At 68.6% G+C, this 105,678-nt stretch carries 80 protein-coding genes; 44 read left to right on the top strand and 36 right to left on the bottom strand.

The window, feature by feature from the left end; translation table 11 throughout:
• The 4 genes from BM436_RS27390 to BM436_RS27375 form a co-directional block, all read left to right on the top strand.
• Window positions 1-640: succinate dehydrogenase iron-sulfur subunit (locus BM436_RS27390; RefSeq protein WP_093558729.1), on the top strand; the 640-nt coding region annotated here is incomplete at its 5' end.
• Window positions 641-875: 235 nt separating this feature from the next.
• Complete coding sequence (locus BM436_RS27385) at window positions 876-3,461, top strand: bifunctional aconitate hydratase 2/2-methylisocitrate dehydratase (RefSeq protein WP_093558727.1); 2,586 nt, start codon at window positions 876-878, stop codon at window positions 3,459-3,461.
• 211 nt (window positions 3,462-3,672) lie between these two features.
• Window positions 3,673-6,012: a LamG-like jellyroll fold domain-containing protein gene (locus BM436_RS38570; protein WP_093558725.1), complete on the top strand. Its 2,340-nt coding sequence runs from the start codon at window positions 3,673-3,675 to the stop codon at window positions 6,010-6,012.
• Window positions 6,013-6,032: 20 nt separating this feature from the next.
• Entirely contained in the window at window positions 6,033-6,608 is a 576-nt protein-coding gene (locus tag BM436_RS27375; RefSeq protein ID WP_093558723.1) for a PEP-CTERM sorting domain-containing protein, read from the top strand.
• 435 nt (window positions 6,609-7,043) lie between these two features.
• Here the strand turns inward: BM436_RS27375 and ppk2 are convergent, their stop codons facing one another.
• The gene (ppk2, locus tag BM436_RS27370) at window positions 7,044-7,961 is read right to left on the bottom strand and encodes a polyphosphate kinase 2 (RefSeq protein WP_093558721.1); all 918 of its coding nucleotides are present in this window, start codon (window positions 7,959-7,961) and stop codon (window positions 7,044-7,046) included.
• 404 nt (window positions 7,962-8,365) lie between these two features.
• Window positions 8,366-9,532, bottom strand: a complete 1,167-nt coding sequence (locus tag BM436_RS27365) for a mandelate racemase/muconate lactonizing enzyme family protein (protein WP_093558719.1) — start codon at window positions 9,530-9,532, stop codon at window positions 8,366-8,368.
• Between the two features lie 106 nt (window positions 9,533-9,638).
• Here BM436_RS27365 and BM436_RS27360 point away from each other — a divergent pair, with 106 nt between their 5' ends.
• The 3 genes from BM436_RS27360 to BM436_RS27350 all read left to right on the top strand — a co-directional run bounded on the left by BM436_RS27360 (window position 9,639) and on the right by BM436_RS27350 (window position 12,682).
• Window positions 9,639-10,553: a LysR family transcriptional regulator gene (locus tag BM436_RS27360; protein WP_093558717.1), complete on the top strand. Its 915-nt coding sequence runs from the start codon at window positions 9,639-9,641 to the stop codon at window positions 10,551-10,553.
• Window positions 10,554-10,663: 110 nt separating this feature from the next.
• Window positions 10,664-11,797 carry a CaiB/BaiF CoA transferase family protein gene (locus tag BM436_RS27355; RefSeq protein WP_093558715.1) on the top strand — a complete coding sequence of 378 codons (1,134 nt, stop codon included), beginning with the start codon at window positions 10,664-10,666 and terminating at the stop codon, window positions 11,795-11,797.
• Between the two features lie 57 nt (window positions 11,798-11,854).
• Complete coding sequence (locus BM436_RS27350) at window positions 11,855-12,682, top strand: 2OG-Fe(II) oxygenase (protein ID WP_229490783.1); 828 nt, start codon at window positions 11,855-11,857, stop codon at window positions 12,680-12,682.
• 35 nt (window positions 12,683-12,717) lie between these two features.
• Here BM436_RS27350 and BM436_RS27345 read toward each other — a convergent pair whose 3' ends face one another.
• Window positions 12,718-13,809, bottom strand: coding sequence for an ABC transporter substrate-binding protein (locus BM436_RS27345; protein ID WP_218164936.1), 1,092 nt, complete (start codon window positions 13,807-13,809; stop codon window positions 12,718-12,720).
• Between the two features lie 366 nt (window positions 13,810-14,175).
• On the opposite strand from BM436_RS27345, the gene BM436_RS27340 reads away from it, so the two are divergent.
• From BM436_RS27340 to BM436_RS27325, 4 genes are all read left to right on the top strand, one after another.
• Entirely contained in the window at window positions 14,176-14,523 is a 348-nt protein-coding gene (locus BM436_RS27340; protein WP_093558711.1) for a hypothetical protein, read from the top strand.
• Between the two features lie 134 nt (window positions 14,524-14,657).
• Complete coding sequence (locus BM436_RS27335; RefSeq protein WP_143133323.1) at window positions 14,658-14,858, top strand: hypothetical protein; 201 nt, start codon at window positions 14,658-14,660, stop codon at window positions 14,856-14,858.
• A gap of 368 nt (window positions 14,859-15,226) precedes the next feature.
• Window positions 15,227-16,339 (top strand): porin, encoded by a 1,113-nt coding sequence (locus tag BM436_RS27330; RefSeq protein WP_093558707.1) that lies wholly within the window; start codon window positions 15,227-15,229, stop codon window positions 16,337-16,339.
• 119 nt (window positions 16,340-16,458) lie between these two features.
• Complete coding sequence (locus BM436_RS27325; protein ID WP_093558706.1) at window positions 16,459-18,183, top strand: Na/Pi cotransporter family protein; 1,725 nt, start codon at window positions 16,459-16,461, stop codon at window positions 18,181-18,183.
• Window positions 18,184-18,196: 13 nt separating this feature from the next.
• On the opposite strand, the gene BM436_RS27320 is transcribed toward BM436_RS27325, so the two are convergent.
• The 3 genes from BM436_RS27320 to BM436_RS27310 all read right to left on the bottom strand — a co-directional run bounded on the left by BM436_RS27320 (window position 18,197) and on the right by BM436_RS27310 (window position 21,856).
• Window positions 18,197-19,690, bottom strand: a complete 1,494-nt coding sequence (locus BM436_RS27320) for a CitMHS family transporter (RefSeq protein ID WP_093558704.1) — start codon at window positions 19,688-19,690, stop codon at window positions 18,197-18,199.
• 145 nt (window positions 19,691-19,835) lie between these two features.
• Complete coding sequence (locus BM436_RS27315; protein WP_093558702.1) at window positions 19,836-20,843, bottom strand: Bug family tripartite tricarboxylate transporter substrate binding protein; 1,008 nt, start codon at window positions 20,841-20,843, stop codon at window positions 19,836-19,838.
• Between the two features lie 110 nt (window positions 20,844-20,953).
• Window positions 20,954-21,856 carry a LysR substrate-binding domain-containing protein gene (locus tag BM436_RS27310; RefSeq protein ID WP_093558745.1) on the bottom strand — a complete coding sequence of 301 codons (903 nt, stop codon included), beginning with the start codon at window positions 21,854-21,856 and terminating at the stop codon, window positions 20,954-20,956.
• Between the two features lie 155 nt (window positions 21,857-22,011).
• Between BM436_RS27310 and BM436_RS27305 the strand changes: the two genes are divergently transcribed.
• The 3 genes from BM436_RS27305 to BM436_RS27295 all read left to right on the top strand — a co-directional run bounded on the left by BM436_RS27305 (window position 22,012) and on the right by BM436_RS27295 (window position 24,463).
• Window positions 22,012-23,529: a family 43 glycosylhydrolase gene (locus BM436_RS27305; RefSeq protein WP_093558700.1), complete on the top strand. Its 1,518-nt coding sequence runs from the start codon at window positions 22,012-22,014 to the stop codon at window positions 23,527-23,529.
• 266 nt (window positions 23,530-23,795) lie between these two features.
• Entirely contained in the window at window positions 23,796-24,050 is a 255-nt protein-coding gene (locus BM436_RS27300; RefSeq protein ID WP_093558698.1) for a FitA-like ribbon-helix-helix domain-containing protein, read from the top strand.
• Window positions 24,047-24,463, top strand: a complete 417-nt coding sequence (locus BM436_RS27295; RefSeq protein ID WP_093558697.1) for a type II toxin-antitoxin system VapC family toxin — start codon at window positions 24,047-24,049, stop codon at window positions 24,461-24,463. The genes BM436_RS27300 and BM436_RS27295 overlap by 4 nt, the downstream gene beginning before the upstream one ends.
• 3 nt (window positions 24,464-24,466) lie before the next feature.
• Here BM436_RS27295 and BM436_RS27290 read toward each other — a convergent pair whose 3' ends face one another.
• From BM436_RS27290 to BM436_RS27270, 5 genes are all read right to left on the bottom strand, one after another.
• Complete coding sequence (locus BM436_RS27290) at window positions 24,467-25,018, bottom strand: PEP-CTERM sorting domain-containing protein (RefSeq protein WP_093558695.1); 552 nt, start codon at window positions 25,016-25,018, stop codon at window positions 24,467-24,469.
• Window positions 25,019-25,063: 45 nt separating this feature from the next.
• Complete coding sequence (locus BM436_RS27285; RefSeq protein ID WP_177307540.1) at window positions 25,064-27,301, bottom strand: rhamnogalacturonan lyase family protein; 2,238 nt, start codon at window positions 27,299-27,301, stop codon at window positions 25,064-25,066.
• A 165-nt stretch (window positions 27,302-27,466) separates the two neighbouring features.
• Window positions 27,467-27,946, bottom strand: a complete 480-nt coding sequence (locus BM436_RS27280) for a hypothetical protein (RefSeq protein WP_143133322.1) — start codon at window positions 27,944-27,946, stop codon at window positions 27,467-27,469.
• A 178-nt stretch (window positions 27,947-28,124) separates the two neighbouring features.
• On the bottom strand, window positions 28,125-28,691 hold the full coding sequence (locus BM436_RS27275) for a hypothetical protein (RefSeq protein WP_093558691.1): 567 nt from the start codon (window positions 28,689-28,691) through the stop codon (window positions 28,125-28,127).
• Between the two features lie 234 nt (window positions 28,692-28,925).
• Complete coding sequence (locus BM436_RS27270) at window positions 28,926-29,903, bottom strand: cupin-like domain-containing protein (RefSeq protein ID WP_093558689.1); 978 nt, start codon at window positions 29,901-29,903, stop codon at window positions 28,926-28,928.
• Window positions 29,904-30,157: 254 nt separating this feature from the next.
• On the opposite strand from BM436_RS27270, the gene BM436_RS27265 reads away from it, so the two are divergent.
• Together BM436_RS27265 and BM436_RS27260 are read left to right on the top strand one after the other, a co-directional pair.
• The gene (locus BM436_RS27265; protein ID WP_093558687.1) at window positions 30,158-32,332 is read left to right on the top strand and encodes a LamG-like jellyroll fold domain-containing protein; all 2,175 of its coding nucleotides are present in this window, start codon (window positions 30,158-30,160) and stop codon (window positions 32,330-32,332) included.
• A gap of 137 nt (window positions 32,333-32,469) precedes the next feature.
• Entirely contained in the window at window positions 32,470-33,588 is a 1,119-nt protein-coding gene (locus BM436_RS27260) for a catalase family protein (protein ID WP_093558685.1), read from the top strand.
• Here the strand turns inward: BM436_RS27260 and BM436_RS27255 are convergent.
• From BM436_RS27255 to BM436_RS27235, 6 genes are all read right to left on the bottom strand, one after another.
• Window positions 33,585-34,574, bottom strand: a complete 990-nt coding sequence (locus BM436_RS27255) for an extracellular catalytic domain type 1 short-chain-length polyhydroxyalkanoate depolymerase (protein WP_093558683.1) — start codon at window positions 34,572-34,574, stop codon at window positions 33,585-33,587. The two genes, BM436_RS27260 and BM436_RS27255, sit on opposite strands and share 4 nt — an antisense overlap.
• A gap of 142 nt (window positions 34,575-34,716) precedes the next feature.
• Window positions 34,717-35,700, bottom strand: a complete 984-nt coding sequence (locus tag BM436_RS27250) for a hypothetical protein (RefSeq protein ID WP_143133321.1) — start codon at window positions 35,698-35,700, stop codon at window positions 34,717-34,719.
• On the bottom strand, window positions 35,697-36,128 hold the full coding sequence (locus tag BM436_RS27245; protein WP_177307538.1) for a C39 family peptidase: 432 nt from the start codon (window positions 36,126-36,128) through the stop codon (window positions 35,697-35,699). The genes BM436_RS27250 and BM436_RS27245 overlap by 4 nt, the downstream gene beginning before the upstream one ends.
• 153 nt (window positions 36,129-36,281) lie before the next feature.
• Window positions 36,282-36,569 carry a hypothetical protein gene (locus tag BM436_RS36470; RefSeq protein WP_143133320.1) on the bottom strand — a complete coding sequence of 96 codons (288 nt, stop codon included), beginning with the start codon at window positions 36,567-36,569 and terminating at the stop codon, window positions 36,282-36,284.
• 122 nt (window positions 36,570-36,691) lie between these two features.
• Window positions 36,692-37,288 (bottom strand): NF038129 family PEP-CTERM protein, encoded by a 597-nt coding sequence (locus tag BM436_RS27240; protein ID WP_093558677.1) that lies wholly within the window; start codon window positions 37,286-37,288, stop codon window positions 36,692-36,694.
• A 10-nt stretch (window positions 37,289-37,298) separates the two neighbouring features.
• On the bottom strand, window positions 37,299-40,382 hold the full coding sequence (locus BM436_RS27235; RefSeq protein ID WP_143133319.1) for a putative Ig domain-containing protein: 3,084 nt from the start codon (window positions 40,380-40,382) through the stop codon (window positions 37,299-37,301).
• 185 nt (window positions 40,383-40,567) lie between these two features.
• Between BM436_RS27235 and BM436_RS38740 the strand changes: the two genes are divergently transcribed.
• A complete protein-coding gene (locus BM436_RS38740) occupies window positions 40,568-40,759 on the top strand; it encodes a FitA-like ribbon-helix-helix domain-containing protein (RefSeq protein WP_371859680.1) in 192 nt (63 codons plus the stop codon).
• Between the two features lie 62 nt (window positions 40,760-40,821).
• Here the strand turns inward: BM436_RS38740 and BM436_RS27230 are convergent, their stop codons facing one another.
• Entirely contained in the window at window positions 40,822-43,053 is a 2,232-nt protein-coding gene (locus BM436_RS27230; RefSeq protein ID WP_093558743.1) for an NADP-dependent isocitrate dehydrogenase, read from the bottom strand.
• Window positions 43,054-43,341: 288 nt separating this feature from the next.
• Window positions 43,342-45,594, bottom strand: a complete 2,253-nt coding sequence (locus BM436_RS27225; protein WP_093558674.1) for a putative Ig domain-containing protein — start codon at window positions 45,592-45,594, stop codon at window positions 43,342-43,344.
• A 206-nt stretch (window positions 45,595-45,800) separates the two neighbouring features.
• On the opposite strand from BM436_RS27225, the gene BM436_RS27220 reads away from it, so the two are divergent.
• Window positions 45,801-48,368, top strand: a complete 2,568-nt coding sequence (locus BM436_RS27220; RefSeq protein ID WP_093558673.1) for a TonB-dependent siderophore receptor — start codon at window positions 45,801-45,803, stop codon at window positions 48,366-48,368.
• 82 nt (window positions 48,369-48,450) lie between these two features.
• Here the strand turns inward: BM436_RS27220 and BM436_RS27215 are convergent, their stop codons facing one another.
• A complete protein-coding gene (locus BM436_RS27215) occupies window positions 48,451-50,529 on the bottom strand; it encodes a 4Fe-4S binding protein (RefSeq protein ID WP_229490781.1) in 2,079 nt (692 codons plus the stop codon).
• A 230-nt stretch (window positions 50,530-50,759) separates the two neighbouring features.
• Here BM436_RS27215 and BM436_RS27210 point away from each other — a divergent pair, with 230 nt between their 5' ends.
• A complete protein-coding gene (locus BM436_RS27210; RefSeq protein ID WP_229490779.1) occupies window positions 50,760-51,284 on the top strand; it encodes a cupin domain-containing protein in 525 nt (174 codons plus the stop codon).
• On the opposite strand, the gene BM436_RS27205 is transcribed toward BM436_RS27210, so the two are convergent.
• From BM436_RS27205 to msrA, 4 genes are all read right to left on the bottom strand, one after another.
• Entirely contained in the window at window positions 51,281-51,916 is a 636-nt protein-coding gene (locus BM436_RS27205; protein WP_093558670.1) for a response regulator, read from the bottom strand. The two genes, BM436_RS27210 and BM436_RS27205, sit on opposite strands and share 4 nt — an antisense overlap.
• Window positions 51,909-53,321 (bottom strand): ATP-binding protein, encoded by a 1,413-nt coding sequence (locus tag BM436_RS27200; RefSeq protein WP_093558669.1) that lies wholly within the window; start codon window positions 53,319-53,321, stop codon window positions 51,909-51,911. Before BM436_RS27200 ends, BM436_RS27205 begins: the two co-directional genes overlap by 8 nt.
• A gap of 208 nt (window positions 53,322-53,529) precedes the next feature.
• Window positions 53,530-54,540, bottom strand: coding sequence for a glycoside hydrolase family 43 protein (locus BM436_RS27195; RefSeq protein ID WP_093558668.1), 1,011 nt, complete (start codon window positions 54,538-54,540; stop codon window positions 53,530-53,532).
• A gap of 108 nt (window positions 54,541-54,648) precedes the next feature.
• A complete protein-coding gene (gene msrA, locus BM436_RS27190) occupies window positions 54,649-55,155 on the bottom strand; it encodes a peptide-methionine (S)-S-oxide reductase MsrA (protein ID WP_093558667.1) in 507 nt (168 codons plus the stop codon).
• 271 nt (window positions 55,156-55,426) lie between these two features.
• On the opposite strand from msrA, the gene BM436_RS27185 reads away from it, so the two are divergent.
• From BM436_RS27185 to BM436_RS27170, 4 genes are all read left to right on the top strand, one after another.
• The gene (locus BM436_RS27185; protein WP_093558666.1) at window positions 55,427-57,910 is read left to right on the top strand and encodes a TonB-dependent receptor plug domain-containing protein; all 2,484 of its coding nucleotides are present in this window, start codon (window positions 55,427-55,429) and stop codon (window positions 57,908-57,910) included.
• A gap of 48 nt (window positions 57,911-57,958) precedes the next feature.
• Window positions 57,959-59,368 carry a branched-chain amino acid transporter BcaP gene (bcaP, locus tag BM436_RS27180; RefSeq protein ID WP_093558665.1) on the top strand — a complete coding sequence of 470 codons (1,410 nt, stop codon included), beginning with the start codon at window positions 57,959-57,961 and terminating at the stop codon, window positions 59,366-59,368.
• 118 nt (window positions 59,369-59,486) lie between these two features.
• Window positions 59,487-61,151 (top strand): methyl-accepting chemotaxis protein, encoded by a 1,665-nt coding sequence (locus BM436_RS27175; RefSeq protein ID WP_093558664.1) that lies wholly within the window; start codon window positions 59,487-59,489, stop codon window positions 61,149-61,151.
• A 19-nt stretch (window positions 61,152-61,170) separates the two neighbouring features.
• Window positions 61,171-62,085, top strand: coding sequence for an amino acid ABC transporter substrate-binding protein (locus BM436_RS27170; RefSeq protein WP_218164934.1), 915 nt, complete (start codon window positions 61,171-61,173; stop codon window positions 62,083-62,085).
• A 16-nt stretch (window positions 62,086-62,101) separates the two neighbouring features.
• Here the strand turns inward: BM436_RS27170 and BM436_RS27165 are convergent, their stop codons facing one another.
• Both BM436_RS27165 and BM436_RS27160 read right to left on the bottom strand, forming a co-directional pair.
• Window positions 62,102-63,451 (bottom strand): sigma-54-dependent transcriptional regulator, encoded by a 1,350-nt coding sequence (locus BM436_RS27165; RefSeq protein WP_093558663.1) that lies wholly within the window; start codon window positions 63,449-63,451, stop codon window positions 62,102-62,104.
• Window positions 63,444-65,297: an ATP-binding protein gene (locus BM436_RS27160; protein ID WP_143133318.1), complete on the bottom strand. Its 1,854-nt coding sequence runs from the start codon at window positions 65,295-65,297 to the stop codon at window positions 63,444-63,446. Before BM436_RS27160 ends, BM436_RS27165 begins: the two co-directional genes overlap by 8 nt.
• Window positions 65,298-65,649: 352 nt before the next feature.
• Here BM436_RS27160 and BM436_RS27155 point away from each other — a divergent pair, with 352 nt between their 5' ends.
• From BM436_RS27155 to BM436_RS27130, 6 genes are all read left to right on the top strand, one after another.
• Window positions 65,650-65,907: a LysR family transcriptional regulator gene (locus BM436_RS27155; RefSeq protein WP_093558661.1), complete on the top strand. Its 258-nt coding sequence runs from the start codon at window positions 65,650-65,652 to the stop codon at window positions 65,905-65,907.
• A gap of 133 nt (window positions 65,908-66,040) precedes the next feature.
• Window positions 66,041-67,036 (top strand): porin, encoded by a 996-nt coding sequence (locus tag BM436_RS27150; protein ID WP_093558660.1) that lies wholly within the window; start codon window positions 66,041-66,043, stop codon window positions 67,034-67,036.
• Between the two features lie 109 nt (window positions 67,037-67,145).
• Window positions 67,146-68,081, top strand: coding sequence for a transporter substrate-binding domain-containing protein (locus BM436_RS27145; protein ID WP_229490787.1), 936 nt, complete (start codon window positions 67,146-67,148; stop codon window positions 68,079-68,081).
• A 74-nt stretch (window positions 68,082-68,155) separates the two neighbouring features.
• Window positions 68,156-68,905, top strand: coding sequence for an amino acid ABC transporter permease (locus BM436_RS27140; protein ID WP_093558658.1), 750 nt, complete (start codon window positions 68,156-68,158; stop codon window positions 68,903-68,905).
• 1 nt (window position 68,906) lies between these two features.
• On the top strand, window positions 68,907-69,593 hold the full coding sequence (locus tag BM436_RS27135) for an amino acid ABC transporter permease (RefSeq protein ID WP_093558657.1): 687 nt from the start codon (window positions 68,907-68,909) through the stop codon (window positions 69,591-69,593).
• A gap of 94 nt (window positions 69,594-69,687) precedes the next feature.
• Window positions 69,688-70,416 (top strand): amino acid ABC transporter ATP-binding protein, encoded by a 729-nt coding sequence (locus BM436_RS27130; RefSeq protein WP_093558656.1) that lies wholly within the window; start codon window positions 69,688-69,690, stop codon window positions 70,414-70,416.
• Between the two features lie 26 nt (window positions 70,417-70,442).
• Here the strand turns inward: BM436_RS27130 and BM436_RS27125 are convergent, their stop codons facing one another.
• Complete coding sequence (locus BM436_RS27125; RefSeq protein WP_229490777.1) at window positions 70,443-72,281, bottom strand: AI-2E family transporter; 1,839 nt, start codon at window positions 72,279-72,281, stop codon at window positions 70,443-70,445.
• Window positions 72,282-72,566: 285 nt separating this feature from the next.
• Here BM436_RS27125 and BM436_RS38565 point away from each other — a divergent pair, with 285 nt between their 5' ends.
• Window positions 72,567-75,077, top strand: coding sequence for a hybrid sensor histidine kinase/response regulator (locus BM436_RS38565; protein WP_093558655.1), 2,511 nt, complete (start codon window positions 72,567-72,569; stop codon window positions 75,075-75,077).
• Window positions 75,074-76,177: an HD domain-containing phosphohydrolase gene (locus BM436_RS27115; RefSeq protein ID WP_093558654.1), complete on the top strand. Its 1,104-nt coding sequence runs from the start codon at window positions 75,074-75,076 to the stop codon at window positions 76,175-76,177. Before BM436_RS38565 ends, BM436_RS27115 begins: the two co-directional genes overlap by 4 nt.
• A gap of 47 nt (window positions 76,178-76,224) precedes the next feature.
• Here BM436_RS27115 and BM436_RS27110 read toward each other — a convergent pair whose 3' ends face one another.
• The 5 genes from BM436_RS27110 to BM436_RS27090 form a co-directional block, all read right to left on the bottom strand.
• The gene (locus tag BM436_RS27110; protein ID WP_093558653.1) at window positions 76,225-77,847 is read right to left on the bottom strand and encodes a bifunctional 3-(3-hydroxy-phenyl)propionate/3-hydroxycinnamic acid hydroxylase; all 1,623 of its coding nucleotides are present in this window, start codon (window positions 77,845-77,847) and stop codon (window positions 76,225-76,227) included.
• 2 nt (window positions 77,848-77,849) lie between these two features.
• Complete coding sequence (locus BM436_RS27105; protein WP_093558652.1) at window positions 77,850-79,730, bottom strand: acyl-CoA synthetase; 1,881 nt, start codon at window positions 79,728-79,730, stop codon at window positions 77,850-77,852.
• Between the two features lie 37 nt (window positions 79,731-79,767).
• Window positions 79,768-80,802 carry an alcohol dehydrogenase catalytic domain-containing protein gene (locus BM436_RS27100; RefSeq protein ID WP_093558651.1) on the bottom strand — a complete coding sequence of 345 codons (1,035 nt, stop codon included), beginning with the start codon at window positions 80,800-80,802 and terminating at the stop codon, window positions 79,768-79,770.
• Window positions 80,799-81,755 (bottom strand): fumarylacetoacetate hydrolase family protein, encoded by a 957-nt coding sequence (locus BM436_RS27095; protein WP_093558650.1) that lies wholly within the window; start codon window positions 81,753-81,755, stop codon window positions 80,799-80,801. The genes BM436_RS27100 and BM436_RS27095 overlap by 4 nt, the downstream gene beginning before the upstream one ends.
• Before the next feature lie 94 nt (window positions 81,756-81,849).
• Window positions 81,850-82,992, bottom strand: a complete 1,143-nt coding sequence (locus BM436_RS27090) for a VOC family protein (RefSeq protein WP_093558649.1) — start codon at window positions 82,990-82,992, stop codon at window positions 81,850-81,852.
• 94 nt (window positions 82,993-83,086) lie between these two features.
• Between BM436_RS27090 and BM436_RS27085 the strand changes: the two genes are divergently transcribed.
• From BM436_RS27085 to BM436_RS27055, 7 genes are all read left to right on the top strand, one after another.
• The gene (locus tag BM436_RS27085; RefSeq protein ID WP_093558648.1) at window positions 83,087-83,776 is read left to right on the top strand and encodes a TetR/AcrR family transcriptional regulator; all 690 of its coding nucleotides are present in this window, start codon (window positions 83,087-83,089) and stop codon (window positions 83,774-83,776) included.
• A 120-nt stretch (window positions 83,777-83,896) separates the two neighbouring features.
• Window positions 83,897-84,595 carry a TetR/AcrR family transcriptional regulator gene (locus BM436_RS27080; RefSeq protein ID WP_229490775.1) on the top strand — a complete coding sequence of 233 codons (699 nt, stop codon included), beginning with the start codon at window positions 83,897-83,899 and terminating at the stop codon, window positions 84,593-84,595.
• 200 nt (window positions 84,596-84,795) lie between these two features.
• On the top strand, window positions 84,796-85,884 hold the full coding sequence (locus tag BM436_RS27075) for an efflux RND transporter periplasmic adaptor subunit (protein WP_093558647.1): 1,089 nt from the start codon (window positions 84,796-84,798) through the stop codon (window positions 85,882-85,884).
• Window positions 85,881-88,934, top strand: a complete 3,054-nt coding sequence (locus BM436_RS27070; protein WP_093558646.1) for an efflux RND transporter permease subunit — start codon at window positions 85,881-85,883, stop codon at window positions 88,932-88,934. The genes BM436_RS27075 and BM436_RS27070 overlap by 4 nt, the downstream gene beginning before the upstream one ends.
• Window positions 88,935-88,944: 10 nt before the next feature.
• A complete protein-coding gene (locus tag BM436_RS27065; RefSeq protein ID WP_093558645.1) occupies window positions 88,945-90,300 on the top strand; it encodes a TolC family outer membrane protein in 1,356 nt (451 codons plus the stop codon).
• Window positions 90,301-90,387: 87 nt separating this feature from the next.
• Window positions 90,388-90,579, top strand: coding sequence for a hypothetical protein (locus tag BM436_RS27060; RefSeq protein WP_093558644.1), 192 nt, complete (start codon window positions 90,388-90,390; stop codon window positions 90,577-90,579).
• A gap of 12 nt (window positions 90,580-90,591) precedes the next feature.
• Complete coding sequence (locus BM436_RS27055; RefSeq protein ID WP_093558643.1) at window positions 90,592-92,244, top strand: methyl-accepting chemotaxis protein; 1,653 nt, start codon at window positions 90,592-90,594, stop codon at window positions 92,242-92,244.
• Here the strand turns inward: BM436_RS27055 and BM436_RS27050 are convergent.
• Genes BM436_RS27050 through BM436_RS27040 form a run of 3 tightly spaced genes read right to left on the bottom strand, consistent with a single transcriptional unit; the run spans window position 92,241 to window position 94,541 of the window.
• Window positions 92,241-92,558 (bottom strand): DUF3325 family protein, encoded by a 318-nt coding sequence (locus tag BM436_RS27050; RefSeq protein WP_093558642.1) that lies wholly within the window; start codon window positions 92,556-92,558, stop codon window positions 92,241-92,243. The two genes, BM436_RS27055 and BM436_RS27050, sit on opposite strands and share 4 nt — an antisense overlap.
• Entirely contained in the window at window positions 92,551-94,224 is a 1,674-nt protein-coding gene (locus BM436_RS27045; protein ID WP_093558641.1) for a PepSY-associated TM helix domain-containing protein, read from the bottom strand. Before BM436_RS27045 ends, BM436_RS27050 begins: the two co-directional genes overlap by 8 nt.
• Before the next feature lie 23 nt (window positions 94,225-94,247).
• Entirely contained in the window at window positions 94,248-94,541 is a 294-nt protein-coding gene (locus BM436_RS27040; RefSeq protein WP_093558640.1) for an iron uptake protein, read from the bottom strand.
• Between the two features lie 228 nt (window positions 94,542-94,769).
• Between BM436_RS27040 and BM436_RS27035 the strand changes: the two genes are divergently transcribed.
• The 6 genes from BM436_RS27035 to pelA all read left to right on the top strand — a co-directional run bounded on the left by BM436_RS27035 (window position 94,770) and on the right by pelA (window position 105,321).
• The gene (locus tag BM436_RS27035) at window positions 94,770-95,228 is read left to right on the top strand and encodes a cache domain-containing protein (protein WP_093558735.1); all 459 of its coding nucleotides are present in this window, start codon (window positions 94,770-94,772) and stop codon (window positions 95,226-95,228) included.
• Between the two features lie 212 nt (window positions 95,229-95,440).
• The gene (locus tag BM436_RS27030; protein WP_093558639.1) at window positions 95,441-96,901 is read left to right on the top strand and encodes a Gfo/Idh/MocA family protein; all 1,461 of its coding nucleotides are present in this window, start codon (window positions 95,441-95,443) and stop codon (window positions 96,899-96,901) included.
• A gap of 216 nt (window positions 96,902-97,117) precedes the next feature.
• Complete coding sequence (locus BM436_RS27025; protein ID WP_093558638.1) at window positions 97,118-100,030, top strand: TonB-dependent receptor domain-containing protein; 2,913 nt, start codon at window positions 97,118-97,120, stop codon at window positions 100,028-100,030.
• 70 nt (window positions 100,031-100,100) lie between these two features.
• The gene (locus tag BM436_RS27020) at window positions 100,101-102,362 is read left to right on the top strand and encodes a hypothetical protein (protein ID WP_093558637.1); all 2,262 of its coding nucleotides are present in this window, start codon (window positions 100,101-100,103) and stop codon (window positions 102,360-102,362) included.
• Between the two features lie 11 nt (window positions 102,363-102,373).
• Entirely contained in the window at window positions 102,374-103,981 is a 1,608-nt protein-coding gene (locus BM436_RS27015; RefSeq protein ID WP_229490773.1) for a DUF5060 domain-containing protein, read from the top strand.
• A 20-nt stretch (window positions 103,982-104,001) separates the two neighbouring features.
• On the top strand, window positions 104,002-105,321 hold the full coding sequence (pelA, locus tag BM436_RS27010) for a pectate lyase (RefSeq protein ID WP_229490771.1): 1,320 nt from the start codon (window positions 104,002-104,004) through the stop codon (window positions 105,319-105,321).
• Between the two features lie 204 nt (window positions 105,322-105,525).
• Here the strand turns inward: pelA and BM436_RS27005 are convergent.
• Window positions 105,526-105,678, bottom strand: a 153-nt coding sequence (locus BM436_RS27005) for a transposase (protein ID WP_177307536.1), incomplete at its 5' end; no start/stop codon positions are given.

Raw genomic sequence — 105,678 nt, 5'->3', positions numbered from 1 at the left:
CCTGACGGTCGAACTGAAGGACACCGACAAGATGCTGCTGGACGCGCTGCAGCGCATCAAGTCCGACGTCGACGACTCGCTGGCGCTGCGCCGCTCGTGCCGCGAAGGCGTGTGCGGTTCGGACGCGATGAACATCAACGGCAAGAACGGTCTGGCCTGCACCACCAACCTGAACGAGCTGAGCGAGCCGATCGTGCTGCGTCCGCTGCCCGGCCTGCCGGTGATCCGCGACCTGATCGTCGACATGACGCAGTTCTTCAAGCAGTACGATTCGATCAAGCCGTTCCTGATCAACGACTCGATCCCGCCGGAGAAGGAGCGCCTGCAGTCGCCGGCCGAGCGCGAGGAGCTCGACGGCCTGTACGAGTGCATCCTGTGCGCCTGCTGCTCGACCTCGTGCCCGTCGTTCTGGTGGAACCCGGACAAGTTCGTCGGCCCGGCCGGCCTGCTGCAAGCCTACCGCTTCATCGCCGACTCGCGCGACGAGGCCACCGGCGCGCGCCTGGACAACCTGGAGGACCCGTACCGCCTGTTCCGCTGCCACTCGATCATGAACTGCGTCGACGTTTGCCCGAAAGGTTTGAACCCGAACAAGGCGATCGGCAAGATCAAGGAATTGATGGTCCGCCGCGCGATCTGACGTAAAAAGGCGAAAAAAGGGGTCAGGTTCGGTATTAAAAAAATACCGAAAAGAAGGGGCCAGGTTCGGTATTGAAAAAATACCGAACCTGACCCCTTTTTGCTTTTTGCGGAAAAAAACGCGCATCGACCACTGTCTTATGTCTTATAGAAGAGTTGTTGAGGTACAATAGCGCAAAAAACAGGCGGATCTTGCCCGCCGCCCGGCTATCAACCCTTAACTGAGAGAGTTTCCCATGCTTGCTGCCTACCGCAACCACGTCGCCGAACGCGCGTCCCTCGGCATTCCCCCGCTGCCGCTTTCCGCCGCCCAGACCACGGAACTGGTCGAACTGCTGAAGAATCCGCCCGCCGGCGAAGGGGAATTCCTGCTGGACCTGATCACCAACCGCGTTCCCGCCGGCGTGGACGACGCGGCCAAGGTCAAGTGCGCATTCCTGGCCAGCGTGGCCAAGGGCGCGGAAGCCACCCCGCTGATCTCGCGCGAAACGGCCACCCGCCTGCTGGGCACCATGCTGGGCGGCTTCAACGTCAAGCCCATGATCGACCTGCTGGACGACGCCGTGGTGGGCGCCGTCGCGGCCGAGGGCTTGAAGAAGACCCTGCTGATGTTCGACTACTTCCACGACGTGAAGGAACTGGCCGACAAGGGCAGCGCCAGCGCCCAGGGCGTGCTGCAATCGTGGGCCGACGCCGAGTGGTTCACCTCCCGTCCGGAAGTGCCGCAAAGCCTGACCCTGACCGTGTTCAAGGTCTCCGGCGAAACCAACACCGACGACCTGTCGCCGGCGCCCGACGCCACCACCCGTCCCGACATCCCGCTGCACGCGCTGGCCATGCTGAAGAACGCGCGTCCCGGCATCAATCCCGAGGAACCGGGCAAAATCGGTCCGCTCAAGCAGCTCGAGGCGCTGAAGGCCAAGGGCAACCTGGTCGCCTACGTGGGCGACGTGGTCGGCACCGGATCGTCCCGCAAATCGGCCACCAACTCCGTGTTGTGGTTCACCGGCGAAGACATCCCCTTCATCCCGAATAAGCGTTTCGGCGGCGTGTGCCTGGGCACCAAGATCGCTCCGATCTTCTACAACACCATGGAAGACGCCGGCGCGCTGCCGATCGAGCTGGACGTGACGCAGATGGAAATGGGCGACGTGATCGAACTGCGCCCCTATGACGGCAAGGCCCTGAAAAACGGCGAAGTGATCGCCGAGTTCAAGGTGAAATCCGACGTGCTGTTCGACGAGGTGCGCGCCGGCGGCCGCATTCCGCTGATCATCGGCCGCGGCCTGACCGCCAAGGCGCGCGAAGCGCTGGGCCTGGCGCCTTCGACCCTGTTCCGCCTGCCGCAAAACCCGGCCGACACCGGCCGCGGCTACTCGCTGGCGCAGAAGATGGTCGGCCGCGCGTGCGGTATGCCGGAAGGCCAGGGCGTGCGTCCCGGCACCTACTGCGAGCCGAAGATGACCACGGTCGGCTCCCAGGACACCACCGGCCCGATGACCCGCGACGAGCTGAAGGACCTGGCTTGCCTGGGCTTCTCCGCCGACCTGGTGATGCAATCGTTCTGCCACACCGCCGCCTACCCGAAAGTGGTGGACGTCAAGACCCACCGCGAACTGCCGGCCTTCATTGAAAACCGCGGCGGCGTGGCCCTGCGTCCGGGCGACGGCGTGATCCACTCCTGGCTGAACCGCCTGCTGCTGCCGGACACCGTCGGCACCGGCGGCGACTCGCACACCCGCTTCCCTATCGGCATTTCCTTCCCGGCCGGTTCCGGCCTGGTGGCCTTCGCCGCCGCCACCGGCGTGATGCCGCTGGACATGCCCGAATCCGTGCTGGTGCGCTTCAAGGGCAAGATGCAGCCCGGCGTGACCTTGCGCGACCTGGTCAACGCGATCCCGCTGTACGCGATCCGCCAGGGCCTGCTGACCGTGGACAAGAAGGGCAAGAAGAACATCTTCTCCGGCCGCATCCTGGAAATCGAGGGCCTGCCGAACCTGAAGGTCGAGCAAGCGTTCGAACTGTCCGACGCCTCGGCCGAGCGCTCCGCCGCCGGCTGCACCGTGCACCTGGACAAGGAACCGATCATCGAGTACATGAACTCGAACATCACGCTGATGAAGTGGATGATCGCCAACGGCTACCTGGACCAGCGCACGCTGGCGCGCCGCATCAAGGCGATGGAAGCCTGGCTGGCCAAGCCGGAACTGCTGGCGCCCGACGCGGACGCCGAATACGCCGCCGTCATCGAGATCGACCTGGCCGACATCCACGAGCCTGTCGTGGCCTGCCCGAACGACCCGGACGACGTGAAGACCCTGGCCGACGTGGCCGGCGCCCACATCGACGACGTGTTCGTCGGCTCCTGCATGACCAACATCGGCCACTTCCGCGCTGCCTCGAAGGTATTGGAAGGCAAGTCCGACATCCCGGTGCGCCTGTGGATCGCGCCGCCGACCAAGATGGACCAGCAGGTGCTGACCGCCGAGGGCCACTACGGCACGCTGGGCCGCACCGGCGCGCGCATGGAAATGCCGGGCTGCTCGCTGTGCATGGGCAACCAGGCGCAAATCCGCAAGGGCGCCACCGTGATGTCGACCTCGACCCGCAACTTCCCGAACCGCCTGGGCATCGACACCAACGTCTACCTCGGCTCGGCCGAACTGGCCGCGGTGTGCTCGACGCTGGGCCGCATTCCGACCAAGGACGAGTACATGTCCCACATCGGCGTGATCGACGCGAACGCGGACGAGATCTACCGCTACATGAACTTCGACCAGATCGACGAGTTCCGCAAGGTGGCGGATTCCGTGCAAGTCTGAGATTCGATTGAGTGACAAAAAGGGCTACCTGCGTAGCCCTTTTTTTTCGCCCGCGCGCCGAGGTGCGCCGGATCTTCATATCCGTTTGGTTATCGCAATGGCGTAAAAGGTCATTGGACGGCAATGTACCCCCGCTATATCGTGGGAACCGTGGACGCATGGACAAGCTTTCCCGTGCCAAGTCCAACGATAACTATAACGGAGACTAAAATTGACTAAATCCATATCGCTGTGGAGGGCGTGCGCCGTCCTGGCCACGTCGGTGCTGTCCACCTACGCCGCCGCGCAGGCGGCCTACACACCGGTGGCGTTCCAGAACGCCTCCGTCCACGATCCTTCCGTGATCAAGTCGGGCGGCACGTATTACGTGTTCGGTTCCCACCTGGCGTCCGCCAAATCCACCGATTTGATGAAGTGGCAGCAAATCACCGACAGCGTCAGCGCCACCAATTCCCTGTTCCTGAACGGCGCCAGCAACGTCTACACCGAACTGGCGGAGACCTTCAGCTGGGCGCAAACGACCACGCTGTGGGCGCCGGACGTGATCCGCCTCGCCGACGGCAAGTACTATATGTACTACAACGCCTGCAAGGGCGATTCCCCCCGTTCGGCGCTGGGTGTCGCGGTGGCCAACAACATCGAGGGCCCCTACGTCAACAAGGGCGTCATCCTGAAGTCCGGCATGTGGGGCCAGGCAAGTTACGACGGCACCGTCTACGACGCGCTCAAGCACCCGAACACCGTCGATCCGAACGTGTTCTTCGACAACGGCGGCCGGTTGTGGATGACCTACGGCTCCTATTCCGGCGGCATCTTCATCATGCAGATGAACCCGACCAACGGCATGCCGCTCCCGAACCAGGGCTACGGCAAGCGCCTGATCGGCGGCAACCACGCCCGCATCGAGGGCGCGTACGTCATGTACAGCCCGGCCACGCAGTACTACTACCTGTTCACGTCCTTCGGTGGGCTGGACGCGGCCGGCGGCTACAACATGCGCGTGGCGCGCGCCGCCTCGCCGGACGGTCCGTACTACGACGCCCAGGGCGTCAACATGGCCAACGTCAAGGCGGATCCCGCCAAGCCGCTGTTCGACGACGCGTCGATCGCGCCCTACGGCGTGAAAATCATGGGCAACTTCCTGTTCGAGCGCAGGCTGGGCGACGCCGGCACGGGCATCGGCACCGGCTACGTGTCGGCCGGCCACAATTCGGCCTATTACGACGCGGCCACCGGCAAGCATTTCCTGATTTTCCACAGCCGCTTCCCCGAGCGCGGCGAGCAGCACGAAATCCGCGTGCACCAGATGTTCATGAACGCGGACGGCTGGCCGGTGGTGGCGCCGTACCGCAACACCAATGAGACGCTGGCGGCGGTGCGGCGCGAATTCGTCGTCGGCGACTACATGTACGTCAACCAGGGCAAGGACATCTCGGCCACCATCAAGAAATCGAAGCTGATCACGCTCAATTCCAACGGCGCCATCACCGGCGCGGTGTCGGGTACCTGGACGCTGGCGGGCGCCAACCAGGTCGAGATCAATCTGCCGGGTTCCTCGCCATACAAGGGCGTGTTCCTGAGCCAGTGGGATGAAACGTCGAAGAGCTACGTGATGACGTTCTCCGCGTCCTCGCGCGAAGGCGTGGCCGTCATCGGCAGCCGCCTGATTCCGCGCACCGACGCGCAGGTGACGACCGCCATCTACAACGAACTCAGTCTCGGCAACACCAGCGCGGTCACCGGCAATTTGACGCTGCCCACCACCGCCGCGCGCGACGCCGTGGTCAGCTGGACCTCGTCGAATCCCTCGGTGCTGAGCAACACCGGCGTGGTCACCAGCCCGGCCAGCGACACCAACGTCACGCTGACGGCCACCATCACCAAGGGTTCCTCGACGGTGGTGAAGACGTTCGCGGTCACCGTCCGCAAGATAGGCGGCATGCTGGCCCACTACGCCTTCGACGGCAACCTGGCCGATTCGACCAACACCTTCGGCGCCGGCGCCGTCATCGGCGGCAAAATCGACGTCGCCGGCGGCAGCCTGGGCTACGAGGCGGGCATGAAGGGCAGCGCCGCCGTCTTCAACGGCGCCACCGGCGTGCGCCTGCCGAACGGCCTGATCTCCACCAACACCTACACGGTGGCCATGTGGCTCAAGCCCGCGCAGCTGACCGCGTTCACCACCACCTTCTTCGGCGCCCGCAACGGCGACGCGTGGATCAGCCTTCTGCCGAAGGGACATGATTTCGTCGGCGGCGCGACCATGCTCTGGTCGGGAACGGCGTGGTACGACGCGGGCCTGGGCATGAACATCCCCACCGGACAATGGTCGCACGTGGCGTTCACCGTCAAGACCGGCGCGGTGAGCGTGTACGTCAACGGCGTGAAGCGTTTCAGCGGCGCGAACTTCCCGAACGTGTTCACCACCACCGGCGGCGTGTTCGCGCTGGGCGTGAACTGGTGGGACGTGCCGTACAAGGGCTCGATGGACGACCTGCGCATCTATGGTTCGGCACTGACCGACGCCGAGATTTCCAGCCTCGCACGCTAATTGATAGACGGAGAAAAAATATGAAAACGACGCTGAAAAAAATGCTGCTGGCCTTGTTGCTGGGTGCCTGTTCCGCCACCTCGTCCGCCGGGGTGATCAACTTCGACGACCTGTCGGGCGACTTCACCGAGGCGATCGCCGGCGGTTACCAGGGACTGAACTGGGACAACGTGGGTTCGATTCGCTCGGACGCGTTCCCCGGCAGCGGCTACGAGGCGGGCACCGTCTCGCAGGCCAACACGGCCTACAACCGCGACGGCGGCGCCGTGGCGATCTCGAAAGCCGGCGCCGGCACCTTCAATTTCGTCGGCGCGTTCTTCACCTCCGCCTGGGTGGAGCAGGAGATCTCGTTCGAGGGATACCTGGATGGCCAGTTGACGCATTCGAGCGCCACGTCCTTCGTGCTCGACACCACCACGCCGCTGTGGGTGCAGCTGGGCTGGTCCGGCATCGACACGCTGCTCATCTATAACAGCAGCGGAACCCAGTGGGCCATGGACGACATGAAGGTCCCCGAGCCGGCCTCGCTGGCGCTGTTCGGCGCGGGCGCGATGGGGCTGATGCTGGCGCGCCGGCGCAAGCTGCCGGCGCGGTAGTCGGGCGACCCGGCGGCGGGCGGAGGGGATGCCCCCGCCCGCCGCCGGGTCGGTGCCAGGCCGGAACTATGCGATTTTCATATAAGTTTATGACATTTCAGCATTGGAATGATTTTCCGGTTGCCCATACTATGGTCACCGGCAGCTACATCTTTGCAAGTGAGTGATCTCGACAGCTGCACGTACCCAAAACCCGTACAGTTGAAGATGATCCGGAGCAAAGAATGACACAGCAAACGCAGCCCACCAAAGAGCAAGTCCGGCTTTACCTCGAATCCCGCCAGACCCAGCAATGTCCCCCGCCATCGATCGTTGAAATCCGCCGCCAGTTGGGCTGGGATTTGATGCGAATGTCGGCCAGCGAGGCAAGACGGGAAGGGCGGGAGTAAACGCCACCCTCGCCGAGAGCTTGACGCCCCGTCCGGCCCACCGCGCTTAGTAGAACTCCGGCACCACGATCTCCCGCGGCACCGGCCTGCGCACGTAGTCGTCGTGGTATTCGCGTTCCGGCAGCTGGATCAGCGGCCGTTCGATCTCGGCGTAGGGCATCTGCTGCAACAGGTGGCGGATGCAGTTCAGGCGCGCCTTTTTCTTGTCGACGCCTTGCACCACCCACCACTTGGCTTCCTCGATGTGGGTGCGCTCCAGCATGATCTCCTTGGCCTTGGTGTATTCCTCCCAGCGGCGGCGCGACTCGAGATCCATCGGGCTGAGCTTCCATTGCTTGAGCGGATCGTGGATGCGGCTCAGGAAGCGCGCGTTCTGTTCCTCGTCCGAGATGGAGAACCAGTACTTGATCAGCTGGATGCCGGAGCGCGCCAGCATGCGCTCGAACTCCGGCACGGACTGGAAGAACTCCTCGTACTCGTCGTTGGTGCAGAAGCCCATCACGCGTTCGATGCCGGCGCGGTTGTACCAGCTGCGGTCGAACAGCACGATCTCGCCGGCCGCCGGCAGGTGGCCCACGTAGCGCTGGAAATACCACTGGGTGCGTTCGCGGTCGTTGGGGGCGGGCAGCGCGGCCACCCGGCACACGCGCGGATTGAGGCGCTGCACGATGCGCTTGATGACGCCGCCCTTGCCGGCGGCGTCGCGGCCCTCGAACAGGATCACCACCTTGTGCCCCGTATGGACCACCCAGTCCTGCAGTTTGACCAGTTCCGCCTGCATGCGGAACAGTTCGCGGAAGTAGAGCCGGCGCGCCTCCTTCTCTTCGGCACTGCGGCCGTGTTGCGGCAGCAGGGTGTCGGCGTCGAGTTCGCGGTCGTCCAACTCCAGCTCCAGTTCCTCGTCGTAGCTGTCGACGATGTCCTTGTGTACGCGTTCGGTCAGGTCTCTAAAGTGGGTGTCCATGTGGGGTGTGGTCTCGTTCGGAGGATCGGGGCGCGATGGTTGCGGAATCGTAGTCGTCCGAGTATAGGGGCCTGATATGACACAGCCGTGACAGGGGCCGTCGCGCGCCGTCGCCACCCTTCGCCCATGGTCGCTACGACAAGGCGCTGGAGCGATTTTCGCGCCCCTTCATGCGTAAGTACGCCGATCGATACCGGTTCGGTCCCGTGGCCCACTATGCCGATGGCGTGACATCCGTTCGGTCCGGGAGAACCATTGGTCCGTCTCGAGCAAGCTGAAAAAGGCCTTCCCGCAACTGCTGGACCAAGACCGGTCGGACGCCATCATGGCCGCGATCCGGAGGGAACTGGAAGGGTAGCCGCCCGCCATCGGCGAAGCGGTCGACAATGGCGGTCCGTCCCGGTTTATTCGGCCAGCTTGGCCATCTCGCGGTAGAGGTCGGCCTTGCCTTCGAAACCGATGCCCGGCAGCTCCGGCAGGACGATGTGGCCGTTGTCGACCTTGACGCCGTCCGGGAAGCCGCCGTAGGGCTGGAACAGGTCCGGATACGATTCGTTGCCGCCCAGGCCCAAGCCGGCCGCGATGTTCAGCGACATCTGGTGGCCGCCGTGCGGGATGCAGCGTTTCGGCGACCAGCCGTGCTCGCGCAGCATGTCCAGCGTGCGCAGGTACTCCACCAGGCCGTAGCTCAGGGCGCAGTCGAACTGCAGCCAGTCGCGGTCGGCGCGCATGCCGCCGTAGCGGATCAGGTTGCGGGCGTCCTGCATCGAGAACAGGTCCTCGCCGGTCGCCATCGGATTCTTGTAGTAGTTGCGCAGCGTGGCCTGCAGTTCGAAGTCGAGCGGGTCGCCCGGTTCCTCGTACCAGAACAGGTCGTATTGCGACAGCGCTTTGGCGTACTGGATCGCGGTGTCGAGGTCGAAGCGGCCGTTGGCGTCCACCGCCAGCTTCTGGCCGTCGCCCAGCACGCTCAGGATCGAATCGATGCGGCGCAGGTCCTCGTCCAGCGAGGCGCCGCCGATCTTCTTCTTCACCACCGTGTAGCCGCGGTCGATGTAGCTGCGCATCTCGTCCTTGAGCTTGTCGTGGTCCTGGCCGGGGTAGTAGTAGCCGCCGGCCGCGTAGACGAAGATCTTGCGGTCCGGCGCGCCGTCGCCGTAGCGGTCCGCCAGCAGCTGGAACAGCGGCTTGCCTTCGATCTTGGCGACCGCGTCCCACACCGCCATGTCGATGGTGCCGATGGCCACCGAGCGCTCGCCATGGCCGCCCGGCTTCTCGTTGGTGAACATGCAGTTCCAGATCTTGTGCGGGTCGAGGTTGGCGCCGGCGTCGTCGACCAGGCTTCGCGGGTCCGCTTCCAGCACGCGCGGGATGAAGCGCTCGCGCATCAGCTTGCCCTGGCCGTAGCGGCCGTTCGAATTGAAGCCGTAGCCGATCACCGGCTTGCCGTCGCGGATCACGTCGGTCACCACCGCGACCAGGCTCAGCGTCATCTTGCTGAAGTCGATGTAGGCGTTGCGGATGGGGGAACTGATCGGGACGGTTTTTTCGCGGATTTCAACGATTTTCATGGGAGTCTCCTTCGGTGGGATGGGCTGTTCACAGCAGATGGAACGCAGCTTACCCTTGAATCGATCGTTTATAATTCACCGAAATTTAAACCATTATTCACTTGAAATGAAAACTGAGACCGCGCCGGACCTGGCTTTCTTCGTGCTGCTGGCCAAACTGGGCAATATGGCGGCCACCGCGCGCGAGCTGGGCGTCACGCCGCCGGCCGTCACCAAGCGGCTGAGCCTGATGGAGCAGCGGCTCGGCGTGCGCCTGGTCAACCGCACCACGCGCCGCATCAGCCTGACCAACGAGGGCGAGCTGTACCTGGCGCAGGCGACGGGGATACTGAACCAGATCCGCGACATGGAGGAATCGGTGTCCAGCGGCCGCGCGGCGCCCAAGGGCCTGCTGCGGGTGAACGGCACGCCGGGTTTCGGCCGCACCCGCATCGCCCCCATCGTCTCGCGCTTCGCGCACGCCTATCCGGAGGTGGAGGTGGAGCTGCACCTGACCGACCGGCCCATCAGCCTGGTGGAAGAGGCGTACGACCTGGCGATCCGCTTCGGCGAGCTGCCCGACACCCGCCTGACGGCCCGCAAGCTGATGCCAAACCGGCGCTTCCTGTGCGCCTCGCCGGCCTACCTGCAAGCGGCCGGCGAGCCGCGGACGCCGGAGGAACTGCACCGCCACCGCTGCATCCTGCACCGGCAGAACGACGACGTTTACGGCACGTGGCGGCTGCGGAAGGGGCGTTCCGTCGAACTGGTGAAAGTGCGCGGCGCGGTGTCGAGCAACGACGGCGACATCGTGCTGAACTGGGCGCTGGACGGGCACGGCATCGTGCAGCGCTCGGAGTGGGACGTGGCCAAATACCTGGAGAGCGGACGCCTGAGGGAGGTGATGCCGGGCTATACGCTGCCGCCGGCCGACCTGTACCTGTATTACCTGAGCCGCAGCAACCTGCCGGCGAAAATGCGCGTGTTTATCGATTTCCTGGCCGCGGAATTCCAGGCGGGTCCCGCTACGCCGGCTCGGTGACGGGGAACCGCGCCAAGCGCGATAGCGGACGGGGGCCGGACGGCCGTATCATGGCTGGGGCGGGGCATGCGCCCGATTTCGACCACGCAGTTACGACACGGGGGTTTTTCATGGGTGTGCTTTCCGGTTTCCGGGTCATCGAGATCGCCGGCATAGGGCCGGCGCCGTTCTGCGGCATGCTGCTGGCGGACATGGGCGCGGACGTGGTGCTGATCGAGCGTCCCGCCGCTGCGGCCGGCGACCCGCTCGACCTGGGCGACGCCAACGTGGTGCACCGCGGCAAGCGTTCGCTGGCGCTGGACTTGAAGGACCCCGCTGCGGTGGAGGCCGCGCTGAGGCTGATCGAGGGCGCCGACGCGCTGATCGAGGGCATGCGCCCCGGCGTCATGGAACGCCTGGGCTTGGGGCCGGAGGCTTGCCAGGCGCGCAACCCCGGCCTGGTGTACGGCCGCATGACGGGCTGGGGCCAGGACGGTCCGCTGGCCCAGGCGGCCGGCCACGACATCAACTACATCGGCCTGTCCGGCGCGCTATGGTACGCCGGACAGCCCGGCAGCGCGCCCACCGCGCCGCCCACCCTGGTGGGCGACATCGGCGGCGGCGCGCTCTACCTCGCCCTGGGCGTGCTGGCCGGCATGCTGGCGGTGCGCGCCGGCGGCCGCGGCCAGGTGGTGGACGCCGCCATCGTCGACGGCAGCGCCAACATGATGAATCTGCTGCTGTCGCTGCACGCGGCCGGCCGCATGCCGCTCGAGCGCGGCCAGGGCTTGCTGGACGGGCCGTACTGGTACGGCAGCTACGCCTGCGCCGACGGCAAGCACGTCACCGTGGGCGCGCTGGAGCCGAAATTCCACCGCCTGCTGATGGACAAGCTGGGACTGGCGGACGATCCCGACTTCCAGCGCCCGTACGACGCGCGCGCCTGGGAGGGCCTGCGGCCGCGGCTGGCGGCGGTGTTCGCCAGCCGGCCGCGCCGGCACTGGGTCGACTTGCTGGAAGGGACGGACGCCTGCTTCGCCCCGCTGCTCGATCCGCGCGAGGCCATGGCCCACCCGCACATGGCGGCACGCGGCGTGTATGAGGAGCGCGACGGCCTGCTGCAGGCAGCCCCGGCGCCGCGTTTCTCGGACGGCCCGGTCCAGCCGGGACCGGTGCCCCGGCGCGGCCAGCACAGCGAGGCCATCCTGGCCACGCTGGGACTGGACGCGGGGCAGCTGGCGCGCCTGCTGCCGGACGCCGAATGAGGTGAATTGCAATAGCGCCACGGCCTGTCGCCCAAGGTGCGCATCCTGGGGCAGTCCATGGTGACCGACTTCCCCGGCAGTTCGCCGTCGGTGAACTTCATGAAGGCTCCGCCGGGCAACGACCTGAAGGAGTACAACGGCGCTTGGCATGTGCGGATCAACGACCAGTGGCGTCTGTCCTTCAAATGGGGCGAGAACGGCCCCTATGATGATATTGTTGTCCACACGCCGATCAGGAAGGCATTCCAGATGCACACGGATACACCCGCCATTCCGTCCTCGACCGGACCCTGGCTGCACCAGCTCACGCTGGACGACCTGGCCACGCACGGCTGGTCGCGGCAGAACCATTTCCTGCCACGGGAATTGACCCTGGCGCTGGCGGCGGAATGCCGCGTGCTGGCGGCTGGCGGCGCGCTCGGCTTCGCCGCCGTGGGCCGGGGAACCGGCCAGACGCTGCGCCCGGAGATCCGCGGCGACCGCACACTGTGGCTTGAGGCGGGCCAGTCCGACGCCTGCGACCTTTACCGGCGCATCATGGAAACGCTGCGCCTGGCGCTGAACCGGGCCTTCTTCCTGGGCCTGGACGACTACGAGAGCCATTTCGCCCTGTACGCGCCGGGCGCGTCCTACAGCCGCCACCTGGACCGCTTCCGCGACGACGACCTGCGCATTGTCTCCGCCGTGATCTACCTGAACCCGGACTGGCTGCCGGGGCAGGGCGGCGCGCTGCGCCTGCATCCGCCGGGCGAACCGGCGCGCGACGTCGTGCCGCTCGGCAGCCGGCTGGTGCTGTTCATGTCGGCCGAGATGCCGCACGAGGTGCTGCCGGCGACCCGCGAGCGCCTGTCCCTGGCCGGCTGGTTCCGCCGCCGGGCGCCGTAGCGGCACGGGATGGCGGCGGCCCGCGCCGCTCGATGTCACTTGTTCCGTGCTTTCGGAGCGCCGTTTTTCCCGCGGCGCGCCTGCTCGATACGGCGCACCGCCTGGTCCGTGTCATGGGGCGGCTTGAGGAACTGGCGCAGGCCGTCGAAGGCCGGCCCCACCAGTTCCGCCTTGGCGTCGCGGTCGAAGAAGTAGGTGAGCCCGGCCGCGCCGTCCAGGATGGCGGCGGCGGTGTCGCCCAGCGGCACGGTGGAGGGGGCGGCGTCCGCCTGCGCCGACAGGGTCTGGTCGGCGTCGGCGATCTGGCGCAGGGCGCCGCTCTCCGCCAGGAAGGCGAGGAAGCGGTCGCGGGCCTGTGGATTGGCGCCACGCGCCGGTAGGACCAGCACGTCCAGCGGCGCCTCCTCGTAGGCCGGCATGTCCGGCGCGTACGACGGAAAGGCGAAGAAGCCCATGTCGGCGGCCACCGCGTCCGGGAACTTGGCGGCGATGAAGCTCCCGGTCAGCGCCATGCCCACGTGGTTGCGGTACAGGTAGGGCAGCACGCGGTCGTGTTCCTGGTCCATCGTCGTTTCCAGGAAATAGCCCTTGCGCAGCAAGTCGCCCCAGACGTCGAACACCTGGCGCACGCGCGCGTCCGTGAAGCGCGCCTCGCCGCGCAGCAGCTTGCGGTGGAAGTCGATGCCGTTGATGCGCAGGTTGAGATAGTCGAACCAGCCGGCGGCGGGCCAGCCGCTCTTCGCGCCCAGCGCCAGCGGCGTCACGCCGGCCGATTTGAGCCGCTCGCACGCCTGCTGGAACTCGGCCCAGGTGGCCGGCGGCCGCAAGCCGAGACGCTCGAACAGGGACTTGCGGTAGATGAAGCCCCAGACGTAGTAGTACAGCGGAAAGCCGTACACCTCGCCCTCGATGCGCGTGCCCTCGATGGTGGCGGGGGCGAACCTCTTTTTCTTCAGCAGCGCCACCATCTCGGCGTCGAGCGGGGCGAGCAGCTTGTTCGCGGCGGCGTCCCGCAGGCGCTCGCCCGCGTACCAGAAGGCCAGGTCGACCGGTGCGCAGGCGGGTGAGGAATTCCCGTTTGTATTGCTCCTGCGGGTAGCCGCGGTGCTCGATCCGGATGTCCGGATTGGCGGCGAAGAATTGGTCGATGATGCCGATCCACGCGCTGCGCTGCGGGCTGTTGGAGACCACGTAGTCGATCACCAGCCGTTCGGCGGCGGCGCACAGGGCGGGCAGGCCGAGCGCGGCGCACAGCAGGCCTCCCGCCAGCCAGCGTTGGATGCGCTGGCCAAGGCGGGAAGGGGGCGTCGTTGGGCGTGTCGGCATGGGCGAAGTGTGTCCGCGTTGGCAGGGCGTGTCAACTTCAGCCTCGCCGCGGTCCCGCCATGGTCGCTCGACCCTGGCGTACGAGGCGGCCGCGCGCACGACGGGGCGTGTAAGATAGCCATTCCCTCAAAATGGACAGGCCTGTGAAACGATCGCCCCTTCTGTCGATGCTCTCCCTCGTCCTGTTCGCCGGCGCCTGCCATGCCGAAGGCGAGGGGCTTTGCAAACCCCTGTGCGAGGCCGACAAGCGCGAGTGCCGCGCCGCCGCCGCGTCGCTGAGCCGGGACGACGTGGCGCCGTTGCTGGCGATGGAGGATAGGAATCCGCACGCGAAGGTGTCGCGGCGAATGGCGGGTAGCCCGCCTGAAGCGCAGACCACGCGGGCCAGCGAGTCCAAGCGGGTGCAAATGCAGCGCACCTGCAACGACAATCACCTGCGCTGCGTACGCGCGTGCGGCAATTCCCCCGTGGACAAGCCCACGCAGGAAGGCAAGGACGCGCCGCGGCGCAACTGACATCGCGCGAGGCGCCCGGCTAACCGCGCGAGGTCGCCACTATGGTCAACGGCGTGTCACAAATGTCTGCTAGTCTTTGCCACCTTTAAACATGAAAGTCGTGGCGCGCGATGGTCCCGAGGGAAATTTTTCACATGCCGAGCATCCTTGAGCAAGGTCTCGCCATCCATGCCGCGAAGGGCGCGGCCAACGCTTGGGTCTTCCTGATCCATCACGGTTTCTCCGAGTCTGCCGTCGCGCGGGTTTTGGCGGAGGCTGGCCAGTGCGCGGCGCGCGACCGCCGGTCGGTGGCGGGTGCCTTGGGCGAATCGAAGCGACCTCCACTGGCACGCTGACGCAGGCGGCCGCGCTTCCTTTCTCCGAGCCCCTGGCGGCCTTGAAACTGACCGCCGCTTGCGCCGCGCTTGGCGAATTTGTCCCGTTTGTCCCCGAGCGCCGCGCCAGGCCCCGAGCCGAAAAAAACGCTAGCCTGACCATGGAACCGCACCCGAATCGCCGCTGAGACGGCGATTTTTCATTTGAGCACCGCTGTGGTGGCAAGGGAGGCCTTCTTCCAAACGCTCAAGGACCAAGACCGACTCTTTTGTTTGTGGGCGATATTGCCCGCAGTGATTTGAGGCATTCGCGGAATGCTATTTATTTATATTGTCCGCATTTCTATACTTGCCGCACCATTAAAACAGAGAACAACGGAGACAACGCAATGAACAAGACAGTATTCGCCCGCGCCCGCGCCTGCGCCATCGCCTGCCTCGGCGGCATCGCCGCATCGTCCGCCATGGCCCAGAGCAGTGTCGCCGTCTACGGCGTGCTGGACAGCGGCGTGGTGTACACCACCAACAGCAACGCGGCCGGCGACGCCGTCGTCAAGGTGCCCAGCCTGACGGGCAGCGTGCCATCCCGCCTCGGCTTCCGCGGCACCGAGGACCTGGGCGGCGGGCTGCAGGCCGTGTTCGTGCTCGAGAACGGCATCGGCGTGGACACGGGAACGGCGGGCCAGGGCGGCCGCCTGTTCGGCCGCCAGGCCTATGTCGGCCTGAAGGGCGCCTACGGCACGCTGATGCTGGGCCGCCAGATCAACATGACCTTCCTGGCGTCCGTCAAGTCGGACGTGCTGGGTCCCAACCTGTTCAGCATGTCCAGCATCGACCCCTACATCCCGAACGCGCGCAGCGACAACGCCATCGGCTACCTGGGCGCGTTCTCGGACTTCACGGTGGGCGCCACCTACAGCTTCGGCCGCGACGCCTCCGCCGCCGGCGGCCCGGCCGCCACCGGCTGTCCCGGCGAGGCGGCCGGCAACGCCAAGGCCTGCCGCCAGGTGACCGGCCTGCTGGGCTATGACAACAAGCGCTACGGCCTCACCGCCACCTACGACATCATGTACGGCAACACCGGCGCGGCCGCCGGCCTGAGCACCAGCGACAGCAGCGACCGCCGCGCCACGCTGAACGGCTACGCCATGGCCGGCGAACTGCGACTCGGCGCCGGCCTCATGGCGCGCAAGAAGGTGGCCGCCACGCGCGCCAACGACCTCGAGTCCGACCTGTACTACCTGGGCGCGAGCTACCCGCTGATGCCCGCGCTGACGCTGGACGGGCAGGTGGCCCGCCACGACGTCAAAGCCAGCGCCAACGATTCCACGCTGGCCGTGCTGCGCCTGACCTACTCGCTGTCCAAACGCACCGCCGTGTACAGCTCGATCGGCCGCATGAGGAACGGCGGCCTGGCCGCCATTTCGCTGGACGCGGGCGGCACGGTGGGTGCCGGCTTGAACCAGTCCGGCCTGTCGGCCGGCGTGCGCCACGCGTTCTGAGCGGGGTGTACGGCAAGCAGATTGGTTGAGCGGTTACGCAACACCTTCCCGTAGCCCAATTTCCATAAGTGTTAGTATGGGAAAACTGGCCGCCCCGCTGGGGCGGATTGGAGGCTTCGATGGGCGTGAAGGTTTTGCTGGACCTGGTCGGGGGCGTCGCACTGTTGTTGTGGGGCCTGCATATGGTGCACAGCGGTATCGTGCGCGCCTTCGGAAGCAAGATCCGGCGGTTCCTGGGCATGATACTGCAGAGCCGATACCGCGCCTTCGCCACCGGCGTCGGCGTCACCGCCGTCCTGCAAAGCAGCACCGCCACCGCGCTGATGTTGAGTTCCTTCGCGGCCTCGGGCCTGGTGGGCCTGGTCCCGGCGCTGGCCGTCATGCTGGGGGCCAACGTCGGCACCACGCTGATCGTGCAACTGCTGTCGTTCGATTCCTCCGCCATCGCCCCGCTGCTGCTCATCTCGGGCGTGGCCGCCTTCAAGCGGGGCACCCGCACCATCGTCAAGGACTTGGGACGGGTCGCCATCGGGCTGGGCCTGATGCTGCTGTCGCTGCACCTGCTGCTGGACAGCCTGGCACCGGCCGAGAACGCGCCGGCCGTGCGCGAGCTGTTCTCCGTCGTCACCGGCGAGCCGCTGCTGGCGCTGCTGATCGGCGCGGCGCTGACCTGGGCCGCGCATTCCAGCGTGGCCACCATCCTGTTGACGATGTCGCTGGCCTCGGCCAACTTCGTGTCGCCGGTCGCGGCGCTGGCCCTGGTGCTGGGCGCCAACCTCGGCAGCGCCCTCAATCCGCTGGTGGAGGGCGTGGCCAGCGCCAATCCGGCCCACCGGCGCCTGCCGGTCGGCAACCTGATCAACCGCGTCGTCGGCTGCGTGCTGTTCCTGCCGCTGCTGGCGCCCACCGCCCAGATGCTGCAGGGCCTCGACCCCAATCCGGTGCGCCTGGCCGCCCACTTCCACGTGCTGTTCAACGTCGTCATGGCGCTGCTGTTCATCCTGCCGCTGGCGTCGTTCGCGCGGATGCTCGAGCTGCTGCTGCCCGACGTGAAGACCGCCAGCGATCCCTCGGTGCCGCTGTACCTGCACGAGGGCGTCAACGACACGCCGTCGGTGGCGCTGGCCTGCGCCGCGCGCGAAACGCTGCGCATGGGCGACATCGTCGATTCCATGCTGCAGCAGGCCATGACGGCCATCCTCACCAACGACCGCAAGCTGGCCAACGAGGTCAGCCAGAAGGACGACGCGGTCGACCGCCTGCACGAGGCGGTGAAGCTGTACGTGATCAACGTCACGCACGGCTCGCTGGACGAGGCGGAGGCGCGCCGCGCGCTGGAGGTGCTGAGCCTGGCGATCAACCTCGAGCACATCGGCGACATCATCGACAAGAACCTGATGGAGCTGGCCGGCAAGAAGATCAAGCGCCAGCTGCAGTTTTCCGAGGAGGGCGCGCGGGAGCTGCGGGAATTCCACCGCGTGGTGCACGACAACCTGAGGCTGTCGATGACCGTGTTCCTGTCCGGCGACCTGAAATCGGCGCGCCGGCTGCTGCAGGAGAAGGGGCGGATCAGGGAGATGGAGTTCGCCGCGTCCGAGAACCACATCGCGCGGCTGAAGGAGGGGCGCGTCGAGAGCATCGAAACCAGCTCGCTGCACATCGACATCCTGCGCGACCTGAAGCGCATCCATTCGCACATCTGCTCCACCGGCTACGCGGCGCTGGAGGCCGCCGGGGAGATCGACAGGACGCGGCGCCATCCGCCGCCCAGGCTGGCCGGGGAGCCGGAGCCTTTCCCCCTGCGCGACCGCGATCCCCTGCTGAAGGGGGAAACGGGGTCGTGAAGGGAGGGATTGGTCAGCGGATGCCGCCGACCAGGGGAATCACGCCGAACAGCACCGCGGCCACCAGCAGCACCAGCGCCGCCGAGATCGACCACAGCAGCGTGTAGCGCTGGTGATCGCCGAACTCGACCTCGGACATGCCGACCAGCAGATAGGTGGACGCGACCAGCGGGCTGAGCAGGTGGACCGGCTGGCCGATGATGGCGGCGCGGCCGATCTCGGCGGCGCTGATGCCGTAGACGCCGGCCGCCTTGGCCAGGATGGGCACCACGCCGAAATAGAAGGCGTCGTTGGAAATGAAGAAGGTGAACGGGATGCTGAGGAAGCCGGTGACGATGGCCAGGTGCGGCCCCATCCAGTCCGGAATCGCCGCGATGACGCTGGTGGCGATGGCGTCCACCATCTTCGTGCCCTGCAGGATGCCGACGAACACGCCGGCGGCGAAGATCAGCGACACCACCGGCAGCACGTTCGCGGCGTGGGCGGTGAGGCGCTCCTTCTGGTCTTCCAGCTTGGGATAGTTGATCATGATGGCGATCGCGAAGGCCACCATGAACAGCACCGGCAGCGGCAGCGCTCCCATGATCAGCAGCACCATCAGCACCGAGGTGAGCAGCAGGTTGACCCAGATCAGCCTGGGACGCGCGGTGCCGGGATCGGCCGGCTTGAAGTCCACCGACGAGTTGGCGTCGCCGTCCGCGGAGGGGACGGGGAAGGCGCCGCCGGCCGTGCCGGGCTGCGCCGCGCCGCCGTCGGCGCGCATGGCCATGGCCGGCGCCATTTGCGGCGACTCCGGCAGCGGCGAGCGGGCGCCGCCGGCGTAGTCCGGCTGCAGGCCGGGGAAACGCTTCTCCGGCGCCGCGTGGACGGCCTGCGCCGGGCGCAGCTCGATCAGGCCCAGGCGCTGGCGTTCCTTGCGGCCCAGCATGAAGGCGACGAACAGCACCCAGCACACGCCGGCGATCATGGCCGGAATCATCGGCACGAAGATGTCGCTCACGTCCACGCCCAGCGCGCTGGCGGCGCGCGCCGTGGGGCCGCCCCAGGGCAGGATGTTGAACACGCCGCCGGCCAGCATGATCACGCACGCCAGCACCAGCCGGCTGATGCCGAGCCGCTTGTACAGCGGCAGCATGGCCGACACGGTGATCATGTAGGTGGTGGCGCCGTCGCCGTCCAGCGAGACGATCATCGCCAGCACCGCCGTGCCGACCACGATGCGCATCGGGTCGCCGTGCACCAGTTTCAGGATCAGGCGGATGACGGGATCGAACAGGCCGGCGTCGATCATGACGCCGAAATACAGGATGGCGAACATCAGCATGACGCCGGTGGGGGCGAGCTGTTTGATGCCCGCCAGCATCATCGGACCCAGCTCGGGGCCGAAGCCGCCGATCAGGCCGAACACGATGGGAACGACGATCAGGGCCACCAGCGCCGGCAGGCGCTTGGTCATGATCAAGAACATAAACACAACGACCATTGAATACGCCAGGGCGGTCAACATTGCTATCTCCTGTTATGGGCGCTGCCGGCAGCAGCTTATGGGCGGTACGGGGCCGGTTTGAAATAATGAAGTACTCAAACCGATGGCTACGCACTATGCCTCATGAAGCTTTCAATTCTCTTTCGCCGCCGGCGCCCCGGCAGGGTCAATCCGCCGTGATGTGCGCGGTTTTGACGAAGCGCCCCCAGTTGTACAACTCGTTGCGGGTGAACTCGCCCAATTGCTGCGGGTTCATATACGCGGCGAGGGCGCCTTGCTCGGCCGCCTTGCGTTTGAACTCCTCCGTCTTCATGATCCTGGCGATTTCGGCGCTCAGCTTGTCGATCACGGGCTTGGGCGTCGCCGCCGGCGCGTAGATGGCGAACCAGGACGACGCGTCCAGCTTGTCGAAGCCGGCGATTTCGGAGGTGGCGCGCACGTCGGGCAGGATGGGCAGGCGCACCTTGCCGGTCACCGCCAGCACGCGCATCTTGCCGGATTTGATATGGCCGAGCAGTGGCGGCGCGGTCGTGAATGTCATATCGACGTTGCCGCCAAGTAGGTCGGTGATGGCCGGCCCCGTGCCCTTGTACGGCACGTGGGTCATGTTGATGGCGCCGAGCTGCTTGATCATTTCGCCGGTGACGTGCTGCAGCGAGCCGTTGCCCGAGGACGCGTAGGTCAGCTTGCCCGGGTTGGCCTTGGCGTAGGCGAACAGTTCGCTGAAGGTCTGCACCGGCAGGTCCGGGCGGACCACGATCACTTGCGGCGCCATGATCAGATTCGCCACCGGGGCGAAGTCTTTTATGGGGTCGAAGCCCGTCTTCACCAGATGCGGCGTGATCACGTGATACCCGGAGTATTGCACCAGCAGCGTGTAGCCGTCCGGATTGGCCCGCTTGACGACGTTGGCCGCGATGGCGCCCGAGGCGCCCGGCCGGTTTTCCACGATGACGGGCTTGCCCAGCGCCTTGGACAGCGGTTCGGCGATCATGCGCGCCGCCAGGTCGGTGGTGCCGCCCGGCGCGGCGGAGGCGATCAGGGTGATGGTCTGGGTCGGGAACCCGTTTTCCGGCGGCTGCGCGGCGGCAGTCGTCGCGACGCCGTGCAGCGCGTACAGCGCCAACAACGCGCCGGTCCAGACCTTGCTCTTGAGGGATTGATGCGGTTTCATGGCTGTCTCCTATGTTTTTATCCGTGACTGCATACTGACGGCCCGGTCCCTGAAAGAAAAGAATAAAGGGAAGAACCCAGCTTTCTCGTTTCGCGAAAGCCGGGCCGGAATCAAACGGCGTGCGCGCCGCACAGGTGGTCGAGGAGCGGCCGGACGTGGCGCGGCACCGCGTTCGGGTCGCGCAGTCCGATCAGCAGCTCCCGATGGGCCCACGCGTCCGGCAGGGCGATCTGGCGCAAGTGCAGCGACCGCACCAGCGCGTGCACGGCCAGCGAGGGGAGGACGGCGATGCCCATGCCGGCCGCCACCATCTGGCACATGGCGTCGAAGCTGCGAACCCGGATGCGCAGCTTCAGCGGGCGCCCCAGGGCCTCGGCCTCCACTTGCAGGCGCTCCGCCAGGGACGTGCCCTTGGAAAGGCTGACAAACTCGTATTCCAGCGCCTCCTCGAAGCGCACCGAGCGCCGCGCCGCGAGCGGATGGTCGCGGGGCGCCACGAGCACCAGGCGGTCCTCGCGGTACTTGGTCTGGAACAGGCCCATGGCCGGCGTGCGGTCGGCGAAAATACCCAGGTCGGCCCGGCCATTGAACAGGGCCAGCACGATTTCGCTGCTATTTTGTTCCTCGAGTTCGATGCGTATGCCGGGATTCGCGTTGGCGAAGGCGGCGATGTCGGCCGGCAGGAACTGGGTGATGGCGGAGGTGTTGGCCCACAGGCGCACGATGCCGACCATGCCGGACGCGTAATCCGACAGCTCCGCGGTCAACTGGTCGACGTCGCTCAATATGCGTTGCGCGTGGCGGTACAGGGCTTGTCCCGCCACGGTGGGCGTCACCCCGCGGGAATGGCGTTCCAGCAGGCTGGAACCCACCGTCGCCTCCAGGTCGGAAATGCGCTTGCTGGCCGCGCCGACGGCCAGGTTGGCCAGCGCCGCCCCCTTGCTGATGCTGCCGGAACGCACGATCAGATTGAATAGCGACAAAGACACCAGGTCGAGGCGGTGAAGATTCATAGTGTGGCCGTCGGCGGCGGCGGGGTGGATGGCATATGCCATTCTACCCACTCCCGGCGCGGGTGCGCCGCGCATGGGATTTCCACGTGGATGTTGTTATCGATAACGCAGTTGGTTATACTTGACCCTCCAACACGTCATTTTCAGGATACATCATGCCCCGTCTTTCCCGGTTCTGGATCGCCTTGTCCAGCGCGCTGTTCATGGCTTCCCCGCTCGCCGCCGAGCATAAATGGCTGGACGACGCCTGGGTGACGGCCTCGTCGCAAGGCAAGGGCGACGGCCTGCGCCTGGCGGTCAGCGGCGACGGGAAGAACTGGCGTGACCTGAACCGTGTCCTCATCAAGCCATCGGGCGGCGGCTCGATGCGGGACCCGCACCTTCTGCGCGGGCCGGACGGCGTCTTCCGCCTGGTCTGGAGCACCGGTGTGAAGGGCAAGGGCATCGCCTACGCGTCCTCGACGGACCTGGTGAACTGGTCGGAGCAGCGCTATTTGCCGGTGGCCGGCGGCGCGGCGGCCGTGGCGCCGGAAACCGTGTACGACGAAAGCGCCGGCCAGTACCTCGTCTCCTGGTCCGCCGACGGCAAGCGGCCCGCCTACCAGGTCGCCACCAGGGACTTTCAAACCTTCGGCAAGCCGCGCGCGGTGAGCACCGCTGCGCGGGAGACGAAGCGGGGGGCGCCGTTGTGGGTGCCGCCATGGCTGGTCCAGGAACTGGAGGCGTCGCAGGCCGCCGCGGTTGCCGCCAAGCCGCTGCAGGCGCCGCCGCCGGCGCTGGAGGGGTTCACCGCCGATCCGTCGATCCGCGTGTTCGGCGACACCTACTACCTGTATCCGACCTCGGACAAGCCGAACTGGCAGACCACCGACTTCTCGGTCTGGTCGTCGAAGAACCTGGTGGAGTGGAAAAAGGAGCGCATGGCGCTGGACGTGGTGCGCGACCTCAAGTGGGGCAACATCGAAGCCTGGGCGCCCGACGCCATCGAGCGCAACGGCAAGTACTACTTCTATTTCTGCGCCAAGGGCGAGATCGGCGTCGCCACCGCCGCCAGTCCGATCGGCCCCTTCGTCGACGCGCTGGGCGGGCCGCTGCTGCGCAAGGGCACCGGGATCGACTCCAACACCATCGACCCCTATCCCTTCATCGACGACGACGGCCAGGCCTATCTGTATTACGGCAACGGCCGTCTCGGCAACGTCTACAAGCTGAAACCGGACATGGTGACGGTGGACGGGCCGGTGGCCGGCATCGAGCTCAAGGACTTCCGCGAGGGCATCGTCGTGTTCAAGCGGGGCGGGAAGTATTACTTCATGTGGTCCATCGACGACGCGCGCAGCCCGAACTACCGGGTCGGCTGGGGCGTGGCCGATTCGCCGATGGGACCGGTGAAGTCGCCCGAGAACAATTTCATCGTGCTGCAGCGGAACGGCGCGGCGGTCGGCACCGCCCACCACAGCGTGGTCAACGTGCCGGGCACCGACCGCTGGTACGTGGCCTACCACCGCCACGCCCTGCCGCAAGGCGGCGGCTACCAGCGCCAGACGGTGCTGGCGCGGATGGAGTTCGACGGCGCCGGCAACATCCAGCCGATGGACCCGCTCGCCGTGCCGTTCAAGCCGGGCGACGTGGGCGAACCCATCGTCAACGGCAAGGGGCTGCCAGGCCGCTAGCCCGGCCGCTAGACGCCCTGGGTCAAGACGCCACGATCAGCACCCAGTCCGGCTGGACCAGCTGGATCGACACGCTGAGGGAATTGGCGCTTGTGGTGCAGGCCATCCCGGATGGTCCTGATCGTGATCGTCGCCCTGCCATCGATCAAGAGCAAGCGCGAGGAGGCGTTCCAGGAGGAGTAAAGCTGGGAATCGGCCGACGCCTTGCTGGCTTGCATTCAATGCACTAAAGTGAAGGCATTGAATGCATCTGGAGAGGTCACGCCATGGCGATGTTGACTATTCGCAATCTACCCGACGAGGTGCACCGCGCCTTGCGGGTGCGCGCCGCACAGCATGGACGCAGCACCGAAGCCGAGGTCCGCGAGATTCTGGCGCTCGCGGTCAAGCCGGAGGCCCGCGTTCGCATGGGCGACGCGCTCGCCGCGCTGGGCCGCCAGGTCGGTTTGACGAACGCCGATTTCGAAGGCCTCGAGCAAACGGGCGACAAGACGCCGGCCGAGCCGTTGAGGTTGGAATGATCGTCCTCGACACCAATGTCGTGTCCGAGGCGATGAAGCCCGAGCCGTACCCGGCCGTGCGGGCCTGGCTGAACAAGCAGGCCGCCGAAACCCTGTATCTGTCCAGCGTGACCTTGGCCGAACTGCTGTTCGGCATCGGCGCACTCCCCGCCGGAAAACGCAAGGACATGCTGGCACAGTCCGTTGAAGGTTTGATCGGCCTGTTCGCGGACCGGGTACTGCCTTTTGACACGGATGCGGCGCGCCGCTATGCCAAGCTGGCGGTGACGGCGAGGAACGCCGGGCGTGGATTCCCCACGCCAGACGGCTACATTGCGGCGATCGCATCGTCGCGTGGGTTCGTGGTGGCATCGCGCGATACGGCCCCGTATGACGCGGTTGGGGCCGCCGTGATCAATCCGTGGCAGGCGTGACCGTCACGCCTTGCGCGGGGCGGACCGGGACTTGGACCGGCGCGACGACAGCATGCCCAGCAGGCCCGCCACCATCAGCGCCGCCGTGCCGGGCACGGGCACCGCGTTCGCGTCGACGATGCTGAAGGACAGCAGCGGCGAGTCGTCCAGCTGCGACGGGTTGTAGTACGCGAAGTCGCCGCTCCAGTCGAACAGGCCGTTGCCGGCCGCGGTGTCCAGCGTCAGCGTGGCGCCCAGGTCAACCAGGTTCAGGTAGAAGCCGGCGTCGTGGCCGCCGGGGTCGGCCGGATTGGTGTTGTTGACGAAGACCCACGATTCCGGCTGCGCGTTCTCCAGGTTCCACACCTTGTTGATCACGGTGGCCTGCGCCAGGTCCACCAGCGTGCCGGTGATTTCGGTGATGCGGTAGGGCGAGGCGCTGTCGTAATGGAACTGGCCGCTGAACTGGCCGTCGCGCCAGCTGGCGTTGAGTTGATACCAGCCCACGGGCGCGGCCATGGCCGATTGCGAGAACAGGCCCAGCAGCACCACGCACAGCATGTAAAACTTTTTCATTGATTCACCTATTGTTCAGAATTGGGTTCGGGAGGGCGGCGGCGTTCAAGGCACGATCAGTTCATCGATGTTGCCCAGGCCCTGGCCCGTGGATTCGAAGCGCAGCGTGTTGTTGGCGCCGGCCGCCAGGTTGACCGTGGCGGTGGCCGTGCTCCAGTTGGTCCAGCCGCCGGTGATCTTGAACGTCACCGCCTGCGCCACGCCGTTCACCCTCAGCACGCCGGTGCGCGGCGTGGGGTTGCCGTTGGCGTAGCGGATGGTGATGGTCTTGGCGCCGCCGGCGCCGCCGTTGATCCTGCCGAATTCGGCGCTGCCGCCGCTGGCCGGGAAGGTCAGGAAGCCCGTGCTCCGGTAGCCGGCGCGGTCGGTCTTGGCGGCCGTGCCGCCGCCCACGATGGCCGTCTCGGCCTGCACCGTGCCGGTGCCGTCGTACGGGATGTGCACCGGGTCCTGCGGGAAGGACGTGGCGCCGTGGCCCAGGTAGAAGCTGGGGTGGGGCGGCTGGTTGTAGCCGGCGTTCTGGCCCGCCACCTGGGTGCGGTACTGCGGGTTGTGCATCAGCGTGTTGATGCGGGTGGCGGTGGGGATGGTGGTGCTGTAGACCTGCAGCTCGGTGTTGCCGCTGTTGCGCCAGACCACCTCCTCGCGCCAGTCGCCGAACAGGTCGGCCGACAGCACCGGCGTGGCCTTGGTGCCGTTGTTGGAGGCGGCGCCGTTGAGCGCCGCGTCGACGATGCGGCTGCCGGTGCGGGTCACCGGGTCGAACTTGTCGATCGAGGTGCCGCCCATCGGTTCACGCAGCAGGTCGCCGTCCCACCAGGCCGCGAAGTTCATGTAGGCGGTGGGCGCGGTGGCGTTGATCAGCGCGCCCGTGGCGCTGCGGAAGCCGCCGCGGCTGGCCCAGCATTCCTCGCCGGCGTGGTTCGGGTCGATGTCGAAGCACACGCCGCGTCCCACGTCCGCGTTCGAGCCGCTCGCGCCCCACAGCAGCGCGCCGGTGGCCGCGTCGTGCATGCCGGAGCCGGTGGCGCCGTAGACGCTGGGGGTCTCGTGCACCATGTAGATCTGCTGGCCGGACCGGCTCGGGTCGAATTTGCCGAAGTGCAGGGCGTCGCCGTGGCCCAGGCCGGTGCTGTACTTGAACTGGCCGTAGCTGTCGATGGTGGCCGCGCCGTAGACGATGTCGTCCTTGCCGTCGCCGTCCACGTCGCCGGTGGCGAACCAGTGCGCGCCTTGTCCGCGCGCCGCCGCGCCGGACACGTTGGTGTCGAACACCCAGCGGCTGGTCAGCGCGCCGTCGCGCCAGTCCCAGGCCGCGACCACGGCGCGCGTGTAGTAGCCGCGCGAGAAGATCGCGCTGGGGCGGTTGCCGTCCAGATTGGCCACGCCGCCGAGGAAGCGGTCCACCCGGTTGCCGTAGCTGTCGCCCCAGGACGAGACGGTGCCGCGGGCGGGCAGGTAGTCGACGGTCTTCATGGCGGCGCCGGTCAGGCCGTTGAACACGGTGAGGAATTCGGGGCCGGTCAGGATGTAGCCGGCGCTGTTGCGGTGGTCCGCGCTGGCCGAGCCGATCACCACGCCCTGGCCGTCGACGGTGCCGTCGGCGGTCTTGGCCATCACCTCGGCCTGGCCGTCGCCGTCGAAGTCGTAGGCCAGGAAGGTGGTGTAGTGGGCGCCGGCGCGGATGTTTTTCCCCAGGTCGATGCGCCACATGCGGGTGCCGTCGAGCTTGTAGGCGTCCAGGTAGGTGTTGCCGGTGTAGCCGGACAGCGAGTTGTCCTGGGCGTTGGTGGGCTGCCATTTGACGACGATCTCGTAGCTGCCGTCGCCGTCCAGGTCGGCCGGGGCGCCGTCGTTGATCTCGTAGGTGTAGGCCTGGCCGGTGGGCGTGGTGCCGGCGGGCGGGGCCTGCACCGGAATCGCCTTGTAGGGCTGGGCCCAGGTGGCGCCGGCCTCGGCGCCCTGCTGCTCCACGCCGCCGACCACGGCGCGCACCGCGTAGCTGCCGGCCGCGGTGCCGGAGGCGTCGGTGTAGTTGAGCGCGTCCAGTGGCGCGCCGTTCAGCTTGACGCCGCCCCGGTACACGTTGAAGGTGGTGCCTGCCGCGTCGGTGGCGAGCTGCCTCCAGCTGATGAACACGCCGGCCGGGGACTGGATGGCGACCGCGCCGCGATTCAGGTTTTCGATCTGCTTGCCGGGGATGGTGATCACGGCGTTCGCGTCGCCGCCCATGGCGAGCAAGGCGAGTAGAACAGACGAGGCCGAGGCTTTTCTAAGGATCATGACGTCTCCGATGTATAAGTTATTGTGTGCGCCGCCGTACCGCGCGGACACCGTCACGGTACCGGAACGCATTAATAAAATGTCCATGGAGGGAGGGCGGCGGGCGCATTGCTCAACATGTCGAGCAATGCCGTTGTATCCGCGCAAAAGGAGTGCTTCGCTCGCCTAGCCGAGGCGGGAGAGCTGCCGCAGCGCCTCCTCCTCGCCGTCGCGCAGTGTGAGCGGGATGCGGAAGCCGAAGCCGCTCCGGCCGCTGTTGTATTCGAAGGCGGCGTCGTGCTCGCCCTCCAGCAGGAAGCTCCAGCTGCGGTTGCGGAACGCGATGTGGATCTCGGTGGCGCCGCCCCGGCTGGCGCAGCGCAGGTGCCGCGCCGAGTGCCGCCTGGTCTCCGAGCGCGTCCAGATGAGCACATAGCGCACCACCTCGACCACGGGATAGTTGGCGAACACCGACGCCATCCGCACGGACTTGCAATACGGCGTTGTCAGCCAATGCAGGCAGGGCAGGGCGTCGTTGATCACGCCCAAGGGCTGGTCGCACAGGCGGCAATGTTGCGCCCTGCACGCCGCCGGGGACTGCGCGTGCAGCGATGCCCCGGTTCGGGACAGGCATAGCCAGTCGGTCAATTCATTGGAAAAGTTCATTGTCCCCTCGCCGCGGCGCAGGCCGCATCGGCTCGCGGCCGGCGCCGGGGCTTCGGCCCCCGCCGGTCAGGCGTACGGGGACCGGCGTTCCAACCGGGCCGGCCTTGCTTGTTTTACCTTGCAGGGGCCCATGGTATAGCGGACGGGGGCTGTTCAGCGCTCAACTTGTTGAGCGCTACTATGGCATCAGCCAGTTGGCGAATCGGGAAACCGCGTCGGCCAAGGCCGCGCATGGCGGGCAGGCGCGGCGCAAGCGCCACCGGCCGCGACCTGGAAGGTCGCTGGCGCGATCCCGCGCGAATCTTCTCGCGGTGGCGTCGGCATGGTAGGGTTGTCGCGGGTTGCACACGGGCGGTTGCAGCTGGTTTGCCGGCATATCGGGGGGCGGATCGATCCACCGCACTTGCCCATCCAGATCGCCACGATGGGGGCCGTCCGACAGCACGCGGACGACGAGGGCGGCGGCGAAGTTTTTCAGTTTGAAATAGGCGTCCGCGTCGTCCGGGCCGTACAGCTTGGCGATGGCCAGCGCCCGGTCGAACAACTGGGCCGTCTCGAAGTCGCGGCGGCGTCCGCGGAACTGATCCTTGGCGAACACCACCCTCGCGACCACCGCGAGGGGAACGCCGGCGCAAGCCATGATGCGTAGCGCGTTGGTGTGGCTGTCCAGAGTGAGGCTGGCGATGGCCTGGTCGATCGCCAGTGCCATCGCCTCATTCTTTCGCATGTCTATGAAGAAACGCATGAGTCCTCCGCAACTGCGGGCGTGTTTGCTGGACTACGCTTGCACACTCGGTTTGATTCGCCTGTTCAAACCGGCATGTCCGTGGCGCCGGTCTTGATGGTCATGAATATCGTTCGTGCGATGTGACCGATGCATGCAGTCGGAATTGCTAAAACCACCATAGTATGCCGCACTGCAGCAATTTTGAGCAATTAAAAAATTTCTATATCACTTATTCACCAAGTGGATGACTGGCTAGGCCGGCCGCCGCAGGGCCGGGTCGCCGTGCAAGGCGAAGGGCATGGCCCGGGCCCAGCGGTTGGCGGACAGTGAAAACGTCAGCGCGCGCACCTGGTGCCACCAGCCGGCGGGCACGTACAGCAGGTCGCCGGGATGGACCACGCATTCGATCATCGTCGCCTGGCGGGCGAGGGGGAACTTGTCGAAGTCGGGCGCCTCGGGATCGAACGGGGAGCCGAACAGGATGGCGTTGGCCTCGCTGGTGTACAGGAATTCCTCGTGGTGGGGCGGCGACAGGAAGATGCGCTTCGTGCCCCAGACCTGCGCGAAGATGTTGTCGTCGTAGTCGCAATGCAGCGGCGTCACCGTTCCGGCGGGGCCCAGCCAGAAGCGGGGCGGGCCCATTTTGCCCAGGTAGGCGGGCCAGTGGCACAGGCTGTTCAACTCGCGCAGTTCCAGATTGCCCAGGTAGGGCGGCAGGTCGTGCGTGCCGGCGGACACCAGCTCCAGATACTCGAGCATGGTCATGTCCCGCATGGCGCGGTCGGGCGCGAACGCGGTGTTGATGTAGTCGCCCACCCGCGCGCGCACCGGCAGGTGGCTGTAGCGCTCGCGCAACGTTTGCGGCGTGAGCGCGGACAGCGGCCAGCGCTTGACCAGGCCGGGAATCAGGAAGGGCAGGCCGGCCGCCGCGCGCTCGCGGAAAGCGGCCGCGTCGAGCTTGCCCACGCGGGGCACCTCGGAAATCGCGGGCAGGGCGCATCCGGCGCGCTTGATCGCCTCGCGCATCGCCTGGATGGACGTGACGCCGCGCACCTGCGCGTCCCGCTGCTCCCGCGCCAGCTTCTTCGCGGCGGCCTCCTCGGGCGACGCGGGCCGCGACGCCGACAATGGCGGCGGCGAACGTGGCGGGCGCGGTGAAGAGGGCGACGGCGAACCGTGCGCCTGCCGCGCTTCCCGGTCGCGGTCCACCGGATTCTTCTCTCTAGACATATACCCTCGCATGCTTTCGTGCAGGGGGCATAGCATAACGCAAGCTCCCTCTTCTTGACAGTCGCCGAATAAATGGTCGGGCTATCGCTGAAATTCCTTACAAAAACCTGACAAGACACCCGTTTTTCGCCGAATATATTTAACGCGGAAATATTGCCATGTGGAAATGTTGCCCGCATAATCTGCCCGCCACGGGATGATCTGGCGGTGCGCTCCTGATCCCCTGGGTATTCCAACCTGAACGAAAGGCGATCATGTCGAAACGCAAACCGGAAGTATCCCTGGAACGTAGAACCTTCTGCGCCGGCTCCCTCAGCCTGGCGACCCTCGGCCCGCTGGCGCTGGCGGGCTGCGGCGGCGCGGGGGAGGGCCCGGCGTCCTCCGCGCAGTCGGCGGACGGCGGCCGCGCCCGTGCCGGCGGCGCCGCCGCGCCACGCGTGTTCGCGCATCCCGGCCTGCTACACACCGAGGCCGATTTCGACCGGATGCGCGCCAAGGTGGCGGCCGGGGCGCAACCTTGGACCAACGGCTGGAACGCCCTGCTGAACACCGGCCGCTCGCACCTCAACAACTTCCCGCGCCCGCTGGTCACCGTGATCCGCGGCGGCAGCGGACAGAACTTCGCCCAGCTCTACATCGACGTCGCCCGCGCCTATCAACTGGCGGTGCGCTGGAAGGTGTCGGGCGACACCGCCTACGCCGACAAGGCGGTGCAGTTCCTCAACGCCTGGTCCTCCACGCTGACCGGCATCACCGGCAATGCCGACCGCTTCCTGGCCGCCGGCATCTACGGCTACGAATTCGCCAACGCCGCCGAGATCATGCGCACCTATCCGGGCTGGGCGGCGGCGGACCTGGCGCGCTTCCAGAACATGATGCTGAACGTGTTCTATCCGCTCAACCACCAGTTCCTGGTGCAGCACAACGACGCCCACATCACCAACTATTGGGCCAACTGGGATCAATGCGCGCTGGCCTCGATCCTGGCCATCGGCGTGCTGTGCGACCGCGAGGACCTCTACGACGAGGCCGTCACGTACTACCTGAGCGGCGCGGGCAACGGGGCCGCCAGCCAGGCCGTGCCCCACGTCCATCCGGGCTACCTCGGCCAATGGCAGGAGAGCTCGCGCGACCAGGGCCATTGCACGCTGGGTGTCGGGCTGGCCGCCGCGTTCTGCGAGATGGCGTGGAACCAGGGCGACGATTTCTACGGCCACGACAACCGCCGCTTCCTGGCCGGCGCCGAGTACGTCGCCAAGTCCAACCTGGCCGACGCCAACGGCACGCTGTACTACACCTCGATGCCGTTCGACCCGTACACCAACGTGCACGGCACGGGATGGGGGATTTCCGGCGCCGGCTTGCCTTTCAACCGGCCGGTCTGGGAAATGATCCACAACCACTATGTGAACCGGCTGGGCCTGGCCGCGCCGTACACCACCCTCATGGCGGCCAAGCTGCGCGCCGAGGGCGACGGCGGCAACGGCGACCAGCTGGGCGTCGGCACCCTGACCTTCACGCGCGATCCGGTGGCGGCGGGCGCCAACCCGAGCGGGCTGACCGCCAACCTGGTCGGCGGGCGGGTCGAGCTGTCCTGGTGGGGCGGCGCCCACGCGACCAGCTACAACGTGCTGCGCGCCGCCACGCCGGGCGGCCCCTACGCCACGATCGCCAGCGGCATCACCGACCTGCTGACCCACACCGACAGCGGCATGGCGCCCGGCATTTATTATTACGTGGTGACGGCGGCGACGCCGTCGGGCGAGAGCGCCCCCTCCAACGAGGCGGCGCTGAACACGGCCACGGCGCTGCACACCTGGCTGCCGTTCGACGAAGCCAGCGGCACGGCCGCGCCGGACGCGAGCGGCAATGGACGCCACGCGGCGCTGGTCAACGGGCCCGTGTGGACGGCCGGGAAGCGCGGCAACGCCATCGCCCTGGACGGCGTGGACGACCACGTGGCGCTGCCGGCCGGCGTCGCCGCCGACCTGTCCGACTTCACCATCGCCGCCTGGGTGTACTGGAACGGCGGGCGCAACTGGGAGCGGGTGTTCGACTTCGGCTCCGGCACCAGCCACTATATGTTCCTGACACCGCGGGCCTACCGCGGCGGTGTGCGCTTCGCCATCGCCACCAATGGCGGCGTCGGCGAGCAAACCGTGGGGTCCTCGGCCCCGCTGCCGGCCGGCCAGTGGGTGCACGTGGCGGTCACGCTGTCCGGCGCCACCGGCACCCTGTACGTCAACGGCGCCGCCGTCGGCACCAACACGGCCATGACGCACGCGCCGCGCCGCATCGGCGCCACCAGCCGGAACTGGATCGGCCGCTCGCAGTATCCCGACCCGTATTTCAAAGGCATGGTGGACGACTTCCGCATCTACAGCGGCGCCTTGAGCGCGGAGGAGATCGCCGCGTTGATGGCGGGCTAGCCGGGCGGTGAAAAAAGCGGACCCGGCGGACGGCCGGCCATTGTCGCCCCGGAGTCAACGAGTTGGGTGCGGTGCGGCACAGAGCCGCGCACCCGGCTCCACCAGAATGGCGGTTCCACCATACAGGGCCGCCCATCATGAACCCCATCCAAGCAGTCCCCTACTGCGCCGCGTACGAATTCGCGGAGGACGACGAAGCCGAGACCGCCGCCGGCCTGCGGGACACCATGCTCGGCATTTCCCGCAAGACCTGGGAACATTCCGGCCACGGCCTGCGCAGCGTGCACGCCAAGTCGCACGGCCTGCTGGTGGCCGAACTGACGGTGCGGGACGGCTTGCCCGAGTGTTACGCGCAAGGCCTGTTCGCGCGGCCGGGCGGCTACCCGGCGGTGCTGCGCATCTCCACCACCCCGGGCGACCTGCTGGACGACAAGGTCTCGACGCCGCGCGGGCTTGGCCTGAAGATCGTGGGCGTGCCCGGCGCCCGCGTCGAGGGCGGCGAGGGCGACGCGACCCAGGACTTCGTGCTGGTCAACGGCCCCGCGTTCCTGGTGCCGAAGGCGAAGGCCTTCCTGTCCAACCTGAAGCCGCTGGCGGCCACCACCGACAAGGTCCCGAACCTGAAGCGCGCCTTCTCGGCGCTGTTGCGGGGAACGGAACAGGCGATCGAGGCGGCCGGCGGCGAGAGCGCCAGGATCAAGGCGCTGGGCGGCCACCCGGAAACGCATCCGCTGGGCGAGACCTACTTCAGCCAGGCGCCCATCCTGTACGGCCGCTACATGGCCAAGGTGTCGCTGGCGCCGGTGTCGCCCGGCCTGGTGGCGCTGGCCGGCGCGCATGTCGACCTGGCGCACAAGCCGGACGGACTGCGCGAGGCGGTGGTGGCGCACTTCGCGCGCGAGGGCGGCGAGTGGGAGCTGCGCGTGCAGCTCTGCACCAACATCGAGGAAATGCCGATCGAGGACGCTTCGGCGGAATGGCGGCAGGACCTCAGCCCCTACGTGGCGGTGGCCCGCCTGCGCGCCGGCCCGCAGCGCGGGTGGAGCGAGGAACTGGCGCGCCTGGTCGACGACGGCATGCGGTTCAATCCCTGGCACGCGCTGGCCGCGCACCGCCCGCTGGGTTCGATCATGCGCGTGCGCAAGTCGGTGTACGCGGCGTCGGCGCGCCTGCGCGCCGAGCGCAACGGCGTCGAGCTCGTCGAACCGCGCGACATCGCCGACGTGCGCGCCGCCGCCGGGGTTGCCGGTGCTTAGCGCCCCATGAAGAAGCGCACCATCTCGCGGCTGGCGTCGGGGCCGTTGCTGTCGGTGTAGCTGCCGCGGCAATTGCCGCCGGACCAGGCGTGGCCGCCGCCGTGCACGGTCCATTGCTCGGCAACGATCTCCCCTTGGCGGCCGCGGTGCATGGCGCGCGTGAAACCGCGGCCGCGGGCCTCCCCCGTTTCCTCCCAATATTTCAGCCGGGAGCGGGCGCGGGCGTTGCGCGGGTGGCAGGAATAGGTGTCGATCGATTGCTGCACCACGCGGCTGCCGTTCTTGATGTGCACGGTCGCATCCATGTCGCCGTGGAAGACGATGATCGGGACGGCGATGCCCGCCTCGGCGCTCGTCGGCGCGTGCGGCGCGTCGCCCTCGCGCATGGCCAGCAGGGCGCCGTACAGATCCCTCGCGCTGCCGTGCGCCAGGCCGGAGTGGCAACCGACGGCGGCGTACAGGTCGGGATAGGTGCGCCCCATGATCACCGCCATGGCGCCGCCGGCCGACAGGCCCGCGACGCACACCCGCGCGCGGTCGACGGCGTATTCGGAAAGGATTTTTCCGGTCACGCCCGCGATCAGCGCCGGTTCGCCCCGGCCGCGCTCGTGGTGGTCCTTGTCGAACCAGCTCCAGCACCGGTTGCTGTTGACGCCGCGGGATTGCTCGGGGTAGAGGACCAGGCAGCCCAGCTTTTCAGCCAGCTCGTTCATGCCGGTGCCGGAGGCGAAGTCGTCGGCGTCCTGGCCGCAGCCGTGCAGCATGACGATCAGCGGCAGCGGCTTGCCCTTGTAGCCGCTGGGAATGAACAGTTTGTAGCGCAGGGAGCCGATGTCGGCGTCGAAACGGCCTTCGATGAACTGGCCCTCGCGGGCGCGCCGGCCTGTGTCGCTTGTTGCGGGGGGAAGGACGCCGAACTGGAGGGACAGCGCGTTCCAGGGTGACATTGCGAGGGACGACCAGGTATCCATCATGACGTTGAACATATTTGACTCCTAAGTTGAGCTAGTAGGGGTCTCCATTTCTTTTTTATCAGTATCGAACGTCGGGGGGCGGAACGAAGTGAGGCGGAACGCCGTGTGGGCGTAGGAGGACGTGCCATGAGGGAAACAAATCGCGCTGACGCGCTTAAAACCGGATGGGCAAGGAAATCGTGATTCTGAAATCGGGGGTGTTGCGTGTCAGTCCGGCCCCGACGATCACATCAATGGCGGTGGACTCGGTGAGCACAGCCGAACCGCCGAACTCGAGGAACGCGGTGGGGTCGTCGTTCTGTAGCCGTTCCCCGCCATACTTGGTGCGGCCGAGAAAATTCACGTTGAAGGCGGCGCGCAACGACGTTGTCGGCCCGGCGGCCAGGGCCGTGCCGAAACGCAGCCCATGCACATTGCCGGGCTCGACTTTGATGCCGCTCTTGGTCGCGGAATAGACGTGGGTGTAGGCGTAGCTACCGAAAAAGACCAGGGGGTCGACGCGTTTGATGGCGGTGAGCGCGCCTTGCAGCGATTTGAAACCGCTACCCCGGGCGATCAAGCGGACCGGCTCGAAGGCCGTGCTTCGGCCGGTGGCGCCCTGATAGCCCAGGGAGCCGATAATGCCGGGCCACCATCCCCGCTCGATCCGAAGTTGGTGCGACAGGCCGAGGTTGAAATCGCCCCTGCCGCGCGAGTGCGACCTGACCGCATCGATGTTCAGCCGCTCTATCACATACGGCAAGGTCAGCTCGACCTGGGATCGCCAGGGCAGCCCCGCGCGCACGGTCACGCCCGGGCCGTAGGAGTCGCGCCGGAAGCCGGCGTTGTTGTCGCTATGGGAATAAATGAAGTTCGGTTCGATTTCGTAGGTCCTGGGCGATAGCAGCAAGCCGCGCTCCCGCACCAGGGCCCTTTCCAGCGCGCGGTTGCTGTCGAGCTCGTCCTCCGCGGGCGCCGGCGGCTGTTGATGCTTGACCCGGTGTGGCGTCGCATCGCGTTCGAGCGACGCGATGCGCTGGCGAAGCTCCAGGATCGTTTGATCCCGTTCCGCAAGCATGCGCTGGAGCTCCTGCGCGCCCTGGCCGAAAGCGGAAGACGCGACCATCAGGCCAAGCGCGCCAGCCCAATGATGTCTCATTCGTGCATCTCCCGCCGCCGGCCGACTTCGAATCCGATCCCGCGCCACTTGGCCGCGAACTCCGCGCGCTTCATCGCGTAGTTGCCGAAACTCGGGTCGCCGATATCGACCTTGTTGTCGCCAACGTGGCGTACCACCACGAAATGGTTGTAGCCACGCACATTCAAGGGGACGATCATCGGTGTCTTCACGGCCAAATCCTCCAATGCCATGCCGGAATAGCCATCGCTGTCAAACCCGAGTTGACCGACATGGCGCTTCATGTCCAGGAAGGAAAAGCCGCCACGCGACCGGACACGCAGCGGGTCGGTCCGACGCAGCATGCCGCGCGCCACCTGCTCTTCGCTCACAGTCATTCCTTTGTAGTAGGTCAAAATCGTGGCGAGCGCGGCCGCTGCGCAGCTGTTGTCCCACTGCTGGACTATCATGCCTTCTTGTCGCGCCTCAAGTAGCGAACGGACGGGCCGCTCCGCGGCGCACCAGGCGCTGGGCAGCGTGCATAACAGGGTCAGGCAGATGCGCCACATGGGGAAGCAACGAGCCGTGGGTGGAAGGGCAGGCAAACCGCCCATTCACTGTGCTTACCGTCCGGTGGATCCGGTGGGGTTGGTATTGGGACGGTTTTGGCCCGGAGGCAAATTCGTGTTGGCGGATTTCGAGGGGCTGGTCAAGCCGTTGTCACTGCCGGCGTTGCTCGGATCGGCTCCATTTCCCCAGCCATTGTTACCCTTCTGGGGTTCGGGTGGCGGGCAATATGTTCCCCCGACGACCTGGTCGAGCACCTCGCTCGACATCTTTCGTGGCTCGGCCGCGACTGGTAGCGAGACCAGCGAAGCGAGCGCTATACCTGCGGTTAAGATTTTAAACATGATGTGTCTCCTTTGCGGAAAAAGCGCCCAAGGCGCCAGTCCACAATGCCGTAGGCGGGGCTGGTTCGTTTGATATATATCAAACGAACCAGCGTACGCCCGTTTCTATTCCTCCATCACGCTCATGGATTGCGGCGCCGGCGCGCGCCCACCGCCATGACCAGCCCGGCCAGCAGCATCAGCGACAGGGTCGATGGCTCCGGCACCACCTGCACGTCGCTGAGCGAACTGGCGTTGGAGAGCAGGAACATCTCGTCGGGCGCCGCGCCCGGCTGCAGCGACATGGTGCCCAGGTCGCCGTCGGCGCCCAGGTAGCTGGTGTCGTTGAACAGCGCCCAGCCGAAGGTGGTGCCGGCGTCGCCCGCGCCCAGCGTGAAGCTGAGGTTGAACGAGAACACGCCGCCCAGCGTGATGCCCTGCACCAGCTCGCCGCCGCCGTTGGCGTTGCCGAACACCAGCGCGCCGGGCAGCGAACCGCCCACCGTGCCGGTCACCGACGGCGCGCCCGCCAGCGCGCCGGCCAGGTTGCTCACTGTGGCGGTGGCCGGGGCCGCGTTGGCCAGGCCCAGGAAGTACAGGCCCAGGTAGGCCGGGCCGCTGCCCAGCGTGGAGGTGTCGATGCTGACGCTGTACAGCGGGCCGGCCGAGGCCGCGCCCGCGCCGGACATCAGGAATACGGCCAGCATCAGCCTGGCCAGCAAGTCTTTCAAATGGTTCATGTCTCTGTCCTTAGTATTTAACGCTGATCAGCTTGCGGGTGTAGTTGATGGCCGCTTTCGCCGGATTGCTGAAGGTGGTGGTCACGGTCGCGCTCTGGCCGGGGGCCAGCTCGGCCACCGGCAGCGTGATGTAGGGCACGCCGTCCTTCACGCCGGTGGCGTTGTCCAGCGTGACGCCGGCGGTCAGCCCCTGCAGGTGCAGGTGCAGCGGCCCGGTGATCTTTTGCTGGGTGGTGTTGGTGAACGTCACCGTGCCGGTGTACTTCTGCGTGAAGCGGTTCACCGTCAGGCCCGATTGCAGCATCTTGACGCTGGCGCTCACGTCCACCGGCGACAGCAGATCGTAGCGGGCGCCGTGGAAGCGCAATTCACTGTACGACGAGATGCCGGGATAGGCCGGGTCGGTCGGAGGACCCGGGTGATCCACCCGCACCATGAAGTAGCGATAGCGCTCGTTCTCCAGGCCGGGCACCACCGGAATGACCTCCATCTCGAAGTTGCGGTTCGACGTGTCGGTGGTCTCGCGCGTGGTCAGCAGCGTCCAGCTGGAATTGTCGTTCGAACCGTAGACGTTGATGCCTTGCGAGCGGTTGCCGAACATGAAGCGTGCCTGGATGCCGAAGGCGTTCACCGAGATGCGGTAGTTCTCGCCGAAGTCGATGGTGACGACGTTGCGCAGGTCGCCCGAGGTGCTGTTGTAGTCGCCGTCCACCAGCAGCGCGGCGCGCGCGGCGTCCAGCACGGTGGTGGTCACCATGCTCTTGCTCCAGTCCAGGCTGCCGTCCGAGGCCACGCGCGGATTCAGCAGTTGCAGCTTGGCCGCCACCGCCTTCACGGCGTTCAGCAGGGCGCCGAATTCGGCGTCGGACACGGTGCCCATGGACGCCTGCAGCGGCGCCAGTTCCGACTTGAACGTGGCCAGCGAGGGCGTGGTGTACACGGCGGCCGGGTCGTAGCCGCCCAGCGCCGCCGCGAACGCGGCCGCGCGGTCCGGCTGCACGCTCAGCTTGGCCGTCATGGTGCTGATCGAGACGCCGTCGGTGGCGCTGACGACGATCTCGTGCACGCCGGCCTGCTCCGCCGTCGGCGTCCAGCTGAACGCGCCGGTGGCGGTGTTCAGCGTGGCGCCGGCGGGCAGGCTGATCGCCTGGTAGACCACGGTGTCGGCGGTGTTGGCGTCGGTGGCGGCGTAGCTGGCCTGGTAGGGCACGCCCTGGACGACCAGTTCCGTGACGGGGAAGGCCGGCATGGCGAACTTCGGCGGCGTGAGCTGGGTGGGCGCGGCCATGTTCACGAAGTCCAGGTCCACGGTGGCGCCCTCGGCGCCGGTGAACTTGAAGTAGATGATGTTGTCGCCGAAGCCGCGGCCGGCGGTGGCGGTCCACGACGAATCGGGGACGATGTAGCGCCATTGTCCGCCGGTGTCGGGCACCGCGATCTCGCTCCACGGCTTGCCGGTCTCGGAGCCGCTGGCGGCCAGTTTGGTCACCGCGTTGGTGCGCACCATCATGCCCACCGGCGCGAATTTGGCGCGGTCGGCGTAGCGCACGTCGTGGAACACCACGGTGGCGCCGGCCGGCGTGACCTTGGCATGGCCGTAGGTGCGCGCGCCCTCGGTCTCGCTGGTCCACTCGCCGTTCAGGAACACGGCCTTGCGCTCTGTCTCCAGCATGCCGGTGTTGACGGGCAGGGCCACGCCGGTCAGCGGCACGGGCAGGGTCAGGAAGGCCTCGGCGCCCATGTCCTTGTTGCCGGGCGTGGCCTGGCCCCAGGCGGTGACGGGACCGTCCGCGTGGGCGGCGGCCGTGGCCAGGTAGGGCGCCACGGAGTCCACGTCCACGCCCTGCTCGTACTTGTAGACGTTGTACAGCTCGGGGATGCCGCCCACCTCGTACAGCCGGCCGCGATACGCGCCGGACATGTAGGAGGTGCCGCCGCTGGTGTCCGCCCACGGCGTGTTATAGCCCAGCATGAACTGGGCGTAGGCGTTGGCCCCCATCAGCACGCGGTTGCCGCCGAACTGGTACACGCTGACCGCGTCGCTGGAGGTGGACGGGGTGCCGGTGAACGGATCGACCTTGGTGCCCTGGGCCGTGACCATGCGCAGCAGGCCGGTGAGGTTGTCGACGTTGTCGCCGCCGTGGGCCTGGTCGCGCGCCATTTCCTGGATCTGGTAGAAGGGGATGCCGAACTTGTTGTACGGGTTGTCCGCCTCGATCAGGGGAATCAGCGGCAGGATGGCGCCGTTGATGTCCTGGCGGGTCGAGGTGGCGTTCACCGTCATCCATTCAACCGTCTCGTCGTAGCGCGCCCGGTTGTCGGTGAAGATCGCGCCGGCCATGCGGCCCACCAGCGAGTACACGTGCTGGTTCATGAAGCGCTCCTTGCTGGCGAAGAAGGTGCGCTCCATCGGGTCGATCAGGTTGTCCTTGAGCTTTTGGGTGTCGGTGTCGGTCCAGGCCAGCGGGTAGGCGGTGTAGGTGGGGTCACCGGGGGTGTAGCGCATGATCTCGGCGGCGGCCAGCATGCGGAACAGCGGCACGCCGTTGTGGATGTGCGCGTCCGGGAAGTAGGCGTAGCCGTTCGGATTCATGTTGCTCCAGGTCCGCAGGATGCGCATCGCGTTGCGGCGGTACTCGTTGCGGCCGGTCACGTAGTACAGGATGGCCTGGGTCAGCGCGCCCTGCGAATCGTTGATCATGCGGGTCTGCGCGGTGTTCCCGTTGTAATTCGGCGTGTTCGGGGTGTCGACCTTGCTGGCGTCGCGGTTGGTCGGCAGCAGGTTGATGTTGGCGTAGTTGCAGCAGACGGTGGACAGGATGTTGTAATAGGTCTTGTACGGCTCCACGTCGGCGCGCGTTTGCAGGCGCGCGTACTCCAGCTGTTCCAGCGTGAAGCCGAGGGCGGGGTGCTTGATGCCGGCCGAACTGACCACCGGCTGGGCCGCCGGCGTGGCCACGTAGCTCACCGCCTGCGCGCCGCCGCCGGACAGGGCCATCAGGGCAGACAGTGTTGATAGCGCTATCATTTTAAGTTTGCCGCTGCCCCTGGGCGTGGCGGCCTGCCGTCGCTGCGAATTGAATTGTTTGTGCATGGTTGTCTCAATTAGTTGTTGTTAGACAAGATCCTTCGACGTATCGGGCATGAGCCTCTCTCCAAAGCCTCGTGTTATCGATACCAAGGATAATATAGCATGCAATTTCCATAACACGCTTGAATTCTTGTTATCGATATCCTCGAGTGTTGTATCCGCGCCAATCTTGCTTGGGGTCAGCCGGTATGCCTCAACTGCTGGTTCGGGATTTGGATCAAGACGTGGTGGACGCGCTACGTCGTCGCGCGGCGACGCATGGCGGAAGCGCCGAGGCCGGGCACCGCGAATTGGCGCGCCTCCTACGACGGAACTGCGCTCGATTGCGCCTCTCGCCATACGGCAAACGCTATTCTGAAAGACGCCGGGATCAACCATAAGTTCCAGTGAAAAGCCCGCCATTCGGCGGGCTTTTTTTACTGTGTTGTCGCTTACTTCGTCATCACACGGTGGCCAGCGCCGCGTTGAAGCTCGCGCTAGGACGCATCACCGCCTCGGTCTTGGCCGGATCGGGGTAGTAGTAGCCGCCGATGTCCATTTCCTTGCCCTGCACGTCCTTCAGTTCCTCGACGATCTTGGCCTCGTTCTCGCCCAGGGTTTTCGCCAGCGGCGCGAAGTGCGCGCGCAGTTCGGCGTCCTCGGTCTGGGTGGCCAGCGCCTGCGCCCAGTACAGGGACAGGTAGAAGTGGCTGCCGCGGTTGTCCAGCTCGCCGGTGCGCGGCGAGGGCGACTTGTTGTTGTCCAGCAGCTTGCCGGTGGCCTCGTCCAGCGTCTTGGCCAGGATCTTGGCCTTGTTGTTGCCGGTCTTGATGCCCATGTCCTCCAGCGACACGGCCAGGGCCAGGAACTCGCCCAGCGAATCCCAGCGCAGGTGGTTTTCCTCCACCAGCTGCTTGACGTGCTTCGGCGCCGAGCCGCCCGCGCCGGTCTCGTACATGCCGCCGCCGGCCATCAGTGGCACGATGGACAGCATCTTGGCGCTGGTGCCCAGTTCCAGGATCGGGAACAGGTCGGTCAGGTAGTCGCGCAGGATGTTGCCGGTCACCGAGATGGTGTCCAGGCCGCGGAAGGCGCGCTCCAGCGTGTAGCGCATGGCGCGCGTCTGCGACATGATCTGGATGTCCAGGCCTTGCGTGTCGTGGTCCTTCAGGTAGGTCTCGACCTTCTTGATCACCTCGTTCTCGTGCGGACGGTAGGTGTCGAGCCAGAACACGGCCGGCATGCCGGAGTTGCGGGCGCGGGTGACGGCCAGCTTGACCCAGTCGCGGATCGGCGCGTCCTTGACCTGGCACATGCGCCAGATGTCGCCCTCTTCAACGGTCTGGGTCAGCAGCACTTCGCCGGTGGCCAGGTCGGTGATGTTGGCCACGCCGGCCTCCGGCACCTCGAAGGTCTTGTCGTGCGAGCCGTATTCCTCGGCCTGCTGCGCCATCAGGCCCACGTTCGGCACGGTGCCCATGGTTTTCGGGTCGAAGTTGCCGTGCCATTTGCAGAAGCCGATCATCTCCTGGTAGATGCGGGCGAAGGTGGACTCCGGCATCACGGCCTTGACGTCCTTCGGACGGCCGTCGGCGCCCCACATCTTGCCGCCGATGCGGATCATGGCCGGCATCGACGCGTCGACGATGATGTCGTTCGGCGAGTGGAAGTTGGTGATGCCCTTGGCCGAGTCGACCATCGCCAGTTCGGGACGATTGGCGTGGCAGGCGTGCAGGTCCTTCAGCACTTCCTCTTTCAGCGAGGCCGGCAGCTTCTCGATCTTGTCGTACAGGTTGGACATGCCGTTGTTCACGTTCACGCCCAGCTCATCGAACAGCGCGGCGTGCTTGGCGAACGCCTCCTTGTAGAAGATGCGCACGCAGTGGCCGAACACGATAGGGTGGGACACCTTCATCATGGTGGCCTTCACGTGCAGCGAGAACATCACGCCGGTCTTGCGCGCGTCTTCCAGTTCGCGCTCGTAGAATTCGAGCAGGGCCTTCTTGCTCATGAACATGCTGTCGATGATCTCGCCGGCCTGCAGCGCGACCTTCGGCTTCAGCACGATGGTCTTGCCGGAGGCGGTGATCAGTTCCATCTTGACTTCGCGCGCGCTTTCCAGCGTCATCGACTTCTCGCCATGGTAGAAGTCGCCGTGGTGCATGTGCGACACGTGGGTGCGGGAGGCCTGGCTCCACTCGCCCATCGAATGCGGGTTCTTGCGGGCGTATTCCTTCACCGCCTTCGGCGCGCGGCGGTCGGAGTTGCCTTCGCGCAGGACCGGGTTGACGGCGCTGCCGATGCACTTGCCGTAGCGGGCCTTCAGGGCCTTGTCCTCGTCGGTCTTCGCGTCTTCCGGATAGTCGGGCAGGGCGTAGCCGCGCGACTGCAGTTCGCGCAAGCAGGCGATCAGCTGCGACACCGACGCGCTGATGTTCGGCAGCTTGATGATGTTGGTTTCGGGGTTCTGCGTCAGCGCGCCCAGCTCGGCCAGCGTGTTCGGCACTTTCTGCGCGTCCGTCAGGTATTCGGGGAACTCGGCCAGCACGCGCGCGGCGACCGAAATGTCGCTGGCGACGACGTCGACGCCGGCCGGCGCCGTGAATTTCTTGATGATGGGCAGCAGTGAATACGTCGCCAGCAGGGGGGCTTCGTCAGTCAGCGTGTAGATGATTTTTGAATTCTGGGTGGTCATGGTCATTCCCTAGGATGTGCATAGTAGACTGCCCACGCGACGTGGCGTATTCCCGGTCACGGCGCCGGTTCGCATGGCTTTTGGCTTGGGCAGCGAGATTTTAGCAGATAGGGCGCCCATATCGATATGTGAAATGCCGCCGCACCAGCCGAAATGGCATCGCTGCACCGATGTGGTGCGATTGACTATCTTCCACGCCACAAAAATCCACGGTGCGACCCGATTTGGTGCAGGGGCGGGCGCTCGGCCAGGCGGGCGTCGCCCGCCGGGCCGGCCCCCGTCGCGTGACTACCGCACGGTCAGCAGCATGACGCCGTGGGCCGGCAGTTCGACGTCGATGGCGCCGCCGGCGCCCGGCAGCGCGCGCTGCCGCCAGGCGTCGCGCGCTTGGTAGGGCAGGCCGGATTGCCCCTTGGCATACAGGGCGGGATCGACGCGCAGGCGGCGGAACCTGTCGCCCATATTGAAGATGCCGATCGCCTTGCCGCCGTCGGCCAGCGGTTTCACCCAGATCTGCCAGTCATCCGCGTCCCGCACCCGGCTCGCGGCGCGGCCCAGCGTGTCCTGGTTGATCGCCAGCACTTCCGCGTTGGTCAGCAGGTTCAAGGTGAAGGCGTCGAGCTTGGTCAAATCATTGCCCAGCAACAGTGGCGCCGCCAGCATGCTCCACAGGCTGATGTGGCTGTACTGCTCGTCGGGCGTGAGCCGGGACGGCTTGGGATCGCCCCAGCCCACGTGCCCAACCACCAGCATGTCCGGGTCGTTCCACCGTCCCGGCGCCACATACTGGGTGTAGGGCGCCGCGCTGAAGCCCGTTTCCAGCACGCTGGCCCAGGTATCCAGGATGTCGCCCGTCATGCGCCAGGCCTGGCCGCCCACGTCCGCCCCCCATTCCCACACCTGCTGCTCGCCGTACTGGCACAGGCTGTAGACGATGCCGCGGGGCTGCGCCTTGAGCGCCTCGCCCATGATCTGGTAGGGCAGCATGTGCGCCGCGCGGGTGGGCGTCTTGGCGATCATGTCGTGGTAGCTGCACAAATCGTATTTCAGGAAGTCCACGCCCCAGCGGGCGTAGGTGGCGGCGTCCTGCGCCTCGTGCCGGTAGGCGCCCAGGTACTTGCCGCAGGTGGCCGGCCCCGGCGACGAGTAAATGCCGAAGCGCAGGCCCAGGCCGTGCAGGTAGCCGCCCAGCGCCGCCATGTCCGGGAAGCGTTCGTTGCCCGCCAGCTCGCCATCGTTGGCGCGGGCGGCGGCTTGCCAGCCATCGTCGATGTTCACGGAAGACCAGCCCTTGGCGGCCAGCCCCGACTCGACCAGGATGCGCGCGGTCGCGCGCACCTGCGCGTCGCTCACGTTCACGCCGAAGGCGTTCCAGCTGTTCCAGCCCATGGGCGGCGTCAGCGCCAGCTTGTCCCCCGCCTCCACGGTCCAGACCCGGCTGGCCGCGCCCGCGGCGTTTTCCACCCGCAGCGTGACGGGATAGCTGCCCGCGGCGGGCACGGTGCCCGAGATGACGCCGGTGGCGGCGTCGAGCGTCAATCCGGCGGGCAGGTTGGCGGCCGAGAAGCGCAGCGGCGCCTTGCCGGTGGCGGGAACACGGTGGGCCAGCGGCGTGCCGGGCCGCGCGCCCAGCACGCCGGCGCCGTGGATGGCGGGCGCGGCGCCGTCCGCCGGCGTCAGCAGGTAGGGCAGCGGCAGCCGGGAGGCGATGCCGCGGCCGGACAGCGCGTCCACGAAGCGCAGGCGCGCCTCCACGCCGGGCCCGGTCGGCACCGTCCAGCGCAGCGTGCGCGATTGGCCGGCGGCGAGCGCGAGGGCGCCGGCCTGGCGCTGCAGCGTCTTGCCGCTGCGCGGGTCGAACACTTCCATCACCAGCTGGCCGCGTTGCCGGGTGGGGATGTCGTTCGCCACATCCAGCGAGACGGCCACTTTGCCGTCCGGCCGGAAATCGAAACGCGCGCGTTCCGGGCCGAAGCGCAGGCCGTCCGCGCGGTTGGGCATGCTGATCGAGGGCACGTCCCGGTGGAAGCCACCGCCGCCCACGCCGTCATAGACGCGGATGGCGATCACATTGTCCCGGTCCCAGTGGACCGGTACTTTCGAAAGGTCGGCCTGGTAGTCGCGCACGGCCTGCCAGCGGCCGTCGAAGCCGCCGGGGTCTTCCGGCATGCGGCCGGTCTTGCCGATCGGCACGCCGTTCAGCCAGGCCTCGTCCGCGTCGTCGATGGCGGAGAGGTAGACCCGCAGCCGTTGGGGCCAGTCGCTGCCGGCCTTGAGCGAAGAGGGGATGGTCACGTGGATGCGGTACCACGAATAGCCGTCGTGGCCGTCGAATCCCTGTTTCTCGTAGTTGCGCGACGTGTCGACGGTGGCCCAGCCGCTGTCGTCGAAATCCGGTTGGGCGCGGCGCGGATCGTCGCCGGTGGCGAAGCGCGCCTGCGGCATGGCGATACGGTCGGGCGGGGCGCTGGCCGCGCCATGGGCGTTGTGCAGAAGGATGGTGCCGCCCAGGCAGGCGATCAAGCGTCGTAGTGTGGCCATGGTGTCTCCTTTGTTGTAAATTGCAATCGATTGCAGATTGTTGATCGTATCCTACGCCGGCCGAACACGGGAAAGCTATACATCTTGTGAAATAAGCTATGACGATTTGGAATATCGGACTGCAATCGATTGCAATTGTGGTTTTTGCGGGCTAACCTGTATTTGTTCGCTCACGAACCAATCATAATTCAATACTCGGAGACCCCATGACTACCTGTCCACTTGGCCGCCCCGCCCTGCGCTTGCAACCGATTGCCGCGCTGCTCGCATCCTCATCCTTCGCCGCCCTGATCGCCGTGCCGGCCCATGCCCAGCAGGACCAGCCGGCCGCCGCCCCGCAAGACGCGCTGCGGCTGGAAACAGTGGTGGTGACCGCCAGTTCGGCGGGCAAGTCGAAAATGCGCAGTTCCGTCTCCGTGTCGGATGTTGAAGGCCAGCAAGTCGCCGATTTCGGTCCGCGCAGCGAGGCCGAGGTGCTGCACTTGATCCCGGGCGTGCGGGCCGAGAGTTCGGCCGGCCCCGGCGGCAACTCGAACATCACCGTGCGCGGGCTGCCGATCTCGTCCGGAGGCTCCAAATACGTGCAGTTGCAGGAGGATGGCTTGCCGGTGGTGGAATTCGGCGACATGAATTTCGCCAACAACGACTACTTCATCCGCTACGACGCCAATGTCGACCGCATCCAGACCGTGCGCGGCGGTTCCGCCTCCACGTTCGCGTCCAACGCGCCCGGCGCGGTGATCAACTTCATCAGCAAGACCGGGGAGGAGGAGGGCGGCGCCATCGGCGTGACGCGCGGCCTCAACTACAAGGAAACCCGGGTGGACGGCGACGTCGGCGGCAAGCTGTCGGAACACCTGCGCTACCACGTGGGCGGCTATTACCGCAGCGGCGAAGGGCCGCGCCGCACCGGCTTCACCGCGCTGGAAGGCTACCAGCTCAAGGGCAACCTCACGCACGATTTCAACGGCGGCAAGGGCCACGTGCGGCTCAATTTCAAGCTGCTGGACGAGAAGGCCCCCACCTACACCTCCATGCCGGCCTTCGCCGCCATCGACGGCAACACGGTCGGCGGCTTCTCCGCCATTCCGGGCCTGGATATCGCCAAGGACGCGGTGTATTCCGTGTACAACGGCACGGTGCCGGTGGTGGGGCCGGGCGGTACGGCCATCGGCGCCGCCAGCCTGGGCAAGGGCATCACGATGAAATCGCGCGCCGTCGGCCTGGAACTGCGCAATGAATTCGCCCACGGCTTCACGCTGGAGGAGAAATTCAAGCTGTCCCGCAACGCCTCGTCCTTCCAGACCCAGTTCCTGAACCTCAACTCGCTGGCGGACATCCTGGGCGGCTTTGGCGCGGGCACTTCCGCCGTGTACGCGAACGGCCCCCGCGCCGGACAGGCCGTCACGCAAGCGAACCTGGCCACCGGCTACATATCGCGCAACGCCGCCATCAACACCCAGGCGCCGGAGATGGACCACCTGGCCAACGACATCAGCCTGTCGAAGAAGTTCAGCGTGGCGGGCGGCAAGCTGAACGCCCGCGCCGGCCTGTATCACGCGCGGCAGGACGTGGTGCAGCAATGGGCCATCAGCGAGCGCCTGGTGGAAGTGGGCCGCGACGGCGCGCTGATCGATGTGCGCGACGCCGCCGGCAATCCGCTCACCAGCATGGGCCTCACCGGCTACAACAACCAGTGGGGCGGCTGCTGCGCGCGCGACGTGGACGCGCACTACAAGGTCGACGCGCCCTACCTGTCGCTGAGCGTGGAGGCGGGCGACTTCGACTTCGACGCCAGCCTGCGCCGCGACCGCATGCGCGCCTCCGGCAAGTACGCCGTGCCGGTCACGCTGCCCGGCGGCCTGGACGTCGACGGCGACGGCCGGATCACCGGGGCGGAACGCAACGTGCTGGTGGCGGACGTGGCCCGCGCACGGCCGGTCGGCTACACGGTCGGCTACACCTCGTATTCGCTGGGCGCCAACTGGCGCGTCTCGCGCGACCTGAGCGTGTTCGCCCGCACCAGCGAGGGCGGCCGCGCGATCGCGGACCGTCTGCTGTACTCGTCCAACATCGACCCGCAAACGGGCGCCCTGGCGCCAGGCGCGCGGGAGGCCGCCGTCGCCACCGTCAAGCAGAGCGAGCTGGGCGCGAAGCTGCGGGGCAGCGCCGACTGGGGCAAGTACGGCTTGTTCGCCACCGTGTTCCACGCCACCGTCAACGAGTACGACTATGACCAGACCCGCACGGTCGGGCCCAAGCTCAACCTGATCGGCTACAAGGCCGACGGCCTGGAGCTGGAAAGCGTGCTGAGCGCCGGCAACTTCAGCCTCAACGCCAACGCGGTCTACACCAAGGCCAAGATCACGCGCGACCTGGTGGGGCAGGCCAGCGGCGGCAGCACGGTGGGCAGCGTTCCGGGCGGCACGCCGGACTGGCTGTACACCATCGCGCCGCGCTATTCGGCCGGCGCGTTCACGGTGGGCGCGGTGGTGGTGGGGCAGACGGCGGTGTGGTCCAACAACGGCAACAACTTCAAGGTCAAGGGGCGCCAGCTGGTGAACGCCTTCCTGAACTATGAATGGACGCCGGAACTGAGCGTGAGCCTGAACGTGAGCAACCTGTTCAACAAGATCACGCCATCCGGCGGCATCGACCAGGGCTCGCTGGCCGACGTGCGCAGCCTTGGCGCGGTGGTGGGCGCCGCGGGCGTGGCCTCGTTCCGCCCTGAATCGCCGCGCACCGCCAGCCTCGCGCTGCGCTACCGCTTCTAGCCGACCGTGCCGGTGGTCCGTCCCTAGCAGAACCAGACGGCGCACACCGGCCTGGTTCGGCAAGCGAGCTATTGAGGCGCGGCTATCGTTCCAGGCTCCGTCCCTTTTTCAGATGGAGCATGACCGGCACGCAGCGCCGCGCGTCATGATAGGTGCCGACGCATTCGAGGCATTGGAAGCAAGCGTCGTAGCGGACCGCGCCGCCGGGCTCGATGGCGTCGTATTGACACACGGCGGCGCAGCGCTGGCAGGGCTTGCCGCATTCCGCGCGGCGCGCTATCCAGTCCAGGCGGCGCAACCTCCCCCCGAGCGACATGGCGGCGCCCAGGGGGCACAGGAAGCGGCAGAAAAACTTGTAGTAACATGCGCCGGCGGCCAGCAGGGCCAGCGCGTACGCGAGGAATGGCCAGGTACGGCTGAGGCCGAGCGTAAAGGCCGTCTTGAACGGCTCCACCTCGTTGAGTGTTTCGCCCTGGCTTGGAAACAGGCAGGCGGCGCCGACCAGGACCGCGAGCGCCAGGTAGCGCGTCGATTCCATGCGGCGGGCGACGCGCGGCGCGATGCGCAACCGCGGAACGCGCAGGCGCCGGGCCAGCAGGCCGACGAACTCCTGCAGCGCGCCGAACGGGCACAGCCATCCGCAAAACGTGCCGCGCCCCCACGCGATAAACGAGACCGAGGTGAAGGCGATGAGCAGCAGCGCAACCGGATCGTACAAATAGCTGGCCAGGCCATGGCCGGCTTTCAGCGTTTTGATCGCGCCGGTGAGTTGCACGACGGACAGTTGCCCTTGCGCGTGCCAGCCGATGTACGCCAGCGTGAAGCCCAGGAAACCGAGCCGGAACAGGCGCAGCCGGCGCGCCTCCAGCGCTATCCAGCGCGGCCTGGCGAGCACGACGGCGAGCAGGACCAGGGCCAGGCCCACGACGGCCAGGTCGACCCGGCGCGCCTTCCACGCCTGCAGCCAGTCCGGCGCCGGCCCGGGGGGATAGGCGAACAGGCTGGCCGGCGGTGAATAGTTCAGTGTGATTCTCCTCGAAACCAGGGTCGGCATGACGCTGCCCTTGGCGCGGGTGACGGTCAGCTCCAGCGAAAGAGGCCGGCCCGGATCGATGCCGGCCGTGGCGTTGACGCCGAACAGGCGCGAGGCGTTCAGGTCCGCCGGGCCGGCCGCGACGGCCGGCTCGTAGTCCTGGTCCCGCAGTTCGAGAAACGTGCCGTTCTGGCTCATCGCCAGCCGGGGCGACGGCGCGCCCGGAATGAAATCGTCCGCGACGATCGGATAGCGGCCCGCCGACGCGATCCACCACAAGTGCCGCCGTTCGAAATTGCGCCGCATGACCGCCCGGTACTGGGCGTCTCCGAGTATGGCGCGGCCGATGGTGGGCGCGTTCAGGTAGGCGATGTAGAGGTCGGCGAACCTTGCGCCCGGCCGGGCCAGGGCCAGCTCGTCCGTGCCGGCGCCTTCCGTGCCCGCGAAGATCTTCTCGATCTGCGCGTTGCTCACCTGGAGGCGGCCGACCATGCCGTTCTCGAGCATTTGCGCGAATCCGACCGGGTCGTAGACGTCCTCGCGCACCAGCGCCGCGCGCCCGCCTTCCTTGCGCTCGGCGAAGCCGAGCTTGGCGCGCGCGACCTTGCCCGCCGCGTCGAGCACGGACTGGTTGACGATGCGGACCGAGGTGGTGGCCTTGGATATGCCGTCGAGCACCGCCACGCCGTCGGGCCGCGCGGCCTGGCCGCTGCGGTTGCCGGACGGGCCGGTGGAGATCAGGTAGGGCTGCCGAATGTTGCGCCCGGCGTATTGGGCGACGAAATCGCGCAGCAGGCTGTCGCCCAGCCCGCCCAGGTCGCGGAACGTGAAAACGGGCTCGCTTTGCCCGAGCAGTTCGACCCCGATGAACTCCCCCTTGCGGTCGATCGACACGAGGAAATTCATCGGCGTGCCCTCGAAGCCCGGCAGGGGCGCGAGGTCGATGGACTCGAACACATAGGCGACTGGGCCCGCGCCGCGCTCCAGCAGGCTGGCGACGGGCCAGACGGGCAGGTCGGCCAGTTTGTCCTCCACCCGATAGGGGTGTCCGAAGCGGCGTTCGATGTCCGCCTTGGCGAGCGTGCCGGCCCACGCGGCGTCGCCGGCAAGCGCGAGCAACGCCCACATCGCCATGAGGAGGCGGCGGCCCGGCCCGGGGCGTGGCGCCCATCGCAGGCGCGCCGGTAGGGTGTGAAACATGGTTTCCTCCAAGCGAAACGCCGATTCTAGGATCGCCGCGGCGCCGGGGAAAGGGACGCTTGCCCGCGCGTGGGGAGGAAATCCACCCGGCGTCGCGCGCGTTCCGTCCGCCCCCCGCGTCGGGCAAAAGGCATGGCCGGTGTCGGGCGCAATGCCCTGTGAAAAACATCGCCGCGGCAGGTTTAATGGCGGCGGCGATTGGCCAGGCATTCAACCTCAAGCATTCAACCTCAAGGAGACACCCCATGCATATCCGCTCGTTCGACGACAGCGCCATCCGTTGGAACCGTTTTGGCGAGTTCCTGCCCGCGTTTCACTACAGCATTCTTCATGTGGATGAAAAGCGCCGTGTCGTCGACGTCCTGTTCAAGTTGCCGGCCCATGGGCGCATCGTCCTGCACGTGCACCACGCGCTCAACCACACCTTCGTGGTGCAGGGGGAGCACCGTTTGTACGAGGCCGACGGCGCCTTGCGCGAGATTCGTCCGGCGGGCAGTTACACGGTGTCGCCGGGCAGCGCGGAGCCGCATCGGGAGGGGGGCGGCGAGCAGGACGCGATCGTGTTCTTCAGCATCAGGCCGGGCGACGCCGAACTGATCTACGAGCTGCTCGACGACGCCGGCGCGCCGGTTGGCGCGATCACCTTCGAGACGCTGGCGGAGCTGTACCGGGCGCAGCGCTAAATCAGCCCGAGGCGGATGGCGGTCCGGGTCAGTTCGATGTCCGAGCGCGCGCCCAGCTTGACCTTGATCTGGTAGTGGCAGTTGCGCACGGTCTTGGCGGCGATCGACAAGCGCGTGCCGATGTCCTCGGAGCTGTGGCCGTCCAGCAGCAGGCGGAGTATCTCGAATTCGCGCGGCGACAGCTCGGCCAGCGGGTCCGCCGACCGTTCAAGCAGCGCGAACGCGAACTCGGGCGCGATGTCCCGGCTCATGACGTTGCGCCGCGCCGCGACCCGGTACACCGCCGCGACCAGCTCGTCGGGCGGGCTGCTCTTGGTGACGTAGCCGAGCGCGCCCGCCCGCAGCGCCTGGTTGGCGAAAATCGGCTCGCGGTGCATGGTGAAAACCAGGACCCTGGCGCCCGCGTCCCGCTGCACCAGGCGCCGTATCAACTCCACGCCGCCGATGTCCGGCAGGCCCAGGTCCAGCACCACCACGTCCGGCGCGTGCAGCCGGTACTGCTCGAACGCCTCGCGGGCGGTGCCGGCCTCGCCGACGATCGCCAGGTCCGGCCTGGCGTCCAGCAGGCGGCGATAGCCCTCGCGCACCACCGCGTGATCGTCCACCAGCAACAAGCGCGTCTTGTCATGCATGATCGTTCCCCGATGGCGTCATGGCTTGCGCCGGAAACTCGGCCCGCACCCGCATTCCCCGCGGCGACAGCGCGGCGATGGCGAAGCGTCCGCCCAGGGCGGCCACCCGCTCGTTCATGCCCAGTACGCCCAGGCCGCTGCCGGCGCTGTCGGGGACGCGCTTTTCACCGTCGTCGTCCACGCGCAGGGCGCAGCCGCGCGCCGTGCGGTCCAGGCGCACCGCCACGTGGCGGGGCGCGCCATGGCGCAGCGCGTTGGTCAGGCTTTCCTGGACGATGCGGTACAGGCTCACGGTCAGCTCGTCCGGCAAATCGTCGATGCCGCCTTCGATGGACAGCTCGAAGGCGCAAGCGGGGACGCGGCGCCGCCAGCCGCCGACGAGTTGCTCGAGTCCGGCCCGCAGGCCGAATTCCTCCAGGCCCAGCGGCCGCAATTGGCACAGGATGCCTTGCAGGGCCAGCAGCATGTGCTCGGTGATCGTCCCGATGGAGCGGGCCGCCGGCGCCAATTGCGGGTGTCCGCCCGCCTGGCCGGCGAGGAAGGCCGCCTCGGCGCCGATCGAGGCGAGGCACTGGCCGAATTCGTCGTGGAGCTCGCGCGCCAGGTGGCGGCGCTCCTCCTCGCGCACCGCGAGCAGACGCTGGGCCAGCTGGCGCTGGTCGGCCATGGTCTTGCGCAGGCGCTCGGTCAGGTGGTCGAAGCCGGCGGCGATGCGGCGCAGTTCGACCAGCCCGGGCCGCGGCATGCGGGCGTCGAGATCGCCGGCCTCCACGCGTTCGATGACGGCCAATATCTGGTCGGCCGGCCGGAGCGCGCGGCGCACCGGCAGGTAGATGAGCAGGTTCAGCGCCAGGATGGCGGCGGTCATGCCCAGCACCGTGCGTATCCGGTGCCACAGGTCCATCGCCTCCTCGTCCAGGTTGGGCGACACGACGATCTCGCCCGCCTTGTATCCCGGGTACTGGCCTAGCTGGCCGCGGTAGTGCAGTTCCGGGCCGACCAGGCGCGCCAGGGCCCAGCGCACCGCCGCCGGCGGATCGGACGCCGCGCCGAAACAGCGACGCGGGACGGGGTGCGCCGCATAGACATCCTCGACCGCCACGCAAACGCCGAGCAGGCCGCTGACGCCGTCCAGTGACGCCAGGCGCGACTCGATGCCGCCCAATCCCAGCTCGAACGTGCCCCGGGGCAGGGCCGCCTCTGCACTCAGCAGGCGGGCCACGGTGCCGCCGCTGTGGACGAGGTGCGCGCGGATACGGTCGCGGGCCTGGTGCAGCACGACGGCGGTGGTGGCGACGCCGATGGCCATGGCGAATAGCGTAACGCGCAGCGCCAGATGGAATGTGAGGTTGACGTCGCGTGCATGGTCCGGGGAGGGTGGTTTCCCCGGGAGATCGTATGGCATGGTGTTCCAGCCCCCTGGAGTCGGAAAATGGTGGGGCTGTTACAGCAAGTATCGGGCCAGGCTGAGGGCGCCCGCGCCGCGGCCGGCGCCCCCGACGCGCGGGCGCGGGTGTTCCAGAAAAGAGCAGCGGGTGGTCAAGAATTGGACGGTGCCGCCCCGGCGGCCCTCGATGCGGGAGGCTGGCCGGGGGGGAAGCGTCGGGCGCGCCTTACTGGCCGGCGGCCTTGGCCGCGGTGGTGGTGGCCCGCAGCTTGGCGGCCAGCGCGGCGGGTACGGCGATGGCCGTGCCGTGGCGCATGCGGGCCGGCGTGCCCTCGTCCGGGAAGCGCATCTTGTCCGTCACGTCCTCCCAGTTCACCAGGTCGCGCGAGCGCAGCGCGCCGTAGTGCTTGGTCTGGTAGGCGTCGTAATAGATCACCACGTCCTGGCCCAGCTGCAGCCCGGTCGGCCCCTCGACCCACACGCCGGCGGGGCTGATCCGCTCGCCCAGCTTGCCGAACGGGCCGCGCAGGTCCGGCGCGGCGGCCGCCTGCAGATACTTTTTCGGCGGCTTCAGCGTCTCGTCCTTCACCAGCCACAGGTCGCCCAGCTTGCTGCGCACGAAGCTGGCGTCGATCACGCTGAAGCCGGGATCGTAGAACAGGAAGGTCGGCGCGAAGGTGGCGAAGTCGCGCGTCGTGGTGGCGTAGATGCGGTGGTTGTATTTCTCCTCCGAGCTGCCGGCCGTCTCCGGGAAGGCGCCGGGCACCGTGGAGGACCAGAAGATCAGGAACTCGCCGCGCTTGTCGTCGTAGACGATCTCCGGCGCCCAGCTATTGAGCACGCCGGGCGCGTGCGCCATCACCGGCAGCTCCTTCTGCGGCGACCAGTTCACCAGGTCCTTGGACGAGGCGTAGCCGATGTTGTTCTCGTTCCAGCCCGAGGTCCACACCATGTGGTAGGTGCCGTCCGGCCCGCGCACGATGCAGGGGTCGCGCATCAGCTTCGATTTGCCCACCACCGGTTGCAGATAGCTGGCGCCGCCGTTGAGCTTGTCCCACTGGTAGCCGTCCTTGCTGGCGGCCAGGTGCAGGCCGTCCTCGCCGTTCTGGATGAAATAGGCGAACACGTATTCATCGGGCGCGGCGGGCGGCTGGATGGCGCAGCCGGCCAGCAGGGCGATCGCCCCCGTCAGTGTCCAGCGGCCGGTCGCCGCCGCCAGTTTTCGCCATTGAATCATCTTGAATCTCCATCTTGTCATTTTGATGCGGGGTCGCGCCGCGATGGTACGGCGAGATCCGAGTACGCTCCAATGATATTTTTGGCCTTACCGATATCGAACCGGGTATCAGTTCCGCGCCGGCAGCGTCCAGCCCGGACGGACGAAGTGGCAGGTGTAGCCGTTGGGCTGGCGTTCCAGGTAGTCCTGGTGTTCGGGTTCCGCCTCCCAGAACGGCCCGGCCGGCGCCAGTTCCGTCACCACCTTGCCCGGCCACAGGCCGGACGCGTCGACGTCGGCGATGGTCTCCTCGGCCACGCGCCGCTGCGCCTCGCCGGTGTGGAAGATGGCCGAGCGGTAGCTGGCGCCGCGGTCGTTGCCCTGGCGGTTGGGCGTGGTCGGGTCGTGGATCTGGAAGAAGAACGCCAGGATCTCGCGGTAGCTGACCACCGCCGGATCGAACACGATCTCGATCGCCTCGGCGTGGGTGCCGTGGTCGCGGTAAGTGGCGTTCGGCACGTCGCCGCCGGTGTAGCCGACGCGCGTGCGGAGCACGCCGGGACGGCGCCGCAGCAGGTCCTGCATGCCCCAGAAGCAGCCCCCGGCGAGGATGGCGGTGTCGGTGCTGGTGCTCATATGTATTCCCCTTCTCGATGTTGGTGCGCGGTCCGCCATACATGCGGCCTTTGCGCCGAAACGCAACGGCGGAAATGATTTTGGCGAAATCGCTGGAAAATCGAAACAGCCAATTCTCATTTTGACCGTAATTGGGTGCATTTAGGAATAATTTTGCCGATGTTGCGAATTATCATTATTCGCGCTGTTGAACACATTGGGGCGGGGACGCGACGCGGCAACCGCTAAAACGAGAATAAATTTCCATTTTTAACGCAAGAGAGATCATTCCATGAACGCAATCGAGATCCGCATCGCCAAGCCACATCCGCGCGTCCCATACCAGTTGTCCCTGCTCGCGGGCGCCTTGCTGCTGGCGCTGCAGCCGGCGCGCGCGCAGCAGGCCGACGAGGGCATCGCGGACAAAGTCGTCGTCGTTGGTTCCCGCTCCGCCGCCAAGACGGCGCTCGACACCGCCGCCCCGGTCGGCCTGATCGGCATGAAGGACATGCAGAACGCCGGCCCGCTGGAGCTGGGCAAGCTGCTGCAGACGCTGGATCCGTCGTTCAACTTCTCCACCACCTTCGTCAGCGACGGCACCGACAGCATCCGCCCGGCCACGCTGCGCTCGCTCGGGCCGGACCAGCTGCTGGTGCTGGTGAACGGCAAGCGCCGCCACCAGCAGGCCCTGCTCAACGTGCAGCAAACCATCGGCCGCGGCTCGGCCGGCACCGACATCAACGCCATCCCGCTGTCGGCCATCCACCACATCGAGGTGCTGCGCGACGGCGCCGCCGCCCAATACGGTTCGGACGCGATCGCCGGCGTGATCAACATCGTGCTCAAGTCGCAGACCGGCGAGACCCAACTGTCGGGCGACGTGGGCCAGACCTCGGAGGGCGACGGCCGCGTCGTCTCGGCCAGCGTCAACCGCGGCTGGACGATCGGCGACGGCGGCTACCTCAACCTGTCGCTGGAGGCGCGCAAGCGCGGCGAGACCAACCGCGCCGGCCCGGACTCGCTGCGCGTCGACCCGCCGCGCGTGACCCAGCACATCGGCGACTCCAACACAAAGGACGCCTACCTCTGGTGGAACGCGGCGCTGCCGCTGGACCAGGCCGGCGAGCTGTACGCCTTCGGCGGCGTGTCCAAGCGCCGCGGCGACTCGTTCGGCTTCTTCCGTTCGGCCGGCGACGGCCGCACCGTGCCGGCCGTCTATCCGAACGGCTTCCTGCCCAACATCGTCACCGACATCCGCGACGCGTCCTTCGCCGTCGGCTACCGGCGCGACCTGGCCAACGACTGGAAGGCCGACGTGTCGATCAATCACGGCGCCAGCGGCTTCGACTACCGCGAGCGCAACACCATCAACATCAGCTACTGGTACGAGCCCAAGCCCGGCGGCGGCATCCACGCCGAGTCGCCCACGTCGGCCTACACGGGCGGGCTGAAGTTCGACCAGACCACCTTCAACGCCGACCTGCGCGGCCCGGTCGAACTGGGCGGCCGCAAGTTCGCCTTCGCCACCGGCTTCGAGTACCGCGCCGACAACTACCGCATCGACGCCGGCGACCCCGTGTCCTACCAGTACGGCCGGACCAACAACCCGGCCATCGTCATCCTGGACCAGAACGGCGGCCGCGCCGCCGCCGGCACCCAGGGCTTCCCCGGCTACACGCCGGCCACCGCCGTGGACGACGGGCGCCACAACATCGCGCTGTACGCGGACGTGGAGCACAACCTGACGCCGCAACTGCTGGTGGCGGCGGCCGCGCGCCACGAGCGCTATTCGGACTTCGGCGCCACCACCACCGGCAAGCTGTCGCTGCGCTACGACCCGGCGCCCACGCTGGGCCTGCGCGGCAGCGTCTCCACCGGCTTCCGCGCGCCCAGTGTGCAGCAGGAGTTCTACAGCTCGGTGTCGACCAGCCTGGACGGCGCCGGCCGGCTGACCGAGACGCTCACCGCGCGCCAGGGCAGCGCCGTCACCCAGGCCTTCGGCATCGCCCCGCTGAAGCAGGAGACCTCCAGGAGCGGCAGCGTGGGCCTGGTGCTGCGCCCGGCGAAGAACATGTCGCTCACGGCTGACCTGTACCGCGTCGACATCAAGGACCGCATCGTGTTCTCGAGCGAGATCACGCCGGAGGCGGCGGCCGGCTGCGACGCCGCGCTGTCGAACTGCCCGATCCGCCGCATCCTCGACCCGCTGGGCGTGGGCCAGGCGCAGTTCTTCACCAACGCGGTCGACACCAGCACCAAGGGCCTGGACATCGTGGCCGAGCACACCAGCAGGCTGGCGGCGGCCACCGTGGTCCTGTCGGGCCAGCTGGGCTTCAACCGCACGTCCGTGACGAAGCGCCATTCGCAATCGCCGGTCATTTCCAGCGAGCGCATGCTCGACGACATGCAGGTGCTGCTGATCGAGCACGGCCAGCCGCGCCAGCACCACGTGCTGGCCGCCGACGTCAGCGCCGGCGCCTGGAACGTCAACGCGCGCGCCAACTACTTCGGCGCCGTCAAGGCCGGCTACTTCACCAACCCCTACGTGCAGACCTGGGAGGCGAAGTGGGTGGTCGACACCTCGCTGCGCTACAGCTTCAGCAAGAAGAGCAGCGTGGCCTTCGGCGTGAGCAACCTGTTCGACACCTATCCGACCGAGTGGGACAAGAGCAAGGCCTTCCCCTTCCCGCAACTGGGCTTCACGCACTGCTGGGAAACCTGCCCGACAGGCGTCAACGGCCGCTCGATGTACGCCCGCTTCGACACCGCGTTCTGAGCGGCGAATGCGCCCGACCGACCGCCGCAACCGCATGGGGATTGAAAAATGAGCCTGTTCCGCACCAAGAATCTGGACCACATGGTGGCGCAAAGCCGCGCCGCCGGTGGATTGAAAAAGGTATTGGGGCCGGTGGACCTGGTCCTGATGGGCATCGGCGCCATCGTCGGCACCGGCATCTTCGTGCTGACCGGCACCGGCGCGCTGACCGCCGGGCCGGCGCTCACCCTGTCGTTCGTGATCGCGGCGCTGGCCTGCGCCTTCGCGGCCCTGTGCTACGCCGAATTCGCCTCGACGGTGCCGGTGGCCGGCTCCATCTACACCTACACCTACGCCACCCTGGGCGAGCTGGCGGCGTGGATGATAGGCTGGGACCTGCTGCTCGAATACGGCCTGGCCACGTCGGCCGTGTCGGTCGGCTGGTCCGGCTATTTCCAGTCCCTGATCGGCGGCTTCGGCCTGCGCCTGCCGGCCGAACTGACGGCCGCGCCGGGCGCGGTGCCCGGCGTGCGCACGCTGCTCAACCTGCCGGCGCTGCTGATCATGCTGGCGCTGACGGCGATGCTGTCCTGGGGCGTGCGCGAGTCGGCGCGCGTGAACAGCGTCATGGTGGCCATCAAGATAGCCGTGATCCTGCTGTTCATCGCGGTCGGCGCGCGCCATGTCGAGCCGGCCAACTGGCGGCCCTTCATGCCGTTCGGGATGGGCGGGACCATGAGCGCGGCGGCGCTGGTGTTCTTCGCCTTCATCGGCTTCGACGCCGTGACGTCGGCGGCGGAGGAGGTCAAGCGCCCCGAGCGCGACCTGCCGATCGGCATCATCGGCTCGCTGGCCGTGTGCGCCGTCCTGTACGTGGTGGTGTCGGCGGTCATGACGGGCATCGTGCCGTTCCGGCGCTTCGCCGGGGTCGACCACCCGGTGTCGCTGGCGCTGCAGTTCGCGCGGGAGGACTGGGTGGCCGGCTTCGTCGACCTCGGCGCCATCCTCGGCATGACCACCGTGATCCTGGTCATGACCTACGGCCAGACGCGCGTCATCTTCGCCATGTCGCGCGACGGCCTGCTGCCGGCGCGCCTGTCGACCTTGCATCCGAGGCTGGGCACGCCGTTCTTCGCGACCTGGGTGGTGGGACTGGTGTTCGGGCTGATCGCCGCGCTGGTCCCGCTGGACGTGCTGGCCGAGCTGATCAACATCGGCACGCTGGCCGCGTTCTGCCTGGTGTCGGTGGCGGTGCTGGTGCTGCGCAAGCGCCGGCCCGACCTGCCCCGCGCCTTCCGCTGCCCGGGCGTGCCCGCGGTTCCGGTGCTGGCCATCCTGTTCTGCGTGGCCCTGATGACCTTCCTCGGCCGCACGACGTGGATCGCCTTCGGCGTCTGGCTGGCGATCGGACTGGCCGTGTACTTCGGCTATTCGCGCCGCAACGCCGTGCTGCGGCCGGACCGGCCGGACCGGGTGTAGCGCGGACGGCCCCCGGACATGCAAATATTGCATACGCGTGGCCGTCCCGGCCCGCGTTTGCGATGATGGGGCATTTGCCGGTGCAGGCCCGGCTGGCGCCTTTAGCGGGGAGCGGATCATGTCCGGGTTGACGAATTTGAGGATAGGGGGGCGCCTGGCCCTGGGTTTCGGTGTCATACTGCTGTGTGCCATCGCCCTGCTGGGGCTGGGACTTTGGCGGATGAGCCAGATGCAGACACTGACCGACATCATCGTCAACGACAAGGTGGCGGGCCTGAACCACGCCACCGGCATGCGCGAGGCCGGCGGCTCGCTGGCGCTGACGCTGCGCAAGCTGAGCGCGCCCACCGACACGGCCGAGGCGGCGCAGGAGGGCGCGCAGCTGGCCGCCACGCTGGCCGGCTACACGCGGGCGGCGCAGGCCGTGCGGCGCCTGGCCGCCACGCCCCGGGCGCGGGCGCTGCTGGACCAGGTGGACGCGCGCCAGGCGGTGCTGTTCCCGCTGCTGCGCAAGTTCCAGGACCATGCCGCGGCCGGCAATTACTTCGACGCGGCGCTGCTGCTGAAGGACCTGGCCGGCCCGCACCAGCAATGGATGGCGGCGCTGGCGGCGCTGGCCGACCACCAGTTGGCGGCCATGAGGGAGGCGGCCGAGGCCTCGCGCCTGCATTACCGGTCCGCCATGGCGGGCATGCTGGCGATCGGCTGCCTGGCGGCGGCGCTGGGCGTGGCGACGGCCTGGGCCATCACCCGCGGCATCACCCGGCCGCTGGGACACGCCGGCCGCGTGGCCGACGCCATCGCCCGGGGCGACCTGACACTGGACGTGGGCGCGCGCTCCGGCGACAATGCGGTCGACGAGGCCGGACAGCTGCTGCGTTCACTGGAGGCGATGCGGCGCCAGCTGGCCGAGGCGGTGCGCCAGATCAGGGACGGCGGCGAGACCATCGCCGTCGCCTCGCGCGAGATCGCGATGGGCAACGCCGACCTGTCTGCCCGCACGGCCGAGCAGGCCGGCGCGCTGGAGGCGGCCGCCGGGTCGATGGCCGGCCTGACCGGCATGGTCGGCCAGAACGCCGGGCACGCCGGGCGCGCCAACGAGCTGGCGCTGGGCGCCTCGGCGCTGGCGCTCAAGGGCGGGCGGGTGGTGGCGGAGGTGATCGAGACCATGAGCGCGATCAGGCTGTGCTCGCGCCGCATGGCCGACATCATCGGCGTCATCGACGGCATCGCCTTCCAGACCAACCTGCTGGCGTTGAACGCGGCGGTGGAGGCGGCCCGCGCGGGGGCGCAGGGCAGGGGCTTCGCGGTGGTGGCGGGCGAGGTGCGCGGCCTGGCCCAGCGCAGCGCCGAGGCGGCCAGGGAGATCAAGGCCTTGATCGACGACTCGGTGCGCCAGGTGGACCGTGGCGGCAGGCTGGTCGACGACGCCGGCCTGGCGATGGACGACATCGTCGGCTCGGTGCGCGCGGTGGCCGACATCATGCGCGACATCTCCGAGGCCAGCGCGCGGCAAAGCCGCGGCATCGGGGAGGTCAACCAGGTGGTCACGCGGATAGACGGCATGACGCAGCAAAACGCCGCCCTGGTCGAACAGGCCGCGGCGGCGGCGGACAGCCTGCAGGACCAGGCGCAGGCGCTGGCGCGCACCATCAGCGTGTTCCGGCTGGCGGAGCCCGGGCCGGGGCCTGGATCCGGGCCGGCTCCGGCGCGCGCCGCGCCACGAACCGGGGACCGGCGCGGGGCCGGCGCGTGGGCGGCCGCGGCCGCCCTTCAACAATGAGTACGGATGGCGCATGAAAATGAAGCTGAAGATCATACATTTGTTATCGGTGTGCGCCGCGCTGGCGCTGGGGCCCGCGGCGCGCGAGGCGGCGGCGCAGGAGTCGCCCACGCTGAGGAAGATCGCGGAGACGGGCCTGGTCACGATCGGCTTCCGCGACAAGTCGATACCGTTCTCCTATCTCGACAAGCAGCGCCCGATCGGTTATTCGATCGACATCTGCCTGCACGTGGTGGACGCGGTGCGCGCCCGGCTGAAGCAGCCCGACATCGAGGTGGTGTACCGGCCGGCGACGTCGGCCAGCCGCATGGCGCTGGTGGCCAACGGCATCATCGACCTGGAATGCGGCAGCACCACCAACACGGTGGAGCGGCAGCGGGAGGTGGCGTTCTCCGTGACCACCTTCGTGGCCTCGAACAGCCTGGTGACGAAAAAGGCCAACGGCTTCAATTCGCTGGCGCAGCTGCGCGGGCAGACCGTGGTGTCCACCGCCGGCGGCACGCCGGTCAAGGGCCTGCTGGAGCTGAACCGCGCGCTGGGCCTGGAGCTGCGCGTCATCACCGCCAAGGACAACGTCGATTCCTTCAACCTGCTCGAGACCGACCGCGCCGCCGCCTTCGCGATGGACGACGCGCTGCTCTACGGCCTGGTGGCCGACGCCCGCAATCCGCAGGACTACCTGATCTACCACGCCGACATGTCGGTCGAGCCCTACGGCATCGTGCTGCGCAAGGACGACCCGGTCTTCAAGAAGCTGGTGGACGACGCCATCGTCGGCCTGTACCGCTCGGGCGCGATCACGCAACTCTACCGCAAGTGGTTCCTGACGCCGATCCCGCCCAAGCAGATCCTGCTCAACCTGCCGATGAGCCCGGCGCTGAAGAAACTGCTGTCCGCGCCCACCGACTCGGCCGACCCGGCGGCCTACCGCTGACGGGCCCCGCCGGGGATCACGCCTCCCCGGCGGCCGGCCGGTACTCGTCGATGGCGATGCCGTGCCGGTGCAGCTTGTCGTACAGCGTCTTCTTGCCGATGCCCAGCGCGTCGCACACCGGCAGCGGGCGGCCCTGGTGCTGCCTCAGGGCCTGCTCGATCAGCGACTTCTCTATCATGTCCATCTGCTGGGCCAGCGTGGCCGGCGGGGCGGCCGCGTCGTCCTGCGCGCCGGGCAGGCCGAGCACATAGCGGTCGGCCGCGTTGCGCAGCTCGCGCACATTGCCCGGCCAGTCGCGCGCCATCAGCGCGCGCACGGTGTCGGCCTGCAGCGCGGGCACGGCGCGGCCGTAGCGCGCCGCCGCCTGCAGCAGGAACTGCTCGAACAGCATGGGTATGTCCTCGCGGCGGTCGCGCAGCGGCGGCAGCAGCAAGGTGGCGACGTTGAGCCGGTAATACAGGTCGGCGCGGAACTTCTGCTGCGCGCTCAGCTCCTTCAGGTCGCACTTGGTGGCCGCCACGATGCGGATGTCCACCGGCACCTGCTCGTTCGATCCCAGGCGCTCGATCTTGCGCTCCTGCAGCGCGCGCAGCAGCTTCACCTGGAAGCCCATCGGCATGCTCTCGATCTCGTCGAGCAGCAGGGTGCCGCCGTGGGCGTGCTCGATCTTGCCTATGCGGCGCTTGCTGGCGTTGGTGAAGGCGCCCGCCACGTGGCCGAAGATCTCGCTCTCGAACAGGTTCTCCGGCAGGCCGCCGCAATTGATGGCCACGAAATTGGCCTGGCGGCGCACGCTGTGGTCGTGCAGGCAGCGCGCCACCACCTCCTTGCCGGTGCCGGTCTCGCCGAACACCAGCACGTCGGCCGAGGTGTCGGCCAGGTTGATGATCTGGCGCCGCACCTCCCGCATCGCCGGCGAGTTGCCCAGCAGCGTGGCCTCGATGCCGGCCTGGTGCTGCAACTGGCGGCGCAGCGTGTCCACCTCGATGCGCAGCGCGCTCTTCTCCATGGCGCGTCCCGCCACGGTGACCAGGCGCTCCATGGCGAAGGGTTTTTCGATGAAGTCGTAGGCGCCCAGGCGCATCGCCTGCACCGCCATCGACACGTCGCCGTGGCCGGTGACCATGATCATGGGGATGGTGGCGTCGATCGCGCCGACCCGCTCGAGCAGGCCGAAACCGTCCATCCTGGGCAGGCGCACGTCGCTGATGACGATGCCGGCGAAGCCGGGCACGATGTGCGGCAGCGCGCGCTCGGCCGACTCGAAGGAGGCCACCGCGAAGCCGGCCAGCTCCAGCGTTTCGGCGACGCTGCTGCGCACCGCCGGGTCGTCCTCGACAAACAAGATTTTGAATCCGTCAAACATGGCTGCTTTCCTCTGAAATATTGAGCTCGAACTCGAAGGCGGCGCCGCCCCCGGTGTTGAAGGCGCGCAGGGCGCCGCCGAATTCGCGCACCAGGTCGGCCGAGATGGCCAGGCCCAGGCCCAGGCCCTGGCCGGACGGCTTGGTGCTGAAGAAGGGTTCGAACAGGCGCGCGTGCACCGCCTCCGGTATGCCGGCGCCGGTGTCGCCGACGCGGATCCAGGCTTTGTCGCCCGCGCGCCAGACCCGTATCGACAGGGTGCGCACCGGCGCGCCCTGCATGGCGTCGATGGCGTTCGCGCACAGGTTGATCAGCACCTGTTCCAGCCGGCCGCCGTCGCACAGCGCGCGCAAGGGCTCGGCGATGTCCACCCGCACCTCGACCCGGGCGGTGCGCAGGCGGTTGTCCAGCAACAGCAGCGTGTTGTCCACGGCGCTGGCCAGCGGGAAGGAGCCCAGCGTCAGCGGCGCCTTGCGCGAGAAGGACTTCAACTGCTCGGTGAGCTTGCCCATGCGCTCGGTGAGGTCGGTGATCGACTGCAGGTTGCGCTCGACGCGGCCGGCCTCGCCCCGCTTCAGCAGCAGCTGGGTGTTGAAGGACAGCGCGCGCAACGCCGTCAAAGGCTGGCTGATCTCGTGCGTGATACCGGCCGACATCTGCCCCAGCAGGGCCAGCTTGCTGGCGTGCACCAGCTCGTCCTGCGAGGCGCGCAGCACCTCCTCGGCGTGCTGGCGCTCGCGGACCTCGCGCATCAGTTCCCGGTTCATCTCGTGCAGTTCCGCCGTGCGCTGGACGATGCGCTGTTCCAGCTCGTCGTGGGCGCGCTGCAGCGCGGCGCGCGCGCGCAGGCCGCTGGCGATGGCGCGCCGGCGCAGCGCCAGGTACATGCCGAGCAGGCCGGCGAAGGCCACCAGCACGGCGGCGCCCACGGCGTTGCGCAGCGCGTCCAGCGTCACGTCGGAGGCGCTGGTGAGCGTCACCAGGCGCCAGCCCTGGCGCGTGAGGATGCGGTTCTGGGCCATGTACATGGTGTGCGGCGCGGCCGGGTTCAGGCCGGGCCAGCGGATCAGGCCATCGCCGTGCCCCGTGACGTCCTCGCCCGGCGCGCTGGCCGTGGCCGGCGCGGCGCGCCCGGAACCGGCGTCCAGCACCGCCGAGAGCCGTCCCAGCCTGCGGTTGTGCCACGCGGGCGAGGAGGCGATGACCACCATGTCGTTCTCGTCGAGCACCAGGAAGGCGTCGTGGCTCGATTGCGAGGCGAGCGCGATCCACGTCGATTCGATGGGATCGAGGCTGACCTGCACCACCGCGACGCCGGCCACCACGCCGTTCTGGCGGACGGGCTGGGCGAAGAAGTATTCCGGCGCGTCGCGCGTGGCGCTGCGCGAAAAGTAGCGCGCCTGGCCGCCCTTGATGGCCTCGGCGAAGTAGGGCAGGTCGGCGTGGCTCTGGCCGACCAGGCTGGCCGGCTGGTACCAGTTGCTGGCCGCGCGCACCACGCCGCCGCGGTCGGTGACAAAGATGCTGAGCGAGCCGGCCCGCACGTTCTGCCGCGCCAGCTTCCTGCTCGCCACGTCGGCCAGGCCCCGGTCGCCGGGCGTCCGCAGCAGCGCCTGCACGTCGTTGTCGAAGCCGACTATGCCGGGCAGATATTCATGCTTTCCCAATTCGCTTTCCAGCGCGGCGGCGTACAAATCCAATTGCTGCGCCAGCACGTTATTGAGCTGGGCATAACCGTGGCGCGCGCTCAGCGAATAAGCCAATAAGACGCCGGCGGCGCCCGCGGTCAATATCAGCAGCCATGCGCCCGGCCAAAGCAAGGAGCGGGAAGCGAAAACTTTTCTCATGGTGCGCAATTCGGTCTCGGCAATGCTGTGTTGAATTCAAATCTATTCCGGCCGTGGGGGAATGGCTGCATTCGCCCGGCGCAGCGCTCAACTATACCCCGGCGACAACAATCGCACCACCAATTTCGGCGGCGCTCCGGACGGCGTATCGATTTCCATACCGCGCCGGCGGGCAAAGTGTGGAAGTCCACACGACCATGGCGGAGCGGGCGCGCATGGACCGGTAAAAATCCTTTTGAATCAATGGGGTGGCGTGATTTCAAGGCATTGGTCGTTTCTGGCACGCAATGTGCTGAAGTAAAGGGTAGAGCGGATGGAACGCCGCCAACCAATACCAACCGGGAGCGACTTTATGGATACGAAGTGGGTTGAGGACTTTATCTGTCTGGCCGATACGCGCAGTTTCTCGCGATCGGCCAGCGCGCGGCATTCTAGCCAGTCGGCGTTCAGCCGGCGTATCCAATCGCTGGAAACCTGGCTGGGAACCGAATTGGTCGACCGCAGTTCCATGCCCCCGACGCTTACGCCGGCGGGGCGCCATTTCCACGGCATCGCCATCAATCTCGTCAAGCAGTTGAATCAATTCAGGAATGGCCTGGGGAATGAATAGGGCCACGCCTTATTCGGTCCGGGTATTTTCTTTAGCGGTCGCGGCGGGCTTTGAATAAAGCCGACCGATATGGCGCATATACCGCCATTTCGCCAATAAGAGTAAATAAACCACCAATCCAAAGGGAGAATAAATGAACAAAGCTATTATCGCCATCGCCACGCTCGGCCTGCTGTCCGGTTCCGCCGTGGCGCAATCGAACATCGCCATCTACGGCGTGGCCGATGCCGGTTTGGTGCGCGAAACGGGCGGACCCGCCGGCGGCGTCACGGCGCTGGCCAGCGGCGTCGGCTCCGGCTCGCGCATCGGCTTCAAGGGCAAGGAAGACCTGGGCGGCGGCACGGTCGCGCTGTTCGTCATCGAGAACGGCTACAACATCGACACCGGCGCCGCCGCGCAGGGCGGGCTGCTGTTCGGCCGCCAGGCCTATGTCGGCCTGGCCAACCAGCTGGGCACGGTCACCCTGGGCCGCCAGACTTCGCCCTACTACCGCGCCCTGCGCGATGTGGCCGACCCGTTCTCCACCGGCTGGGCCGGACGCGCCGACAACATCATGGCGAACAACACGCGGCTCAACAACATGGTCCAGTACGCGTCGCCCAACCTGCGCGGCCTTGTCGCCGAGCTGGCGGTCGGCTTTGGCGAGACGCCGGGCGACAGCGCCCGCAACCGCGCCTACAGCACCGCCGTGTCCTACGCCAACGGCCCGCTGACCGTGGCGCTCAGCTGGCACCAGCTGCAGAACGCCACCGCCACCGACCATGCGGCCAACACGCTGCTGGCGGCGAAGTACCGCGTCGGCGTCGTCGAGGGCAACCTCGGCTACGCATGGAACCGCGGCCTGGGCGGCGCCGACAGCACCGACCTGCTGCTCGGCGTGAGCGTGCCCTTCGGCGGCGCCAGCAAGGTGTTCGCCTCCTACATCCGCCGCGACGACGACACGGCGGCCAACCGGGACGCCAGCCAATGGGGCGTGGGCTACACCTACTCGCTGTCCAAGCGCACCGACCTGTACGCCGCCTACGCGCGCATCTCCAACCGCAACGGCGCCACCTTCAAGGTCGGCAACGCCACCGGCGACGGCACCGGCAAGACCGGCCTGAACCTCGGCGTGCGCCACTGCTTCTAAGCCTGGCCCGGCCAAGCTGATTTATCCAAGCTGATTAATCGCCGCCGGCGGCGCCGGCGGCCCACATGGAGTGCATCAAATGACCTTTCCGAAAACCGTAGTGGCGCTGATGAGCGCGGCCCTGTTCAACGCCTTCGTGCCCGCCGGCGCCGCCCAAGCGCAGGAATTGACCGGCACCCTGGCCAAGATCAAGAGGACCGGCGCCATCACGCTGGGCGTGCGCGACGGCTCCATCCCGTTCTCCTACCTGGACGACCAGCAGCAATACCAGGGCTATTCGATCGACCTGTGCATGAAGGTGGTGTCGGCGCTGCAGAAGCAGCTGGGCATGGGCGAGCTGAAGGTGACGATGAATCCCGTCACCTCGGCCAACCGCATCCCGCTGATGGCGAACGGCACCATCGACCTGGAATGCGGCTCCACCACCAACAACCTGGAACGCCAGCAGCAGGTGGCCTTCGCGCCCACCATGTTCGTGATCGCCAACCGCCTGCTGGCCAAGAAGTCGGCCAACATCAAGACGCTGGCGGACATGAAGGGCAAGACGCTGGTGGCCACGGCCGGCACCTCGACGCTGAAGCAGATGACCATACTGAACAACGAGCAGAACCTGGGCATGACCATCCTGGTCGGCAAGGACCACCCTGAATCGTTCCTGATGGTGGAAACCGGCCGCGCGGTGGCCGAGGCCAACGACGACATCCTGCTGGCGTCGCAGCGCGCCAACGCCAAGGCGCCGGGCGACTACGAGATCACCAGCGAGGCGCTGTCGGTCGAGCCCTACGGCATCATGCTGCGCAAGGACGACGCGGCCTTCAAGAAGGCGGTCGACGAGGCCCTGATCCGCTTCTACAAGTCGCGCGAGGACATGCAGCGCCTGTACCACAAGTGGTTCATGTCGCCGATCCCGCCGAAGGGCATCAACCTGCGCTTCCCGATGCCGCCGCAGCTGGAGGCGGCGCTGGCCAAGCCGACCGATTCGGGCAACCCGGCCGACTACGCGGCCGTGCCCGAGGCGCAAAAGGCCGCGACCAAGAAAAAATAAAAAAACAAGGCGGCCCGCCCGGAGGCGCCATCGGCGGCCCCGGGCCCGCCTGAACCACTCAGGAAGGAATACGCATGAACTACCACTGGAACTGGCACATCTTCTGGGACATCGCCCCCGATGGTTCCGGCACCTATCTCGATACCCTATGGTCCGGCCTGGCCTGGACGCTGGCGACCTCGCTGACGGCCTGGTTGATGGCGCTGGCGCTGGGACTGGCGATCGGCACCGTGCGCACCATGCCCAACAAATGGGCGGTGCGCCTGGCCAACGGCTACGTCGAACTGTTCCGCAACATACCGCTGCTGGTGCAGATGTTCCTCTGGTATTTCGTGATGCCGGAAGTGCTGCCGCGGGCCCTGGGCGACGCCATCAAGGCGCTGCCGAACGCGCCCTTCGTCACGGCGGTGCTGTGCCTGGGCTTCTTCACCTCGTCGCGGGTGGCGGTGCAGGTGTCGGCCGGCATCGCCGCACTGCCGCGCGGGCAGCGCATGGCCGGCACCGCGCTGGGCCTGACGCTGCCGCAGACCTACCGCCACGTGCTGCTGCCGATGGCCGGCCGCGTGATCCTGCCGCCGCTGACCAGCGAGTTCCTCAACATCGTCAAGAACAGTTCGGTGGCGCTGACCATCGGGCTGATGGAGCTGACGGCGCGCGCGCGGGCGATCCAGGAGTTCTCGTTCCAGGTGTTCGAGGCCTTCTCGGCCGCCACGCTGATCTACGTGCTGGTCAACGTCTGCGTGGTGTTCCTGATGCACAGGATAGAGAAGAAGGTCGCCATCCCGGGCTTCATCGTGGCCGGCGGCTCGGCGGGGGGGCACTGACATGGATTTCGATTTCGATGTGATTTCCCGCTCGTGGCTGTACCTGTTCCAGACCGGGATGGCGTTCACGCTGAAGCTGACGGCGCTGTCCATGGCCGGCGGCATCGTGGTCGGCACGCTGCTGGCCATGATGCGCCTGTCGCGGCACCGCTCGGTGGCGCTGTTCGCCACCGGCTACGTCAACCTGATCCGCTCGATCCCGCTGGTGCTGGTGATCTTCTGGTTCTACTTCCTGGTGCCCTACATCGCGGCCTGGGCCATCGGCGCGCAGGAGCCGGTGCAGGTGGGCGCGTTCCCGTCGGCGCTGATCACCTTCATCATGTTCGAGGCGGCCTACTACTGCGAGATCATGCGCAGCGGCATACAGTCCATCCCGCGCGGCCAGGTCTGGGCCGCCCAGGCGCTGGGCATGAACTACTGGCAGACCATGGCCAACGTGATCCTGCCGCAGGCCTTCCGCAACATGATACCGGTGCTGCTGACGCAGACCATCGTGCTGTTCCAGGACGTGTCGCTGGTGTACGTGCTGTCGATTCCGGACTTCGTCGGCGCCGCCAGCAAGGTCGCCCAGCGCGACGGCCGGCTGGTCGAGATGTACAGCTTCGTGGCGGTGGTGTACTTCGTCCTGTGCTTCGCGCTGTCCGCGCTGGTCAAGCGCCTGCACCAGCGGGTCGCCATCATCCGCTAACCATCGCCAAGAGCGCATCAACATAAGCGAGCTGAGCCCCATTTGGGGCCTGGCCCCAAATGGGGCTCAGCTCGCTTCCAATAGGGAGAGAAAAATGATCGAATTAAAAGAAATCAGCAAATGGTACGGCCAGTTCCAGGTGCTCACCGAGTGCAGCACGAAAGTGGGCAAGGGCGACGTGATGGTGATCTGCGGCCCGTCCGGCTCCGGCAAGTCGACGCTGATCAAGACCGTCAACGGGCTGGAGCCGTTCCAGAGCGGCGGCATCACGGTCGACGGCGTGGCGGTGGGCGACCCGAAGACCGACCTGTCCAAGCTGCGCGCGCGCATCGGCATGGTGTTCCAGAACTTCGAGCTGTTCCCGCATCTGACGATACGCGAGAACCTGACGCTGGGCCAGATCAAGGTCCTCAAGCGCGGCGCCGACGAGGCCAACGCCAAGGGCCTGAAGTACCTGGACCGGGTCGGCCTGCTGGCGCAGCAGGACAAGTTCCCCGGCCAGCTGTCCGGCGGCCAGCAGCAGCGCGTGGCCATCGCCCGCGCCCTGTCGATGGACCCGATCGCCATGCTGTTCGACGAGCCGACATCGGCGCTGGACCCGGAGATGATCAACGAGGTGCTGGACGTGATGGTCGGCCTGGCGCAGGAGGGCATGACCATGATGGTGGTCACCCACGAGATGGGCTTCGCCAAGCGCGTGGCCAACCGCATCGTGTTCATGGACCGGGGCAAGGTGATCGAGGATTGCAGCAAGGACGCCTTCTTCGGCACCCCGCGCTCGGACCGCGCGCGCGATTTCCTGGCCAAGATCATCACGCACTGAGGGCGGAGGGGCCTAGGCCCCTCCCTTCAACCGGCCGTGCGCCGCGGCGCGACGAAGGCCACGCATTCCTCGAAGGAGCGCAGGTCCATGTCCGCCGCCGACAGGATGGCCGGCGCCGGTCCGGCCGCCTCGTCGCCGGGCAGGCGGATGGTCGCCAGCAGGGCGCCCGGCAGCAGCACGCGCAGGGCGGCGACGGCCCGCCGCCACGTTTCGAGCTCCTCCGCCAGCGGGTAGGGAACGAAGACGGTGGACACCAGGGCCGCCTTGCCCGCGTCGTGCTCCGTGTGCGGCAGGGGCAGGGCGACGCTGCGCGCGTCGACGCCGGCCTCGCGCAGGGCGCGCGCCAGCAGTTCGCCCACCAGCTCGTCGCGTTCCGACGCCAGCCCGGCGCATAGCACGATGGAGCGCTGCGGCACGTCGAGCGGGCCTTGCCAGCGGCCCAGGCGCGCCTCCCTCAGCCGCCGCAGGTGGGCGCCCACGTTGGCGTCCAGCAGCGACACGTGGCGCCGGCGGCGGACCGGCGCCGCGCCGCTGGGCGCCAGCGTTTCCGCCACTTCCGCCACGGCGCGGCGCAGGTGCTCGCGCTGCGCCCCGTCGATCAGCCCGAGCCGCAGCTCGCTGCTGGCCAGCGCCAGGCCGGGCAACAGGATCTGGTCGCAATAGCGCGCGAAACTGGCGCGCCGCAGCATGGCGGCGGCGTCGCGCAGGATGGCGCCGGTCTCGCCCGACAGCCCGCGCTGGAAGAAGCGCTGCGCGGCCGTCACGTCGGGCGCCTGGCCGAACAGGATGGCCAGCGGTTCCAGCGCGCCGACGTGGCGGCCGGCGACCACCAGGCAAACCGTCAGCGGCGTCGAGATCAGTAGACCCGCCGGGCCCCACAGCGTGCCCCAGAACAGCGCCGAGACCACCACCGCCAGGGGCGACAGGCCCGTGCTCAATCCATACACCTTCGGTTCGACCAGGTGCGCGACCACCAGTTCGAGCGCGCCGAACATCGCCAGGCAGGACAGGGTCAGGCTCCAGCCGGGATCGACGGCGGCGGCGAAGCAGGCGATCGCCGCGCCGGCGGCCAGCGCGCCCACGTAGGGGACGAAGCGCAGCACGCCGCACAGCGCGCCCCACAGCGCCGCGTGGGGCAGGCCGGCGGCCCACAGCGCCAGGCCCATGGCCGCGCCGAAGACGGTGTTGACGATGAACTGGCAAAAGAAAAAGCGCGACACGCCGCGCGCGGCGTCGGCCAGCGCGCGCACGGTGCGGCTCACCTCGGCCTGTCCGGCGAGGCGGATCAGGCGGTCCTGCAGGGACTCGTGCTCGAGCAGGATGAACATCAGCAGCACCAGCACCAGGCCCGTCTCGCCCAGCGGCCCCCAGGCCAGCCCGGCCAGCTTGGCCAGCGCGGCGGGCGCGGTGGGCGCGGTGGGCGGGGCCGGCGCGGCGGCTTGCGCCGCTGGCGCGGGCGGGGCGGCGGCCGGCGCCAGCGGGGCGACCGCGTCCAGTCCGGCCTGCACGTGCGCGAAGGGACGCTCCACCGCTGCGCGCAGCGTTTCCGCCTTGCGCTGGATGGCGGCGCGGTACTGGGGCAGCTCGGCGCTCACGGCCACCAGTTGGAAAGCCAGCACGAGACCGGCGCCGGCCAGGCAGGCGCCGCTCAGCAGCAGCACCGCCACCATCGCGGGCAGCCGCCGCAGGCCGAGCCGGCAGAGGGCGCGGATCAGGGGCGCCGCCACCAGGCTCAGGATGGCGGCCAGCGCGATGGGCTGCAGCACGGGACGGCCGAAGTGGAGCGCGGTCAACAGGCAGCCGGCGCCGAGGATGGAGCCCGCCTGCAGGCGGGCGATGGGTTGGGGGCTGGGGAGTATGGCCACAGTCGGAACCGGTAGGTGAGGGGACTTCATCATAATGACATTTGTGTCATCATGCAAGGCGGATTGATCCTGTCCGATGTAAATTGACACTAATGTCATAATGACGTTATAATCAATTTCATCTGGCGGCCGCCATGCCGGCGCCGCCATCGTATCGAGAGCTACTGTCATGCCATCACCCATAGAACTCCAGGCCCGCTCCGGCCTGGCGCCGTTTCGGCCCGGGCGGCAGGCGGCCCGCGGGGCGCGCCTGGCCCGGCCAACCCGTCTCCGGCGGCGCGCGCCATGAGGCTGCGCCGCGTCACGATGGGCTTCTCCGCCGTCGCGCTGCTGTCGCTGGCGCTCAACGCCGCGCTGCTGGCGCTGATCCTGCGGGCGCATGGCGAGACCGTGCGCGCCCAGGAGCAGCGGCGGCAGGCCCATGCGCTGACCAGCGGCCTGCAGCGGGAGGCCGAGCAGCTGGCCAGCCTGGTGCGCGCCTTCGCGGCCAGCGGGCAGCCGCGCTACCTGGCCTATTACGCCGACATCCTGGCCATCCGCGCCGGCGAACTGGCGCCGCCCGCGCCGTTCGAGCCCGCCACTTACTGGAAGGACGTGATCGCCGGCCTGCGCGCGCACCGGCCGCCGCCGGGCGGCGCCAGGCTGTCCATCGTGGCGCGCATGCGCGCGCTCGGCTTCGGCGCGGAGGAATTCCGCGCGCTGGCGCGGGTGCAGGCCGCCACGGCCGCCCTGCAGCGTATCGAGGGCCAGGCCTTCGACGCGGCCGGCGGCCATGGCGCGCCGCGCCTGGAACTGGCGGGCGCCTTGGTGCACGGCGACCGGTACAACCGCCTGCAGGCCGAGCTGGCCCACGCGCTGGTGGCGCTGGATGGCGCCGCCGACAGCCGCACCCACGCCCAACTGCGCGCCGCGCAGCAGCGGCTCGACCATCTGGTCAGCGCCTTGCTGGCCTGCCTGCTGGGCGGTCTGGCGCTGGTGCTGACGGCGGCGTGGGTGCTGCGGCGCCAAGTGCTGCGGCCGATCCGCGTCCTGTCGCGCGCGGCGGCCGCGCTGGCGGCGGGCGACTACAGCGCGCGTGTCGGCGGGCATGGCGCGTCCGCTGAACTGGACGATTCGTTCGGCGTGGAGGAACTGGCGGCGCTGGGCGGCGCCTACAACGGCATGGCCGGCGCCATCGAGCAGGACTTGCGCCGGCGCGCCGCCGCGCAGCGCGCGCTGGAACGGGCGCGCCAGGACGCCGACGACGCCAGCCGCGCCAAGTCCATGTTCCTGGCCAATATGAGCCACGAGATCCGCACCCCCATGAACGCCATCATCGGCATGGCCTACCTGGCCCTGCAAAGCGGGCTGCCGCCGCGCCAGCATGGCTACGTGTCGCGGATGCAGCAGGCCGCCACGGCGCTGCTGGCCTTGATCAACGACATCCTCGATTTCTCGAAAGCGGAGGCGGGCAAGATGGAACTGGCGCCGGCGCCGTTCCGCCTGGAGCGGGTGCTGGCCGACGCGCTGGCCCTGGTGCAGCCGCGGGCCCAGGAAAAGGAACTGGAACTGGTGCTGGACCTGGGCGACCGCGAACTGGTGGCCGGCGGCGCCATGCTGGTGGGCGACGCGCTGCGCCTGGGGCAGGTGCTGACCAACCTGCTGTCGAACGCGGTGAAATTCACCGAGCGTGGCAGCGTGCGCCTGGCGGTGCAGGTGGAGCGGCGCGACGCCGACAGCGTGGCGCTGCGCATCGGCGTGCGCGACACCGGCATCGGCATGGACCGGGCGCAGCGTGAACGCTTGTTCCAGGAATTCAGCCAGGCCGACGGTTCGACCACGCGCAAGTACGGCGGCACGGGCCTGGGCCTGGCCATTTCGCACAAGCTGGTGGGCATGATGGGCGGGCGGGTGTGGGCCGACAGCGCGCCGGGCGAGGGTTCGCGCTTCACGGTGGCCTTGCGACTGGGCCGCGCGCCGGCGCCGCCCGCGGGCGCACCCGCCGGCCTGCAAACCAGCCCGCAAACCGGCTCGCCGACGGCCCCGGCGCCCGAGGTGGCGGCGCAGGGCATGGCGGCGCTGCGCGTGCTGGTGGTCGACGACTTGGCTGCCACCCGGCTGGCCTCGCAGAACCTGCTGCGCGCCGCGGGTGTCGACGGCGCCGTCGACGTGGTGGCCAGCCTGGGCGCCGCGCGGGCCCGCCTGGAGGCCGCGCGGCAATGGGGCCGCCCCTACACGCTGATGCTGCTGGACTGGGATCTGCCGCCGGGGGATTGCGCGGCCTGGCTGGCTAGCCTGGCCGCCGCAGGCTCGGCGCCGCCGCCGGTGGTGGCGCTGACGGTGGGCGATCCGGCGCTGGCCGAGGAGGAGAGCGCCGGTCTCGGCCTGCTGGCCTGCCTGGCCAAGCCGCTGCAGCCGGCCGGCCTGCGCCGGGCGCTGGCGGCCTTGCCCGGGATGGCGCCGTTGTCCCCGCCCGTGCCCGCGTCGGCCGGGCCAGGCCCGCTCGCGTCGCGGGCGGAGCCTGCCGCCCGTCGCCGAGCGGCCGGCAAGCCGCCCGCGCCGCAAACCGAATCGGCCGCGCATGCGCGGCAGGCGCCCCAGGACCCGCCCCACGACTGGCTGGACCGCCTGCGCCGCCTGCTGGCCGACTGCGACGGCGACGCGCTGGCGCTGTGGCCGGCCTGCCAGGCCGAGGCGACCCGCCTGCTGGGCCGCGCCGCCGCGCGCCGCCTGGCCGGCGCGCTCGACCAATTTGACTTTGACCAGGCGCTGGCCGTGCTGACCGCCGCCACGCCGCAACAGGAGCCGACCCCATGACCGCCTTTCCCATCCAGACCCCGCGCCCCACCGTGCTGGTGGTGGACGACACCCCCGCCAACCTCAGCCTGCTGGCCAGCCTGCTGGGGGGCGAGTATCGCCTGCAGCTGGCCAACAGCGGCCACAAGGCGCTGGCGCTGGCCCAGGCCGAGGCGCCCGACCTGGTGCTGCTCGATGTGATGATGCCGGGGCTGGACGGCTACGAGGTGTGCCGCCGCCTGAAGGCCGACGCGCGGCTGGCGCGCGTGCCGGTGCTGTTCCTGACGGCGCGGACGTCGCTTGAGGACGAGGCGCGCGGCCTGGCGCTGGGCGCCGTCGACTTCATCCACAAGCCCATCAGCCCGCCCATCGTGGCGGCGCGCGTGCGCGCGCAACTGGCGCTGAAGGACTGGCAGGACCACCTGCAGCGGCGCGTCAGCGAGGGCCTGGCGGAGATCGGCCAGTTGCAGGACGCGGCCATCGACGTGATGGTGTCGCTGGCCGAGTTCCGCGACGAGAACACCGGCAACCACGTGCGCCGCACCTCGGAATTCGTGCGCCTGCTGGCCTGCGAGCTGGCGCGCCTGCCCGATTACGCCGACGAGCTGACCCCGGCCACCATCGCGCTGATGGCCAAGTCGGCGCCGCTGCACGACATCGGCAAGATCGCCATCCCCGACCACATCCTGCTCAAGCCGGGCAAGTTCGAGCCGCACGAGTGGACCGTGATGCAGACCCACGCCCAGCGCGGCCACGACATCCTGGCGCGCGCCGGGCGCCAGATGGGCACGCGCGGCAAGTTCCTGGCGCTGGCGATGGAGATCGCCGGCGGCCACCACGAGAAATGGGACGGTTCGGGCTACCCGCGCGGCCTGGCCGGGGAGGCGATCCCGCTGGCGGCGCGCCTGATGGCGGTGGCCGACGTGTTCGACGCGCTGATGGCGCGCCGCCCCTACAAGGAGCCGATGACGGCCGCGCAGGCGGCCGAGTTCATCGTGCGCGGCCGCGGCGCCCACTTCGATCCGGCCGTGGTGGACGCCTTCCTGCGCGTGCTGCCGGCCTGCGAGCGGGTCGCGCTCAGCCTGGCCGACGAGCGGGCGGAGGCCCTCAAAGCGGCTTGATCAGGCGCGGCCGCGTGAAGCACGCGCTGGCGCACGCGCTGCCAGCCTCAGCCTGTCAGCGCGTGCGCCAGCGGCGCGGCGGCCGGGGCCGTCCGGCCCAGCAGGGCCAGCGTTTCGCGCACCATGGCGTCCACGCCGGCCAGCGGGCCGTCGTGCAGCACCACGCAGTCGGGGCGCACGGCGGCCACCCAGCCCACCGGCGCGGCGCCGGGCACCAGGGTGTCGCTCATGTCCTCCAGCGCGCCGGCGGCCAGGCCGGCCTGGCCGCGGTGGCGCAGCGCCACGGTCTGGCCGCCGGCCGCGCGCCACGCCGCCAGCAGCGACGGGTCCAGGCGCGCCGCCGGGTCGCAGCCGAAGCCGACCAGGCTCAGGGCGCCGGCCAGGCGCTCGTCGCTGGGCAGGGCGGGCGCGCCGATGGCCTCGCGCAGCCAGCCTTGCGGCAGCGGCGCGCCGCGCGCCAGGCGCGCGCCGCCGCGGCCGCGCTGGAACAGGCCGCGGCGGAAGCGGTTGGACGGCTTGAACTTGAGCTCCTCGAACACGGGGCGGGTCAGGGGGAAACGGTGCAGCAGGTTCATCAACCCGTGCACCAGCAGCGCCGTGGCGCGGTTGCGCGGCATCACCAGGGCGCCCATCTGGCGCGCCATGTTGATGATGGCGCGCGCGTGCGGGCGGCGCTCGGCGTCGTAGCTGTCGAGCATGGACAGCGGCGCGCGGCCCTGCGCCACCCAGGCCAGCTTCCAGCACAGGTTGGCCACGTCGCGCAGGCCGGCCACCAGGCCCTGGCCCACGAAGGGCGGCGTGATGTGGGCGGCGTCGCCGGCCAGGAACACGCGGCCGCGCGAGAAGCGGTCGACCAGGCGGGCGTGGAAGCGGTACACGGCGGTGCGCTCGATGACGCAGTCGCGCGCGTCGCACCACGGCGCCAGCAGGGCGCGAATCATGTCCGGGTGCTCCATCCGCTCGCGCGTCTCGCCCGGATGCAGCATGAACTCCCAGCGCTGGCGGTTGCCCGGCGCCGGCATGTGCGGCGACGGCCGGCTCGGGTCGCAGCTGAATTCGATGCGGTCCAGCGGCACCGGCGGATCGCGCACGTCCACCACCAGCCAGTCCTGGGTGAAGGTCTTGCCCTCGAAGCCCAGGCCGAGGTGGCGGCGCACGAAGGAGCTGGCGCCGTCCGCGCCCACCAGGAAGCGGGACTGCACGGTGGCCAGCGCGCCGTCGGCCTGGCGCACGGTGGCGCGCACGCCTTGCTCGTCCTGGGTGAAGTCCACCAGTTCGGCGCCCAGCGCGGTCTGCACGCAGGCGTGGCGGGCCAGGCGCTCGCGCAGCACGCGCTCGAGCTCGGGCTGGTGGAAGGTGACCAGTTGCGGATGGCCGTCGATCTGGCCGGAGGTGTTGGCGCGCGCGTAGTCGCCGAACAGCGGCGAGCGCATTTGCACCTCGGCGATGGCGCGGGTGGCGAAGGCGCCTTCCTCCAGCCCGGCCATCTGCAGGATGCGCAGGGCCTCGTTGTCCAGCACGATGGCGCGCGGCGCCATGAAGATGCCGGTCTCCTTGTCGATCACCAGGGTGCGCAGGCCGAGGCGGCCCAGCAGGTTGGCGGCGGTGGCGCCGACCGGACCCATGCCGGTCAGCAGCACGTCCACGCTGGCGGGAAGTGTCTGGTCCATGCTCACAGTCCCTCCGCCGGCGGCAACAGGTCGACCGGGTAGGGGAAGGGCGCCAGCAGGTGGCGGGCCTGGCCGGCGGCGGCGGGCGGGCAGCGCAGCCGCACCACGGTGCCGCGGGCGGCGTCGGCCAGCACGGCCAGTTCGGCGCCGATGCCGTTCCGGGCCAGCAGCTGTCCCAGCACATGCTCGGCGGCGAGCAGGCGCAGATCGGCCTTGGCCACCTTGCCCACCGCCGTCAGCGGCATGTGCGCCAGCACCTCCACCCGCACCGGCACGGCGGCGCGTTCCGGCACCAGCGCGCGCGCGGCCTCCTGCAGCGCCTCCGGCGTGGCCCGGGCGCCCGGCTTCAGGGTCACGTAGGCCACCGGCAGTTCGCCGGCGTGGGCGTCGGGCTGGCCGACCGCGGCCGCCAGCGCGATGTCGGGATGGCGCAGCAGCGCGTCCTCGATCAGGGCCGGGTCGATATTGTGGCCGCCGCGGATGATCAAGTCCTTGGCGCGGCCGGTCAGGTGCAGGTAGCCGTCGCCGTCCACGAAGCCCAGGTCGCCGGTGTTCAGCCAGCCGGGCTTGAGCCAGATGCCGCGGTTGTCGCGCTCGCGCAGGTAGCCCGGGAACACGTTCGGTCCGCAGATGCCGATCACGCCCACCTCGCCGGGCGCGCAGGGGCGGGCGGCGCGGCCGTCGGCGTCCACCACCCAGGCCTGGAGCGCCTGGTGCGGCAGGCGCAGGCCCACGCTGCCCTCGCGCCGCGGCACGCCCGCCGGCTGGACGGCGGAGATGCAGGCCGCCTCGGTCAGCCCGTAGCCCTCGCACAGGGGGATGCCGGCGGCCTGCTCGAAGCGGCGCGCCACCTCCGGCGGCAGGGGCGCGGCGCCGCAGAAGGCCTGGCGCAGCGAGGAGATGTCGGCGCCGTCCAGCGGCGTGGCGGCCAGCGCGGCGAAGATGGTGGGCACGCCGCTGAAGGTGGTGGCGCCGAAGCGCTGCACCAGCCGCCAGAAATTGGGCAGCACGCCGGGGCCGCGGTAGCCCTGCGGGGTGAGCAGCACCACTTCCCAGCCGGCGTGGAAGGCGCCCAGGCCGGTGACCATGGCGCCGTTCACGTGGAACAGCGGCAGGCCGCACAGCACCACGTGCCGGTCCGGCTGCAGCCGGGCCAGGCTGGCGGCGACGAACACCTCGTTGCGGTGGGTGTGGCGAGCGATCTTGGGCAGGCCGGTGGTGCCGCCGGTGTGGAAATAGGCGCACACCTCGTCCGGCGCGATGGCGCGCTCCGACAGCAGGCGTCCGCCCGGCTGGCGCGCCAGCTCGGCGGCGAACGACAGCACGCGCACGTCCGCGCGCGGGCCGGGCAGCGCGGCGGCGGCGCCGTCCGCGTCCAGGCCGACCACGAACACGGTGCGCAGCGAGGGGCAGCGCTCGGTCACCGCCATGGCCTTGCGCCAGACGTCGCCGTCCGCCAGCGTCACCAGCGCCTCGGCGCGGGTGGCTTCGACGATGGAGACGATGTGGTCCACGTCCAGCAGCGGGTTGACCGGTGCGGCGATGCCGGCCGCCTGCGCGCCCCACAGCGCGTAGTGGGTCTCGGGCAGGTTGGGCAGCAGCAGGGCGACGGCCTGGCCGGCGCCGATGCCGGCGTCGTGGAAGGCGTTGGCCGCCTCCGTCACACGCGCCAGCAGGCCCTGGTAGCTGACGTCGACGGTGGGCGCGTCGCCCTCGCCGCTGGGCAGGAAGCGCAGCGCCGCGCGGTCCGGGTGGCGGGCGGCGGCCTGGCACAGCAGGCCGTAGGTGGATTCGGCCGGCAGCAGTTCCTGCCAGCTGTTCGTTTCCAGCGCGAGCACGTCGGCCAGCGTGCGCACCGGGGCGCCGGGGGGTGGGTCTTGCATGATGTCTCCTCGTTTGGTGGTCAAGTCGCTTGCTTGTTCAGGTCATGTGGGGCAGCAGGATGGCGCGCCCCTGCAGCCGCAGCTCCACGTGCCGGTGGGCCTCCGCCGCGCGCGCCAGCGCGAAGCGCGCCACGTCGGTGGACGGTCCCTGCTGTTGCTGCAGCTGCGCGAAATCGGCCAGCTGCGCCAGCGCCGCGGGGTCGGGCCGGAACACGGTCCAGGCGTAGCGCGCGCCGGCCGGCGCCAGGGCCGCCATGCGCCGCTTCTCCAGCCACGCCCCCGCCGTGCCGCCGGCCAGGCCGTCGCGGTCGAGCCGGCCGAGCAGCGGATGGACGGTGGTGGCGTGGCCCAGCGCGCCGGGGGCCAGCAGGCCAAGCACGGCGGGCTCGTCGTCCCAGCTGGCGAAGTTCAGCGTGGCGGCGAAGTGGCGGGGCAGCGCGCGCAGCGGCGTGGCGTGGCGGTCCAGCACGCTGGCCGCGCCGGCCAGGCGGCAGGCCTCGCGCCGCTTGCCGGCCACCGCGGTGACGCGCGCGCCCATGGCGTGCAGCATGCGCAGCGCGATCAGCCCCAGGCCGCCGGAGGCGCCGTGCACCAGCACCTCGCGCCCGTGCACGCCGCCGCGCGTGACGCCGGCGCCGGCCAGCGCGCGCGACACGGTGAGGAAGTTGTAGGGCAGGGCGGCCAGCTGTTCGGCCGCCACGCCGCGCGGCTGGTGCAGCGCCAGCGCGGCGTCCACCGCCACGTGGGTGGCGTGGCTGCCCTGGCTGGACGGCGGCATGGCGCCGAACACGGCGTCGCCCTCGCGGAAGGCGGTGACGCCGCGCCCCACGGCGCACACGGTGCCGGCGAAGTCGTTGCCCAGCACCAGCGGCAGGCGCGCCGCGCCCATCACCGACAGCAGGCGGCGGCCGTAGCCGGCGCGGCGCCGCGTGTCGATCGGGTTGACCGACGCGGCCTTGACGCGCACCACGATTTGGCCGCGGCCCGGCGCGGGCAGCGGCAGCTCGCGCAGGTGCAACTGCTCCGGTCCGCCGAACTGGCGGATGGCGGCGGCGAGGCCGGGGCCGCTCATGGCGCCACCACGCGATTGCGCTGCTCGCCCAGGTCGAGCGCGCCGTCGTCGCTGCGGATGGCGGCCGTGATGACGTCGCCGGGCTGCAGGTAGGCGGGGTTGGACAGGCCCTTCTGGATGAACAAGCGCCACTTGGTGGCGTCCGACAGCACGTGGCGCATCATCCACATGGCCAGCTTGCCGGGCGCGCGTGCCGCGCAGCCGGCAGGCGTGCCGGTGGCGATCAGGTCGCCCGCTTGCAGATCGTGCAGCGCCGACAGCTCGGTCAGCGTCTGGTGCGGCTTGAAGATCATGTCGCCGCAATAGGCGTCCTGGCGCAGCTGGCCATTGACCAGCAGGCGCATGCGCAGTTCCGGCCAGCGTCGCCATTCGTCCGGCGTGAGCAGCAGCAGGAAGGGCCCGGTGGGGCCGAAGCCGCGGTAGCTCTTGCCCTTGTAGAACTGGGTCTGGGGCAGTTGCACGTCGCGCGCCGAGATGTCGTTGACGATGGTGACGCCGGCCAGCCATTCGTGCAGCCGGTCCGGCGTCACCTCGACGGGGCCGGTGACCGGGCGCCGCATCACCAGTCCCAGCTCGACCTCGTAGTCGAGCAGGCGCACGTGGGACGGGCGCACGATGTCGGCCCGCGCCGGGGCCAGGCTGGACGAGGCCTTGGTGAACAGGGTGTTGAAGCCGATCTTGTCCGGGTCCATGCCCGACTCGCGCACGTGGCTGGCGTAGTTGATGCCCTGGCAGAGGAACTGGCGGTCGGCGCTGACCGGCGACAGCAGATGCAGCGTGTCGAGCTCCAGGGAGGCCTGGGCCGGGGTGCTGGCCCAGGCCTCCTCCAGCCCCTCGCCGACGAAGCCGGCGGTGCCGTCGTAGCGGCGCGACAGCGGCGCGACGCGCCGGCCGTGCACGACGCCCCAGGCGGGGGAGTCCTGGTGCAGGAAGTGGACGACTTGGATTGCCATGATAAGTACTCCTTGTGTATTCGGTCGAAACCATGCGGTTGAAACGCGCCGCCCGGACGCGGCGCGCGCAGGTGTTGCGTGAATGCGGCCCTGCCTACAGCCAGGGCCTGGGATTGGCCAGCGCGCCGCCCAGCAGCTTGAGCCGGCCCAGCGACAGGCGGCCCTGCCACAGCAGGCGCAGCACCTTGAACAGCGTGCCGAGGTCGCGCTTGACGCCCATCGAGGCGGGGACGTCGTCGCCCCAGGCCCAGATGCCGGACAGCTCCAGCGGCACGTAATGGGTCTCGTGGGCGGCGGTGAACATGTCGCCGTCGGTGTAGTGCTCGAACTCCATGCCGTCAGGGTCGTACCAGTAGTCGAACAGCTGGCTGCCCAGCACGTGGCGGCCGATGCCCCACATGTGGCGGTGGCCGTTGGCGCGCAACACGTTCTGGCCCTGCCCCAGGGCGTCCAGGTCCACCACCTCGTAGGCGCTGTGCTCGTATTTCTCCTCGATGCCGCCGGCCAGCACGAAGCTGTGGTGGTCGGCCGGGGTGTCGCCCAGGTCGAGGCGGAAGAACGCCAGGTTGGGCGAGCCGTCGGCCAGGTACTGCACGTCGGTGGGAATCAGGCCGAGGTGGCGCATATACCAGTCGGCCATGCCGGCGAAGTCCACCGTCTGCATCACCACGTGGCCCAGCCTGGCCACGGCGGCCGGCTCCAGCGGTGGGCGCACGGCGGCGTTCACGCGGCGCACGGCGCCCAGGCTGTTGGCGTGCGGGTGCAGGGGGGCGCGCAGCGGCAGCGGCGCGAGGGCCCGCTGGCCGGCCACCAGCCACAGCACGTTGCCGGCCGGGTCCACCAGCTCGACGCCGGCGCCGCCGCCGGGAATGTCGGCCGGGTCCAGCGCTCGCGCCCCGGCCTCCGCCTGCAGCAGGCGCAAATGGGCCTCGGAGGCGACCGCGAAGGCGGCGCCGACATAGCGCGAGCGGGGACCGCGCCGGGCCAGGTAGATGGCGGGGGCGGCGCCGTGGCCGCGCATCAGCAGCCGCCCGTCGTCGTGCGACGCGCGCAGCATGCCGAAGTCCCGCAGGAAGACCTCGGCGGCGGCCAGGTCGGGCTTTTCGAACATCAGGAAGGCCAGCGCCTGGGCCTTGACCAGCGGCTCCGGGCGCCGTAGCTTCTGGACGCTGGCGGGCAGGGCGCTCTCCGGGTGGGCCGGCGGCGTGCGCAGCGCGGCCAGGGAAGGTTGCTTCATCGTGTCTCCAATCGGCTAATTTAATAATGACGATACAGTCATAATGACTAGCGTGTCAATTGGAATTTGCGTACAATGCCAGCAAGGGACGACTATGACTACAGAAGACACACCGAACCACCGCACCCGCGTGGCCGCCGAGCGGCGCGGGAAGACGCGCGCCAAATTGCTGGAGAGCGCGCTGCTGGTGTTCGCGCAGAAAGGGGCCGGCGCCGTCATCGACGACGTCATCGCCCACGCGGGCATGGCGCGCGGCTCGTTTTACAACTACTTCCGTACCAACGAGGAATTGCTGGCGGCGGTGGCCGACGAGATCAACGACGAGCTGCTGCGCGCCATCGACCCCGTGGTGCTGCGCTGCGACGACCCGGCCGAGCGCATCGCCTGCGGCACCCGGCTGCTGCTGCACACGGTGCGGCGCTTTCCGCTGTACGGCGGCTTCATGGCGCGCCTGCCGTTCCCGGCCGCCAACAGCGGCCTGCTGGGCGCGCGCTTCCTGGCGCGGGACGTGAGGCTGGGCGTGGCGACGCGCCGCTTCGCCGACATCGGCTGGCGCGTCGGCGCCGACATGCTGGTGGGCGTGATGCTGAGCGCCGCGTGTTCCACCGCGCGCGAGCCGCTCTCCCCGGCGTATCCGGACGCCAGCGCGCGCGCCATGTTGCGCGCGCTGGGGCTGGACGAGGTGGAGGCCGCGCGCTTGACGGCGCTGCCGCTGCCGGCCTTCGAGTTGCCGCCGTCCTCGCTGTTGCGGCGCGCCCAGTTGTTGAGTGTCGGCCGGGATTAGTGTGGCGCCCGCGGCATGGCGGTCGCCGCGCAGTCCGGCGCCGCGGTCCGCGGTCGATCTGGTATGATCACGTCCGTTTCTCAAAATGACACCTATATCAACCCAAGACCCGGATCGACTATGCCCGACAAATCCACCGACCATCGTCCCCGCGTGGCCGCCGAGCGGCGCGAGCGCATGCGCAGACGCCTGATAGAGAGCGCCATGATCGTCTTCGCCGACAAGGGCGTCGGCGCCAGCATCATTCCCGACGTCGTGGCGGCGGCCGAGGTGTCGCAAGGCTCGTTCTACAACTATTTCCGCACCAACGAGGACTTGCTGGCCGCCGTCGGCGATGAACTCAGCGGCGAGATGGTGCAGCTGATCGAACCGGTGGTCGGCGGCATGCCCGACGCGGCGGCGCGCGTGGCCACAGCCATCCGCTGCTATCTGCACCTGGCGCGCGCGCACCGCCTGCTGGCGCGCTTTCTGGCGGCCGCCGGCCTGCGGCTGATGGTGCAGCACAACGCCACCTTCCGCTACCTGCCGGCCGACCTGGAGGAGGGGCAGAAGCAGGGCGTGTTCGCCACCGTGCCGCTCGACATCGTGCTGGACCTCGTGGCCGGCACCGGCATGGCCGCGCTGGACCGGATGGCGCGCGGCCGCGTGCCCAAGGATTACCCCGACCAGATCGCGGCGGCGCTGATGCGCACGCTGGGCATGGGCGTGGCCGACGCGCAGCGCGTGGCGTCCGGGCCGTTGCCCAAGCTGGTGCCCGCCGCGGACTCGCTGCTGGCGCGCGCCCAGGCGCGCGTCGCCGCCGCGCCGCCCGCCGCCTGAGCCCGCCCTTCCGTTCCCGCCTCCACCGCTTTTTCCCCTCCCGTACCGATCTTCATTGCCGGCCCGCGCACCCCGCGCGGCGCCGGCCGCTCCGCGTTTCCTATCAAAATGCATCCATTGTCAATTTGAATTAAACGTCATAATGACAAATTACTCGGTATGGTGTATATTCCGCTTCACCTGACATCGGAGGACTTCAAGTGAACAAAAATTTCAAACTGGCGGCCCTGGCCGTCGCGGCGGCCGGCCTGCTGGCCGGCTGCGCCAAGGAAACGGTTGCGAAGCACGAGGAGGTGCGCCCGGTGCGCACCGTCGTGGCGGGCGAGAGCAATGGCACGGTGGGCGCCACCTACTCGGGCGAGATCCGCGCCCGCTATGAAAGCCAGTTGGGCTTCCGCGCCGGCGGCAAGATCGTGGCGCGCATGGTGGAGGTGGGCAGCCATGTCAAGCGCGGCCAGCCGCTGATGCAGCTCGACCCCGCGCAGGAAAGCCTGCAGCTGGCCGCCGCCGGCGCCGAGGTGGACGCCGCCCGCGGCCGCGTGGCCCAGGCCAGGGTGGACGTGCAGCGCGCCGAAACCCTGCTGGCGCGCCAGTTCGCCTCGCAGGCGGAGGCGGACCACCAGCGCCTGGCGCTGCAGCAGGCCGAGGCGCAATTGCGCGCGGCGCTGGCGCGCCACCAGTTGAACGCCAACCAGCGCGGCTACACCACCCTGGTGGCCGACCGCGACGGCGTGGTCAGCGCCCTGCACGCCGAGGCGGGCCAGGTGGTGGCCGCCGGCCAGACGGTGGCCGTGGTGGCCGGCGACGGCGAACGCGAGGTCCTCGTCAGCATTCCCGAGTCGCGCGTCGACGAGCTGCGCAAGGCGCGCGAGCTGCAGGTGGCGGTGTGGGCCCACCAGGGCAAGAGCTGGACCGGCTTGCTGCGCGAGCTGGCGCCGGACACCGACAGCGTGACCCGCACCTATTCGGCGCGCGTGGCCATCGTCCGTCCCGATCCGGAGTTGCTGCGCCTGGGCATGACGGCCTCCGTGACGGCGCCGGACGTGGACGGCCAGCGCGCCATCCGCCTGCCGCTGACGGCCATCGTCGACGCCGACGGCCGGCGCAAGGTGTGGCTGGTGGACGCCAAGTCGCAGCGCGTGGCCGCGCGCGAGGTCCAGCTGGGCAGCGCCCAGAACGACAGCGTGCTGGTGACGGCCGGCCTGGCCGGCGGCGAGACCGTGGTGACGGCCGGCGTGCACATGCTGCAACCGAATCAGCGCGTGCTGCTGGCCGGAGGCGCGAAATGAAGGGCGTCAACCTGTCCGAATGGGCGCTCAAGCACCAGCAGATGATCGCCTTCCTGCTGTTGCTGCTGACGGTGACCGGCATCCTGGCGTACGGCAGCCTGGGACAGAAGGAGGACCCGGACTTCACCATCAAGACCATGGTGGTGCAGCTGAACTGGCCCGGCGGCTCGGCCCAGCAGATGGCCGACCAGGTGACCGACCCGGTCGAGCGCAAGCTGCAGGGCGTGGCGGCGATCGACTACATGTCGACCTACGTCAAGCCGGGCGAGACCCAGATCAAGATCAACCTGCGCGAGGGCGTGCCGCCGTCCGAGGTGCCGGACGTGTGGTACCAGGTGCGCAAAAAGCTGGCCGACATCAACCACACGCTGCCGCAGGGCGTGCAGGGGCCGTTCTTCAACGACGAATTCGGCGACACCTTCGGCAATATGTACGCCCTCACCGGCGACGGCTTCGACTACGCCGACCTGCGCAAGATGGCCGACGCCGCGCGCAACGAGTTCCTGCGCGTGGGCGACGTCAACAAGGTGGAGCTGGTCGGCAAGCAGGAGGAGAAGATCTTCGTCGAGATGTCGACCGCCAAGCTGGCCTCGCTGGGCGTGGACCCGGCGCTGATCGCCACCACGCTGGCGCAGGCCAACGCGGTGGCCGCCGCCGGCGACGTGCAGACGGCCGGCGAGCAGGTGCGCCTGACCGTCAGCGGCGAGTTCGACTCGGTGGAGGGCATCCGCGCCATCGGCATCCGCGCCGGGCAGCGCACCTTCCGCCTGGGCGACATCGCCGAGGTGCGGCGCGGCTTCGCCGATCCGGCGGTGGCGCGCATGCGCCACAACGGCCAGCCGGCGCTGGGCCTGGCGGTCAGCATGCGCAAGGGCGGCGACGTGATCCGCCTGGGCCGGCAGCTCGACGAAACCGTCAAGCGCATCCAGGCCAGCCTGCCGGTCGGCGTGCAGATGCACGCCGTCAGCGACCAGCCGCGCGTGGTCGAACACTCGGTGCATGAATTCAAGAAGAGCCTGGCCGAGGCGGTGGCGATCGTGCTGGCGGTGAGCTTCTTCTCGCTGGGCGTGCGCAGCGGCCTGGTGGTGGCGCTGTCCATCCCGCTGGTGCTGGGCATGACCTTCCTCGCCATGTGGATATTGGGTATCGACCTGCAGCGCATTTCGCTGGGCGCGCTGATCATCGCGCTGGGCCTGCTGGTGGACGACGCCATCATCGCGGTGGAAATGATGGCCCTGAAGCTGGAGCAGGGCTGGGACAAGGCGCGCGCGGCCACCCACGCCTACACGGCCACCGCCTTCCCCATGCTGACCGGCACCCTGATCACGGCGGCCGGCTTCCTGCCGGTGGGTTTCGCCAAGTCCGGCACCGGCGAGTACGTGTATTCGCTGTTCCAGGTGGTCGGCATCGCGCTGATCCTGTCGTGGGTGGTGGCGGTGCTGTTCACGCCCTACATCGGCTTCAAGCTGCTCAAGGAGGAGCCGCACGCCCACCACGACGAGGACGCGGTCTACCAGCGCGGCTTCTACCTCAAGTTCCGCAAGGTGGTGGACTTCTGCCTGCGCCGCCGCGGCTGGGTGATCGCCGCCACGCTGGCCGCCTTCGTCGGCTCGCTGCTGCTGTTCAAGGCGGTGCCGCAACAGTTCTTCCCGTCCTCCGACCGTCCCGAACTGATGGTGGACCTGTGGATGCCCAAGGCGTCCACCTTCGAGGCCAGCGAGCGCGAAGTGCGCGAACTGGAACGCCTGTTGAAGGCCGACCCGGACATCGAGGCCGTCACCAGCTTCGTCGGCGAGGGCGCGCCGCGCTTCTACCTGCCGCTGGACGTGCAGACGCCCAACCTGAACCTGGGCGAGATGATGGTGATGACCAAGGGCGGCGAGGCGCGCGAGCGCGTGGTGGCCAAGCTGCGCAAGCTGCTCGACGAGCGTTTCGCCAATGTGCGCGGCCGCGTCAACCGCCTGGAAAACGGGCCGCCGGTCGGCTACCCGGTGCAGTTCCGCGTGTACGGCAACGAGCCGGCCAAGGTGCGCGAGATCGCCGCCAAGGTGGGCGCCATCGTGCGCGCCGAACCGCACGTGCGGGCCGTCAACGAGGACTGGGCCGAGCGCGTGAAACGCGTGCGGGTGGACGTGGACCAGGACAAGGCGCGCGCGCTGGGCGTGAGCTCGGTGCAGATCAAGGCGGCGCTGCAGGCGTCGCTGTCCGGCACGCCGGTCACCCAGTACCGCGAGGGCGACCAGTCCATCGCCGTGATGGCGCGCCTGGTGGCCGCCGAGCGCACGGACCTGAACAACCTGAAGGACGCCAAGATCTATCTGCGCGAGGGCAAGTTCGTGCCGGTGTCGCAGGTGGCGCGCCTGACGCTGGACAGCGAGGAAAGTGAAATGTGGCGCCGCAACCGCATCCCGACCCTGACGGTGCGCGCCGACATCGCCGGCGCCCAGGCGCCGGACGTCACCAACGCGATCCGGCCCAAGCTGGAGGCGCTGAACAAGGAACTGCCGCTCGGCTACGGCATCGAGACCGGCGGCGCGATGGAGTCCAGCGCCAAGGCGCAGGCCTCGGTGTTCGCCGTGATGCCGGTCACCGTCGTCGTCGTGCTGCTGCTGTTGATGCTGCAGCTGCAGGACATGAAGAAGATGGGGCTGGTGCTGCTGACCGCGCCGCTGGGCCTGATCGGCGTGGCGCTGGTGATGGCCGCGTTCCAGATCCCCTTCGGCTTCGTGGCCATGCTGGGCGTGATCGCGCTGGCCGGCATGATCATCCGCAATTCGGTGATCCTGGTGGTGCAGATCGACGAGGACGTGGCGCACGGCAGGCCGCTGTGGGACGCCATCGTGGAATCGGCGGTGCGCCGCCTGCGCCCCATCGTGCTGACCGCGCTGGCGGCCATCCTGGCCATGGTGCCGCTGACCCATTCGGTGTTCTGGGGCCCGATGGCCTGGGCCATCATGGGCGGCCTGGCCGTGGCGACCCTGTTGACCCTGTTTTTCCTGCCAGCCCTGTACGCGGCCTGCTACCGCGCCCAGCGCCCGGCGGCGGCCTGAGGAGAATGAAATGAAGATGACTTTGAAAACCCTGCCGGCGGCCCTGGGCCTGCTGCTCGCGCTGCAAGGCGGCGCGGCCAGCGCCATGGACGTGGCGGAAGCCTACCGCCAGGCCCTGATCAACGATCCGGCCAGCCTGGCCGACGAGCAGGCCCTGGCGGCCGGCCGCGAGAAATCGGCGCAGGGCGACGCCTTGCTGCGCCCGCGCGTCAACCTGCAGCTGGGCGTGGCCCGCCTGCACAACCGCCAGACCGGCGACACGGCGGCGGCGGGTTTGCCTTCCATGTCCGACTCGGCCACCGGCACCACCGGGCAGGCCAGCGTGCAGCTGGTGCAGCCGCTGTACGACCGCGGCGCCAGCGCCGGCCGGCTCCAGCTGCGCGAGCAGTCGGCGCTGGCGCAGACCCAGTTCACGGCCGCGCGCCAGCAACTGGCGCTGCGCGTGGCGCAAGCCTACTTCGGCGTGCTGGTGGCCGAGGAAACCCTGCGCGTGGTGCGGGCCGAGCTGGCCGCCGTGCGCCACCAGCGCGAACGCGCCCAGGCCCGCTTCGACGTGGGCCAGGACCGCGTGACCGACGTGCAGGAGGCGCAGGCGCGGCTGGACGCCGTCGTCACCCGCGAGCTGTCCGCGGTGTCGGCGCTGGAGCTGCGCCGCGCGCAGTTCCAGGAGACCACGGGCACGGCGCCGGACCAGCTGGCGCCGCTGGCCGCCCGCTTCACGCCGCGCCCGCCGGAACCGGCCGCGCTGGCCGACTGGCAGGCGCGCGGCGCCAGCGGCAGCGCGCTGGTGCGGGCGCGCCAGTCCGAGCAGGCCATCGCCAGCGCCGAGCTGCCCAGGCACAGCCTGGCCGGCCGCCCCACGCTGGACCTGGTGGCCAGCTACGGCGCCAAGCAGCAGCGCGGCGGGCTGTCGCCGCTGGTGGCGCCGGACGGCGACCGCACCGGTTCCATCGGACTGGTGCTGAACGTGCCGCTGTACGCCGGCGGCGCGCTCGACTCGCGCCAGCGCGAGGCGGTGGCCCGCCTTGGCCAGGCCGAGCGGCAGCTCGACGCGGCGCGGCGCGACGCGCGCCTGCAGGTGCAGGAAGGCTACCTGGCCGTGACCACGGGCGTGTCGCGCGTGGCGGCCCAGGAGCAGGCGCTGGCCTCGGCGCGCAGCGCGCTGGACGCTACCACCCGCGGCCGCGACGTCGGCACGCGCACGGCGCTGGACGTGCTGGACGCCCAGCAGCGGCTGTTCTCGGCCGAGCTGGAGCTGGTGCAGGGCCGCGCCGACTACCTGCTGGGCCGCCTGCGCCTGGCGCTGGCGGCCGGCGAACTGGACGAGGACAGCCTGCGCGGCCTCGGGCCCTGGCTCGCGCGTTAAGAAGGGACGGTCGTTGGCGCCAGCCCGCCGCCGCCGGGGCTGGCGCCTCCCCACCACGGCGGAGACGGGGACAGGAGGGAACACCACATGAGAACCATCATCGATCAGGCCGCGCAGCGCGACTGCGCCGAGCCGGAAGCCCGGCGACGGCGCGAGCGCCAGAGCGCGGCGTTCCAGGCCGCCATCGACTACTACCGGCTGGACGTCGACGGCGGCCGCCCGCCGCCGCCGCCCAACGCCGGCGAGGCCGACCCGCCCGTCACCCGGGCTAGCAGATAAGGAAAGAACAGCATGCGACAAAATCTTCCCGTCACCGCCATCGAGTATCCGCTGGCGGATGGCAAGTACATCGTGTCCAAGACGGACCTGAAGGGGCGGATCACCTATGTGAATCCGTATTTCATCGAAGCGAGCGGCTTCGCCGAGCATGAGCTGCTAGGCGCGCCGCACAATCTGGTGCGCCATCCGGACATGCCGGCCGAGGTGTTCGACGACCTGTGGCGCACGTTGCGGGCCGGCCTGCCGTGGAGCGGGCTGGTGAAAAACCGCCGCAAGGACGGCGGCTACTACTGGGTGGAGGCCAATGCCACGCCGCTGCAGGAGGGCGGTGTCGTGACGGGCTACCTGTCGGTGCGCCGCAAGCCGGTGCGCGCCGAGGTGGAACAGGCCGAGCGCGTCTACCGCGGCATCCGCGAAGGCAACCCGCAGCGGCTCTCCCTGCGCCAGGGGCAGGTGGTGCGCGCCGGCCTGGCGGGGCTGGCGTCGCGGGTACTGGGCTCCTCGCTGCGCTGGCGCATCGCCGGGGCGCTGATGGCCATCGCCATGCTGTTCGCCGCCATCGGCGTGGCCGGCCTGGCGCTGCTCGACGGGCCCCTGGGCGCGCTGTTCGCCTGCGCCGGGGCGCTCGGCGTGCTGGTCATCGCGCTGCTGGAATTCACGGTGCGGCACTCGGTGGGCATCCCCATGCAAAAGGCGATCGAGGCCGCGCGCGCCATCGCGGGCGGCGATTTGAGCCGCGAGATCGCGACCGACCGCCGCGACGACGTCGGGCAAATGCTGCGCGCCATGCAGCAGATGAACATGAACCTGGTGGCCATGCTCGGCGACGTGCGCGGCAACGTGGACACCATGGCCGCCGCCACGCGCGACATCGCCGCCGGCAATGTGGACCTGTCCGGGCGCACCGAGGGACAGGCGTCCAACCTGGAGGAAACCGCCTCCAGCATGGAGCAGCTGGCGTTGGCCGTGCGCCAGAACGCGGGCAACGCCCAGGTGGCCAGCCAGCTGGTGGGACAGGCCACGGCGGTGGCGGTGCGCGGCGGCGAGGCCGTGGCGCGGGTGGGGGCGACGATGGGCGAGATCAGCAAGGCCGGCAAGCGCATCGAGGACATCGTCGGCCTGATCGACGGCATCGCCTTCCAGACCAACCTGCTGGCGCTCAACGCCTCGGTGGAGGCGGCCAAGGCCGGCCCGCAGGGCCGCGGCTTCGCCGTGGTGGCGGGCGAGGTGCGCGCCCTGGCCCAGCGCTCCGCCGCCGCGGCCAAGGAAATCAAGCTGCTGATCGACGACACGGTGCGGCGGCTGGAGGAGGGCGACCGCCAGGTGGCCGACGCCGGCGCGACCATGGCCGGCATCGTCGCCTCGGTGCGCCAGGTGGAGGGCATCATGGCCGACATGGCCGGGGCCAGCGCGGAGCAGAGCGCCGGCATCGACCAGATCAACCACGCGGTCGCCGACATGGACAGGAATACCCAGCAGAACGCCGCGATGGTGGAGCAGTCCGCCGAGGCGGCCAACAGCCTGCGCGAACAGGCCGAGCGCCTGCGCGCGGCGATCGACGTGTTCAAACTGGGCGCGCCGGCCGGCCTGGCTGCCGTTCGAGGAGGCAGGCGCGGTTCAGGGAATCATGGCGCCATTCCGGCGCTGTTTTTCAAACCGCACTAGTGCCGTATCCACGCCACCAGCGGCGCCAGCAGGCGTGGCCGCCAGGATAGCGTGAACGCGACCGCCAGCGCGGCGGCCGCCAGCGCCATCACCCACACCAGCGCCGCCATCGACGTGTGGTCCACGCGCAGGCAGAGCAGCAAGCCGGCGCCCAGCGCCAACGCGCCCAGCACCCGCAGCAGGCGCACCGTGGAGGGCGTGGCGGCACGGTCGCCGCGCACCTGACGCCAGTGGCTTTCCAGCGACAGCGCCAGCCAGGCGGCGCCGGCCAGGATGAGCGCCAGCGCGGCGAACAGCATCAGGGACTCAGGCATGCGAGCCTCCCAGCGCGTTCGAGGTGGCCGTTGCCGCGGCGGCGGCGGCCCGCTCGCCGCGGCGCAGGCGCCGTGCCGCCGCCACGGCCAGGGCGGCGCTGGCCAACAGGGCCAGGTCCAGCCCCGCCACCGGCCAATACGCCCCGGCGGTCTTGAACAGGTGGTCGCCGGTAGTGACGGCGTTCAGCAGCACCGCCGCCACCGCCAGCGCGGCCACCGTCCAGCATTGCTCGCGCCACGCCGGGGCGACGCGCGCCGCCAGCACGGGCGCGCCGCGCCACCACGCGTGCAGGAAGGCCAGCAGCCACGCGCCCCAGAACACATTCCTTTCCCAGTCGCCGCGATGCGGCAGGTCGGCCGGCAGCAGGCGGTTGGCGGCCAGCATCGCCAGGGCGGCGATCAGCATGCCGGTCACCGTGGTCACCGCCAGCGCGTCGACCCAGCGCGCGCCGGCGATGCCTTGCCTGGCGTGCTGGCGCTTGCGCTTCTCGACGAAGAAGATGAAGCCGGTGGCGATGCAGGCGCAGCCCGCCAGGCCGCCCAGCACGTAGAACCAGCGCAGCAGCCAGTGCTCGAAGTGTTGCAGGTGGAGGCCGGTGAGGAATTCGTTGACGCCGGCAACGGCGGTCGGCGGCGGCTCCTCGACGATCACGCGGCCGCTGGCGCCGTCGAAGTGCACCGCCTGCCCGACCAGCGCGACGCGGTCGCTGCCGGCGCGGTAGATGCTGACGTAGCTGTTGGCGTCGCCGATGTGGTTCACGGACAGGAAGCCCACCGTGCCCGGCATGCCGCGCGCGGCCCAGCGGCGCTTGGCCTCGGCCACCATCGCGTCCACCGAGGCCAGGGGCGCGGCCACGCCGGCCGGTTTGAACGGCAGCCCCTTGGCCTTGGCCTCGGCCATGGCGTGCTCCAGCGCCTTCGGCTTCAGCATGGTTTCCCCCACCGGCAGGTAGATGCCGGCGAAGATGATCAGCCCGCTCAGCGCGAAGATGAAGTGGAAGGGCAGGGCCACCACGCCGGTCAGGTTGTGCAGGTCCAGCACGCTGCGCTGGGTTTGCTTGTCCGGCCGGAAGGTGAACAGCTCGCGGAAGATCTTGCGGTGCATGACCACGCCGCTGACCAGCGCCGCCAGCATCGCCAGCGCCGCCAGCCCGACCACCCAGTAGCCCAGGTTCTTCCATTGCAGGTGCAGGCTGTAGTGCATCGGGTAGAAGAACTCGCTGCCGATCTTGAGCCGGTCGTGCGGCAGGACCTGGCCGTTGCGCGGGTCGATGGTCACGTGGCCGTGCACGTGGTCGTCCGGGTCCTTGGGGTTGTTGCTCACCGCGAACTCGGCGAACAGCGACAGCACCGGGTCGCGGTGGGTGGTGTAGGCGCCCCAGTTCATCGGCGGCATCGCGGCCGGCAGCGGCCCGCCGACGCGGGCGCGCGCCGCCTCCAGCTCCTCTTCCTCGGGGGCGATCTGTTTGAAGATGGGCGCCAGCATGGCGTCGTACGAGGGCATGGGCTGCGGCTCGAAGCGGGTTTGCGGGATGGCCCAGCGGTCGATCTCGCGGTCGAACACGGACAGGGTGCCGAAGAAGAAAACGATCATCAGCACGAAGCCCAGCACCAGGCCGAACCAGGTGTGCAGCCAGGCCATCGACAGGCGGAAGGATGAAAACATGGATAACTCCGTTGGGGTGGGCGTCAGGCGGGCAGGCGCGTGAGCAGCCAGGCGGCGCCGGTCATCGCGGCGCCGCCGCCGGCCAGCACCAGCCACACGCGCGCCAGGCTTGCCGCCGCGTAGGCCCAGCAGAAGCAGGCCAGGAAGACCAGGAAGGCGAGCAGATAGGCCAGCGTTTGCGCCTCGCCGTAGGGCATGCCGGCCGCCAGCAGCAGCACGATGCCCAGCGTGACGCAGCCCCAGACGAAGGCGTAGCCGCCCAGCAGGCTGGCGGCCACGCGGGAGATGAGGTGGAGGGGAGAGGGTTTCGTTGTCACGGCGCCATGGTAATAATAATACGAATGAGAATGGTTCGCATTATTATATGACAAGAATCGTCCTCCTTGTAAGAAAGATCGAAGGGGGATTGAATCCAGCTTGTTGCGCCCATGCTCTATTCAAGTGTTGCGCCCAGGCTCTATCAATGGCCGCTCAGCCGTAGTACTTTCTACCTATGAGAGCACCGGTACGGCATGCCGGTCATAACCATAACCAAGGGAGACAAGATGAAGCGACTGATAACGAAATCCGCCCTGTGGCTGGGCGTGGCGCTGATGGCGGGCGGCGGCGGCATCGCCCGGGCGGCCACCACCGAGGAGGCGGTCGCGCTGGTGAAGGAGGCGGTGCAGCTGGTGAGGCAGGACAGGGAAAAGGCTTTCACTGAGTTCAACAATCCCGCCGGCCGGTTCGTCAAGGGCGAGCTGTACATCGTGGCCGTCTCGCTGGACGGCGTGGTGCTGGCGCACGGCGCCAACGCCAAGATGATCAACAAGAACATTTTGGAAATCAAGGACACGGACGGCAAGCAGTTCGTCAAGGAGCAGACCAATCTGGCCAAGACCAAGGGCAGCGGTTGGGTCGACTTCCGCTGGCCCAACCCGGTGACCAAGGCGATCGAGCCGAAAACCGTCTACATTGAAAAGGTTGACGATTTGCTGATCGCCGGCGGCATCTACAAGAAATAGCCACCCCTGTCATCACGCGACGGCCGCCCTCGAGGCGGCCGTCGCGCATTCAACGGTCAAAAAATTGACTGGTCAAGCCAATTTTCAAATTGGTCTTGCCGGTGGGCTGGACTGGCACTACCATATTCATCGCAGCAGTGTCATGAATACACCTCCGTGGCATGGCAAGCCCATGCCGCCAGACCAGCAACCGACAGTGAAGGGAAACCCAGATGAACGAACAAGGCCTCGGACCGATCGACCGGCGCACCGTGTTGAAGGCGGCCGGCGCCGCCGGCTTGATGCTGGCGGCAGGCGCGGGATATGGCGCCGACGGCGACGGCACCCGCAAACGCTACGCCGTGGTGGGCGTGGGCTCGCGGGCGCGCATGTTCACCAGGGCCATCACGGGCAAATACAAGGACCGCAACGAGGTCGTCGCGGTGTGCGACCGCAACGCCGGCCGCGCCGCGCTGGCGGTCCGGAAGATCGCGGAAACCGGCGCCGGCCAGCCGCGCGCCTACGCGCCGGACGACTTCGAGCGCATGATCCGCGAGACCAAGCCGCAATTCGTCATCGTCACCACCACCGACGCCAGCCACGACGACTACATCGTGCGTGCGCTCGACGCGGGCTGCGACGTCATCACCGAAAAGCCGATGACCACCACCGCCGCCAAGGCCCAGCGCATCCTGGACGCGGTCAAGCGCAGCGGGCGCCATATCCGCGTGACCTTCAACTACCGCTATTCGCCACCGCGCACCCAGGTCAAGGATCTGCTGATGAGCGGCGAGATCGGCGACGTGCTGTCGGTCGATTTCACCTGGCTGCTCAACACCATGCACGGCGCCGACTATTTCCGCCGCTGGCACAGCGACAAGGCCAATTCCGGCGGCCTGATGATCCACAAGGCCACCCACCATTTCGACCTGGTGAACTGGTGGCTGGGCGCCCAGCCGGAACTGGTGCACGCTTTCGGCTCGCGCCAGTTCTACACGCCGGCCACGGCCAAGCGCATGGGCTTGCAGGGCGCCCACGAGCGCTGCCTGACCTGCACCGAGAAGGCCAAGTGCAGCTTCTACTTCGACCTGGCGGCGGACCAGGGCCTGAAGGAGCTCTATCTGGACAACGAAAAGCACGACGGCTACTTCCGCGACCAGTGCGTCTGGCGCCCGGAGATCAACATCGAGGACACGATGAACGTGATGGTCCGCTACGACAATGGTGTGCAGCTCAACTACGCGCTGCAGGCCTACAACGCATGGGAGGGCTACCGTATCGCCTTCAACGGCACCAGGGGGCGCATCGAGCACAGCATCGTGGAATCGGCCGGGGTGGCCGGGGCGGCCGCGGTGCAGAGCAAGAGCGAGGGGGTGACGACGCGCGTTATTCCACTGCGCGGCGCCGCGCGCGAGATCACGCCCTGGACCGGCACGGGCGGCCACGGCGGCGGCGACGACGCCATGCTCGACGAGATCTTCGGCGCCGCGCCGGCGGACAAGTACAAGCGCGTCTCCGACGAGCGCGCCGGCGCCTACTCCATCCTGGTGGGCGTGGCCGCCAACCGCTGCTTCGAAACCGGCGCCTCGATCCGCATCGCCGACCTGGTCACCGGCCTGGCGCCGCCGGACCGCGCGCCCATGCCGGACCGCACGGCGCCGTTCCCGATGCCGGTGCGGGTGAAACGGTCCTGATTTTCCGCCGCGGCCGGATGTGGACAAAACGCAACGTCCCCGGCCGCGGCGGGGCTCCCGTGAGGCTCATAGGAGAAGAACGCATAAGCAAACCAAGTTTTTGTCGTAAAGCGGGTTTTTTCTCTTGTTAAAGTGGTCTGGCCAATTTAATATCTGGCTATACCAAATAAAAAACTGATCGAGCCAATTCGATCCGACAACTGAAGAGGAGACCCCATGAAACAAGCAGGCAGACCCCAACTCCAGCGCGCCGTCCTCGCATCCGCCGTCAGCCTGGCGGTATTGCAGATGGCCGGCCAGGCCCACGCGCAGACCGCCGCGGCGGCCGAACCGCAGATGCAGGCCGTCGTCGTGACGGGTTCGCTGATCCGCCGCGCGGCGGACGAGGGCGCCACTCCGCTGACCACCATCAAGGCCACCGAGCTGCAGGCGCGCGGCCACACCGAACTGAAGGACCTGGTGCTGGAGCAGCCGCAGTCGCTGTCGCTGGGCACCAACTCCGGCGCCGCCGGCCCCATGACCAACCTGCGCGGCCTGGGCCCGATGCGCACCCTGACGCTGCTGAACGGCCGCCGCATGGCCAACGAGCCGCTGCAGGACCAGTACGTGTCCGTCAACGTGATCCCGCGCATGGCGCTGGACCGCGTGGAGACGCTGAACGGCGGCGCCGCCTCGATCTACGGCGCGGACGCCATCGGCGGCGTGCAGAACTTCTGGACCAAGCGCGGTTACAAGGGCGCTTCCATCAAGGCGGAATACGCCACTCCCGAAATGAGCGGCGGCGGCGACACCAAGAGCCTGGGCGCGATCTTCGGCTACGGCGACTTGAACAAGGACGGTTTCAACGCCTACGTCGCGGTCGACCACCAGAAGAAATCGGCGCTGTTCCAGATCGACCGTCCGGAGCAGCACGATCCGGCCGTGCTGCGCACGCTGGGCCTGGGCCTGACCCCGGACGCCCGCAACGCCAGCCCGATCGCCAACTTCGGCTTCACCCGCGCCGCCAACTCGAACTACAACCCGACCTACGCCAGCGGCTGCGCGGCGCCGTACGCGCTGCCCACGCTGGGCAACGGCAGCGCCAACACGCCGGCCGTCTACGCGCCGGGCTGCTTCCGCAATCCGCTGTACTGGAACGCCGTCACGGACGGCAGCGAGATCACCACCGTGGCCGGCCGCGCCAGCTGGAACCTGTCCGGCGGCCACAAGATCGACCTGGACGTCCTGCACGCCAATTTCACGGTGCAGAAGTTCCGCGGCATGCAGGTGCCGGGCACCACGCAGCCCTTCACCACCTACACGCTGTCGTCGGCCAGCCGCTTCTATCCCGGCAAGGGCATCACGCCGGCGGTGCAGGTGGCGGGCAGCAACACCGGCTCCAACACGCCGGCCATGTTCATCGACGCGGCCAAGACCCCGGGCGCGGTCAGCACCCTGAACATGAACAACCGTCCCATTTACTTCCAGTGGGGCCCGGCCGAACTGGGACCCGCCTACCGCAACGACGAGCAGACCAACGACCGCATCGTGCTGTCGGCCGAGGGCGACGTGCTGGGCTGGGATTACCGCGTGGGCGTGAACCACGGCGTGTCCAAGCGCGATACGCGCGTGGGCGGCGGCTACATCCTGTATTCGAAGGCGCAGGAAGGCTTCGACAAGGGCATCCTGAACCCGTTCGGCCTGCAGGACGAGGCGGGCGCGGAATACCTGCGCAGCATCGAGGCGCGCGACTACACCTACCGCCTGAACAAGGCCTACAACCAGAGCGTGGACGCGACCTTCTCGCGCGCCCTGATGGCGCTGCCCGGCGGCGACCTGACGCTGGCGGTGTCCGGCGAACTGCGCCGCGACTCGGCGCGCACCTTCAACGCGCCGCTGGACTATGTGATGAAGAAGGCCGACGGCAGCTACAACATCGACGCCGCCGGCAACGTGGTGCAGTCCGACCTGGTGGGCGAGACTCCGCAGGGCGTGGCGAAGAAACTGCGCCGCGACATCTCGTCGCTGGTGATGGAGGTGGACGCGCCCATCAAGTCCAGCTTCCTGCTGAATGGGGCTGTGCGCGCCGACCATTACAAGGACTTGAAGCAGACCACCGTCAATCCCAAGCTGGCCGCCCGCTGGGAGCCGCTGAAGGATCTGGTGCTGCGCAGCTCCCTGTCCACCGGCTTCCGCGCGCCGTCCATCATGGACATCCAGAACCCGACGCCGGAAGTGCGCACCCAGGTCATGGATGACCCGGTCCTGTGTCCGAGCGCGCAGCCCACCGTCGCCGGCACCGGCGTGCCGAAGGCCGGCTACACCGCCGACCAGGTTTGCAACGTGACCATGGCCTACTGGACCAAGACGCCCGACAACGATTTCCTCGAGCCCGAGAAATCGCGCGGCTTCTCCTACGGTTTCGCCTACGAGCCGATCAAGAACCTGGCGGTCACGGTCGACTACTGGGGCCTGAAGCTGAAGAACGTGCTGGGCGCGCTGACCATCGCCGAGATCCAGCAGAACCCGTCCAAGTACGCCGAATACATCATCCGCGACTCGGCCGGCCTGATCGACCACATCGTGGCCAGCCAGGCCAACCGCGGCCAGACCCGCATCCGCGGCGCGGACGTGTCGGTGGGCTACCGCTTCCCGACCACGAGCATCGGCACCTTCGACGCCAAGGTCGACGGCACCTGGTACCACAAGTACGAGTTCCAGAGCGAGAAGGATGGCCCGTGGCTGAAGAACGTCGGCATCATCACCAATGATGGCCGCTACGGAGGCGCCGGTCCGAACGCCGGCCTGGCGGGCATGCCGCAGATGAACCCGCGCTGGAAGCACACGGCGTCGGTCACCTACAACACCGGGGACTGGGGCGCCACGCTGTCGCAGCGCTACCAGACCGGCCTGACCGACCTGACGCCGCGCGCCGGTTCCACGCTGACCAAGGTGGATGCCTACAGCCAGTACAACCTGAACGTGCGTTACAAGGGCTTGAAGAACACCACCATCAGCCTGGGCGTGAACAACCTCACCGAGGAATGGCCGCCACTGACCTCCAACAGCATCTACAGCGGCGGTTACGTGACCAGCATGGCCGACATGATGGGCCGCGTGTACCGTCTGTCGGTGGAATACAAGTTCTAAGTCGTTGTGTGAAAGACGCGGCCCCCACGAGGGGCCGCGCCTGTTTTTCTGAACAGGAGGCCGTACCGCCATGACCCCGCCTTGTCTTGCCGTGCTGCTTGTATCACCCGTGTTGTTCACCCAGGCGGCCGCCGTCCACGCCGCCACTCCCGATTCCCAGGCCGGGCGGATCGACCGCGAGGCCCTCGTCGCCCGCCACCAGCCCCGTTTGCGGGCCATCGACACGATGGCGCCGCTCAGCGTGGGCAATGGCCGCTTCGCCTTCACCGCCGACGTCACCGGCCTGCAAACCTTGCCCGACCATTACCGCGCCACCGGCACGCCGCTGGAAACGCAGGCGCGCTGGTCCTGGCACGAGAACGCCAATCCCAAGGGCTACAAGCTGGCCGACGCCAACCGCGACTACACCGCGCACGGCCGCACGCTGGGCTATCCCACCAACCAGAACACGCCGGCCGGGCAATGGCTGCGCGAGAATCCCCACACCCAGCCGCTGCCGCGAATCGGCTTCGTCATGGCGGGCGAGGGCGCGCGCGAACTGACGGCGGCCGACGTCGCCTCGGTGGATCAACGGCTGGACATGTGGCGGGGCCAGTTGCACAGCGGCGTGGCCTTGCTGGGACAGCCAGTGACAGTGCGCGGCGCCGTGAGCCCGGACAGCGACACGCTGGCGCTGCGCATCCAGACCCCGCTGTTCAGCGGCGGGCGTTTGGCGGTGCGCATCGCGCTGCCGCTGGGCTACGACCTGGCCGTCAAGCACAATCCGCCGCTGGACTGGTCGCGTCCCGAGGCGCACCGGACCACGGTGCTGGAACAGACCGGCCGCAAGCTGGCCGTGGAGCATAGCCGTGACGCCTCCCGCTACGCGATGACGGTGGCCGCCTCCGCGCCCATGACCATCCGGCGCAGCGGCCCGCACGCCTTCGACGTCTCGCCCGCGGCAGGCGACACGCTGGAGCTGACGGTGTCCTTCGCCCCGCGCGGTCTCGTGCCAACCTGGGCTGGCGCCGCGCCATCCTCCGCCCAGCCCACTGCCTCTGCCGCCCACGCCCAGCCAGTTGCACCCGCCGCCGCCGCACCCGCACCCGCCGCGTCCGCGCCTGCCGCCGATGCCGCCGCCGTGTTCGATCGCAGCGCCGCCCATTGGCGGAGCTACTGGCGGTCCGGCGCCGCCGTCGATTTCAGCGGCAGCGCGGACCGGCGCGCGCATGAACTGGAGCGCCGGGTGGTGCTGTCCCAATATCTGGCCGCCATCCAGCTGGGCGACGAGCTGCCCGCCCAGGAAAGCGGCCTGACGACATCCACCTGGTACGGCAAGCACCACACCGAGATGGTGTGGTGGCACACCGCCCACTTCGCGCTGTGGGGACGTCCCGCCTACACGGCGCGCACGCTGTCGTGGTATCAGCGCGCCTTGCCCTCGGCGCGGGCCGTGGCCGCCGAGCGTGGCCTGAAGGGCGCGCGCTGGATGAAGATGACCGGCCCTGAAGGCCGCGAAAGCCCCGGCGGCAATCCGCTGATCGCGTGGAACCAGCCGCACGCCATCCACCTCGCGGAACTGATGTACCGCGCCGATCCCACGCCGGCCACGCTGGCGCGCTACGGCGAACTGGTGTCGGAAACCGCGCAGGCCATGGCCTCCATGCTGCACTGGGACGCGGACGGCCAGCGCTACGTCCTTGGCCCGCCGCTGTGGATCGCCCAGGAGATCTACGACCAGTCCACCAGCATGAATCCGGCCTATGAGCTGAGCTACTGGGCCTGGGGCCTGGAAAAGGCGCAGCAATGGCGCGAGCGCGCCGGCCTGCCGCGCGACGCGGACTGGGAACGCAAGCGCACGCGCCTGTCGGCGCTGCCGCAAAAGGACGGCAAGTATGTCGCCGTCGAATCGCATCCCGACACCTGGGACAACGTGAACAGCCGCCACGACCACCCATCCTTCCTGATGGCGCTGGGCCAGTTGCCGGGCGACGGTGTGGACCGCGACACCATGCGCCGCACGCTGGACGCCGTGCTGCTCCACTGGGATTGGCAAACCAAGATCTGGGGCTGGGACTATCCGATGATCGCGATGACGGCGGCCCGGCTGGGCGCCACCGAGCAGGCGGTGGCCGTGCTGCTCAAGTCCGATGGCCCCAACAATGGCTACACCAGGGCCGGCCACAACCCCAACAAGGGCCTGCCCGTCTACCTGCCGGGCAACGGCGCGCTGCTGGCCGCCGTGGCCATGATGGCGGGCGGCTGGGAAGGCGCGCCCGCGCGTCCCGCGCCCGGCTTCCCGGCCGACGGCCGCTGGACCGTGCGCGCCGAGGGCTTCCAGCGTTTGCCGTAAGGAGATATTGAATGAGAAGACTGTTTTTGCTGGCGCTGGCGTGCGGCTACGCGCTGTGCGCGCCGATGTCCGCGGCGCGGGCGCAGGGCGGGCCGCAAGTGGATCGATACGGCCTGGCGGCCGCGAACGGCCCGGTCGAGCGCTGGGGCAGCGCGGAGATCGCGCTGACGGGACCGTCCGGCGGCAATCCCTTCCTGGAGGTGGACCTCTCCGCCACGTTCCGCCAGGGCGCGCGCACGCTGCGCGTGGCGGGCTTTTACGACGGCGATGGCCAGTACCGCGTGCGCTTCATGCCGCCCGAGGCGGGCGAGTGGGAGTACGAGACGCACAGCAACCGCGCGGAGCTCGATGGCCGCAAGGGCAGGCTCACGGCCGTGGCGCCGTCCGCCGGCAACCATGGCCCGGTGCGCGTCAAGGGAACCCACCATTTCGCCTACGAGGACGGCACGCCGTTCTGGCAAGTGGGCACCACCAGCTACGCGTGGATCCACCAGACCGAGGAACTGCAGCGGCAAACGCTGCAAACGCTGGCCGGCGCGCCGTTCAACAAGCTGCGCATGGCGGTCTTTCCCAACCATGACGACAAGAACGAGCCGCCGCGCTTCCCCTTCGCCGGCCGGCCGCCCAAGGCCTGGGACCTGGCGCGCTTCAATCCCGCCTTCTTCCGCAATCTCGAGCAACGCGTGTCGCAGCTGCGCGCGCTCGGCATCGAGGCGGACCTGATCCTGTTCCATCCCTACGACAAGGGCTACTGGGGCTTCGACCGCCTGCCGGCCGACGTGAACGAGCGCTATCTGCGCTACGTGGTGGCGCGGCTGGGCGCCTACCGCAACGTGTGGTGGTCCATGGCCAACGAGTTCGACTTCCTGAAGGAAAAGACCATGCCGGAGTGGGACCGCTATTTCGAGATCGTGCAGGCGAGCGATCCCTACCAGCACCTGCGCTCCATCCACAACGCCTTCGTGCTGTACAACCACACCAAGCCCTGGGTCACGCACGTGAGCGTGCAGAGCGGCGCCATCGCGGAGGACTTCGAGCGCGCCGTGCTGTTCAGGGACGTGTACAACAAGCCCGTGGTGTACGACGAGGTGAAATACGAGGGCGACTTCTCCAGGCGCTGGGGCCAGCTCACGCCGCAGGCCATGGTGCTGCGCTTCTGGATGGGCGCCATCGCGGGCACCTATGTGGGCCACAGCGAAAGCTACGAGGACCCGCGGGGCATGATGTGGCTGGCCAAGGGCGGCGGCCTCAAGGGGCAAAGCCCGCCGCGGCTGGCGTTCTTCCGCAAGATACTGGCCGAGAGCCCGGCCGAGGGACTGGAGCCCATCGACAAGTGGCAGAACCACCCGTTCGCGGGCAAGCACGCCCAGTACTACCTGGGCTACTTCGGCCTCGGCACGCCCGCGAGCTGGCCCTTCGTGCTGTTCAAGACCGGCCTGGCGGACGGCATGCGGTTCAGGGCGGAAGTGATCGACACCTGGAACATGGCGGTGACGCCGGTGGATGGCGTGTTTGAAATCGTCAAGCGCGACAACTACACCTACGCCGACAAGAACGGCCGCGCCATCGCATTGCCGGGACGGCCGTACATGGCGCTGCGCATCGTGCGCGTGCCGTGAACATGGCCCGGGAAACCACCATGCGCATCCTTGTCGCGGCCTTGTGCCTCGTCGCCTGCGCCGCGCCGCGGGCCGCGCGCGCGGACATCGTCGGCCACATGACGCCGGCCGAGCCGCTCACCGAGGCGCGCGTGGCCGGCCTGGCGGCGCCGGAGCGCGAGGCGTGGCTGGCCTACCTGGCGCGCTCGCGGGCGCGGATGGCGGCGGACCAGGCCTCGCTGGCGGCCGAGCGCGCGGACGGCGCCGTGCCCGCCGCGCCGCCGCACGCCGCAAGCGGCGACGGCGGCATGCCGCTGGGCCGTCCCGCCGCGTGGTATGGCTCGCCCGAGGCGCGCCGCGTCGCCGACAACATCGTGAGCTTCCAGACCCCGGCCGGCGGCTGGGGCAAGAACACGGACCGCACAGGCCCGGCGCGCCAGCGCGGCCAGCATTACATCGCCATCGACACGGTGCCCGGCGCGGCCGGCCCCCGCAAGGAGGTGTGGAGCTTCGTGGGGACGATAGACAACGGCGCGACCATCGCCGAGTTGCGCTTCCTGGCCCGCGCGCAGGCGCAGGCGGCCGGCGCGGCGGGGCACGCCTACCGCGACGCGTTCATCAAGGGCGCGCGCTACCTGCTGGAGGCGCAGTATCCGAACGGCGGCTACCCGCAGGTCTATCCGCTGCAGGGCGGCTACCACGACGCCATCACCTTCAACGACAACGCCATGGCGGCGGTGACGGCGCTGCTGGGCGAGATCGCGGCGGGGAAGGGCGACTACGCCTTCGTGCCGGCGCCCGTCGCGGGCGAGGCGCGCGAGGCGGCCGGCAAGGCGCTGCGGCTGATCCTGGCCACCCAGCAGGTGGTGGGCGGCGCGCGCACCGGCTGGTGCCAGCAGCACGACGCGCTCACGCTGGCGCCGGTGGGCGCGCGCAATTTCGAGCCGCCGTCGCTGGCCAGCGCCGAGAGCGCGCAGCTGCTCAACCTGCTGATGCGCCCGCCCGGCCAGGACGCGGCCATCGAGGCCGCCGTCCACGCCGGCGCCGCCTGGCTCAAGCGCGTCGCGGTGGCCGATGTCGCCTGGTCCGAACCGGTTTCCGCGGCCGTTTCCGCGTCGGCCGCCGCCGAGGGGCGCAAGCTGGTGGCCAAGCCCGGCGCCGGCCCCTTGTGGTCGCGCTTCTACGATATCGCGACAATGAAGCCCGTCTTCGGCGACCGCGACCGCAGCATCCACGACGACGTCAACGAGCTCGGCGCCGAGCGCCGCGGCGGCTACGGCTGGTATGGCGACGGCCCCGCCAAGACGCTGGACAGCTACGCGCGCTGGTCCCGCGGCCATCCGCCGCCGGCCGCGCGCTAGCGGGCGCGGCCCCCGGGCGCGGGAAAGCGGCCTAGCCCGGATATTTCATCAGTGAGTCTCTGCCCTGGCGAGATTCGGTGCAGAGGTGGCGAGGGTGCCCAGGTCGGCTGTTTTCGACGAGATTGAGGGGGAAATGGCAGCGCAAGACGCAATTTCCCCTACCCCCATTGTTTATAGCGTGCCGGGGACAGCACTTGTCATGCGCTATGGGGCCATTGCGCGAGCGGCGCTGATGAAGACGTGCTTGAGGGGATGCTGCGAGGCAAGCAGCACGCGCACGCGGCGGGTGTTGCGCACGATGGCCGCGCCGATTTTGAGCAGCTTGACGCGGATCGTCGCGGTGCAGGCTCGGGCCAG

Source organism: Pseudoduganella namucuonensis (assembly GCF_900116645.1).
Classification (GTDB): Bacteria; Pseudomonadota; Gammaproteobacteria; order Burkholderiales; family Burkholderiaceae_D; genus Rugamonas; species Rugamonas namucuonensis.
The sequence above is the reverse complement of the archived record's forward strand: the minus strand, read 5'-3'. Positions and strand labels throughout refer to the sequence as shown.

What these genes read in the sequence shown, in the direction of transcription:
- BM436_RS27385 (WP_093558727.1), top strand. Translation starts at nt 876, where the DNA reads ATGCTTGCTGCCTACCGCAACCACGTCGCCGAACGCGCGTCCCTCGGC.
- BM436_RS27375 (WP_093558723.1), top strand. Translation starts at nt 6,033, where the DNA reads ATGAAAACGACGCTGAAAAAAATGCTGCTGGCCTTGTTGCTGGGTGCC.
- ppk2 (WP_093558721.1), bottom strand. Translation starts at nt 7,961, where the DNA reads ATGGACACCCACTTTAGAGACCTGACCGAACGCGTACACAAGGACATC.
- BM436_RS27365 (WP_093558719.1), bottom strand. Translation starts at nt 9,532, where the DNA reads ATGAAAATCGTTGAAATCCGCGAAAAAACCGTCCCGATCAGTTCCCCC.
- BM436_RS27360 (WP_093558717.1), top strand. Translation starts at nt 9,639, where the DNA reads ATGAAAACTGAGACCGCGCCGGACCTGGCTTTCTTCGTGCTGCTGGCC.
- BM436_RS27355 (WP_093558715.1), top strand. Translation starts at nt 10,664, where the DNA reads ATGGGTGTGCTTTCCGGTTTCCGGGTCATCGAGATCGCCGGCATAGGG.
- BM436_RS27350 (WP_229490783.1), top strand. Translation starts at nt 11,855, where the DNA reads ATGGTGACCGACTTCCCCGGCAGTTCGCCGTCGGTGAACTTCATGAAG.
- BM436_RS27340 (WP_093558711.1), top strand. Translation starts at nt 14,176, where the DNA reads ATGCTCTCCCTCGTCCTGTTCGCCGGCGCCTGCCATGCCGAAGGCGAG.
- BM436_RS27335 (WP_143133323.1), top strand. Translation starts at nt 14,658, where the DNA reads ATGCCGAGCATCCTTGAGCAAGGTCTCGCCATCCATGCCGCGAAGGGC.
- BM436_RS27330 (WP_093558707.1), top strand. Translation starts at nt 15,227, where the DNA reads ATGAACAAGACAGTATTCGCCCGCGCCCGCGCCTGCGCCATCGCCTGC.
- BM436_RS27325 (WP_093558706.1), top strand. Translation starts at nt 16,459, where the DNA reads ATGGGCGTGAAGGTTTTGCTGGACCTGGTCGGGGGCGTCGCACTGTTG.
- BM436_RS27320 (WP_093558704.1), bottom strand. Translation starts at nt 19,690, where the DNA reads ATGTTGACCGCCCTGGCGTATTCAATGGTCGTTGTGTTTATGTTCTTG.
- BM436_RS27315 (WP_093558702.1), bottom strand. Translation starts at nt 20,843, where the DNA reads ATGAAACCGCATCAATCCCTCAAGAGCAAGGTCTGGACCGGCGCGTTG.
- BM436_RS27310 (WP_093558745.1), bottom strand. Translation starts at nt 21,856, where the DNA reads ATGAATCTTCACCGCCTCGACCTGGTGTCTTTGTCGCTATTCAATCTG.
- BM436_RS27305 (WP_093558700.1), top strand. Translation starts at nt 22,012, where the DNA reads ATGCCCCGTCTTTCCCGGTTCTGGATCGCCTTGTCCAGCGCGCTGTTC.
- BM436_RS27300 (WP_093558698.1), top strand. Translation starts at nt 23,796, where the DNA reads ATGGCGATGTTGACTATTCGCAATCTACCCGACGAGGTGCACCGCGCC.
- BM436_RS27295 (WP_093558697.1), top strand. Translation starts at nt 24,047, where the DNA reads ATGATCGTCCTCGACACCAATGTCGTGTCCGAGGCGATGAAGCCCGAG.
- BM436_RS27290 (WP_093558695.1), bottom strand. Translation starts at nt 25,018, where the DNA reads ATGAAAAAGTTTTACATGCTGTGCGTGGTGCTGCTGGGCCTGTTCTCG.
- BM436_RS27285 (WP_177307540.1), bottom strand. Translation starts at nt 27,301, where the DNA reads ATGATCCTTAGAAAAGCCTCGGCCTCGTCTGTTCTACTCGCCTTGCTC.
- BM436_RS27280 (WP_143133322.1), bottom strand. Translation starts at nt 27,946, where the DNA reads ATGAACTTTTCCAATGAATTGACCGACTGGCTATGCCTGTCCCGAACC.
- BM436_RS27275 (WP_093558691.1), bottom strand. Translation starts at nt 28,691, where the DNA reads ATGCGTTTCTTCATAGACATGCGAAAGAATGAGGCGATGGCACTGGCG.
- BM436_RS27270 (WP_093558689.1), bottom strand. Translation starts at nt 29,903, where the DNA reads ATGTCTAGAGAGAAGAATCCGGTGGACCGCGACCGGGAAGCGCGGCAG.
- BM436_RS27265 (WP_093558687.1), top strand. Translation starts at nt 30,158, where the DNA reads ATGTCGAAACGCAAACCGGAAGTATCCCTGGAACGTAGAACCTTCTGC.
- BM436_RS27260 (WP_093558685.1), top strand. Translation starts at nt 32,470, where the DNA reads ATGAACCCCATCCAAGCAGTCCCCTACTGCGCCGCGTACGAATTCGCG.
- BM436_RS27255 (WP_093558683.1), bottom strand. Translation starts at nt 34,574, where the DNA reads ATGTTCAACGTCATGATGGATACCTGGTCGTCCCTCGCAATGTCACCC.
- BM436_RS27250 (WP_143133321.1), bottom strand. Translation starts at nt 35,700, where the DNA reads ATGAGACATCATTGGGCTGGCGCGCTTGGCCTGATGGTCGCGTCTTCC.
- BM436_RS27245 (WP_177307538.1), bottom strand. Translation starts at nt 36,128, where the DNA reads ATGATAGTCCAGCAGTGGGACAACAGCTGCGCAGCGGCCGCGCTCGCC.
- BM436_RS36470 (WP_143133320.1), bottom strand. Translation starts at nt 36,569, where the DNA reads ATGTTTAAAATCTTAACCGCAGGTATAGCGCTCGCTTCGCTGGTCTCG.
- BM436_RS27240 (WP_093558677.1), bottom strand. Translation starts at nt 37,288, where the DNA reads ATGAACCATTTGAAAGACTTGCTGGCCAGGCTGATGCTGGCCGTATTC.
- BM436_RS27235 (WP_143133319.1), bottom strand. Translation starts at nt 40,382, where the DNA reads ATGCACAAACAATTCAATTCGCAGCGACGGCAGGCCGCCACGCCCAGG.
- BM436_RS38740 (WP_371859680.1), top strand. Translation starts at nt 40,568, where the DNA reads ATGCCTCAACTGCTGGTTCGGGATTTGGATCAAGACGTGGTGGACGCG.
- BM436_RS27230 (WP_093558743.1), bottom strand. Translation starts at nt 43,053, where the DNA reads ATGACCACCCAGAATTCAAAAATCATCTACACGCTGACTGACGAAGCC.
- BM436_RS27225 (WP_093558674.1), bottom strand. Translation starts at nt 45,594, where the DNA reads ATGGCCACACTACGACGCTTGATCGCCTGCCTGGGCGGCACCATCCTT.
- BM436_RS27220 (WP_093558673.1), top strand. Translation starts at nt 45,801, where the DNA reads ATGACTACCTGTCCACTTGGCCGCCCCGCCCTGCGCTTGCAACCGATT.
- BM436_RS27215 (WP_229490781.1), bottom strand. Translation starts at nt 50,529, where the DNA reads ATGTGGGCGTTGCTCGCGCTTGCCGGCGACGCCGCGTGGGCCGGCACG.
- BM436_RS27205 (WP_093558670.1), bottom strand. Translation starts at nt 51,916, where the DNA reads ATGCATGACAAGACGCGCTTGTTGCTGGTGGACGATCACGCGGTGGTG.
- BM436_RS27200 (WP_093558669.1), bottom strand. Translation starts at nt 53,321, where the DNA reads ATGCCATACGATCTCCCGGGGAAACCACCCTCCCCGGACCATGCACGC.
- BM436_RS27195 (WP_093558668.1), bottom strand. Translation starts at nt 54,540, where the DNA reads ATGATTCAATGGCGAAAACTGGCGGCGGCGACCGGCCGCTGGACACTG.
- msrA (WP_093558667.1), bottom strand. Translation starts at nt 55,155, where the DNA reads ATGAGCACCAGCACCGACACCGCCATCCTCGCCGGGGGCTGCTTCTGG.
- BM436_RS27185 (WP_093558666.1), top strand. Translation starts at nt 55,427, where the DNA reads ATGAACGCAATCGAGATCCGCATCGCCAAGCCACATCCGCGCGTCCCA.
- bcaP (WP_093558665.1), top strand. Translation starts at nt 57,959, where the DNA reads ATGAGCCTGTTCCGCACCAAGAATCTGGACCACATGGTGGCGCAAAGC.
- BM436_RS27175 (WP_093558664.1), top strand. Translation starts at nt 59,487, where the DNA reads ATGTCCGGGTTGACGAATTTGAGGATAGGGGGGCGCCTGGCCCTGGGT.
- BM436_RS27170 (WP_218164934.1), top strand. Translation starts at nt 61,171, where the DNA reads ATGAAGCTGAAGATCATACATTTGTTATCGGTGTGCGCCGCGCTGGCG.
- BM436_RS27165 (WP_093558663.1), bottom strand. Translation starts at nt 63,451, where the DNA reads ATGTTTGACGGATTCAAAATCTTGTTTGTCGAGGACGACCCGGCGGTG.
- BM436_RS27160 (WP_143133318.1), bottom strand. Translation starts at nt 65,297, where the DNA reads ATGAGAAAAGTTTTCGCTTCCCGCTCCTTGCTTTGGCCGGGCGCATGG.
- BM436_RS27155 (WP_093558661.1), top strand. Translation starts at nt 65,650, where the DNA reads ATGGATACGAAGTGGGTTGAGGACTTTATCTGTCTGGCCGATACGCGC.
- BM436_RS27150 (WP_093558660.1), top strand. Translation starts at nt 66,041, where the DNA reads ATGAACAAAGCTATTATCGCCATCGCCACGCTCGGCCTGCTGTCCGGT.
- BM436_RS27145 (WP_229490787.1), top strand. Translation starts at nt 67,146, where the DNA reads ATGAGCGCGGCCCTGTTCAACGCCTTCGTGCCCGCCGGCGCCGCCCAA.
- BM436_RS27140 (WP_093558658.1), top strand. Translation starts at nt 68,156, where the DNA reads ATGAACTACCACTGGAACTGGCACATCTTCTGGGACATCGCCCCCGAT.
- BM436_RS27135 (WP_093558657.1), top strand. Translation starts at nt 68,907, where the DNA reads ATGGATTTCGATTTCGATGTGATTTCCCGCTCGTGGCTGTACCTGTTC.
- BM436_RS27130 (WP_093558656.1), top strand. Translation starts at nt 69,688, where the DNA reads ATGATCGAATTAAAAGAAATCAGCAAATGGTACGGCCAGTTCCAGGTG.
- BM436_RS38565 (WP_093558655.1), top strand. Translation starts at nt 72,567, where the DNA reads ATGAGGCTGCGCCGCGTCACGATGGGCTTCTCCGCCGTCGCGCTGCTG.
- BM436_RS27115 (WP_093558654.1), top strand. Translation starts at nt 75,074, where the DNA reads ATGACCGCCTTTCCCATCCAGACCCCGCGCCCCACCGTGCTGGTGGTG.
- BM436_RS27110 (WP_093558653.1), bottom strand. Translation starts at nt 77,847, where the DNA reads ATGGACCAGACACTTCCCGCCAGCGTGGACGTGCTGCTGACCGGCATG.
- BM436_RS27105 (WP_093558652.1), bottom strand. Translation starts at nt 79,730, where the DNA reads ATGCAAGACCCACCCCCCGGCGCCCCGGTGCGCACGCTGGCCGACGTG.
- BM436_RS27100 (WP_093558651.1), bottom strand. Translation starts at nt 80,802, where the DNA reads ATGAGCGGCCCCGGCCTCGCCGCCGCCATCCGCCAGTTCGGCGGACCG.
- BM436_RS27095 (WP_093558650.1), bottom strand. Translation starts at nt 81,755, where the DNA reads ATGGCAATCCAAGTCGTCCACTTCCTGCACCAGGACTCCCCCGCCTGG.
- BM436_RS27090 (WP_093558649.1), bottom strand. Translation starts at nt 82,992, where the DNA reads ATGAAGCAACCTTCCCTGGCCGCGCTGCGCACGCCGCCGGCCCACCCG.
- BM436_RS27085 (WP_093558648.1), top strand. Translation starts at nt 83,087, where the DNA reads ATGACTACAGAAGACACACCGAACCACCGCACCCGCGTGGCCGCCGAG.
- BM436_RS27080 (WP_229490775.1), top strand. Translation starts at nt 83,897, where the DNA reads ATGCCCGACAAATCCACCGACCATCGTCCCCGCGTGGCCGCCGAGCGG.
- BM436_RS27070 (WP_093558646.1), top strand. Translation starts at nt 85,881, where the DNA reads ATGAAGGGCGTCAACCTGTCCGAATGGGCGCTCAAGCACCAGCAGATG.
- BM436_RS27065 (WP_093558645.1), top strand. Translation starts at nt 88,945, where the DNA reads ATGAAGATGACTTTGAAAACCCTGCCGGCGGCCCTGGGCCTGCTGCTC.
- BM436_RS27060 (WP_093558644.1), top strand. Translation starts at nt 90,388, where the DNA reads ATGAGAACCATCATCGATCAGGCCGCGCAGCGCGACTGCGCCGAGCCG.
- BM436_RS27055 (WP_093558643.1), top strand. Translation starts at nt 90,592, where the DNA reads ATGCGACAAAATCTTCCCGTCACCGCCATCGAGTATCCGCTGGCGGAT.
- BM436_RS27050 (WP_093558642.1), bottom strand. Translation starts at nt 92,558, where the DNA reads ATGCCTGAGTCCCTGATGCTGTTCGCCGCGCTGGCGCTCATCCTGGCC.
- BM436_RS27045 (WP_093558641.1), bottom strand. Translation starts at nt 94,224, where the DNA reads ATGTTTTCATCCTTCCGCCTGTCGATGGCCTGGCTGCACACCTGGTTC.
- BM436_RS27035 (WP_093558735.1), top strand. Translation starts at nt 94,770, where the DNA reads ATGAAGCGACTGATAACGAAATCCGCCCTGTGGCTGGGCGTGGCGCTG.
- BM436_RS27030 (WP_093558639.1), top strand. Translation starts at nt 95,441, where the DNA reads ATGAACGAACAAGGCCTCGGACCGATCGACCGGCGCACCGTGTTGAAG.
- BM436_RS27025 (WP_093558638.1), top strand. Translation starts at nt 97,118, where the DNA reads ATGAAACAAGCAGGCAGACCCCAACTCCAGCGCGCCGTCCTCGCATCC.
- BM436_RS27020 (WP_093558637.1), top strand. Translation starts at nt 100,101, where the DNA reads ATGACCCCGCCTTGTCTTGCCGTGCTGCTTGTATCACCCGTGTTGTTC.
- BM436_RS27015 (WP_229490773.1), top strand. Translation starts at nt 102,374, where the DNA reads ATGAGAAGACTGTTTTTGCTGGCGCTGGCGTGCGGCTACGCGCTGTGC.
- pelA (WP_229490771.1), top strand. Translation starts at nt 104,002, where the DNA reads ATGCGCATCCTTGTCGCGGCCTTGTGCCTCGTCGCCTGCGCCGCGCCG.